At 63.0% G+C, this 110117-nt stretch carries 122 protein-coding genes, 4 tRNA genes and 1 pseudogene (1 of these 127 running past the window's edge); 39 read left to right on the top strand and 88 right to left on the bottom strand.

From position 1 onward, the window contains the following. The 36 genes and pseudogenes from FJ957_RS06425 to rpsL all read right to left on the bottom strand — a co-directional run. Window positions 1–833 carry the 5' portion of an RluA family pseudouridine synthase gene (locus tag FJ957_RS06425; protein WP_140829757.1) on the bottom strand. 148 nt of this gene lie to the left of the window's left edge, so only the first 833 of its 981 coding nucleotides appear in the window; it begins with the start codon at window positions 831–833; its stop codon lies beyond the left edge, outside the window. 124 nt (window positions 834–957) lie between these two features. After that, window positions 958–1139: pseudogene (locus tag FJ957_RS06420) on the bottom strand (DUF779 domain-containing protein); the annotation flags it as partial. Between the two features lie 76 nt (window positions 1140–1215). Continuing rightward, the gene (locus tag FJ957_RS06415; protein ID WP_140829756.1) at window positions 1216–2040 is read right to left on the bottom strand and encodes an aspartyl/asparaginyl beta-hydroxylase domain-containing protein; all 825 of its coding nucleotides are present in this window, start codon (window positions 2038–2040) and stop codon (window positions 1216–1218) included. Between the two features lie 299 nt (window positions 2041–2339). Beyond that, window positions 2340–3650, bottom strand: a complete 1311-nt coding sequence (locus tag FJ957_RS06410; protein WP_140829754.1) for a replication-associated recombination protein A — start codon at window positions 3648–3650, stop codon at window positions 2340–2342. A 46-nt stretch (window positions 3651–3696) separates the two neighbouring features. Then, window positions 3697–5184: a DegQ family serine endoprotease gene (locus FJ957_RS06405; protein ID WP_140829752.1), complete on the bottom strand. Its 1488-nt coding sequence runs from the start codon at window positions 5182–5184 to the stop codon at window positions 3697–3699. 192 nt (window positions 5185–5376) lie between these two features. Continuing rightward, window positions 5377–5808, bottom strand: coding sequence for a 50S ribosomal protein L17 (gene rplQ, locus FJ957_RS06400; protein WP_140829750.1), 432 nt, complete (start codon window positions 5806–5808; stop codon window positions 5377–5379). Between the two features lie 104 nt (window positions 5809–5912). Next, window positions 5913–6923: a DNA-directed RNA polymerase subunit alpha gene (locus tag FJ957_RS06395; RefSeq protein ID WP_040983001.1), complete on the bottom strand. Its 1011-nt coding sequence runs from the start codon at window positions 6921–6923 to the stop codon at window positions 5913–5915. 98 nt (window positions 6924–7021) lie between these two features. Beyond that, a complete protein-coding gene (gene rpsK, locus FJ957_RS06390; RefSeq protein ID WP_006205444.1) occupies window positions 7022–7411 on the bottom strand; it encodes a 30S ribosomal protein S11 in 390 nt (129 codons plus the stop codon). 119 nt (window positions 7412–7530) lie between these two features. Then, complete coding sequence (rpsM, locus tag FJ957_RS06385) at window positions 7531–7899, bottom strand: 30S ribosomal protein S13 (RefSeq protein WP_140646276.1); 369 nt, start codon at window positions 7897–7899, stop codon at window positions 7531–7533. A gap of 210 nt (window positions 7900–8109) precedes the next feature. Continuing rightward, window positions 8110–8700, bottom strand: a complete 591-nt coding sequence (locus FJ957_RS06380) for an adenylate kinase (protein ID WP_140829748.1) — start codon at window positions 8698–8700, stop codon at window positions 8110–8112. Next, window positions 8697–10037: a preprotein translocase subunit SecY gene (gene secY, locus FJ957_RS06375; protein WP_140829746.1), complete on the bottom strand. Its 1341-nt coding sequence runs from the start codon at window positions 10035–10037 to the stop codon at window positions 8697–8699. The genes FJ957_RS06380 and secY overlap by 4 nt, the downstream gene beginning before the upstream one ends. A 258-nt stretch (window positions 10038–10295) precedes the next feature. After that, complete coding sequence (gene rplO, locus FJ957_RS06370) at window positions 10296–10769, bottom strand: 50S ribosomal protein L15 (RefSeq protein WP_140646279.1); 474 nt, start codon at window positions 10767–10769, stop codon at window positions 10296–10298. Between the two features lie 22 nt (window positions 10770–10791). Further along, the gene (gene rpmD, locus FJ957_RS06365; RefSeq protein WP_027170355.1) at window positions 10792–10989 is read right to left on the bottom strand and encodes a 50S ribosomal protein L30; all 198 of its coding nucleotides are present in this window, start codon (window positions 10987–10989) and stop codon (window positions 10792–10794) included. Between the two features lie 25 nt (window positions 10990–11014). Continuing rightward, a complete protein-coding gene (rpsE, locus tag FJ957_RS06360) occupies window positions 11015–11578 on the bottom strand; it encodes a 30S ribosomal protein S5 (protein ID WP_032933400.1) in 564 nt (187 codons plus the stop codon). Window positions 11579–11726: 148 nt separating this feature from the next. Beyond that, window positions 11727–12089 (bottom strand): 50S ribosomal protein L18, encoded by a 363-nt coding sequence (rplR, locus tag FJ957_RS06355; RefSeq protein WP_140829744.1) that lies wholly within the window; start codon window positions 12087–12089, stop codon window positions 11727–11729. A 137-nt stretch (window positions 12090–12226) separates the two neighbouring features. After that, window positions 12227–12760, bottom strand: coding sequence for a 50S ribosomal protein L6 (rplF, locus tag FJ957_RS06350; protein ID WP_140829742.1), 534 nt, complete (start codon window positions 12758–12760; stop codon window positions 12227–12229). Window positions 12761–12849: 89 nt separating this feature from the next. Next, a complete protein-coding gene (gene rpsH, locus FJ957_RS06345) occupies window positions 12850–13248 on the bottom strand; it encodes a 30S ribosomal protein S8 (RefSeq protein ID WP_042642201.1) in 399 nt (132 codons plus the stop codon). A 12-nt stretch (window positions 13249–13260) separates the two neighbouring features. Then, window positions 13261–13566 carry a 30S ribosomal protein S14 gene (rpsN, locus tag FJ957_RS06340; RefSeq protein ID WP_042642199.1) on the bottom strand — a complete coding sequence of 102 codons (306 nt, stop codon included), beginning with the start codon at window positions 13564–13566 and terminating at the stop codon, window positions 13261–13263. A 26-nt stretch (window positions 13567–13592) separates the two neighbouring features. Then, window positions 13593–14171, bottom strand: coding sequence for a 50S ribosomal protein L5 (gene rplE / locus FJ957_RS06335; RefSeq protein WP_140829740.1), 579 nt, complete (start codon window positions 14169–14171; stop codon window positions 13593–13595). Then, entirely contained in the window at window positions 14164–14478 is a 315-nt protein-coding gene (gene rplX, locus FJ957_RS06330) for a 50S ribosomal protein L24 (RefSeq protein WP_140829737.1), read from the bottom strand. The genes rplE and rplX overlap by 8 nt, the downstream gene beginning before the upstream one ends. Window positions 14479–14490: 12 nt before the next feature. Continuing rightward, window positions 14491–14859 (bottom strand): 50S ribosomal protein L14, encoded by a 369-nt coding sequence (rplN, locus tag FJ957_RS06325; RefSeq protein ID WP_006205457.1) that lies wholly within the window; start codon window positions 14857–14859, stop codon window positions 14491–14493. A gap of 83 nt (window positions 14860–14942) precedes the next feature. Beyond that, window positions 14943–15182 carry a 30S ribosomal protein S17 gene (gene rpsQ / locus FJ957_RS06320; RefSeq protein WP_023675136.1) on the bottom strand — a complete coding sequence of 80 codons (240 nt, stop codon included), beginning with the start codon at window positions 15180–15182 and terminating at the stop codon, window positions 14943–14945. An 11-nt stretch (window positions 15183–15193) separates the two neighbouring features. Continuing rightward, a complete protein-coding gene (gene rpmC, locus FJ957_RS06315) occupies window positions 15194–15394 on the bottom strand; it encodes a 50S ribosomal protein L29 (protein WP_137934271.1) in 201 nt (66 codons plus the stop codon). A gap of 12 nt (window positions 15395–15406) precedes the next feature. Next, window positions 15407–15820 carry a 50S ribosomal protein L16 gene (gene rplP, locus FJ957_RS06310; protein ID WP_027170364.1) on the bottom strand — a complete coding sequence of 138 codons (414 nt, stop codon included), beginning with the start codon at window positions 15818–15820 and terminating at the stop codon, window positions 15407–15409. A 27-nt stretch (window positions 15821–15847) separates the two neighbouring features. Continuing rightward, window positions 15848–16582 (bottom strand): 30S ribosomal protein S3, encoded by a 735-nt coding sequence (rpsC, locus tag FJ957_RS06305; RefSeq protein ID WP_095765512.1) that lies wholly within the window; start codon window positions 16580–16582, stop codon window positions 15848–15850. Continuing rightward, window positions 16582–16971 (bottom strand): 50S ribosomal protein L22, encoded by a 390-nt coding sequence (rplV, locus tag FJ957_RS06300; RefSeq protein ID WP_006205462.1) that lies wholly within the window; start codon window positions 16969–16971, stop codon window positions 16582–16584. The genes rpsC and rplV overlap by 1 nt, the downstream gene beginning before the upstream one ends. A 2-nt stretch (window positions 16972–16973) precedes the next feature. Continuing rightward, a complete protein-coding gene (rpsS, locus tag FJ957_RS06295) occupies window positions 16974–17252 on the bottom strand; it encodes a 30S ribosomal protein S19 (RefSeq protein ID WP_015317982.1) in 279 nt (92 codons plus the stop codon). Window positions 17253–17268: 16 nt separating this feature from the next. Next, a complete protein-coding gene (gene rplB / locus FJ957_RS06290; RefSeq protein ID WP_095818138.1) occupies window positions 17269–18102 on the bottom strand; it encodes a 50S ribosomal protein L2 in 834 nt (277 codons plus the stop codon). Window positions 18103–18124: 22 nt separating this feature from the next. Then, the gene (locus FJ957_RS06285) at window positions 18125–18418 is read right to left on the bottom strand and encodes a 50S ribosomal protein L23 (RefSeq protein WP_040983033.1); all 294 of its coding nucleotides are present in this window, start codon (window positions 18416–18418) and stop codon (window positions 18125–18127) included. Then, window positions 18415–19035 carry a 50S ribosomal protein L4 gene (rplD, locus tag FJ957_RS06280; protein WP_140829735.1) on the bottom strand — a complete coding sequence of 207 codons (621 nt, stop codon included), beginning with the start codon at window positions 19033–19035 and terminating at the stop codon, window positions 18415–18417. Before rplD ends, FJ957_RS06285 begins: the two co-directional genes overlap by 4 nt. After that, a complete protein-coding gene (gene rplC / locus FJ957_RS06275; protein ID WP_095765515.1) occupies window positions 19035–19751 on the bottom strand; it encodes a 50S ribosomal protein L3 in 717 nt (238 codons plus the stop codon). The genes rplD and rplC overlap by 1 nt, the downstream gene beginning before the upstream one ends. A gap of 108 nt (window positions 19752–19859) precedes the next feature. Next, window positions 19860–20168, bottom strand: coding sequence for a 30S ribosomal protein S10 (gene rpsJ, locus FJ957_RS06270; protein WP_006205468.1), 309 nt, complete (start codon window positions 20166–20168; stop codon window positions 19860–19862). A 69-nt stretch (window positions 20169–20237) separates the two neighbouring features. Beyond that, entirely contained in the window at window positions 20238–21413 is a 1176-nt protein-coding gene (gene tuf, locus FJ957_RS06265; protein WP_140646975.1) for an elongation factor Tu, read from the bottom strand. Between the two features lie 65 nt (window positions 21414–21478). Further along, window positions 21479–23569 (bottom strand): elongation factor G, encoded by a 2091-nt coding sequence (gene fusA / locus FJ957_RS06260; protein ID WP_140646984.1) that lies wholly within the window; start codon window positions 23567–23569, stop codon window positions 21479–21481. Between the two features lie 27 nt (window positions 23570–23596). Then, complete coding sequence (rpsG, locus tag FJ957_RS06255) at window positions 23597–24067, bottom strand: 30S ribosomal protein S7 (RefSeq protein WP_027170372.1); 471 nt, start codon at window positions 24065–24067, stop codon at window positions 23597–23599. A 9-nt stretch (window positions 24068–24076) separates the two neighbouring features. Then, a complete protein-coding gene (rpsL, locus tag FJ957_RS06250) occupies window positions 24077–24448 on the bottom strand; it encodes a 30S ribosomal protein S12 (RefSeq protein ID WP_006202128.1) in 372 nt (123 codons plus the stop codon). Window positions 24449–24910: 462 nt separating this feature from the next. Here rpsL and FJ957_RS06245 point away from each other — a divergent pair, with 462 nt between their 5' ends. Continuing rightward, window positions 24911–25192 carry a transcriptional regulator gene (locus FJ957_RS06245; protein WP_140646983.1) on the top strand — a complete coding sequence of 94 codons (282 nt, stop codon included), beginning with the start codon at window positions 24911–24913 and terminating at the stop codon, window positions 25190–25192. A gap of 84 nt (window positions 25193–25276) precedes the next feature. Continuing rightward, window positions 25277–26206 (top strand): Gfo/Idh/MocA family oxidoreductase, encoded by a 930-nt coding sequence (locus FJ957_RS06240; protein ID WP_140829733.1) that lies wholly within the window; start codon window positions 25277–25279, stop codon window positions 26204–26206. A gap of 33 nt (window positions 26207–26239) precedes the next feature. Here the strand turns inward: FJ957_RS06240 and FJ957_RS06235 are convergent, their stop codons facing one another. The 13 genes from FJ957_RS06235 to tuf (FJ957_RS06175) all read right to left on the bottom strand — a co-directional run bounded on the left by FJ957_RS06235 (window position 26240) and on the right by tuf (FJ957_RS06175) (window position 43369). Further along, window positions 26240–26905 (bottom strand): O-methyltransferase, encoded by a 666-nt coding sequence (locus FJ957_RS06235; protein WP_140829730.1) that lies wholly within the window; start codon window positions 26903–26905, stop codon window positions 26240–26242. Between the two features lie 181 nt (window positions 26906–27086). Next, complete coding sequence (gene rpoC, locus FJ957_RS06230; RefSeq protein WP_140829726.1) at window positions 27087–31283, bottom strand: DNA-directed RNA polymerase subunit beta'; 4197 nt, start codon at window positions 31281–31283, stop codon at window positions 27087–27089. A gap of 130 nt (window positions 31284–31413) precedes the next feature. Next, on the bottom strand, window positions 31414–35550 hold the full coding sequence (rpoB, locus tag FJ957_RS06225; RefSeq protein ID WP_140786226.1) for a DNA-directed RNA polymerase subunit beta: 4137 nt from the start codon (window positions 35548–35550) through the stop codon (window positions 31414–31416). 268 nt (window positions 35551–35818) lie between these two features. Next, a complete protein-coding gene (gene rplL, locus FJ957_RS06220) occupies window positions 35819–36199 on the bottom strand; it encodes a 50S ribosomal protein L7/L12 (protein WP_059189560.1) in 381 nt (126 codons plus the stop codon). 54 nt (window positions 36200–36253) lie between these two features. Then, window positions 36254–36772 (bottom strand): 50S ribosomal protein L10, encoded by a 519-nt coding sequence (gene rplJ / locus FJ957_RS06215; protein ID WP_140545996.1) that lies wholly within the window; start codon window positions 36770–36772, stop codon window positions 36254–36256. Window positions 36773–37138: 366 nt separating this feature from the next. After that, the gene (gene rplA, locus FJ957_RS06210; protein ID WP_140637120.1) at window positions 37139–37837 is read right to left on the bottom strand and encodes a 50S ribosomal protein L1; all 699 of its coding nucleotides are present in this window, start codon (window positions 37835–37837) and stop codon (window positions 37139–37141) included. Window positions 37838–37841: 4 nt separating this feature from the next. Beyond that, complete coding sequence (gene rplK, locus FJ957_RS06205) at window positions 37842–38270, bottom strand: 50S ribosomal protein L11 (protein ID WP_095765524.1); 429 nt, start codon at window positions 38268–38270, stop codon at window positions 37842–37844. 207 nt (window positions 38271–38477) lie between these two features. Then, a complete protein-coding gene (gene nusG, locus FJ957_RS06200) occupies window positions 38478–39005 on the bottom strand; it encodes a transcription termination/antitermination protein NusG (RefSeq protein ID WP_140545994.1) in 528 nt (175 codons plus the stop codon). Window positions 39006–39032: 27 nt separating this feature from the next. Next, window positions 39033–39236: a preprotein translocase subunit SecE gene (secE, locus tag FJ957_RS06195; protein WP_027170383.1), complete on the bottom strand. Its 204-nt coding sequence runs from the start codon at window positions 39234–39236 to the stop codon at window positions 39033–39035. A gap of 350 nt (window positions 39237–39586) precedes the next feature. Continuing rightward, window positions 39587–39662, bottom strand: a tRNA-Trp gene (locus FJ957_RS06190). 138 nt (window positions 39663–39800) lie between these two features. Beyond that, window positions 39801–40286 (bottom strand): group II truncated hemoglobin, encoded by a 486-nt coding sequence (locus FJ957_RS06185; protein WP_140829724.1) that lies wholly within the window; start codon window positions 40284–40286, stop codon window positions 39801–39803. 89 nt (window positions 40287–40375) lie between these two features. Beyond that, entirely contained in the window at window positions 40376–41974 is a 1599-nt protein-coding gene (locus FJ957_RS06180) for a hypothetical protein (RefSeq protein WP_246685777.1), read from the bottom strand. Window positions 41975–42193: 219 nt separating this feature from the next. Then, on the bottom strand, window positions 42194–43369 hold the full coding sequence (gene tuf, locus FJ957_RS06175; RefSeq protein ID WP_140646975.1) for an elongation factor Tu: 1176 nt from the start codon (window positions 43367–43369) through the stop codon (window positions 42194–42196). A 228-nt stretch (window positions 43370–43597) separates the two neighbouring features. On the opposite strand from tuf (FJ957_RS06175), the gene FJ957_RS06170 reads away from it, so the two are divergent. Then, the gene (locus FJ957_RS06170; RefSeq protein ID WP_140829722.1) at window positions 43598–44485 is read left to right on the top strand and encodes a DMT family transporter; all 888 of its coding nucleotides are present in this window, start codon (window positions 43598–43600) and stop codon (window positions 44483–44485) included. 288 nt (window positions 44486–44773) lie between these two features. Here the strand turns inward: FJ957_RS06170 and FJ957_RS06165 are convergent, their stop codons facing one another. Next, window positions 44774–45031 (bottom strand): GlsB/YeaQ/YmgE family stress response membrane protein, encoded by a 258-nt coding sequence (locus FJ957_RS06165; RefSeq protein ID WP_027170387.1) that lies wholly within the window; start codon window positions 45029–45031, stop codon window positions 44774–44776. 129 nt (window positions 45032–45160) lie between these two features. Between FJ957_RS06165 and FJ957_RS06160 the strand changes: the two genes are divergently transcribed. Continuing rightward, window positions 45161–45616: a YidB family protein gene (locus FJ957_RS06160; protein WP_140829719.1), complete on the top strand. Its 456-nt coding sequence runs from the start codon at window positions 45161–45163 to the stop codon at window positions 45614–45616. A 73-nt stretch (window positions 45617–45689) separates the two neighbouring features. Here FJ957_RS06160 and FJ957_RS06155 read toward each other — a convergent pair. Together FJ957_RS06155 and FJ957_RS06150 are read right to left on the bottom strand one after the other, a co-directional pair. Next, window positions 45690–45763 (bottom strand) — tRNA-Gly (locus tag FJ957_RS06155). 87 nt (window positions 45764–45850) lie between these two features. Then, window positions 45851–45935: transfer RNA gene (locus FJ957_RS06150), tRNA-Tyr, on the bottom strand. A gap of 200 nt (window positions 45936–46135) precedes the next feature. Here FJ957_RS06150 and FJ957_RS06145 point away from each other — a divergent pair. Then, window positions 46136–46993: an RNA methyltransferase gene (locus FJ957_RS06145; protein ID WP_140829716.1), complete on the top strand. Its 858-nt coding sequence runs from the start codon at window positions 46136–46138 to the stop codon at window positions 46991–46993. 117 nt (window positions 46994–47110) lie between these two features. On the opposite strand, the gene FJ957_RS06140 is transcribed toward FJ957_RS06145, so the two are convergent. Genes FJ957_RS06140 through gcl form a run of 3 tightly spaced genes read right to left on the bottom strand, consistent with a single transcriptional unit; the run spans window position 47111 to window position 50742 of the window. Continuing rightward, window positions 47111–48103, bottom strand: a complete 993-nt coding sequence (locus FJ957_RS06140) for a 2-hydroxy-3-oxopropionate reductase (RefSeq protein WP_348642545.1) — start codon at window positions 48101–48103, stop codon at window positions 47111–47113. Between the two features lie 32 nt (window positions 48104–48135). Further along, complete coding sequence (gene otnI / locus FJ957_RS06135) at window positions 48136–48933, bottom strand: 2-oxo-tetronate isomerase (RefSeq protein ID WP_140829713.1); 798 nt, start codon at window positions 48931–48933, stop codon at window positions 48136–48138. Between the two features lie 27 nt (window positions 48934–48960). Next, window positions 48961–50742 carry a glyoxylate carboligase gene (gene gcl / locus FJ957_RS06130; RefSeq protein WP_140829711.1) on the bottom strand — a complete coding sequence of 594 codons (1782 nt, stop codon included), beginning with the start codon at window positions 50740–50742 and terminating at the stop codon, window positions 48961–48963. Between the two features lie 202 nt (window positions 50743–50944). On the opposite strand from gcl, the gene bhcR reads away from it, so the two are divergent. After that, on the top strand, window positions 50945–51766 hold the full coding sequence (bhcR, locus tag FJ957_RS06125) for an HTH-type transcriptional regulator BhcR (protein WP_140829709.1): 822 nt from the start codon (window positions 50945–50947) through the stop codon (window positions 51764–51766). Here bhcR and FJ957_RS06120 read toward each other — a convergent pair whose 3' ends face one another. Next, a complete protein-coding gene (locus tag FJ957_RS06120; protein ID WP_140829707.1) occupies window positions 51767–52126 on the bottom strand; it encodes a hypothetical protein in 360 nt (119 codons plus the stop codon). 196 nt (window positions 52127–52322) lie between these two features. On the opposite strand from FJ957_RS06120, the gene FJ957_RS06115 reads away from it, so the two are divergent. After that, window positions 52323–52694: a hypothetical protein gene (locus tag FJ957_RS06115; protein ID WP_246685776.1), complete on the top strand. Its 372-nt coding sequence runs from the start codon at window positions 52323–52325 to the stop codon at window positions 52692–52694. 119 nt (window positions 52695–52813) lie between these two features. On the opposite strand, the gene FJ957_RS06110 is transcribed toward FJ957_RS06115, so the two are convergent. The 3 genes from FJ957_RS06110 to FJ957_RS06100 all read right to left on the bottom strand — a co-directional run bounded on the left by FJ957_RS06110 (window position 52814) and on the right by FJ957_RS06100 (window position 53882). Further along, window positions 52814–53122 carry a BA14K family protein gene (locus FJ957_RS06110; protein ID WP_140829703.1) on the bottom strand — a complete coding sequence of 103 codons (309 nt, stop codon included), beginning with the start codon at window positions 53120–53122 and terminating at the stop codon, window positions 52814–52816. A gap of 204 nt (window positions 53123–53326) precedes the next feature. Beyond that, a complete protein-coding gene (locus FJ957_RS06105) occupies window positions 53327–53539 on the bottom strand; it encodes a hypothetical protein (protein ID WP_140829701.1) in 213 nt (70 codons plus the stop codon). A 175-nt stretch (window positions 53540–53714) separates the two neighbouring features. Then, window positions 53715–53882, bottom strand: a complete 168-nt coding sequence (locus FJ957_RS06100; protein ID WP_095767587.1) for a hypothetical protein — start codon at window positions 53880–53882, stop codon at window positions 53715–53717. Window positions 53883–54031: 149 nt separating this feature from the next. On the opposite strand from FJ957_RS06100, the gene FJ957_RS06095 reads away from it, so the two are divergent. The 4 genes from FJ957_RS06095 (at window position 54032) to FJ957_RS06075 (ending at window position 55934) form a co-directional block, all read left to right on the top strand. Next, a tRNA-Thr gene (locus FJ957_RS06095) sits at window positions 54032–54107 on the top strand. A gap of 331 nt (window positions 54108–54438) precedes the next feature. Beyond that, window positions 54439–55140, top strand: a complete 702-nt coding sequence (locus FJ957_RS06090) for a Crp/Fnr family transcriptional regulator (protein WP_140829699.1) — start codon at window positions 54439–54441, stop codon at window positions 55138–55140. Window positions 55141–55478: 338 nt separating this feature from the next. After that, entirely contained in the window at window positions 55479–55706 is a 228-nt protein-coding gene (locus FJ957_RS06080) for a hypothetical protein (protein ID WP_140829697.1), read from the top strand. Between the two features lie 9 nt (window positions 55707–55715). Then, complete coding sequence (locus FJ957_RS06075) at window positions 55716–55934, top strand: hypothetical protein (protein ID WP_140829695.1); 219 nt, start codon at window positions 55716–55718, stop codon at window positions 55932–55934. A 49-nt stretch (window positions 55935–55983) separates the two neighbouring features. Here FJ957_RS06075 and FJ957_RS06070 read toward each other — a convergent pair whose 3' ends face one another. Next, window positions 55984–56598 carry a TetR/AcrR family transcriptional regulator gene (locus FJ957_RS06070; RefSeq protein WP_140829693.1) on the bottom strand — a complete coding sequence of 205 codons (615 nt, stop codon included), beginning with the start codon at window positions 56596–56598 and terminating at the stop codon, window positions 55984–55986. A gap of 93 nt (window positions 56599–56691) precedes the next feature. Between FJ957_RS06070 and FJ957_RS06065 the strand changes: the two genes are divergently transcribed. From FJ957_RS06065 to FJ957_RS06030, 7 genes are all read left to right on the top strand, one after another. Next, complete coding sequence (locus FJ957_RS06065) at window positions 56692–57777, top strand: spermidine/putrescine ABC transporter substrate-binding protein (protein WP_140829691.1); 1086 nt, start codon at window positions 56692–56694, stop codon at window positions 57775–57777. An 8-nt stretch (window positions 57778–57785) separates the two neighbouring features. Continuing rightward, entirely contained in the window at window positions 57786–58631 is an 846-nt protein-coding gene (locus FJ957_RS06060; RefSeq protein ID WP_140829689.1) for an ABC transporter permease, read from the top strand. 2 nt (window positions 58632–58633) lie between these two features. Next, a complete protein-coding gene (locus FJ957_RS06055; protein ID WP_140829687.1) occupies window positions 58634–59416 on the top strand; it encodes an ABC transporter permease in 783 nt (260 codons plus the stop codon). Then, a complete protein-coding gene (locus FJ957_RS06050) occupies window positions 59413–60477 on the top strand; it encodes an ABC transporter ATP-binding protein (protein WP_140829685.1) in 1065 nt (354 codons plus the stop codon). Before FJ957_RS06055 ends, FJ957_RS06050 begins: the two co-directional genes overlap by 4 nt. Before the next feature lie 3 nt (window positions 60478–60480). Then, window positions 60481–61239, top strand: a complete 759-nt coding sequence (locus FJ957_RS06045) for an MBL fold metallo-hydrolase (RefSeq protein WP_140829682.1) — start codon at window positions 60481–60483, stop codon at window positions 61237–61239. A 487-nt stretch (window positions 61240–61726) separates the two neighbouring features. Continuing rightward, window positions 61727–62500, top strand: a complete 774-nt coding sequence (locus FJ957_RS06035) for an NAD kinase (RefSeq protein WP_140829680.1) — start codon at window positions 61727–61729, stop codon at window positions 62498–62500. Between the two features lie 190 nt (window positions 62501–62690). Then, on the top strand, window positions 62691–64244 hold the full coding sequence (locus FJ957_RS06030; RefSeq protein WP_181180514.1) for a DEAD/DEAH box helicase: 1554 nt from the start codon (window positions 62691–62693) through the stop codon (window positions 64242–64244). Between the two features lie 95 nt (window positions 64245–64339). On the opposite strand, the gene FJ957_RS06025 is transcribed toward FJ957_RS06030, so the two are convergent. The 8 genes from FJ957_RS06025 to FJ957_RS05990 all read right to left on the bottom strand — a co-directional run bounded on the left by FJ957_RS06025 (window position 64340) and on the right by FJ957_RS05990 (window position 72822). Continuing rightward, window positions 64340–64948 (bottom strand): hypothetical protein, encoded by a 609-nt coding sequence (locus FJ957_RS06025; protein ID WP_140829678.1) that lies wholly within the window; start codon window positions 64946–64948, stop codon window positions 64340–64342. Between the two features lie 255 nt (window positions 64949–65203). After that, window positions 65204–65854, bottom strand: a complete 651-nt coding sequence (locus tag FJ957_RS06020) for an OmpA family protein (protein WP_112099652.1) — start codon at window positions 65852–65854, stop codon at window positions 65204–65206. Between the two features lie 137 nt (window positions 65855–65991). After that, window positions 65992–66360 carry a GFA family protein gene (locus tag FJ957_RS06015; RefSeq protein ID WP_140829676.1) on the bottom strand — a complete coding sequence of 123 codons (369 nt, stop codon included), beginning with the start codon at window positions 66358–66360 and terminating at the stop codon, window positions 65992–65994. 152 nt (window positions 66361–66512) lie between these two features. After that, window positions 66513–66890 carry a hypothetical protein gene (locus tag FJ957_RS06010; protein WP_140829674.1) on the bottom strand — a complete coding sequence of 126 codons (378 nt, stop codon included), beginning with the start codon at window positions 66888–66890 and terminating at the stop codon, window positions 66513–66515. Window positions 66891–67184: 294 nt separating this feature from the next. Then, on the bottom strand, window positions 67185–67589 hold the full coding sequence (locus FJ957_RS06005) for a GFA family protein (RefSeq protein ID WP_140829672.1): 405 nt from the start codon (window positions 67587–67589) through the stop codon (window positions 67185–67187). Window positions 67590–67619: 30 nt separating this feature from the next. Continuing rightward, a protein-coding gene (prfB, locus tag FJ957_RS06000; RefSeq protein ID WP_140830838.1) for a peptide chain release factor 2 occupies window positions 67620–68751 on the bottom strand; the annotation gives its coding sequence in 2 pieces (ribosomal slippage) (window positions 67620–68684 and window positions 68686–68751; 1131 coding nt in all). A gap of 183 nt (window positions 68752–68934) precedes the next feature. Beyond that, window positions 68935–71391 carry a penicillin-binding protein 1A gene (locus FJ957_RS05995; RefSeq protein WP_140829670.1) on the bottom strand — a complete coding sequence of 819 codons (2457 nt, stop codon included), beginning with the start codon at window positions 71389–71391 and terminating at the stop codon, window positions 68935–68937. 231 nt (window positions 71392–71622) lie between these two features. Then, window positions 71623–72822 carry an N-acetylmuramoyl-L-alanine amidase gene (locus FJ957_RS05990; protein WP_246685775.1) on the bottom strand — a complete coding sequence of 400 codons (1200 nt, stop codon included), beginning with the start codon at window positions 72820–72822 and terminating at the stop codon, window positions 71623–71625. 702 nt (window positions 72823–73524) lie between these two features. Here FJ957_RS05990 and FJ957_RS05985 point away from each other — a divergent pair. Further along, the gene (locus FJ957_RS05985; RefSeq protein WP_140829666.1) at window positions 73525–76464 is read left to right on the top strand and encodes an Rne/Rng family ribonuclease; all 2940 of its coding nucleotides are present in this window, start codon (window positions 73525–73527) and stop codon (window positions 76462–76464) included. Window positions 76465–76591: 127 nt separating this feature from the next. Here FJ957_RS05985 and FJ957_RS05980 read toward each other — a convergent pair whose 3' ends face one another. After that, entirely contained in the window at window positions 76592–77521 is a 930-nt protein-coding gene (locus FJ957_RS05980; RefSeq protein ID WP_181180513.1) for a glutaminase, read from the bottom strand. A 5-nt stretch (window positions 77522–77526) separates the two neighbouring features. Further along, window positions 77527–78675: an aminotransferase class I/II-fold pyridoxal phosphate-dependent enzyme gene (locus tag FJ957_RS05975; protein ID WP_140829662.1), complete on the bottom strand. Its 1149-nt coding sequence runs from the start codon at window positions 78673–78675 to the stop codon at window positions 77527–77529. Between the two features lie 188 nt (window positions 78676–78863). Here FJ957_RS05975 and FJ957_RS05970 point away from each other — a divergent pair, with 188 nt between their 5' ends. The 6 genes from FJ957_RS05970 to aat all read left to right on the top strand — a co-directional run bounded on the left by FJ957_RS05970 (window position 78864) and on the right by aat (window position 84210). Continuing rightward, window positions 78864–80276: a M48 family metalloprotease gene (locus tag FJ957_RS05970; RefSeq protein ID WP_140829660.1), complete on the top strand. Its 1413-nt coding sequence runs from the start codon at window positions 78864–78866 to the stop codon at window positions 80274–80276. A gap of 59 nt (window positions 80277–80335) precedes the next feature. Further along, complete coding sequence (locus FJ957_RS05965) at window positions 80336–81163, top strand: DsbA family protein (RefSeq protein WP_140829658.1); 828 nt, start codon at window positions 80336–80338, stop codon at window positions 81161–81163. A 131-nt stretch (window positions 81164–81294) separates the two neighbouring features. Next, the gene (gene aroQ, locus FJ957_RS05960; protein WP_095767887.1) at window positions 81295–81729 is read left to right on the top strand and encodes a type II 3-dehydroquinate dehydratase; all 435 of its coding nucleotides are present in this window, start codon (window positions 81295–81297) and stop codon (window positions 81727–81729) included. A 26-nt stretch (window positions 81730–81755) separates the two neighbouring features. Further along, on the top strand, window positions 81756–82217 hold the full coding sequence (gene accB, locus FJ957_RS05955) for an acetyl-CoA carboxylase biotin carboxyl carrier protein (protein WP_140829655.1): 462 nt from the start codon (window positions 81756–81758) through the stop codon (window positions 82215–82217). Between the two features lie 19 nt (window positions 82218–82236). Further along, window positions 82237–83580, top strand: coding sequence for an acetyl-CoA carboxylase biotin carboxylase subunit (gene accC / locus FJ957_RS05950; RefSeq protein WP_140829651.1), 1344 nt, complete (start codon window positions 82237–82239; stop codon window positions 83578–83580). 12 nt (window positions 83581–83592) lie between these two features. Continuing rightward, window positions 83593–84210 (top strand): leucyl/phenylalanyl-tRNA--protein transferase, encoded by a 618-nt coding sequence (aat, locus tag FJ957_RS05945; RefSeq protein ID WP_140829649.1) that lies wholly within the window; start codon window positions 83593–83595, stop codon window positions 84208–84210. On the opposite strand, the gene FJ957_RS05940 is transcribed toward aat, so the two are convergent. From FJ957_RS05940 to FJ957_RS05930, 3 genes are all read right to left on the bottom strand, one after another. Beyond that, window positions 84201–84593, bottom strand: coding sequence for a hypothetical protein (locus FJ957_RS05940; RefSeq protein ID WP_140829647.1), 393 nt, complete (start codon window positions 84591–84593; stop codon window positions 84201–84203). The genes aat and FJ957_RS05940 overlap by 10 nt on opposite strands. A gap of 58 nt (window positions 84594–84651) precedes the next feature. Next, window positions 84652–85182 (bottom strand): DUF2155 domain-containing protein, encoded by a 531-nt coding sequence (locus FJ957_RS05935; protein ID WP_140830836.1) that lies wholly within the window; start codon window positions 85180–85182, stop codon window positions 84652–84654. Between the two features lie 178 nt (window positions 85183–85360). Next, complete coding sequence (locus FJ957_RS05930) at window positions 85361–85759, bottom strand: NADH:ubiquinone oxidoreductase subunit NDUFA12 (RefSeq protein ID WP_140678429.1); 399 nt, start codon at window positions 85757–85759, stop codon at window positions 85361–85363. A 269-nt stretch (window positions 85760–86028) separates the two neighbouring features. Between FJ957_RS05930 and panB the strand changes: the two genes are divergently transcribed. Both panB and panC read left to right on the top strand, forming a co-directional pair. Next, window positions 86029–86868 carry a 3-methyl-2-oxobutanoate hydroxymethyltransferase gene (panB, locus tag FJ957_RS05925; RefSeq protein WP_140829645.1) on the top strand — a complete coding sequence of 280 codons (840 nt, stop codon included), beginning with the start codon at window positions 86029–86031 and terminating at the stop codon, window positions 86866–86868. After that, window positions 86865–87716 (top strand): pantoate--beta-alanine ligase, encoded by an 852-nt coding sequence (panC, locus tag FJ957_RS05920; protein ID WP_140829643.1) that lies wholly within the window; start codon window positions 86865–86867, stop codon window positions 87714–87716. Before panB ends, panC begins: the two co-directional genes overlap by 4 nt. 28 nt (window positions 87717–87744) lie before the next feature. On the opposite strand, the gene FJ957_RS05915 is transcribed toward panC, so the two are convergent. The 5 genes from FJ957_RS05915 to FJ957_RS05895 form a co-directional block, all read right to left on the bottom strand. After that, the gene (locus FJ957_RS05915) at window positions 87745–88443 is read right to left on the bottom strand and encodes an AIM24 family protein (protein WP_140829641.1); all 699 of its coding nucleotides are present in this window, start codon (window positions 88441–88443) and stop codon (window positions 87745–87747) included. 157 nt (window positions 88444–88600) lie between these two features. After that, the gene (locus tag FJ957_RS05910; protein ID WP_140829639.1) at window positions 88601–89095 is read right to left on the bottom strand and encodes a GNAT family N-acetyltransferase; all 495 of its coding nucleotides are present in this window, start codon (window positions 89093–89095) and stop codon (window positions 88601–88603) included. Between the two features lie 2 nt (window positions 89096–89097). Further along, window positions 89098–90597 (bottom strand): Asp-tRNA(Asn)/Glu-tRNA(Gln) amidotransferase subunit GatB, encoded by a 1500-nt coding sequence (gene gatB, locus FJ957_RS05905; RefSeq protein WP_140829637.1) that lies wholly within the window; start codon window positions 90595–90597, stop codon window positions 89098–89100. A 427-nt stretch (window positions 90598–91024) separates the two neighbouring features. Next, window positions 91025–91456 (bottom strand): CBS domain-containing protein, encoded by a 432-nt coding sequence (locus FJ957_RS05900; RefSeq protein WP_140541349.1) that lies wholly within the window; start codon window positions 91454–91456, stop codon window positions 91025–91027. Window positions 91457–91688: 232 nt separating this feature from the next. After that, a complete protein-coding gene (locus tag FJ957_RS05895) occupies window positions 91689–92426 on the bottom strand; it encodes a rhomboid family intramembrane serine protease (RefSeq protein WP_140829635.1) in 738 nt (245 codons plus the stop codon). 426 nt (window positions 92427–92852) lie between these two features. Between FJ957_RS05895 and FJ957_RS05890 the strand changes: the two genes are divergently transcribed. The 5 genes from FJ957_RS05890 to FJ957_RS05870 all read left to right on the top strand — a co-directional run bounded on the left by FJ957_RS05890 (window position 92853) and on the right by FJ957_RS05870 (window position 96746). Next, window positions 92853–93491 (top strand): PAS domain-containing protein, encoded by a 639-nt coding sequence (locus tag FJ957_RS05890; protein WP_140829633.1) that lies wholly within the window; start codon window positions 92853–92855, stop codon window positions 93489–93491. A 173-nt stretch (window positions 93492–93664) separates the two neighbouring features. Then, window positions 93665–94282, top strand: a complete 618-nt coding sequence (locus tag FJ957_RS05885; protein ID WP_140829630.1) for a PilZ domain-containing protein — start codon at window positions 93665–93667, stop codon at window positions 94280–94282. Window positions 94283–94577: 295 nt separating this feature from the next. After that, the gene (locus FJ957_RS05880; protein ID WP_140829626.1) at window positions 94578–95183 is read left to right on the top strand and encodes a transglutaminase-like cysteine peptidase; all 606 of its coding nucleotides are present in this window, start codon (window positions 94578–94580) and stop codon (window positions 95181–95183) included. A 254-nt stretch (window positions 95184–95437) separates the two neighbouring features. Beyond that, window positions 95438–96187 carry an NYN domain-containing protein gene (locus FJ957_RS05875; protein ID WP_140829624.1) on the top strand — a complete coding sequence of 250 codons (750 nt, stop codon included), beginning with the start codon at window positions 95438–95440 and terminating at the stop codon, window positions 96185–96187. A 7-nt stretch (window positions 96188–96194) separates the two neighbouring features. Further along, on the top strand, window positions 96195–96746 hold the full coding sequence (locus tag FJ957_RS05870) for an ankyrin repeat domain-containing protein (protein ID WP_140829622.1): 552 nt from the start codon (window positions 96195–96197) through the stop codon (window positions 96744–96746). A 27-nt stretch (window positions 96747–96773) separates the two neighbouring features. On the opposite strand, the gene FJ957_RS05865 is transcribed toward FJ957_RS05870, so the two are convergent. Both FJ957_RS05865 and FJ957_RS05860 read right to left on the bottom strand, forming a co-directional pair. Next, entirely contained in the window at window positions 96774–97301 is a 528-nt protein-coding gene (locus FJ957_RS05865) for a gamma carbonic anhydrase family protein (protein ID WP_140829620.1), read from the bottom strand. A 19-nt stretch (window positions 97302–97320) separates the two neighbouring features. Further along, window positions 97321–97665: a hypothetical protein gene (locus FJ957_RS05860; RefSeq protein WP_140829618.1), complete on the bottom strand. Its 345-nt coding sequence runs from the start codon at window positions 97663–97665 to the stop codon at window positions 97321–97323. A 110-nt stretch (window positions 97666–97775) separates the two neighbouring features. Here FJ957_RS05860 and FJ957_RS05855 point away from each other — a divergent pair, with 110 nt between their 5' ends. Further along, window positions 97776–98504, top strand: coding sequence for a hypothetical protein (locus FJ957_RS05855; RefSeq protein WP_140829616.1), 729 nt, complete (start codon window positions 97776–97778; stop codon window positions 98502–98504). 165 nt (window positions 98505–98669) lie between these two features. After that, window positions 98670–99908, top strand: a complete 1239-nt coding sequence (locus tag FJ957_RS05850) for a cytochrome P450 (RefSeq protein WP_140829614.1) — start codon at window positions 98670–98672, stop codon at window positions 99906–99908. A gap of 43 nt (window positions 99909–99951) precedes the next feature. Here FJ957_RS05850 and FJ957_RS05845 read toward each other — a convergent pair whose 3' ends face one another. Then, window positions 99952–100581 (bottom strand): TetR/AcrR family transcriptional regulator, encoded by a 630-nt coding sequence (locus FJ957_RS05845; RefSeq protein WP_140829612.1) that lies wholly within the window; start codon window positions 100579–100581, stop codon window positions 99952–99954. Window positions 100582–100667: 86 nt separating this feature from the next. Between FJ957_RS05845 and FJ957_RS05840 the strand changes: the two genes are divergently transcribed. Beyond that, window positions 100668–101441 (top strand): SDR family oxidoreductase, encoded by a 774-nt coding sequence (locus FJ957_RS05840; RefSeq protein ID WP_140829610.1) that lies wholly within the window; start codon window positions 100668–100670, stop codon window positions 101439–101441. Window positions 101442–101575: 134 nt separating this feature from the next. On the opposite strand, the gene FJ957_RS05835 is transcribed toward FJ957_RS05840, so the two are convergent. The 6 genes from FJ957_RS05835 to FJ957_RS05810 all read right to left on the bottom strand — a co-directional run bounded on the left by FJ957_RS05835 (window position 101576) and on the right by FJ957_RS05810 (window position 106294). Next, complete coding sequence (locus FJ957_RS05835; protein ID WP_140829608.1) at window positions 101576–101920, bottom strand: cupin domain-containing protein; 345 nt, start codon at window positions 101918–101920, stop codon at window positions 101576–101578. A gap of 1 nt (window position 101921) precedes the next feature. Further along, window positions 101922–103202 (bottom strand): O-acetylhomoserine aminocarboxypropyltransferase, encoded by a 1281-nt coding sequence (locus FJ957_RS05830; protein WP_095767629.1) that lies wholly within the window; start codon window positions 103200–103202, stop codon window positions 101922–101924. A gap of 159 nt (window positions 103203–103361) precedes the next feature. After that, window positions 103362–103883, bottom strand: coding sequence for a CoA-binding protein (locus tag FJ957_RS05825; RefSeq protein ID WP_140829605.1), 522 nt, complete (start codon window positions 103881–103883; stop codon window positions 103362–103364). Then, window positions 103880–104635: a GNAT family N-acetyltransferase gene (locus FJ957_RS05820; RefSeq protein WP_140829603.1), complete on the bottom strand. Its 756-nt coding sequence runs from the start codon at window positions 104633–104635 to the stop codon at window positions 103880–103882. The genes FJ957_RS05825 and FJ957_RS05820 overlap by 4 nt, the downstream gene beginning before the upstream one ends. 4 nt (window positions 104636–104639) lie before the next feature. Beyond that, a complete protein-coding gene (locus FJ957_RS05815; RefSeq protein WP_140829601.1) occupies window positions 104640–105428 on the bottom strand; it encodes an AAA family ATPase in 789 nt (262 codons plus the stop codon). A 44-nt stretch (window positions 105429–105472) separates the two neighbouring features. Further along, window positions 105473–106294 carry an enoyl-CoA hydratase gene (locus tag FJ957_RS05810; RefSeq protein ID WP_140829599.1) on the bottom strand — a complete coding sequence of 274 codons (822 nt, stop codon included), beginning with the start codon at window positions 106292–106294 and terminating at the stop codon, window positions 105473–105475. Between the two features lie 137 nt (window positions 106295–106431). Between FJ957_RS05810 and FJ957_RS05805 the strand changes: the two genes are divergently transcribed. The 3 genes from FJ957_RS05805 (at window position 106432) to rpsI (ending at window position 108058) form a co-directional block, all read left to right on the top strand. Continuing rightward, the gene (locus FJ957_RS05805; RefSeq protein WP_140829597.1) at window positions 106432–106896 is read left to right on the top strand and encodes a PaaI family thioesterase; all 465 of its coding nucleotides are present in this window, start codon (window positions 106432–106434) and stop codon (window positions 106894–106896) included. Window positions 106897–107123: 227 nt separating this feature from the next. Next, on the top strand, window positions 107124–107588 hold the full coding sequence (gene rplM / locus FJ957_RS05800) for a 50S ribosomal protein L13 (protein WP_140829595.1): 465 nt from the start codon (window positions 107124–107126) through the stop codon (window positions 107586–107588). Further along, entirely contained in the window at window positions 107588–108058 is a 471-nt protein-coding gene (gene rpsI / locus FJ957_RS05795; RefSeq protein ID WP_040983171.1) for a 30S ribosomal protein S9, read from the top strand. The genes rplM and rpsI overlap by 1 nt, the downstream gene beginning before the upstream one ends. A 52-nt stretch (window positions 108059–108110) precedes the next feature. On the opposite strand, the gene FJ957_RS05790 is transcribed toward rpsI, so the two are convergent. Further along, entirely contained in the window at window positions 108111–109022 is a 912-nt protein-coding gene (locus tag FJ957_RS05790) for a LysR family transcriptional regulator (RefSeq protein ID WP_140829593.1), read from the bottom strand. A 94-nt stretch (window positions 109023–109116) separates the two neighbouring features. Between FJ957_RS05790 and FJ957_RS05785 the strand changes: the two genes are divergently transcribed. Then, on the top strand, window positions 109117–109989 hold the full coding sequence (locus FJ957_RS05785) for an aldo/keto reductase family oxidoreductase (RefSeq protein WP_140829591.1): 873 nt from the start codon (window positions 109117–109119) through the stop codon (window positions 109987–109989). Window positions 109990–110117: the final 128 nt, after the last annotated feature.

Genomic DNA, 110117 nt, shown 5'->3' with positions numbered 1-110117 from the left:
CCGCCCGGGAAATCCCAGTTGGTATCGGCCTCGAAATATTTTGGGTCGCCGATGATCGGGCAACCTATATAGGCGGCGTGAACGCGAAGCTGGTGGGTGCGGCCGGTATAGGGCTCCATCTCCAGCCAGGTCATCGTCTGCGCCGCCTGCTCGATGATGCGGTAGTAGGAGACGGCGTGGTCGGCACCCTTCTCTCCATGCGCGGCCACGCGCACGCGGTCGCCATCCTCCGTCGGCTCCTTGATCAGCCAGGTCGAGATCTTGTCCTCGCGTTTGGGCGGCACGCCCTTGACCAGCGCCCAGTAGGTTTTCTTAGTCTCTCGCGCCCGGAACGCTTCCGACAGCTTCATCGCCGCAAGACGGGTGCGGGCAACCACCAGCACGCCGGATGTGTCACGGTCGAGACGGTGGACGAGGCGCGGCTTCTCGCCCTTCTGATTGCGCCAGGCCTCGAGCATGTCGTCGACATTGCGGGTGACGCCGGAGCCGCCCTGCACCGCCAGGCCGGCCGGCTTGTTGAAGACGAAAACCTTCGGATCCTCATGCAAGAGCATCTTGGCGAGCACGTCGGCATCGCCCTGGTTGCGGATCGAGTGACCGGTGAGCGGCGCATCGCCCTTCTTATCGACATCGAGCGGAGGAACGCGGACAGACTGGCCGGGCTCGACACGCGTGTCGGCCTTCACCCGGCCACCATCGACACGGATCTGGCCGGACCGAAGCAGTTTCTGCAGATGGCCGAAGCCGAGGCCCGGGTAATGGACCTTGAACCAGCGGTCGAGCCGCATGCCCGCCTCGCCGGCCTCCACCGTGATCTGTTCAACACCTGCCATGACTTCGCTTTTCCGTTTGAAAGCGGCGCCATAGCACTATGGCAGGCATTGTGCGAGCCAAAGACCCAATAAAGCCGGACGATTACCCCAATCGTCGCACTGGATGCAGGTCAGCCTGATTCGCTCAGCCGCCGGGAGATAGCGGCTGGACGGCGCAGATGGTCGAGCGCGTCAGGAACCGTTTCTCGCGGCCGTTGTCGAGCGAGAACATGCCGCCCTGCCCTTCACCACATCGATGATCAGGTCGGTGTGTTTCCAGGCCTCATATTGAGAGGCGCTGATATAGACCGGCGTGTCGCCGATCTCGCGAGCTTCACGTAAGAGCAGACATCCGAGGCTCGGCCGCACGCCGACCGAACCGGAGGTTCAAAAGGCGCCAGGATCAGTTGGCCGCCTTCGGCTTGGACGAGCCGATCATTTTCCAGTTCTTGTAGAAGACGGAATTGATGCGCTCCACGCTGACCGAGACGATGGAGAGAAGGCCCGCGATCAGCTTCGGGAACGGAGACGGCCGAATGATGTCGACGAAGACGCAATAGCGGCGGCCGTCATATTCGTTGACCGACCGATGGAACAGCGTGTCGTCGAAGATGAACAGCGGGTTGTCGTACCAGTAGTTCTTCTTGCTGCCACACTGGACGAAGATCTCGGCCTTCACCGGGATCAGGTTGTAGAGGATGCGCAGGCTGAGCCGCAGCGGTCCGAAATGCCAGGACGTGGATTCGCGCTTGCTGAAAACGGATACCGCGATCGTCTTGATGTATTTGTAATCCTTGTTGAATTCGGGAACGTTGTCGATCTTGTGCTTGCCGTACCACTGGTAGACATACATACCGCGCCGGCCGGCGCCGAAATTGGCGTCGATATCGGCGATGATCTCGTCCTTGCGGGCGTTGAAGACGCCCAAGACCTCGTTGATCTCGCGCTGATAGTCCTCGGGGAACTGATCGGGCTTCCAGACGCCGGGGTTGCGGTAGCAGAGAAGGTCGACGATCAGGTTGAACGGCGACAACAGCCAAGTGAACAGGCCATTGCCAAGGAAGTAGCGTTCGAACAGGTTCTGGTTCTTCTGGTCGTTGCGCATGACATCGATCAGGCCGCAGACGACCCAGATGGCGGCCAGGATTGGGATGAAGTAGAAAGCGAGCGCGAGAACCACGACCGCGATGGCAGCCTTGCGGAGCGTCTTGACGGTTTGCTTTGTCATTGTCATTCGCGCGGGAGCGCGATCCTGTTCCGTTTGCCAAATCACGGCGACCCCCGCCCGCCGTGCGTCTTGATAAGATTTTTTGTTTCCCGGCACAATGCCGACGCACGGTCCCGGTGGTCGGCCCGAATGAATATTTGGAGTATGTTACTCCACTTCAACTCAATGCACGGCCGGCAAACCAAGCTCGTCCCATCTTTCCCCAGGGATCGGATCGCGGACCAGGAATTCGAAACCGACGACGCTTTCCCCATGGCGTGGCTTCGCGACGAAGCGTGCCGACCGCCGGGCCGCGCAACTCAGCTGCTCCGTTCGCCGCGCAGCTTTGCCCAATATTCCAGCCGCTTGCGGATATCGCGCTCGAAACCGCGCTCCGGCGGATCGTAGAAAGTGCGCCGGCCCATCTTCTCCGGAAAATAGTCCTGGCCTGAAAACGCGTCCGGCTCGTCATGGTCGTAGCGATAGCCGGCGCCGTAATCCTCCTGCTTCATCAGTTTGGTCGGGGCATTGAGGATGTGCTTCGGCGGCAGCAGAGAACCGAACTCCTTGGCGGCCGCTGTCGCAGCCTTGAAGGCGGTGTAGACGGCGTTCGATTTCGGCGCCGTGGCGAGATAGACAGTGGCCTGGGCGAAGGCGAGCTCGCCCTCGGGCGAGCCGAGATAGTCATAGGCATCCTTTGCCGCATTGGCGACGACAAGCGCCTGAGGATCGGCGAGCCCGATATCCTCCACCGCCATGCGCACGAGCCGGCGACCGAGATAAAGCGGATCCTCGCCGGCATCGAACATGCGGGCAAGGTAATAGAGCGCGGCATCCGGGTCGGAGCCGCGCACCGATTTGTGCAGCGCCGAGATCAGATTGTAGTGGCCGTCCTGGCCCTTGTCGTAGATCGGGGCGCGGCGCTGGATGACGCGCTGCAGGCCCTCCGGGCCGAACACCTCGCCTTTCTTGGCGGCGCGCCAGATTTCCTCGGCCAGCGTCAGCGAGGCGCGGCCGTCCCCATCCGCCATGCGGATGAGCATGGCACGCGCTTCTTCATCGAGCGGCAGCGCCCTGCCCTCGGTTTCTTCCGCGCGCGCCAGCAGCTTGGCGATGCTTTCCTCGCCCAGCGAACGGAACACCAGCACGCGCGCGCGGGACAGAAGCGCGGCATTCAATTCGAAGGACGGGTTCTCCGTGGTGGCGCCGACCAGCACCACCGTGCCGTCTTCCATCACGGGGAGAAAGCCGTCCTGCTGGGCGCGGTTGAAGCGATGGATCTCGTCGACGAAGAGCAGCGTCTGGCGGCCGTTGGAGCGCCTGAGCTTCGCCGCCTCGAAAACTTTCTTGAGGTCCGCGACGCCGGAAAACACGGCCGAGATCTGCTCGAAGGCGAGATTGGTTTCGCCTGCGAGCAGCCGCGCCACCGTCGTCTTGCCGGTGCCGGGCGGACCCCAGAAGATCATCGAGCCGAGCGAGCCGGAATCGATCAGCCTGGTCAGCGCGCCGTCGGGGCCGGTCAGATGCTCCTGGCCCACGACCTCGCCAAGGTCTTTGGGGCGCAGCCGGTCGGCAAGCGGTCGCCCGGGCGCCACTTTCTCCGGTTCATCGGAACTGAACAGATCGGCCATGCAAGTCTTTTGGTTGAAAGCGATCTTCAAAGATGGGAAGACCGGCTCAGTAGCGCAACACCTGGCGCAGTATCTGCCCGCCGCGCTCGACGGTAAAGCGCCACCAGCGTGTGTCCTGCTGGGCAACCTGCGCCAGCGTTGCCGCGGTGTCGATGGTGGTGCCGTTGACCTCGCGCACGATATCGCCGGGCTGGAAGCCGAAATCGGCGGCCGGCGAATCGCGGCTGATATCGATGACGGTGACGCCCTTGATATCCGTGCGAAGGCCAAGGCGCTGGGCAAGCCGGGGCGACAGCTCCGAGACCTTGGCGCCGGAAAAGGGACTGCGGCCGCGCAAGGTGACTTCGCTGGGCTTGACGCCTTCCGGCGCGCGCTCCAGCGGAATCTCCAACGTCGCCTGCTGCCCTTTGCTCAGCACGGCAAACGTCGCCTTGGTGCCGATCGACAGCGTCGCCATGCGGTAGTCGAGCGCCTCGATGCTTTCAACCGGTGTGTTGTTGAGCGACAGGACGACATCGCCAGCCTTGAGCCCCGCCTTGCCCGCCGGCCCGGTGGCGTCCACGGACGACACCAGGGCGCCGGTCGGCCTCTCCATGCCAAGCGATTCTGCGATCTGCGGCGTCACCATTTCGAATTCCGCGCCGATATAGGGACGCTCGAAGAAGTCGAGCCCGGCCTTGGCGGCGTCGGCGAAGGCGCGCACCATGTTCGAGGGAATGGCGAAGCCGATGCCGATCGAACCGCCGCTGCGGCTGTAGATCGCCGTGTTGATGCCGACCAGCTGGCCGCCCATGTTGATCAGCGCGCCGCCCGAGTTGCCGGGATTGATGGCGGCATCGGTCTGGATGAAATAGCCCGAATCCGAAACGCCGATATGGCTGCGGGCAAGCGCCGAGACGATGCCGCTGGTGGTGGTCTGGCCGACGCCGAACGGGTTGCCGATGGCGAGCACCAGATCGCCAACCTCGAGCGCGTCGGAATCGCCGATGGCAATCACCGGGAACGGCTTGTCGGCCGAGATCTTGAGCACGGCGAGATCGAGCGTCTCGTCCTTGAGCATGACCTTGGAGGTGAACTCGCGCCCGTCCGCGGTCGCGACCTTCACCTCGTCGGCGTCCTTGATGACGTGGAAGTTGGTGACGATGACGCCGCTCGGATCGACCAGCACGCCCGAACCAAGCGAGGACTGCGCGCGCGGCTGGGCGCGGCCGAAGAATTCCTCGAAGAAGGGATCGCCCTCGAAAGGCGACGTCACCTTTGCGGTCTGCGACGCATAGACATTCACCACGGCCGGGGCCGTCTGCTTGACCAGCGGCGCGAAGGAGAGCTGCACCTCCTCGCGGCCGAACGGTACGCGCTTGTCGGGGCCGGACGTGCCGTTCTCGCCCTCGACGCCATGCAGAAGATCGGTCAGCACATCGGAGAGGCCCGGATCGGCCGGCTTGGCGGCGTCCTCGGCAAGAGCCTGTCTTGCGGCCGGTACCACGGCGAAGACCGCCAGCGCGGCAACAAGAAACAGTCGTTTGAGGTGCATTCTCGAATCCCTCCAGATCGGGCGCCATTGTCCTGACGATTGTGCAGAATGAAAGGCTAATGCACACAAATGCGACACTTGTCGCGCAAAAGCGTTCGCGCAAGGGCGAAAAATCCGCACGCCTGCCCGCCCTCCGGCAAATGCAAAAAGGGGCCCGCAGGCCCCTTGAAGTCATGACGAAAATGCTTGGCCTCAGGCGACCGCGGCTTCCTCGTTGGCGCCCTCGGCCTCGAGGCGGGCGCGGTCGGCGGCGCCCTTGGCCGAGGTGTCGCGGTCGACGAATTCGATGACCGCCATCGCGGCGTTGTCGCCCTTGCGGAAGCCCGCCTTCATGATGCGAAGATAGCCACCGTTGCGCTGCGCGTAACGCGGCGCAATCGTGTCGAACAGGCGCTTCACGACCGGCTCGTTGCCGATCTGGGCGATGACCTGACGACGGGCGTGCAGGTCGCCGCGCTTGCCGAGCGTGACGAGCTTCTCGACGATCGGACGCAGGTCCTTCGCCTTCGGCAGGGTGGTGACGATCTGCTCGTGCTCGATCAGAGACACGGCGAGGTTGGCGAACATTGACTTGCGGTGGCTTACGCTGCGGGCGAAGCGACGGCCTTTGAAACCGTGGCGCATGGCTCTTTTCCTTCTTCAGTTGTTCAAGAGGCCACGGCCTCTGATGGTTTTCCGCATGACCGTCGGATCGAGCGGCTCTCGCCGCCGATCCTTGGAATTCATGCTCAATATTGGTCTTCGTAACGCTTGGCGAGGTCTTCGATGTTTTCCGGCGGCCAGTCCGGCACTTCCATGCCGAGATGGAGGCCCATGGCCGCCAGCACTTCCTTGATCTCGTTCAGCGACTTGCGGCCGAAGTTCGGGGTGCGCAGCATCTCGGCTTCGGTCTTCTGGATCAGGTCGCCGATATAGACGATGTTGTCGTTCTTCAGGCAGTTGGCCGAACGCACCGAAAGCTCGAGCTCGTCGACCTTCTTGAGCAGCGCCGGGTTGAAGGCGAGCTCGGTGACGGCTTCGGCGGCGACTTCCTTCTGCGGCTCGTCGAAGTTGACGAACAGCGCGAGCTGGTCCTGCAGGATGCGGGCGGCGAAAGCCACCGCGTCCTCACCCGAGATCGAGCCGTTGGTCTCGATGGTCATGGTCAGCTTGTCGTAGTCGAGCACCTGGCCCTCGCGGGTGTTCTCGACCTTGTAGGAGACCTTCTTGACCGGCGAGTAGAGGCTGTCGACCGGGATCAGGCCGATCGGCGCGTCCTCGGCGCGGTTGCGCTCTGCCGGCACATAGCCCTTGCCGGTGTCGACGGTGAACTCCATGCGGATCTCGGCGCCCTCGTCCAGCGTGCAGATGACGTGGTCGGGGTTGAGGATCTCGACGTCGCCGACTGTCTGGATGTCGCCGGCGAGCACGGCGCCCGGGCCCTGCTTGCGAACGACCATGCGCTTGGGTCCATCGCCTTCCATGCGGATGGCGATTTCCTTGATGTTGAGCACGATGTCGGTCACGTCCTCGCGCACGCCGGCGATGGACGAGAATTCATGCAGCACGCCGTCGATCTGCACGGCGGTGACGGCCGCGCCGCGCAGCGAAGACAGAAGCACGCGCCGCAGCGCATTGCCCAGCGTCAAGCCAAAGCCGCGCTCAAGCGGCTCGGCCACCAGCGTGGTCAGCGTCTTCTTCTTCGACGAGAACTCGATCTTGTTCGGCTTGATCAGTTCCTGCCAGTTTTTCTGGATCATAGATGTCTTCCTTCCTTTGCCCCGCCACCATCCAATCGTGGCGGGCGACACGGAAAACCGCGGAGGAACGCCGTGGCGTTCGCGCGGCGCTTAAAAAATCAGACGCGGCGCTTCTTGCGCGGACGGCAGCCATTGTGCGGGATCGGCGTCACGTCACGGATCGAGGTGATGGTGAAGCCCGCCGCCTGTAGCGCGCGAAGGGCCGATTCACGGCCGGAGCCGGGTCCGCAGACCTCGACCTCGAGCATGCGCATGCCGTGTTCCTGCGCCTTCTTGGCGACGTCCTCGGCAGCCATCTGGGCGGCGAACGGGGTCGACTTGCGCGAACCCTTGAAGCCTTGCGCGCCGGCCGACGACCAGGCAATCGAATTGCCCTGTGCGTCGGTGATGGTGATCATGGTGTTGTTGAAGGTCGAATTGACGTGGGCAACGCCCGACGAAATGTTCTTGCGTTCGCGACGGCGAACACGAGCGGCTTCCTTGGCCATGGTAGTCCTTTCAGTTGATCTCTACACCGCCGTAATGCCAGCGGCTCCACCTTTGGGATCGAGTAGGGAATAGCGAGTAGGGATTCCTGCCCGCTAACGGCTACTCGCTATTCGCTTACTTACTTCTTCTTGCCGGCGATCGCCTTGGCCGGACCCTTGCGGGTGCGCGCATTGGTATGCGTGCGCTGGCCGCGGACCGGCAGCGAGCGGCGGTGACGCAGGCCGCGGTAGCAGCCGAGGTCCATGAGCCGCTTGATGTTCATCGAGACTTCACGGCGCAGGTCGCCTTCGACCTGGTAATCGCGGTCGATCGCCTCGCGGATCTGCAACACTTCCGCGTCGGTCAGCTGGTTGACGCGGCGGTCCGCCGGGATGCCGACCTTGTCGACGATCTCCTGGGCAAACTTCTTGCCGATGCCGTGAATGTACTGAAGCGCAATGACGACGCGCTTGTTGGTCGGAATGTTGACGCCGGCTATACGAGCCATCTTCTTCTCTTTCTCCATGTGGGCCGGGCATGCCCGGCGCTGTCGAAGTTGCCCCGCGTCCGGTGGAGGCCGGCCCCTGCGGGAGTTTCCTGGTTCAAAGCGACCGCCTTGCCCGCAAGGGCAAGCAAAGTCCATGCCTGATAGGAAGACGGGCCGCCATACCCCAGCGGCCCACTTCAGTCAAGCGCAATCTTTAATTGTCGGCCCGGCCTACTTCGCCGCAACCGCGAGGACCTTGCCGATCTCTGCGGTCACCGCATCGATACTGGCCATGCCGTCGACGGTCTTGAGCTTGCCTTTGGCGTAGTAGTAGCCGATCAGCGGCGCCGTCTTCTTGTAGTATTCGCGCAAGCGTTCCTCGAACACCGCCGGGTTGTCGTCCTTGCGCACCGGCTGGCCGGCGGCCTTGGCATCTTCGGCGCGTTTGACGATTCGGCCAACCAGCGCCTTGTCGTCGACGACGAGCTCGATGACGGTGTCGAGCGCTATGCCGCGCTCGGCGAGCATAGCCTCGACCGCGTCGGCCTGGACCAGCGTGCGCGGATAACCATCGAGGATGAAACCCTTGGCGCAATCCGGCTGATCGATGCGTTCGGCGACGATGGCGTTGACGATCGCATCCGAGACCAGTTCACCGGCATCCATCACCGCCTTGGCACGCTTGCCGACCTCGGTTCCGGCCTGGACGGCGGCACGCAGCATGTCACCCGTCGAGAGCTGGGGGATGCCGTGCTTTTCTACCAGTCTTTGTGCTTGCGTCCCCTTGCCCGCTCCTGGCGGCCCAAGCAATATCAGCCTCATCTGCTCCTCTTCCCCCCGCGCAACTTCGACTTCTTGATCAGGCCCTCATACTGGTGCGCGATCAGGTGACCCTGAATCTGCGCCACCGTGTCGAGCGTGACACTGACCACGATCAGAAGCGATGTGCCACCGAGGTAGAAAGGTACGCCAGTCGCCGAAATCAGGAACTCCGGCAGCAGACAGACCAGCACCAGGTAAATGGCGCCGATAACGGTTATGCGCGTCAGAACATAGTCGATATATTCGGCGGTGCGCTCGCCCGGACGATAGCCTGGGATGAAGCCGGAGTGCTTCTTGAGCTGGTCGGCCGTGTCCTTCGGGTTGAAGACGATCGCCGTGTAGAAGAAGGCGAAGAAGACGATCATGCCCGCATAGAAGATCATGTAGAGCGGCTGGCCATGGCCGAGCGAGGCGAGGATCGTGCTGGCCCAGGCCGGCAGGTTGGTCGCCTGCGAGAAGCCCGCGACGGTCGCCGGCAGAAGCAGCAGCGAAGACGCGAAGATCGGCGGGATGACGCCAGAGGTGTTGAGCTTCAGCGGCAGATGCGAGGTATCGCCCTGGAACATGCGGTTGCCGACCTGGCGCTTCGGATACTGGATGAGCAGGCGGCGCTGCGCGCGTTCGAAGAAGACGATGAGCGCGATGACGATGATGGCCAGCACGATGATCGCTAGGATGAGGCCCGTCGACAGCGCGCCGGTGCGGCCGAGTTCCAGGGTACCGGAGATCGCGCGGGGCAGGCCGGCGACGATGCCGGAGAAAATGATCAGCGAAATGCCGTTGCCGATGCCGCGCGCGGTGATCTGCTCGCCGAGCCACATCAGGAACATGGTGCCGCCGACCAGCGTGACGACGGTCGAGATGCGGAAGAACATGCCTGGATCGTTGACGATGCCGTTGCCGCCCTCGAGGCCGACCGAAATGCCGTAGGCCTGGACCAGCGCCAGGAGCACCGTGCCGTAGCGCGTGTACTGGTTGATGATCTTGCGGCCCTGCTCGCCCTCCTTCTTCAGCGTCTCCAGCGAAGGGATGACCGAGGTCATCAGCTGCATGATGATGGAGGCGGAGATGTAGGGCATGATGCCCAGCGCGAAGATCGCCATGCGCTGCACGGCGCCGCCGGCGAACATGTTGAACATGCCGAGCACGCCCTTGCTCTGCGAGGAGAAGGCCTGGGCGAAAGCGTCGGGATTGATGCCGGGAAGCGGGATATAGGTGCCGAGGCGGTAGACGAGCAGCGCGCCGATGGTGAACCAGATGCGCTTCTTGAGGTCCTCGGCCTTGGCGAAGGCCGCGAAATTCAGATTGGAGGCTAGTTGTTCAGCAGCCGAGGCCATGCCTGATTCTCCGCTAGACCATGATGCCGAAAAGTGTGGAGCGGTTTTCGGACGATATCATGCTCTACTTCGTTTGATTTCCATGTCACGCTCGATGCCCGCAGCTCAGGCGGCGCGTGTCACCGAAGCCCACGAGATAAGCTCCGGACCGTAAACATGCAAGCGGCCGCGTTGACGCGGCCGCCCAATTCATCTGGTCAAAGCGCGGTTCGACGGAAAATGCGAAATCATCCCGGCCGGCCGCGCTTCAACTCGCCGTTACTCGGCGGCGGCCGCTTCCGGCAGCTTCACCGAACCGCCGGCCTTCTCGATCTTCTCGATCGCGGCCTTGGAGGCGCCGGCGACGTCGAAGGAGAGCTTGGCCTTGAGTTCGCCGTCGGACAGCACACGCACGCCGTCCTTGGCGCGGCGGATGACGCCGGCGGCAACCAGGGCCTCGGCCGTAACGGTCGCCTTGGCGTCGAGCTTCTTGGCATCGATCGCGGCCTGGATACGAGCCAGCGACACGACGGTGAAGCTCTTGGCGAAGATGTTGTTGAAGCCACGCTTCGGCAGGCGCCGGTAGAGCGGCATCTGGCCGCCCTCGAAGCCGTTGATGGCGACGCCCGAGCGGGCCTTCTGGCCCTTGACGCCGCGACCGGCCGTCTTGCCCGAGCCGGAGCCGATGCCGCGACCGAGGCGCTTCCTGGAGTGCGTGGCGCCGTCCTTGTCACGCAGATCGTTGAGTTTCATGTTTCTTCTCCTGCGCTTCCGTTCAGGCCTCGTCCACGACGCGGACGAGGTGCTGGACGGCGGCGATCATGCCGCGCACCGAAGGGGTATCTTCCAGCGTGCGCCGCTTGTGCATCTTGTTCAGGCCGAGGCCGACCAGCGTCGCGCGCTGCTCCTTCGGCCGGCGGATCGGCGAGCCGATCTGCTCGACGGTGATGGTCTTGGTAGCTTTCTTGGCCATGGTCGAAATCCCTGGTCAGCGTCGACTATTCTTCAGCCGCAACGGCGGTGCCGCGGCGGGCCTGAAGGGTCGAGTACTTGATGCCGCGCGCGGCAGCCACATCCTTCGGATGCATCTGGCTCTTCAGCGCGTCGAAGGTGGCGCGAACCATGTTGTAGGGGTTCGACGACCCCATCGACTTGGCGACCACGTCATGCATGCCGAGCGTCTCGAAGACGGCGCGCATCGGGCCGCCGGCGATGATGCCGGTACCCTGCTTGGCGGCGCGCAGCAGAACGCGTCCAGCGCCCCAACGGCCCTCGACGTCGTGATGCAGCGTGCGGCCCGAACGCAGCGGCACGAAGATCATGTCGCGCTTGGCCGACTCGGTCGCCTTGCGGATCGCTTCCGGCACTTCGCGCGCCTTGCCGTGGCCGAAGCCGACGCGGCCCTTCTGGTCGCCGACCACGACGAGAGCGGCAAAGCCGAAACGACGGCCGCCCTTCACCACCTTGGCGACGCGGTTGATGTGGACGAGCTTGTCCACCATGCCGTCGTCACGCTCTTCGCGCTCGCGGCCGCGGCCGCCTTCTCTACGTTCCTGTGCCATATCCTAGTCCTTGTTCTTTTCCGGAAGCACGGGTTGCTGTTTGCCGACACCGCTTCGGGTCGTCAGCGGCGAATTTTTCCTTTGCATGATCTTATCCGAAAAGTCTGCAACTTTTCGCTGCGCGGACCTCCCGGTTCGGGATCATGCATCAGAAGCTGAGACCGCCTTCGCGGGCAGCCTCGGCCAGCGCCTTGACGCGGCCATGATAGATGTACGGGCCGCGGTCGAAGACGACTTCCTTGACGCCTGCCTTCGTGGCACGCTCGGCGATCAGTTTGCCGACCGCGGCGGCGGCGGAGGTGTCGGCGCCGGTCTTGAGCGAACCCTTGAGATCCTTCTCCAACGTCGAGGCGGCGGCCAGCGTGTGGCCGTTAGCATCGTCGATGACCTGGACGTAAATGTTCTTCGAGGTGCGGTGCACCGAAAGCCGCGGACGCGCGCCGGCGACCTTCTTCAGCTGGCGGCGCACGCGTTGCGCGCGGCGTTGGATGGTCTCTTTGGGGCTTGCCATAATGTCAGTCCTTGCCTTCAGAAAACGGGGGCAACCCTGTGCGGTAGGCTAGGCCTCCCGCGGCCGCTCCCCGCGGCGTTACACTTCTGCGGCTTGGCCCTTTGCGAAAAGTCTGCAACTTTTCGGGGCCAGGCCTATTACTTCTTCTTGCCTTCCTTGCGCACAATGCGCTCGTCGGCATAGCGCACGCCCTTGCCCTTGTAGGGCTCGGGGCCGCGATATTCGCGGATCTCGGCGGCGACCTGGCCAACCTGCTGCTTATCGATTCCCGAGACGGTGATCTCGGTCGGCTTCGGCACCGTAATGGTGATGCCCTGCGGCGTCTGATAAACCACGTCGTGGCTGAAGCCGAGCGCCAGCTGCAGGTTCTTGCCCTGCAACGCCGCGCGATAGCCGACGCCGGTGATCTCGAGCTTCTTCTCGAAGCCGTCCTTCACGCCCTGCAGGATGTTGACGATCTGCGTGCGCGACATGCCCCACTTGGAGCGGGCGTTCTTGGTCTGGTCGCGCGGCTCAACGGAGATCTCGTTGTTGTCCATCTTCACCAGCACTTCGTCGTTCACCACGAACTTCAGCTCGCCCTTGGGGCCCTTCGCCGTCACGGTCTGGCCGTTGACGGACGCGGTCACGCCCTGCGGCAGCGAAACGGGTTTCTTTCCGATACGAGACATTTTGTTGTCCTCGTCACTTCTTTCGTTTCAGTTCCAGTTCCCGGGCGCGATCCCGAGAACCGAAGCCCATTCATCAATTTCGCGCCGGATCAGAAGATCTGGCAGAGGATTTCGCCGCCGACATTCTGCTCGCGCGCTTCATGGTCGGCCATGACGCCCTTCGGCGTCGAAAGGATGGCGATGCCGAGGCCGTTGGCGACCTGCGGGATCGACTTGGCCGAGACATAGACGCGGCGGCCGGGCTTCGAGACGCGCTCGATTTCGCGCACGACCGGAGCGCCGTCGAAATACTTCAGCTCGATCTCGATTTCGGACTTGCCGTTTTCGAAATCGGTCTGGCTGTAGTCGCGGATATAGCCTTCCGACTTCAGCACTTCGAGGACGCGGGCACGCAGACGCGAGGCCGGGGTCGAAACGCTCGACTTCTTGCGGCCATAGGCGTTGCGGATGCGGGTCAGCATATCGCCGAGAGGATCGCTCAATGACATCTCAGTGTCTCCTTACCAGCTCGACTTGACCAGGCCCGGGATCTGGCCAGTATTGCCCAGATCGCGAAGCGCAATACGCGAAAGCTTCAGCTTGCGGTAGTAGGCGCGCGGACGGCCCGTCACTTCGCAGCGGTTGCGGATGCGGATCTTGGCCGAGTTGCGCGGCAGCGCCGAAAGCTTCAACTGGGCGCGAAAACGCTCTTCCATCGGCTTGGACTGATCCATGATGATGGCCTTGAGCGCCGTGCGCTTGGCGGCATACTGGTCGGCGAGCTTGCGGCGCCGGTTGTTCTTCTCGACTGAGCTGGTCTTTGCCATTTCAGATGTTTCCTTTTTCGCTGCCGTTACTGGCGGAAGGGGAAGTTGAAGGCCTTGAGCAGCGCTCTTGCCTCGTCGTCCGTCTTCGCCGTCGTACAAACGATGACGTCCATGCCCCAGACCTGATCAACCTTGTCGTAGTTGATCTCCGGGAACACGATGTGCTCCTTGATGCCCATGGCATAGTTGCCACGGCCGTCAAAGCTCTTCGGGTTCAGTCCGCGGAAGTCGCGAACGCGCGGCAGCGCGATGTTCACGAGGCGGTCCAGGAACTCGTACATACGTTCCTTGCGCAGCGTGACCTTGGCGCCGATCGGCATGTTCTCGCGCACCTTGAAGCCGGCAATCGAGTTGCGGGCGCGGGTGACGACGGCCTTCTGGCCGGCGATCAGCGCGAGATCCTCGGCCGCGACCGAGGGCTTCTTGGAGTCTGCGGTTGCTTCGCCGACACCCATGTTCAGCACGATCTTGTCGATGCGCGGAACCTGCATGTCGTTGTCGTAGCCGAACTGCTCCTGCATCGCCTTGCGGATGGTCTCGTTGTAGACCTTCTTGAGGCGCGGCTCGTTCTTGGCAATTGCCTGCTTGGTTTCAGCCTTAGCCATTGATGACTTCTCCCGAACGCTTGGCGACGCGCACCTTCTTGCCATCCTTCTGGATGGTGAAGCCGACGCGGGTCGGCTTGCCGTCCTTGGGGTCGGCCAGCGCGATATTCGACAGGTGGATCGGCGCTTCCTTGGTGATGACCCCGCCCTCTTGGGACTGGGTCTGTTTCTGATGACGGCGAATGAGGTTCACGCCGCGGACGACCGCGGTGTCTTCCTTCGGCTGCACCGACAGGACTTCGCCCGAACGGCCCTTGTCCTTGCCGGCAAGCACGACAACCTTGTCGCCTTTTTTGATCTTTTGCATTGGTCCGGCTCCTTACAGCACTTCAGGCGCGAGCGAGATGATCTTCATGTGGTTCTTGGCGCGCAATTCGCGCGGAACCGGTCCGAAGATACGGGTGCCGATCGGCTCTTTCTTATTGTCGACGAGAACGGCCGCGTTCTTGTCGAAACGGATCACGCTGCCGTCCGGGCGGCGGATGTCCTTGGCCGTGCGAACCACGACCGCCTTCATCACATCGCCCTTCTTAACGCGGCCGCGCGGAATGGCTTCCTTGATCGACACCACGATGATGTCGCCGACGGAGGCATATTTCCGCTTCGAGCCGCCCAGCACCTTGATGCACATGACACGACGGGCGCCGGAATTGTCCGCGACGTCGAGGTTTGTTTGCATCTGAATCATGACTGGCCGCCTTCTTCTTTTCTAACGGGACGGGTTCTTTCACCCCTCCCCGGTCTGTCCAAAATTCGGTTCGTTCGCCCGGATCAAGCCTGATCCGACGAGACGACAACCCAGCGCTTGTCCTTGGAAATCGGCTTCGATTCCTGGATGAACACCTGGTCGCCGACCTTGTGGGCGTTGTTCTCGTCGTGCGCCTTGTACTTCTTGGTCATGCGCACGGTCTTCTTCATCACCGGATGGGTGAAGCGACGCTCGACCTTGACCACGACCGTCTTCTCGTTCTTGTCGCTGACGACGGTGCCCTGCAGGATGCGCTTTGGCATGGTTCTCGTCCTTAAGCCTTCTTGGCCGCGGATTTTTCCGCGGCGATGGTCTTGATGCGCGCGATGTCCTTGCGGACCTGCTTCACGCGCGCGGTCTTTTCGAGCTGGCCGGTGGCCTTCTGGAAGCGCAGGTTGAACTGCTCCTTCTTGAGGGCCGCCAGGTCGTCGGTCAGCTGATCCTGGGTCTTGGTCCGGATGTCTTCGGCTTTCATGATCGCCTGTCCTTATTCTGCGATGCGCTGCACGAAGCGCGTCTTGACCGAGAGCTTGGCGGCGCCGAGACGCAGCGCTTCACGAGCCGTCTCCTCGCTGACGCCGTCGATCTCGAACATGATACGGCCAGGCTTGACGCGCGCCGCCCAGTAGTCGACGGCGCCCTTGCCCTTACCCATGCGGACTTCGGTCGGCTTCGAGGTGACCGGCAGGTCCGGGAACACCCGGATCCAGACGCGGCCGGCGCGCTTCATCTCGCGGGTGATCGCGCGGCGGGCCGCCTCGATCTCGCGCGCGGTGACGCGGTTCGGCTCAAGCGCCTTCAGCCCGAAACCGCCGAAATCCAGATTGGTGCCGCCCTTGGCGGTACCGTGGATACGGCCCTTGAACTGCTTGCGGAACTTTGTGCGCTTTGGCTGCAGCATCGTTCTAACTCCAAATTCTCAAATGTCTCAGGCGTTCTCGCGACGGCGGCCGCGTTCACGCTCACCGCCAGCACCACCGCCGCCATGAGCGGCATCGCCTTCGGTTGCACGGCGCTCGGAGGCCATCGGGTCATGCTCGAGGATCTCGCCCTTGAACACCCACACCTTGACGCCGCAGATACCGTAGGCCGTGTTCGCCTCGGCCGTGCCGTAGTCGACATCGGCGCGCAGCGTATGCAGCGGCACGCGGCCTTCGCGGTACCACTCCATGCGCGCGATTTCGGCGCCGCCGAGACGGCCGGAGCAGTTGATGCGGATGCCTTCGGCGCCGAGACGCATGGCCGACTGAACGGCACGCTTCATGGCGCGGCGGAACGCGATGCGGCGCTCGAGCTGCTGGGCGATCGACTGGGCGACCAGCGTGGCGTCGATTTCCGGCTTGCGTACTTCGACGATGTTGAGGTGCGTTTCGGACTTCGTCATCTCGGTCAGCTTCTTGCGAAGCTTCTCGATGTCGGCGCCCTTCTTGCCGATGATGAGGCCCGGACGCGCCGCGTGGATAGTGACGCGGCACTTCTTGTGCGGACGCTCGATCACGACCTTGGAGATCGCGGCCTGCTTGAGTTCCTTCTCGAGATATTTGCGGATCTTGAGGTCCTCGTGCAGCAGCTGGCCGTACTCGCCCGTGTTCGCGAACCAGCGCGAATCCCAGGTACGGTTGATGCCGAGACGCAGCCCGATCGGATTGACTTTCTGGCCCATTATGCGGCCTCCCCTTTTTCCTCGACTTCACGAACGACGATCGTGAGATGCGAGAACGGCTTTTCGATACGGCTGGCGCGGCCGCGGCCACGAGCGTGGAAACGCTTCATGACGATCGACTTGCCGACATAGGCTTCCGCCACGATCAGAGCGTCGACGTCGAGGTCGTGATTGTTTTCCGCGTTGGCGATCGCCGATTCCAGCGTCTTCTTGACCGTGCCGGAAATCCGCTTGGCCGAGAATTCGAGATCGGAAAGCGCTGTCGCGACCTTCTTGCCGCGGATCAGCGCGGCAACCAGGTTGAGCTTCTGCGGGCTGATGCGGATCGTGCGCAGAACGGCACGCGCCTCGTTATCAGCAAGCCTGCGCGGAGCTTTGGCCTTGCCCATGATTATTTCCTCTTCGCCTTCTTATCCGCGCCGTGACCGTAATAGGTCCGGGTCGGAGCGAATTCACCGAACTTGTGGCCGACCATGTCCTCGTTCACCGAGACGGGAACGTGCTTCTGGCCGTTGTAGACACCGAAGGTGAGGCCGACGAACTGCGGCAGGATGGTGGAGCGACGGCTCCACATCTTGATCACCTCATTGCGACCACCTTCACGAACCTTGTCCACCTTCTTGAGAAGGTAGCCGTCGATGAAGGGGCCTTTCCAAATCGAACGAGTCACTTGGCGTTACCTCTTCTTAGCTCTTGCGCTGATGACGCGAGCGCAGGATGAACTTGTCGGTCGCCTTGTTGGACCGCGTCTTCTTGCCCTTGGTCGGCTTGCCCCAGGGCGAAACCGGATGGCGGCCACCCGACGTGCGGCCTTCGCCGCCGCCATGCGGATGGTCGACCGGGTTCATGGTCACGCCGCGATTGTGCGGGCGCTTGCCGCGCCACACGGTGCGACCGGCCTTGCCGTCGTTGATGTTGCCGTGGTCGGGGTTCGACACCGCACCCACGGTGGCCATGCAGGAGCCGTGCACGACACGCTGCTCGCCCGAGTTGAGGCGCAGGATCGCCATGCCCTGGTCGCGGCCGACGAGCTGGGCGTAACCGCCAGCCGAACGGGCGACCTGGCCGCCCTTGCCCGGCTTCAGCTCGATGTTGTGGACGATCGTGCCGACCGGCATCGACGCCAGCGGCATCGCGTTGCCCGGCTTCACGTCGACCGCTTCGCCGGCCACGATCTTGTCGCCGGCAGCGAGACGCTGCGGGGCCAGGATGTAGGACAGCTCGCCGTCGTCATACTTGATCAGCGCGATGAAGGCGGTGCGGTTCGGATCGTATTCGATACGCTCGACCGTGCCGACGACGTCGTACTTCTTACGCTTGAAGTCGATGATGCGGTACGAGCGCTTGTGACCGCCGCCGATGAAGCGGGCCGTGATGCGGCCGTAATTGTTGCGGCCGCCCGACTTGGTCAGGCCTTCGGTCAGGCCCTTGACGGGCTTGCCCTTGTAAAGGCCCGAGCGGTCGACGATGACCAGCTGGCGGGTGCTCGGCGTTACCGGGTTGAATTTCTTAAGTGCCATTGTCCTGTCCTCGCGGCCTTGCTCAGAGACCCGTCGCGACGTCGATCGACTGGCCGTCGGCCAGCGTCACAACCGCCTTCTTGACGTCGCCCTGGCGGCCAACGGTGCCGCGGAAGCGCTTGATCTTGCCCTTGCGGACGAGCGTGTTCACAGCCGTCACCTTGACGCCGAAGAGAGCTTCCACGGCAGCCTTGATTTCCGGCTTCGACGCCTTCTTGGCGACGTTGAAGACGACCTGGTTCTGCTCGGAAGCCATGGTCGACTTTTCGGTGATCGCCGGCGAGACGATCACGTCGTAGTGACGGAGGTCGGTCATTTAAAGCGCTCCTCGAGAGCCTCGACGGCGGCCTTCGAAAGGACCAGCGTGCCGCGGCGCAGAATGTCGTAGACGTTGATGCCCTGGATGGGCAGCACGTCGATGTTGGGAATGTTGGTCGCGGCCAGCTTGAAGTTCTGGTCAAGCTCGGCGCCGCCGATAACCAGGGCGTTGGTCAGCCCCAGCGTCTCGAGGTTCGCCACCAGCGCCTTGGTCTTGGCTTCGGTGAGCTTCAGCTCGTCGACGACGATCAGCGAAGCGCTCTTGGCCTTGGCCGAGAGAGCGTGCTTGAGGCCAAGCGCACGGACCTTCTTCGGCAGCTCGTGCTCATGGCTGCGAACGACCGGGCCGTGCGCCTTGCCGCCGCCGCGGAACTGCGGAGCGCGAGCCGAGTGGTGACGGGCGCGGCCCGTACCCTTCTGCTTGTACATCTTGGCGCCGGTGCGCGCGATTTCGGCGCGGCCCTTGGCCTTGTGCGTGCCCTGCTGCTTCTTGGCGAGTTGCCAGCGCACGACGCGCTGCAGGATGTCCTCGCGCGGATCAAGGCCGAAAATCTCCTCGGAGAGTTTCACCTTGCCGGCGTCCTTGCCGCCCAGCGTTGTGATCTTGAGATCCATTATTCGGCTCCCTCAGTGGCCGGGGCTTCGTTCTTGGCGGCAGCGGCACGGATCGCGGCCGGCTTCGGCGCATTGGCCGGCAGCGCAACCTTGGCGGCGTCGCGAACCAGGATCCAGGCGCCCTTGACGCCGGGAACAGCGCCGCGGATCAGGATCAGGCCGCGATCGGCGTCGGTCGAGACGACCTCGACATTCTGCGTGGTGACGCGGGTGTCGCCCATGTGGCCGGCCATCTTCTTGCCCTTGAACACCTTGCCGGGGTCCTGGCGCTGGCCGGTCGAACCGTGCGTGCGGTGCGAGACCGAGTTACCGTGCGTGGCGCGGCCGCCGCCCATGTGGTGCCGCTTGATCACGCCCTGGAAACCCTTGCCGGTCGAGGTGCCCGTGACGTCGACCTTCTGGCCGGCGACGAAATGCTCGACCGTCAGCTCGGCGCCGACGTCGATCATATTGTCGGCGGAGACGCGGAACTCGGCGACCTTGGCCTTCGGCTCGACGGAAGCGGCGGCGAAATGGCCGCGCATCGCCTTCGACGTGTTCTTCACCTTGGCAAGGCCAACGCCGAGCTGGACGGCGGTGTAGCCGTTCTTCTCCTGCGTGCGCTGGGCCACGACCTGGCAGTTCTCCATCTGGAGAACGGTGACGGGAACGTGTTCCCCGGCATCGTTGTAGATGCGGGTCATTCCCACCTTCTTTGCAATCACACCTGAACGCATCGGTTCAATTCCTTTAGAGTTCCCTGTCGGGGCTATCGCCCCTCCACGCCTCTTGTTCCTTTAGAGTTCCGGGCCAGGGGCACCGCCCCTTACCGCGCTCTCGTTCCCTTAGAGCTTGATCTCGACGTCGACACCGGCCGCCAGATCGAGCTTCATCAAAGCATCGACCGTCTGCGGGGTCGGATCGACGATGTCGAGCAGCCGCTTGTGCGTGCGCATCTCGAACTGCTCACGGCTCTTCTTGTCGACGTGGGGCGACCGGTTGACCGTGAATTTCTCGATCCGCGTCGGCAGCGGAATGGGGCCGCGGACGTTGGCGCCGGTGCGCTTGGCGGTCGACACGATTTCGCGCGTCGAGGCGTCGAGCACCCGGTGGTCAAACGCCTTAAGGCGGATGCGGATATTCTGTCCGTTCATGCGTCAATTCCTTGTTCTGGCGCGGCGCGGGCAGCTCCCGCGCCCGCGACAGATCGGTTTCAGTCCAAATTACTCTTTGATGGTGACGACGATGCCGGCACCGACGGTGCGGCCGCCTTCACGGATGGCGAAGCGCAGCTTCTCTTCCATGGCGATCGGCACGATCAGCTCGACGTCGACGGTGATGTTGTCGCCGGGCATCACCATCTCGGTGCCCGCCGGCAGCGTCACGATGCCCGTCACGTCCGTCGTGCGGAAGTAAAACTGCGGACGGTAGTTGGTGAAGAACGGCGTGTGACGGCCGCCCTCGTCCTTGGTCAGGATGTAGGCTTCGGCCACGAACTTCTTGTGCGGCTTGACCGTGCCGGGCTTGGCCAGAACCTGGCCGCGCTCCACGCCTTCACGGTCGACGCCGCGCAAGAGCGCGCCGATGTTGTCGCCGGCCTGGCCCTGGTCGAGCAGCTTGCGGAACATCTCCACGCCCGTGCAGGTCGTCTTGGTGGTCGGACGGATGCCGACGATCTCCAGTTCCTCGCCGACCTTGACGATGCCGCGCTCGACGCGGCCGGTCACCACCGTGCCGCGGCCCGAGATCGAGAACACGTCCTCGATCGGCATCAGGAACGGCTTGTCCAGCGGACGAACCGGCGTCGGGATGTAAGCGTCGACCTGCGCCATCAGCTCGCGGATGGCGTCCTCGCCGATGGTCTTGTTGGAATCTTCCAACGCAGCCAGCGCCGAACCCTTGACGATCGGAATGTCGTCGCCGGGGAACTCGTTCTTCGACAGAAGTTCGCGAACCTCGAGCTCGACCAGTTCCAGCAGCTCGGCGTCGTCGACCTGGTCGACCTTGTTCAGGAACACCACGATCGAGGGAACGCCGACCTGGCGGGCAAGCAGGATGTGCTCGCGGGTCTGCGGCATCGGGCCGTCGGCGGCCGAAACGACCAGGATCGCGCCGTCCATCTGCGCAGCACCCGTGATCATGTTCTTCACATAGTCGGCGTGGCCGGGGCAGTCGACGTGGGCATAGTGACGGTTGGCCGTCTCATACTCGACATGCGCCGTCGAAATCGTGATGCCGCGCGCCTTCTCTTCGGGGGCCGCGTCGATCTGGTCATAGCGCTTGTATTCGCCAAAATACTTCGTGATCGCCGCCGTCAGCGACGTCTTGCCATGATCGACGTGACCGATCGTGCCAATGTTCACATGCGGCTTGGTGCGCTCGAATTTACCTTTTGCCATGTGATCTCTCCATTCCTGCCTGCCCGTGCGGGCCTTGAATTAAGGTCTCGTGCAACCCGCTCGAGTTACGCGTATTTCTTCTGAACTTCCTGGGCGACCGCGGTCGGAACCGGCTCGTAGTGGTCGAACTGCATCGTGTACTGGGCGCGGCCCTGCGACATCGAACGCAGATTGTCGACGTACTTGAACATGTTCGCGAGCGGCACCATCGCGTTGATGACGACGGCAACGCCGCGCGCTTCCTGACCCTGGATCTGGCCACGACGGCCGTTGAGGTCGCCGATGACGCCACCGACGTAATCTTCCGGCGTCACGACCTCGACCTTCATGATCGGCTCCAGAAGCTGCACGCCGAGGCGCGGAGCCGCTTCCTTGAAGCAGGCGCGGGAGGCGATTTCGAACGCCAGCACCGAGGAGTCGACGTCGTGGAAGGCGCCGTCGATGAGCGTCGCCTTGACCCCGATCATCGGGAAGCCGGCGAACGGGCCGGAACCCATGACGCTGTTGATGCCCTTCTCGACGCCCGGGATGTATTCCTTCGGAACCGCACCGCCGACGATCTTGGACTCGAACACGAACTCTTCGCTCTCGGTGTTCGGCTCGAAGATGATCTTGACGCGGGCGAACTGGCCGGTACCGCCGGTCTGCTTCTTGTGCGTGTAGTCCTGCTCGTGCGTGCGGGTGATCGTCTCGCGATAAGCCACCTGCGGCGCGCCGACATTGGCTTCCACCTTGAACTCGCGGCGCATGCGGTCGACGATGATGTCGAGATGCAGCTCGCCCATGCCGGCGATGATGGTCTGGCCGCTTTCCTCGTCGGTCTTGACGCGGAATGACGGATCCTCGGCCGCCAGGCGATGCAGTGCGAGGCCCATCTTTTCCTGGTCGTTCTTGGTCTTCGGCTCGATGGCGATCTGGATGACCGGATCGGGGAATTCCATGCGCTCGAGGATGACCGGATGCAGCGGATCGCAGAGCGTATCGCCGGTGGTCGTGTCCTTGAGGCCAGCCAGGGCGACGATGTCGCCCGCGTAAGCTTCTTCGACGTCGGCGCGCGAATTCGCATGCATCTGCAGCATGCGGCCGATGCGCTCCTTCTTGCCCTTCACTGTGTTGTCGACCGAAGTGCCCTTGGCGAGCTTGCCCGAATAGATGCGGGCAAAGGTCAGCGAACCGACAAACGGGTCGTTCATGATCTTGAACGCCAGCATCGACAGCGGCTCGTTGTCATCGGCATGACGCTCGATCTCGGCGTCGGTCTTGGCGTCGACACCCTTGATGGCCGGCACGTCGATCGGCGACGGCAGGTATTCGACAACGGCGTCGAGCAGCGGCTGCACACCCTTGTTCTTGAAGGCCGAGCCACAGAACATCGGGTAGAACTTGACCGCGATGGTGCCCTTGCGGATCAGCGCCCGGATCTCGTCATTCGACGGCATCTTGCCTTCGAGGTAGTTCTCGAGCGCGGTCTCGTCCATCTCGACGGCGGCTTCGATCATCTTCTCGCGGTACTGCTCGGCCTTCTCCTTGAGATCGGCCGGGATCTCGACGACGTCCCAGGCAGCGCCAAGGGTCTCGTCGCGCCAGACGAGCGCGTTCATCTCGACGAGGTCGACAACGCCCTTGAACTCGGTCTCGGCACCGATCGGCAGCTGCATGACGACAGCCTGCGCGCCGAGGCGCGAGGCGATCATTTCCTCGGAGCGGTAGAAGTCGGCGCCGATCTTGTCCATCTTGTTGCAGAAGATCATGCGCGGCACATGGTACTTGTCAGCCTGGCGCCACACGGTCTCGGTCTGCGGCTCCACGCCGGCGTTGGCGTCGAGCAGCGCGATGGCGCCGTCGAGCACGCGCAGCGAACGCTCGACCTCGATGGTGAAGTCGACGTGTCCGGGGGTGTCGATGATGTTGAAGCGGCGCATCTTGCCGTCGCGACCCTTCCAGAAGGTCGTGGTCGCGGCCGACGTGATGGTGATGCCGCGTTCCTGCTCCTGCTCCATCCAATCCATGGTGGCAGCGCCGTCATGGACTTCGCCGATCTTGTGCGACTTGCCCGTGTAGTAGAGGACGCGCTCGGTCGTCGTCGTCTTGCCGGCGTCGATATGCGCCATGATACCGAAATTGCGGTAGTCTTCGATTTTGTATTCGCGGGCCATGGGAGGTGCCTCTCAGTCTCTTTCGCGTTACCAGCGGTAATGCGCGAAGGCGCGGTTGGCTTCCGCCATCTTGTGGGTGTCTTCACGCTTCTTGACGGCCGTGCCGCGGTTGTTGGCCGCGTCCATCAGCTCGCCCGAAAGGCGGTCGACCATGGTGGTCTCGTTGCGGTTGCGGGCCGCGGCGATCAGCCAGCGGATGGCCAGCGCCTGACGGCGCTCGGGGCGCACGTCGACCGGAACCTGGTAGGTGGCGCCGCCGACGCGACGCGAGCGCACTTCCACATGCGGCGCGACATTGTCGAGCGCCTGATGGAAGACGGTGACCGGCTCCTGCTTGGTCTTGGCCTGGACTTGGTCCAGCGCGCCATAGACGATGGTCTCGGCAACCGACTTCTTGCCGTCATACATGACGGCGTTCATGAACTTGGTGACGATCAGATCGCCGAACTTGGGGTCCGGATTGATCTCACGCTTTTCTGCACTGTGACGACGGGACATGGGAAACCCTTACTTCGGACGCTTGGCGCCGTATTTCGAACGACGCTGCTTGCGGTTCTTCACACCCTGCGTGTCGAGCACGCCGCGGATGATGTGGTAGCGGACGCCCGGCAGATCCTTGACGCGACCGCCGCGGATCATGACCACCGAGTGCTCCTGAAGGTTGTGGCCTTCGCCGGGGATGTAGCCGATCACTTCAAAACCGTTGGTCAGGCGAATCTTGGCCACCTTGCGCAGCGCCGAGTTCGGCTTCTTCGGCGTCGTGGTGTAGACGCGCGTGCAGACGCCCCGCTTCTGCGGGTTCTGCTGCATGGCCGGGACCTTGTTGCGCTTCACCGGCGCCAGGCGCGGCTTGCGGATCAGCTGGTTGACGGTAGGCATTAAACCCTCTTGTCTCTCAATTCCGTGTCTGCCCTGTCAGGGCCGCTCAAAGCGTCGTTTCCATACGCAAATTCGGGCAACACACCGCGCCTCGCGGTCCTGCCCGAACAAATTGCAGAGGAAGCGGGAGCCGCTTCATGCGCGCCGGAAATGTCTTTTTCGCTCGTAAAACGAACCCTGTTTGAGGCAAACTCCAAAGCGTGTCGCTTCGGACAGGAGAGCCTCACATCGGTTCTGACGTCGCGGCTTCTACCCGCAACCCCAGGGTCCGTCAACCCCGGCGCGACAAATATTGCGCCCAACCCGAGGCTGGGCAGCCATGCGAGAAACGCATGTAATTTTCTTGCGTCTTTTTCCAAGAGCGAGGAAGAAAGTGACCGGCTTTGCGCTGTCCTGTGCCCTTGCTTCGTGCCAAAAGGCGGCTTGCACCGGACAATCTCCGGGAAAACGAGGAATCAGCCCGTGAACGACAATGAAGAACGGCCGGTCACGATCATCACCGGGCGGGTCTGGAAGAAGAAAGGCGGCAAGCCGGAGGGCGTGCATGTGATGCTGGTGGCGCCCGACGATGATTCTGCCGTGCGCCGCGCGCTCGAATCGCTCGCCGCGGAAGGTTACGCCGAGGCCGAACTCGACCAGATCGGCGACATGGAAGGCGAGCCCGACGAGGAGCCGCATCTGTCGGCCTATCAGGGCGCGCTCGAAGGCGAAGTTTCGATCGTCACCTTTGAAGAGCCGATCTGAAAAGCGCGTCCAGCCTTCATATTTCCCAGAACCCGCCGGATAAACCCGCCCCGCCTAGACACCCTTTCATTCCTTGGAGTTTCCATGACCAGCAGTCCCATCAAGCTCGGCATCGTCGGCGTGGGCAAGATCGTGCGCGACCAGCATTTGCCGGCGGTCGCCAAGGATGGGGACTTTCAGCTCGCCGCCGCGGCCAGCCGCCACGGCAAAGTCGACGGGATCCCGAACTATCCAACGATCGAAGCCATGCTTGCGGCCGAACCCGGCCTCGATGCGGTCTCGCTCTGCATGCCGCCGCAGTTCCGTTACGACGCCGCGCGCACCGCACTGGAGGCGAAAAAGCATGTGTTCCTCGAGAAGCCGCCGGGCGCCACGGTCAGCGAAGTCGAACACCTCAAGACGCTTGCCGAGAGGAACGGTGTCTCGCTCTTCGCCAGTTGGCATTCGCGCTATGCGCTGGCGGTGGAGGCCGCGCGCGCATTCCTTGCCTCGGCCGGACTGACTTCGGCCGCCATCGATTGGAAGGAAGACGTGCGCCGCTGGCACCCGAACCAGGAATGGATCTGGGAACCCGGCGGCTTCGGCGTGTTCGATCCGGGCATCAACGCGCTGTCGATCGCCACGCACATCCTGCCTGCTATGTTCATCACCTCGGCCGTGCTCGATTTTCCGGAGAACCGCGCGGCACCGGTCGCGGCCCATGTCGCCTTCCGCACGTCCAACGGCCTGCCGGTGACGATGGAGCTCGACTGGCTTCAGACCGGCCCGCAGAGCTGGGACATCGTCGCCGAGACCGACAAGGGCAAGATGGTGCTGTCGGGCGGCGGCGCTAAGCTCGCCGTCGACGGCAAGGTCGTCCACGACGAGCCCGAGGCCGAATATCCGATGCTTTACAAGCGCTTCGCCGAGATCGTTCGCGCCGGCACTTCGGATGTCGACCTCGCGCCGCTGCAGCACGTCGCCGACGCCTTCATGCTCGGCAAGCGCAACGTGGTCGAGGCGTTCTTCGACTGAGGCGGCGGCAAAGCGCCGAGGCCAACGGCATCCTCACTCGACGATCGCAATGGCGAAGCCGTCATAGCCCTTGGCGCCTACGGTCTGGATGGCGGTGCCGTCCAGCCGCTTCTCGCCGCCGATGAACGAAAACGCGGCGCGAGCGCCTTCGACATTGGCGTCGCCGCTGTTCTTTTTCACGACCGCGCCGTCGCGGATGACGTTGTCGCAGACGATGACGGTGCCTGGGCGCGACAGCTTCATGGCCCGGGTCAGATAGTTCGGGTTGTTCGGTTTGTCGGCATCGATGAAGATGAGATCGAACGGTCCGGCACCTTCGTCCGCCAGCTTGCCAAGCGACTGCAGCGCAGGCCCCACGCGCAGGTCGACCCTGTCGGAAACCCCTGCCCGCTCGAAATTCGAGCACGCGACCTTGGCGTGGTGCGGATCGAGTTCCAGCGTCACGACCTTGCCGTCCGCCGGCAATCCTCTCGCCATCCAGATGGTCGAGTAGCCGCCAAGCGTGCCGACCTCCAGCACCTTCTTCGCGCCGCGGATGCGCACCAGCAGCGACAGCAGCTTGCCCTGCGCGGCCGACACGTCGATCGCGGGCAGGCCCTGATCGCGGTTGGCCTTAAGCACCGCATCCAGGACGGGATCCGCTTCGAAAAGAGAGGAAACGATGTAGTCGTCGACAGCCGTCCAAGTCTTGCTGCTCATGGTTCTTCCTCGTTCGTGAAGCCAGATCAGGATGACGGCTAATAGAACCGTCATACTGATCTGGTCTCTTTATTCGATCATGATCTCTTCCGAAAACCGGTGTCCGCTTTTCGGGATCAGATCTTGAAATGCAAGAAGGGGCCACGTGGGCCCCTTCTCATCGTTTCTCATGTCAAGCCGCTCACTGCGCGGCGTTGACCATGTCGGTCAGCATCGGGTCGGCGACCTCGACACCGGAGGCCTTGCGGCGCTCGTCGATGATGAGTTCGTCGCGCGAGGTGGCGATGCGCCGGATTTGGCTCATCGTACCGCCCGTGCCGGCCGGGATCAGACGGCCGACGATGACGTTTTCCTTCAGGCCCTGCAACATGTCGGTCTTGCCGGCAACCGCGGCCTCGGTGAGCACCCTGGTCGTCTCCTGGAAGGAAGCGGCCGAGATGAAGGACGGCGTCTGCAGCGAGGCCTTGGTGATGCCGAGCAGCACCGGCTGACCTTCGGCCGGCTTCTTGCCGTCCTCGATCAGGCGCTCGTTGACCTCTTCCAGTTCGATCACGTCGACGTGGTCGCCCGGGATGTAGGTCGAGTCGCCCTGCGTGGTGATCTCGACCTTCTGCAGCATCTGGCGAACGATCACCTCGATGTGCTTGTCGTTGATCGACACGCCCTGCAGACGGTAGACCTCCTGGATCTCGTTGACGAGGTAGGAGGCAAGCGCCTCCACGCCCTTGATCGCCAGGATGTCGTGCGGCGCCGGGTTGCCGTCGAGGATGTAGTCGCCCTTCTCGATGACGTCGCCGTCCTGGAGATGGAACGGCTTGCCCTTCGGGATCAGGTACTCCACCGGCTCGAGCGTCGAGTCATGCGGCTCGATGATGATGCGGCGCTTGTTCTTGTAGTCGCGGCCGAAGCGGATCGTGCCATCGATCTCGGCGATGATGGCGTGATCCTTCGGACGGCGAGCCTCGAACAATTCCGCAACACGCGGCAGGCCGCCGGTGATGTCCTTGGTCTTGGCGCTTTCCATCGGGATACGCGCAAGCACGTCGCCCGGACGGACATGCGCGCCCGGCTCGACCGAGAGGATGGCCTCGACCGAGAGCAGGAAGCGTGCATCGCCGCCCTTCGACAGCTTGCCGACCTTGCCCTTGGCGTCCTGGATGACGATCGCGGGCTTCAGGTCGCTGCCGCGCGGCGTCGAACGCCAGTCGATGACCTCACGCTTGGTGATGCCGGTCGACTCGTCGGCCGTTTCCTGCACGGAGATGCCGTCGACCAGATCCTCGAACGCCACCCTGCCCTCGATTTCGGTGAGGATCGGGCGGGTATAGGGATCCCACTCGGCGATACGCTGGCCGCGCTTCACCTTGTCGCCATCGTCCACGAAGATACGCGAACCATAGGCGACGCGGTGCGTGGCGCGCTCCTTGCCGGTCTCATCGAGGATGAGCACCGCCATGTTGCGGCCCATGACCATCTGCTGGCCTTCCGAGTTGCGCACCACGTTGCGGTTGCGGATCTGCACCTTGCCCTCATAGGAGGCTTCAAGGAACGAGCTATCCACCACCTGCGCCGTACCGCCCATGTGGAAGGTACGCATGGTGAGCTGGGTGCCCGGCTCGCCGATCGACTGCGCCGCGATGACGCCGACGGCCTCGCCCTGGTTGACAGGGGTACCGCGGGCCAGGTCGCGACCGTAGCAGACAGCGCACACGCCGGTCCTGACCTCGCAGGTCAGCGCCGAACGGATGCGGATCGACTGCACGCCGGCCTTTTCGATCTGCTCGACATCGCGCTCATCCATCAGCGTTCCGGCCTTGACCAGCAATTCGCCGGAGACCGGATGGTTGATGTCGTCGAGCGCGGTGCGGCCCAGCACGCGCTGGCCGACCGAAGCGACGACCTGACCGGCATCGACGATCGGCTGCATGGTGAGGCCCTTGTCGGTGCCGCAATCCACGGAGTTGACGATGCAGTCCTGCGCCACGTCGACGAGACGGCGGGTGAGGTAACCCGAATTCGCCGTCTTCAAGGCGGTGTCGGCCAGACCCTTGCGAGCGCCGTGGGTCGAGTTGAAATACTCGAGCACGGTAAGGCCCTCCTTGAAGTTCGAGATGATCGGCGTCTCGATGATTTCACCCGAGGGCTTGGCCATCAGGCCACGCATGCCGGCGAGCTGACGCATCTGGGTGGGCGAACCGCGCGCACCCGAATGCGACATCATGTAGATCGAGTTCATCGGCTTCTGACGGCCGTTGTCCTCGAACTCCACCGCCTTGATGCGGGCCATCATCTCGTCGGCGACCTTTTCCGAGCACTTGGCCCAGGCGTCGACGACCTTGTTGTACTTCTCGCCCTGAGTGATCAGGCCGTCATTGTACTGCTGCTCATATTCCTTGGCCAAAGCCTCGGTCTCGGAGACCAGCTTGATCTTGGAATCCGGGATCAGCATGTCGTCCTTGCCGAACGAGATGCCGGCGCGGCAGGCATGCGCGAAGCCGAGCGCCATGATGCGATCGCAGAAAATGACCGTCTCCTTCTGACCGCAGTGGCGGTAGACGGTGTCGATCATCTTGGAGATGTTCTTCTTGGTCATCTCCTGGTTGGCGGTCTCATACGGCACGTTGACGTTCTTCGGCAGCAGTTCGCCGATGATCATGCGGCCAGGCGTGGTGTCGTAGATCTTCGACACCATCTTGCCTTCGGCGTCGACGGTGCGGAAGCGGCCCTTGATCTTGGCGTGCAGCGTCACGGCCTTGGTCTCCAGCGCATGCTGGAGCTCGCCCATGTCGGCAAACACCATGCCTTCGCCCGGCTCGTTCTGGTTGACGATCGAGAGATAGTAGAGACCGAGAACCATGTCCTGCGACGGCACGATGATCGGCGCGCCGGAGGCCGGGTGCAGGATGTTGTTGGTCGACATCATCAGCACGCGGGCTTCCAACTGCGCTTCCAAGGACAGCGGCACGTGGACCGCCATCTGGTCGCCGTCGAAGTCGGCGTTGAAGGCGGTGCAGACCAGCGGATGCAGCTGGATCGCCTTGCCTTCGATCAGGATCGGCTCGAACGCCTGGATGCCGAGGCGGTGCAGCGTCGGCGCGCGGTTCAGGAGCACCGGATGCTCGCGGATGACCTCGTCGAGGATATCCCAGACCTCCGGACGCTCCTTCTCGACCAGCTTCTTCGCCTGCTTGACGGTCGAGGAGAAACCCTTGGCGTCGAGGCGGGCGTAGATGAAGGGCTTGAAGAGCTCGAGCGCCATCTTCTTCGGCAGGCCGCACTGATGCAGCTTCAGCTCCGGACCGGTCACGATGACCGAGCGGCCGGAATAGTCGACGCGCTTGCCGAGCAGGTTCTGGCGGAACCGGCCCTGCTTGCCCTTGAGCATATCGGACAGCGACTTCAGCGGACGCTTGTTGGCGCCGGTGATGACCCGGCCGCGACGGCCGTTGTCGAACAACGCGTCGACGGCTTCCTGCAGCATGCGCTTTTCATTGCGCACGATGATGCCGGGCGCGCGCAACTCGATCAGCCGCTTCAGGCGATTGTTGCGGTTGATGACGCGGCGATAGAGATCGTTGAGGTCGGACGTGGCGAAGCGACCGCCGTCCAGCGGGACGAGCGGACGCAGGTCCGGCGGGATCACCGGAACCACCTTCATGATCATCCATTCCGGTCGGTTGCCGGATTCCATGAAGTTTTCCACGACCTTGAGCCGCTTCAGGTACTTCTTCTGCTTGAGCTCGGAGGTGGTCGACGCCAGCTCCGAGCGCAGGTCGCCGGCGATCTTCTCCAGGTCCATGCCGGCCAGAAGGTCATGGATGGCCTCGGCGCCGATCATGGCGGTGAAAGAGTCCTCGCCATACTCGTCGACGGCAAGCATGTACTCTTCCTCGCTGAGGAGCTGGTTCTCCTTCAGCGCGGTGAGGCCGGGCTCGGTGACGATGTAGTTCTCGAAGTAGAGCACGCGCTCGATATCCTTGAGCGTCATGTCGAGCAGCGTGCCGATGCGCGAGGGCAGCGACTTCAGGAACCAGATATGGGCGACGGGCGCGGCGAGCTCGATATGGCCCATGCGCTCGCGGCGAACGCGCGACAGCGTGACTTCGACGCCGCACTTTTCGCAGATGACACCCTTGTACTTCATGCGCTTGTACTTGCCGCACAGGCACTCATAGTCCTTGATCGGGCCAAAAATGCGCGCGCAGAACAGGCCGTCACGCTCCGGCTTGAAGGTGCGGTAGTTGATGGTCTCCGGCTTCTTGATCTCGCCGAACGACCAGGACAGAATCTTCTCTGGGCTGGCAAGCGAGATCCGGATGGAATCGAACACCTGCGCAGGCGCCTGCGGGTTGAAGAGATTCATGACCTCTTGGTTCATGCCGTTCTCCTTTTCGGGGTCCTCGATAACCCCTTGCATCGATCGCGGACCAAATGTCCGCAGACTGGCCGGTTGCCCGACCGGAAAATTTGAACGGCGCGCCGCATCCTAGAGCGGCGCGCCGTAGGCTTTACTCGGCTGCGTCGGGCAGACGCGTCGGGGTCTCTTCGACCTGGGTGTTCTCCAGCTCCACATTGAGGCCCAGCGAGCGCATTTCCTTGACGAGAACGTTGAAGCTCTCCGGAATGCCCGCCTCGAACGTATCGTCGCCGCGCACGATCGCCTCGTAGACCTTGGTGCGGCCGGCGACGTCGTCCGACTTCACCGTCAGCATTTCCTGCAGCGTGTAGGCGGCGCCGTAGGCTTCGAGCGCCCAGACCTCCATTTCGCCGAATCGCTGGCCGCCGAACTGCGCCTTGCCGCCCAGCGGCTGCTGGGTGACGAGCGAGTACGGACCGATCGAACGCGCGTGGATCTTGTCGTCCACCAGGTGATGCAGCTTGAGCATATAGATATAGCCCATCGTCACCTTGCGATCGAACGGCTCGCCGGTGCGGCCGTCATAGAGCTGCGACTGACCGCTGGTGTGCAGGCCCGCCTGCTCCAGCATGGTGTTGATGTCGGCCTCATGCGCACCGTCGAACACCGGGGTCGCGATGGAGACGCCGCGGCGCATCTGCTCGCTCAGGCGAACGATGCTCTCGTCGTCATACTCGCGGATCGGCTCGTTGCGGTCGTTGGCCGGCATGAAGCTTTCCAGCGTCTTGCGCAGCGGCTTGATGTCGCCGCCACCCTTATACGCGTCGATCAGCTCGCCGATCTTCCTGCCCATGCCTGCGCAAGCCCAGCCCAGATGCGTTTCCAGGATCTGGCCGACATTCATCCGGCTCGGCACACCCAGTGGGTTGAGCACGATATCGGCATGCGTGCCGTCCTCGAGGAAAGGCATGTCCTCGACCGGAACGATGCGCGACACGACACCCTTGTTGCCGTGACGGCCGGCCATCTTGTCGCCCGGCTGCATCTTGCGCTTCACCGCCACGAAGACCTTGACCATCTTCATGACGCCCGGAGGCATTTCGTCGCCGCGCTGCACCTTCTCGACCTTGTCCATGAAGCGCTGCTCGAGCGCCTTCTTGGACTCGTCATACTGGCCGCGCAGAGCCTCGAGCTCGCCCTGGAGCTTCTCGTTCTCCACGGCGAACTGCCACCACTGCGAACGCGGATACTCGTCGAGCGTGTCCTTCGACAGCTTCGAGCCCTTCTTGAAGCCCTTCGGTCCGGCGATCGCTTCCTTCCCGACGAGCACGTCGGAAAGGCGCGCATAGACGTTGCGATCGAGGATCGCCTGTTCGTCGTCGCGGTCCTTGGCCAGACGCTCGATCTCCTCGCGCTCGATCGCCATCGCGCGCTCGTCCTTCTCCACGCCGTGGCGGTTGAAGACGCGCACTTCGACGACCGTGCCGAAGGTGCCCGGAGGCATGCGCATGGAGGTGTCGCGAACGTCCGAGGCCTTTTCGCCGAAGATGGCGCGGAGCAACTTTTCTTCCGGCGTCATCGGGCTTTCGCCCTTCGGCGTGATCTTGCCGACCAGGATGTCGCCCGGCTGCACCTCGGCACCGATATAGACGATGCCGGCCTCGTCGAGGTTCTTCAGCGCCTCTTCCGAAACGTTCGGAATGTCGCGCGTGATTTCCTCCGGCCCGAGCTTGGTGTCGCGCGCCATGACCTCGAACTCCTCGATGTGGATCGAGGTGAAGACGTCATCGGCCACGATGCGCTCGGAGAGCAGGATCGAGTCCTCGTAGTTGTAGCCGTTCCACGGCATGAACGCGACCAGCACGTTGCGGCCGAGCGCCAGATCGCCGAGCTCGGTCGAGGGACCGTCGGCAATGATGTCGCCCTTGTTGACGCGGTCGCCCATGCGCACCAGCGGACGCTGGTTGATGCAGGTATTCTGGTTCGAACGCTGGAACTTCATCAGCCGGTAGATGTCGACGCCGGACTTGCCGGGATCGAGGTCTTCCGTGGCGCGGATGACGATACGGGTGGCGTCCACCTGGTCGACCACGCCGCCGCGGCGAGCGCCGATGGCAGCACCCGAGTCACGGGCGACGACCGGCTCCATGCCGGTGCCGACGAACGGAGCCTCGGCGCGCACCAGCGGCACGGCCTGACGCTGCATGTTCGAGCCCATCAGCGCGCGGTTGGCGTCGTCGTTCTCGAGGAACGGGATGAGCGCTGCCGCGACCGACACCATCTGCTTCGGCGAGACGTCCATCAGGTCGACGTTCTCGCGCGGCGCCATCATCACTTCGCCGGCGTTACGGCAAATGACGAACTCGTCGACGAAGCTGCCGTTCTTGTCGAGCTCGGCGTTAGCCTGCGCGACATAGTGCTTGGCCTCTTCCATCGCCGACAGGTAGACAACCTCGTTGGTAAGCTTGCCGCTCACGATCTTGCGGTACGGGCTTTCGATGAAGCCGTACTTGTTGACGCGCGCGAAGGTGGCCAGCGAGTTGATCAGACCGATATTCGGGCCTTCCGGCGTTTCGATCGGGCAGATGCGGCCGTAATGCGTCGGGTGCACGTCGCGCACCTCGAAGCCGGCGCGCTCGCGGGTCAGACCGCCCGGTCCAAGCGCCGACAGGCGGCGCTTGTGGGTGATCTCCGACAGCGGGTTGGTCTGGTCCATGAACTGCGACAGCTGCGAGGAACCGAAGAACTCGCGCACGGCGGCGGCCGCCGGCTTGGCGTTGATCAAGTCCTGCGGCATCACCGTGTCGATCTCGATCGAGGACATGCGCTCCTTGATCGCGCGCTCCATGCGCAGCAGGCCGACGCGGTACTGGTTCTCCATCAACTCGCCGACCGAACGCACGCGGCGGTTGCCGAGATTGTCGATGTCGTCGATCTCGCCCTTGCCGTCGCGGAGTTCGACCAGCGTCTTGACCACGGCCAGGATATCGTCCTTGCGCAGCACGCGCACGGTGTCCTCGGCCTTGAGCTCGAGCCGCATGTTCATCTTGACGCGGCCGACTGCCGACAGGTCGTAGCGCTCGCTGTCGAAGAACAGCGAGTTGAACATGGCTTCGGCGGTCTCGAGCGTCGGCGGCTCGCCCGGGCGCATGACGCGATAGATGTCGAACAGCGCGTCCTGGCGGCTCTCGTTCTTGTCGACGTTGAGCGTGTTGCGGATGTAGGCGCCGACATTGACGTGGTCGATGTCCAGGATCTGGATCTCGTCCTCGCCGGTGCCGAGCAGCACCTTCAGCGTCTTGTCGTCGATCTCGTCACCGGCTTCGAGGAAGATCTCGCCGGTGGCGTAGTTGACGATGTCCTCGGCAAGGTAGTTGCCGAGCAGGTCCTCGTCGGTCGCCTTGATGGCCTTGAGACCCTTCTCGCCGAGCTGGCGAGCCTGGCGGGCGGTGATCTTCTTGCCTTGTTCGACCACGATCTCGCCGGTGTCGGCGTCGACCAGGTCGCCGACGGCCTTGAGGCCGCGGAAACGCTCGACGTTGAACGGAATGCGCCAGTGGTCGCCGGCGCGCTTGTAGGTGATCTTGTTGTAGAAGGTCGACAGGATCTCCTCGCCGTCCATGCCGAGCGCCATCAAGAGCGACGTCACCGGAATCTTGCGGCGGCGGTCGATGCGGGCGTGCACGACGTCCTTGCTATCGAACTCGATGTCGAGCCACGAACCGCGATAGGGAATGACGCGCGCGGCAAACAGAAGCTTGCCCGACGAGTGCGACTTGCCCTTGTCGTGGTCGAAGAAGACGCCCGGCGAACGGTGCATCTGCGAGACGATGACGCGTTCGGTGCCGTTGACGATGAAGGTGCCGTTCGACGTCATGAGCGGCATGTCGCCCATGTAGACGTCCTGCTCCTTGATGTCCTTGATCGACTTGGCGCCGGTATCCTCGTCGATATCGAACACGATGAGGCGCAGCGTCACCTTCAGCGGGGCAGCGTAGGTCAGATCGCGCTGACGGCACTCGTCAACGTCGAATTTCGGTGCCTCGAACTCGTACTTCACGAACTCCAGCATCGAGGAGCCGGAAAAGTCGGAGATCGGGAAGACCGACTTGAAAACGGCCTGCAGCCCTTCGTCCGGACGGCCGCCCTTGGGCTCATCCACCATCAGGAACTGGTCATAGGATGCCTTCTGAACCTCGATGAGGTTCGGCATCTCCGCAACTTCCGGGATCTTTCCGAAGAACTTGCGTACGCGTCTGCGGCCATTGAAAGTCTGGGTCTGGGCCATCGTCGCTCCTTAGCTATAAACTCGGGACGAACCTCGCCTCGGCTCGCCTTGCACCAACGGGCGGCCTCGGCGGCTGCCCCTATCTGTTTTTCCGGCCGCCCTGCCAATGGTTTGGCGGCTACCGGCTAAAACGGGAGAAAACCCGTTTCCGGAAGGCCGCTTTTCGGCCCTCAGGAAAGAGGTTTTCAAACGCCTCGCGCAACAGAACCCTCCCTTCGTCAAGGGAGGGGGCGGACGGCGCGAGACCGTCCGCCCTCGCCTAACAGGCTTACTTCAGCTCGACCTTGGCGCCAGCTGCTTCCAGCTGAGCCTTGAACTTGTCGGCGTCGGCCTTGGAAACACCTTCCTTGACCGGCTTCGGAGCCGCTTCGACCAGGTCCTTGGCTTCCTTGAGGCCAAGGCCCGTGATGGCGCGGACTTCCTTGATGACGTTGATCTTCTGGGCGCCGGCATCGGCGAGAACGACGTCGAATTCCGTCTTCTCTTCAGCCGGAGCAGCGGCGGCGGCACCAGCGCCGCCAGCAGCGGCAACCGCCACCGGAGCGGCGGCCGAAACGCCCCACTTCTCTTCCAGGAGCTTCGACAGCTCAGCCGCCTCGAGGACGGTCAGCTTCGAAAGGTCGTCTACGATCTTTGCGAGATCAGCCATTTTTGTATTCCTTCACTAGGTTCGAACGTGTGTTGTTGACAGCGAGGAACGGCCTCATGCCGCCTCGTCCTTCCGGGCGTAAGCGCCGATGACACGCGCGACCGAAGCCGCGGGCGCATTGACGATCTGGGCGATCCGGGTAGCCGGCGTGGCGATCATGCCAACCAGCCTGGCGCGCAGCTCGTCGAGCGACGGTAGTGTGGCAAGTGCCTTCACACCGTCGGCGTCGAGCGAGGTCGTACCCATCGCGCCACCGAGAATGATCAACTTGTCATTCCCCTTGGCGAAATCGGACGCGACCTTCGGCGCCGCAATCGGATCCTCCGAATAAGCGACCAGCGTCTGTCCCTTGAACAGATCGATGATCGATGCGGAGTCCGTGCCCTGAAGAGCGATCTTGGCGAGACGGTTCTTCGCGACTTTGACGGTGCCACCGGCGGCGCGCATCTTCGACCGAAGGTCGTTCATTTGCGCGACGGTGATACCGGCGTAGTGGGCCACGACGACTGAACCAGCGCTTGAAAACGCATCATTCAGGCCCGTGACGAGTTCGCGTTTTTCCGCTCTGTCCACTGCCTATCTCCAGTTGACCCCTGCCCCATTAACGAGGTCAGGCGTCGGGTTGCCTTTTGCCGGCCGGGCCATCCAGTACGGATCTCCCGAACGACGCTCGAGGATCCTGCCCCCTTTCGCCACACCAGCCGGCACGCCGGATAGTGCGCAGACAAAAGGCAAACACGGTTCGAACCTTTCATTGGAGCTTGGCTCCTTTGTCGGGTCTTCACCCGTCTCATGCAGGCCCAAGTGAATTAAGGCTTTTGGGCCGCCTGCAATCTCGGACAGGATATCCGGAAACCTTTCGGCTTCCGGGGTACCGGGCCGCCGACGGATCGGCGGTCCGGGATTCTTTCGCGATCGGCCTAGCCGATCAGATGACACTTACGACGCGGCGAGCGTCGCGATGTCGAGCTTGAGGCCGGGGCCCATCGTCGAGGTGACCGACACCTTCTTGACGTAGTTGCCCTTGGCGCCCGCGGGCTTGGCCTTGGTCACCGCATCGGCGAAGGCGCGGACATTTTCTTCCAGCGCCTTGACGTCGAACGAGACCTTGCCGACGCCGGCCTGGACGATGCCGGCCTTCTCGACGCGGAACTCGACGGCGCCGCCCTTCGAAGCCTTGACGGCCGCGGCCACATCTGTGGTCACCGTGCCGACCTTCGGGTTCGGCATCATGCCGCGCGGGCCGAGAACTTTGCCCAGACGACCGACCAGCGGCATCATATCCGGCGTGGCGATGCAGCGATCGAAATCGATCGTGCCCTTCTGGACGATGTCGACAAGGTCCTCGGCGCCAACGATATCGGCGCCGGCGGCCTTGGCTTCCTCGGCCTTGTCGCCACGGGCAAACACGGCGACGCGCACCGAGCGGCCGGTGCCGTTCGGCAGGTTGACCACGCCGCGGACCATCTGGTCGGCATGGCGCGGATCGACGCCGAGGTTCATCGATATCTCGACGGTCTCGTCGAACTTCACCTTGGACCGGTCCTTGAGCAGCTGCAGCGCCTCGGAGAGGGCGTAAGCCTTGTTCGGATCGATGCCTTCACGGCTCTTGGCAATACGCTTTGCAATCTTTGCCATGATCTTAGCCCACCACTTCCAGGCCCATCGAGCGGGCGGAACCCTCGACCATGCGCATGGCCGCCTCGACGTCGTTTGCGTTCAGGTCCTTCATCTTCTGCTCGGCGATCGCGCGCACCTTGTCGCGGCTGATCGTGCCGGCCTTGACCTTGCCCGGCTCCTTGGAGCCCGACTTCAGGTTGGCTGCCTTCTTCAGGAAGTAGCTCACCGGCGGCGTCTTCATGACGAAGGTGAACGACTTGTCCTGGTAGTAGGTGATGACGACCGGGATCGGCGATCCCTTCTCGAGCTCCTGGGTCTGCGCGTTGAACGCCTTGCAGAATTCCATGATGTTGATGCCGCGCTGACCAAGCGCCGGGCCGATCGGGGGCGACGGCGTGGCCGAGCCCGCGGCAACCTGGAGCTTGAGCTGGCCTGCAACTTTCTTAGCCATCTCTATTCCTGCCTTTTCTCATGCCGGCCCCATTCTCGGGCAACGCCGGCGGTTGCAGTCTGGTGGTGCGGTTCCGGCGGCCGGCTATGCCGCCTTCGCCTCCCACCCGTTCATGCGGCGTCTGCCGCCGCTCCCGACGCCTCGCGGCGCGGATCCCGACGCCTCGCGGCGCGGGTGTACCAACGCCTTCCGGCGCGGGTCTACGGATCAGCCCTTTTCGACCTGTCCGAATTCCAGATCGACGGGCACGGCGCGCCCGAAGATCGAAACTTCCACCTTGAGGCGGGCACGCTCCTCGTCCACTTCCTGGACGACGCCGTTGAACGACGCGAAAGGACCGTCCGAAACGCGGATCGCCTCGCCGATCTCGAAGGTGACCGAAGGCTTCGGCCGCTCGACGCCTTCCTGGACCTGGTTCAGGATGCGCTGCGCCTCGGTCTCGGTGATCGGCACGGGCTTGGAGTCGCCCAGGAAGCCGGTGACCTTCGGCGTGTTCTTGACCAGCGAGAACACGGCATCGGTCAGATTGGCCTTCAACAGCACATAGCCCGGGAAGAACTTGCGCTCGGCATCGACCTTGCGGCCACGGCGGATCTCGACGACCTTCTCGGTCGGCACGACGATCTGCTCGATGTCACCGGACAGGCCCTTCTGCTTGGCCTTGTTCTCGATATCCTCGGCGACCTTCTTCTCGAAGTTCGAATAGGCGTGGACGATATACCACCGCGCAGTCATTTCACGACCTCTCCGTAAACCGCCGAATTAATGTCCGAGACCCAGGATCCACTCGATCGCGTAGCCCATCAGAATATCGGCAGCGAAGAAGAACAGCATCGCGATCACCGCGAACACCAGGACCATCACGGTCGAGATCATGGTTTCGCGCCGCGAGGGCCATGTCACCTTGGCCGTCTCCGCGCGAACCTGCTGGAGAAAGGTGAAGGGATTAGTGGTTTTCGAAGCCATCTGCCGCCTGTTTTCAAGACCCGTTGGCCGGGCCTCCTGGATGATCCCGCTGACCGGGACGTGCCGCCTGGGCTCTATGCGGCGCGAATCAGCGCCGCCATTTCACCCACGCAAATCAGACGCGTAAAGCCGGCTTCCCAGCTCCACGCGTCGCGTGTCTGTCTTGTCTACATAAAACCGATTCTTAATCCACGCAAGTGGCAAGGGTCCGCTTTATGTCCTAACGCCGCCTCGGAACCATCCAGTCGTCCCGTCCCGGCTATGCGGGGCTTATGCCCCAATTTCCACCATATGGCAAGTCACCCGCCGATTTTCAACCGGAAGAGCTTTGTTTTGCCGTTTGGAGGAAATGGCACGGGCAGCAGGGCTCGAACCTACGACCTGCGGTTTTGGAGACCGCCGCTCTACCAACTGAGCTATGCCCGTGCATGCGCTTGTTCGGCGCAGGCGCTTCCTAAAAGCTTCCGGGCACTCTGTAAAGAGTACTCGGCAGCGGTTTTGAAAGCTTTGCCGGAAATCTGAATTGCGTGGCTGCCGGCAATCGATCGCGGGCGCGCCCGCTCTTTAAGATTTCCCGGCCGGCGGCTTATAAGGTCCGCCCGGCACGCCCCAGCCCCAGGTCGGCATCGGCTCGGTCTCGGGATCGCAGGTCTCGCCCAGATTCGAGTTCATCTTCGCCAGCCGCGACCCCCATTCGACATAGCCCATGAAGGCGGAGCGGAACTCGGGGTCGTCCGGCAGGCCGACCTCGTCCGCCGCGTCGGCAAGGAGATTGATCCAGCGGCGGCGCTGTTCCTCGGTCAGGTGCTTGCCAAGGTGATGCATCACCATTTCGCGATGGCCGCCATGCTTCTCGCTGTAGGTCTTCGGCCCGCCAAAGACTTCGCCGATGAAGGCGGCGACATGCGCCGGGTGATCCGGCGACATGTGCCTGAATACCGGCCCGACGACCGGATCCGCAGCCACCTTGTCATAAAAGGTCCGGGTCAGCCGGTTCAGCGCCTCGCCGCCGCCGGCCCACGCATATAAAGTCGGGACGTCCTCGCTCATCACCGATCCTCCACTTTGCCAACGCTGGGACGGAAGATAGCGGCAGCGCCCCGGCCTGCTCAACCTCGCTCGATGGCCAGTATAAGGCGTTAGAGCTTCGCCGGCGCCTTCGCCTCGGCATCGGCGGCCGGAAGAACCCGGCAATTGTCCGGCCTGGGTGCGGATCTGCAAATGGTTGCGCCCGTCAGCGCGTCCACCGATTGCGGCCCGGTTGTCAGCCCGAATGTCTTCAGTTCGTCCCGGCTGAGTTCCCTGTGCTTTGCATATTCGGCCGACTGCATGGCGGCGAAAAAGCCCGAGCCGACCGCCATTTCGTCAAGATACGCCCTGACCTTGTCTTCCATGCCCATGGAATGCACCAGAAAATGCGCACCGGCGCCAACCAGGCGCCGGACGCCGCCGGCGATCATCACCGCGCAGGCGGCGTCGCATTCGGCGCCTGTATCGATGGTGAGGCCCGCATGGAGACCGTCGGGTGCGACGCACCCCACTGTGCCTGGGTCGCAGTCGAGAAAATCCGTTCGGGCGACCGCAACATCCAAGCCGCGCTCGCGGATCAGCCTGCCCGCGGCAAGCGCGGCCTGCACATCTCCACCCGGCGAGTTGATTACGACGGGTAACCGGCGCTCACGGATCGTATCGAGCAGTTGGCGAAGCTTGTCGGCCGTACCTGCGGCGATCGTGCCTTCCGCCGAAATCCATTCCGGACAATCGGGATTGCAAAGCGGATTGCCGCCGCGAACGAGAACGAAGCGCATCTCCTGTTCGCGGGCCTGCGGCGCCGGCGCGGGAACCGGCGCAATGTGTGAAGGCCCGGCTTCGACGGCCGCGACCGCGGCCGGCGCGCCGTTCGCGGGAACCTCGCGACAATTCGCCGGCGCCGGATTGCGCTGGCAAATGGTTCTCTCGGTCAGCAGGTCGAGCGAATCGAGACTGGTGACGAGTTTCATCTCCAGCATGTCTTCGGGCTCGATCTGCCTGATGTCGCTGGCAGGCGTCGCCTTCATCACGCCCAGCATGCCCTGCTCGACACCCATTTCCTTCAGATAGGCCGACAGCCGCTTCTCGATCGCCTTGCTCATCTCGTAGGTCTTGTAGCTACCGGCATTCTTGCGGCTGACGATCCTGGTGCTGACGATCTTCTTCTTGCCGTTCACGATCCGATAGGTGGTGCGGTAGAGCAGCTTCTCGCGCTGGTAGGTGGTGGTGATCTGATGCACACCGAGATAGGCCCATTCGCCGACCACGCGGCGGATGCCGCCGGCAAACATCAGCGGACAGGCCGAATTACACATCGCGCCGCTGTCATAAGCGAGGCCGGAATAGGGCTGGTCCTTGCCGTCATTGTCCAAGCAGTTCTTCATCCCCGGCGAGCAGCCGGAAAACTCCGTGATGCCGACCGCGATATCGAGCTTGTTCTTGCGGACCATGCGGCCAAGCTGCAGCGCGGCATCGACGTTGCCGCCGGGAGAATTGACGACGATCGGCAGTGGCCTTCCGCCGAGCGTCTTCAGCAGGCGTCTCAGCTGCGCCGGCGTGCCGGCCTCGATCGTGCCTTCGGCGGAAATCCATTCCGGGCAGTTCGGCTCGCAGCCCGGCGCGCTGCTGCGCACGACGACGAAGCGCATCGCCGGACCGTAGTCCGGCGGCTCCTCCTTTGCGGCGGTGCCGAAGGCGGCCAGCCCCATGGCGGCGGCCAATCCCAGCCGAAGCAGCCCGCGCCAACACCGCATGGTCTTTGAACGGAATGTGGAAACCACGTCTGGCAAGCCCCTGGGTACAACCCATACTAGTTGCGGGGACGGGGCTTGCAACAGCTTTGAAAAGGGCCGCGCGATACCGTTCCAAAACAAAAGGGCGGCCCGAAGGCCGCCCTTTCCTTGTCGAACCGGCAAGTCCCGGATCGATTATTCCTTGATGGTGACGACGATGCCGGCACCGACGGTGCGGCCGCCTTCACGGATGGCGAAGCGCAGCTTCTCTTCCATCGCGATCGGCACGATCAGCTCGACGTCGACGGTGATGTTGTCGCCGGGCATCACCATCTCGGTGCCCGCCGGCAGCGTCACGATGCCCGTCACGTCCGTCGTGCGGAAGTAGAACTGCGGACGGTAGTTGGTGAAGAACGGCGTGTGACGGCCGCCCTCGTCCTTGGTCAGGATGTAGGCTTCGGCCACGAACTTCTTGTGCGGCTTCACCGTGCCGGGCTTGGCCAGAACCTGGCCGCGCTCCACGCCTTCACGGTCGACGCCGCGCAAGAGCGCGCCGATGTTGTCGCCGGCCTGGCCCTGGTCGAGCAGCTTGCGGAACATCTCCACGCCCGTGCAGGTCGTCTTGGTGGTCGGACGGATGCCGACGATCTCCAGTTCCTCGCCGACCTTGACGATGCCGCGCTCGACGCGGCCGGTCACCACCGTGCCGCGGCCCGAGATCGAGAACACGTCCTCGATCGGCATCAGGAACGGCTTGTCCAGCGGACGCACCGGCGTCGGGATATAGGCGTCGACCTGCGCCATCAGCTCGCGGATGGCGTCCTCGCCGATGGTTTTGTTGGAGTCTTCCAACGCAGCCAGAGCCGAACCCTTGACGATCGGAATGTCGTCGCCGGGGAACTCGTTCTTCGACAGAAGCTCGCGAACCTCGAGCTCGACCAGTTCCAGCAGCTCGGCGTCGTCGACCTGGTCGACCTTGTTCAGGAACACCACGATCGAGGGAACGCCGACCTGGCGGGCAAGCAGGATGTGCTCGCGGGTCTGCGGCATCGGGCCGTCGGCGGCCGAAACGACCAGGATCGCGCCGTCCATCTGCGCGGCACCCGTGATCATGTTCTTCACATAGTCGGCGTGGCCGGGGCAGTCGACGTGGGCATAGTGACGGTTGGCCGTCTCATACTCGACATGCGCCGTCGAGATCGTGATGCCGCGCGCCTTCTCTTCGGGGGCCGCGTCGATCTGGTCATAGCGCTTGTATTCGCCAAAATACTTCGTGATCGCCGCCGTCAGCGACGTCTTGCCATGATCGACGTGGCCGATCGTGCCAATGTTCACATGCGGCTTGGTGCGCTCGAATTTACCTTTTGCCATAGTCTCTTTCCTTGGACGGCCTTGACCTTCAGTTCAGTCGAATGCGGGGCGATTAGCGACAACGGCCGAAAAACACAAGTGCCTTGTGGCTGAGCGGATTCCCGCTCGACCCGAACCAACGGTCGATTTCAGTGGGATATGGCGCGGATATAAGGGCGCTGCGCGTAGAATCAAAGGCTCCGGGCTGGCCCATTGCCGCCGCCGCGCCGCTCTGATCTTGTTCGCCGGATGCAGTTCATTCCGGCAAATATCCGCGGTCCGCTGTTCATGATCGTCTCGACGGGGTCCTACCTCGTCAACGACACGATGATGAAGCTCGCGACCGCCGGACTGCCGCCCTATGAAGTGCTCCTTCTGCGCGGCGCGGCCGCCACGCTGTGGGGCGTGCCGCTGCTTCTGATGCTGGGCTACGCAAGGCAGATCCCGCTGCTCTTCGAGCGCAAGGTGCTGCGCCGCAACCTGTTCGAGCTTCTGGCGATCCTCTGCTATGTCGTCGCCTTGGCCAACATGCAGATCGCGGATTCCACCGCGCTCGGGCAGGTCACGCCGCTCATCGTGCTGGTCGGCTCCTCGATGCTGTTCGGCGAAAAGATTGGCGCCACGCGCATGGCGCTGATCGGTCTTGGCTTTGTCGGGGCGATCATGGTGGCGCAGCCGACCATGCAAGGCATTTCGGTCTATGCGCTGCTCGCGCTCGGCAACGCCGCCTTCGCGGCGGTGCGCGACCTTGCCGGACGCAAGGTGGGCGCCGAGGTGCCGGGCATGATCGTCGCCATCTCGGCTGTCGTGGTGGTGCTGGTCGGCTCAGGCGCGGCGCATCTCGTCTCCGAGCGATGGGTGATGCCGGAAGGACATCACCTGCTGCTGATCGCCGGCGCCGGCCTGTTCCTGATCTTCGGCCATTTCTTCATCTTCATGGCCTACCGGGTCGGGCCGACAAGCGCGGTCGCGCCCTTCTATTACTGCTTTACCGTCTGGGCGGTCATTTCCGGGCTGCTGGTATTCGGCCAGTTTCCCAACGCGCTCGCCGTCTGCGGCATCCTGGTTGTGATGGCCAGTGGCCTGGCGATCGTCTCGCTCGACGAACGAAGGCGCCGACTGGCCATGGTCGCCTAACCGTTACCTCATCACCCCAACACGCCTTACCCTTCTCTTCAGCGGGCGCTGCGAGAAAATCGATGAAGTTGCGCAGCGTTCGCGGATAAACGAGGCGGCCCTGGCGCTGCTGGTGCCGCTTTTCGGGATCGGATAGTAGGTAACGGCAAGCCCTTCGATCTGCACCGCCATTGCCGAACTGCCCCGCCCCAACGATCCAAAGCGAACCAGCCGGCCGCGGCGCGCCTCGCGCGCCGGCCCTCGACAATTCCGTGCGCGGTAGCCTTTCAGCTGCCGCGCATTGATTCCCTAAAGCGTGCGCTTGCCGGAAATCTGGTGATAGGCCCACAGCACGACGACCGAGCCGATGACGGCCACGATCAGGCTCCAGATGTTGAGGCCGGTGACGCCCGACGCGCCGAAGGCGCTGAAGATAACGCCGCCGACAATGGCGCCGACGATGCCGAGCACGATATCCATGATCATGCCCTGACCGGTCTTGTTGACGATCTTGCTGCCGATGAAGCCGGCAACGATGCCCAGAATGATCCAGCTGATAATGCCCATAATTCCCTCCAAATTTCCCCGCGGCGCCATCATGGTCATATGATTGTCAAAAGCTCAAGACAGCTTGAAATTCCGTCCGTTTGCGCCATTGTGGGGCCGGGCGGACTTGGCTGGATAAGGAGATCCATTATGGGCCTTTTCGACAATGCCGTTCCGGGCGGCAATATCACCAAACCCCTGATGATCGCGCTCGGCGCGCTTTTGGTCGGCAAGATGCTGAGCGGCAGAAGCGAAGAGGCGGCCACGCCGCAAGCGCCGGTGCCGACGCCCACGGGAACCGACGCGTCCGCCGATGGCGGCCTGCTCGGCGGTCTCGGCGGACTGCTCGACAAGCTGAAGAATGCCGGCCATGGCAACGTCGCCGATTCATGGGTCGGCACCGGCCAAAACCAGTCGATCAACCCGGGCGATCTCGGCTCGGCGCTCGGCCCCGCGGTGATCCGCGAGATCGCGCAGCGCACCGGTATGAACGAGCAGGAATTGCTGCAGCAGCTCTCCACGGCGCTGCCCGGCATCGTCGACAAGCTGACGCCGAATGGCCAGGTGCCGCAGCCACACCAGGTGGCGTCGGCCTTCAACAGCTAAACGTCTGGATAAGATGGAAACGCTGCGTGCCACGGCGCGCGGCGTTTTCTTTGGGGGATGCGAGGAGAAAATCTGGAGCGGGTAGCGGGAATCGAACCCGCATATTCAGCTTGGAAGGCTGCTGCTCTACCACTGAGCTATACCCGCGCCTTGCACTGAGGTACCGGATTCACCCGAAAAGCGCCATGCACTTTCGGTCCGGGACTTTTCGTTTCAGGGCTTCCGGGCCGGCAGTGGTGGAGAGGGTTGGATTCGAACCAACGTAGGCTAAGCCAACGGATTTACAGTCCGTCCCCTTTAACCACTCGGGCACCTCTCCAGTCTGCCGCCGGAGCCATGCAACGAGGCATTTTTCGCCGATCCGAAGCCCGAGTAAGATCTTCTCCGAAATCAGCGAAGCGCCTTATGGCGGCAAGGCCGGTGGGTGTCAACCGGCGCGGCGAGGGTTTTTCGAGGATGTCAGGCATTCATGTCTTCAGCCCATATCCTTAGCCGGACGGGACGGCTATAGAAGCCGCCATGAGCGACGATAAAAACAACAAGCCCGGCACGCGCAAGGACACCCACTACGCCAAGCTGAGGCGTGCGCACCGCGACCAGAAAGCGGGCGGGCCGCCGGCATTCCGGCCGCGCCAGCCGATGCAGCCGGGCGACGCGCCCGCCGACGGGCTGGTGCGGCTTTACGGCCTGCACACGGTGCGGGCCGCGCTCGACAATCCGCGCCGCAGGATCAGGAAGATGCTGGTGACCCGCAACGCAGCCGAGCGGCTTTCGATCGGCGACCTTGCCGCCCTGCCCTTCAAGGCCGAACTGGTCGAACCGAAAGACATCGACAGGATCACAGGGTCCGACGCCGTGCACCAGGGCGTGCTGATCGAGGCGGAGCCGCTCAAGGCCAAGCGTCTCGACGCCCTCGGCGACACAAAGCTGGTGCTGGTGCTGGACCAGGTGACGGACCCGCACAATGTCGGCGCGATCCTGCGCTCCGCCGTCGCCTTCGGCGCCGGCGCGCTGATCACAACCGCCCGCCACAGCCCGCAGGAATCCGGCGTGCTGGCCAAATCCGCCTCCGGCGCGCTGGAGCATATCGACCAGATCGAGGTGAAGAACCTCGCCGATGCGCTGGGTCAGTTGCACGAGGCCGGTTTCCAGACCATCGGACTCGATTCCGAAGGGCCGGCCGAGCTGGAAAAATCCTTCGACGGCGAAAAGATCGCCCTGGTGCTGGGCGCCGAAGGCAAGGGCCTGCGCCAGAAGACCCGCGAGACGGTGGCCGCGCTCGCTCGCCTCGACATGCCGGGCGCCATCCACTCGCTCAACGTGTCGAACGCGGCGGCGGTGAGCCTCTACGCGGCGAACGCATTCCTGAGGCGCTGAACCCGGATCGGTCCCTGGGCATCGAAGCGAAAACGGGTCCCAGCGACGACGCGGGAACCCGTTCTCTGACAGGAAAAGAGCAAGCGGCGTGGGAACGTTGAGCCGCCGTCCCCTGACCTAAGCCGCCTTGCCCTTGGCTTGCGCCGCTTCCGCGCCAACCTCATGCGCCGCCATCCGCTCCAGCGCCCTGACCAGCGCCGAGTGATCTTCGCTGGACCCGCCATTGGCGGCGCAGGAATTGAACAGCTGCTGTGTCGTTGAAGTGTTGGGCAGCGACACGCCCAGCGCCTTGGCGCCTTCCAACGCCAGATTGAGGTCCTTCTGGTGCAGTTCGATGCGGAAGCCGGGCGCAAAAGTGCGCTTGATCATGCGCTCGCCATGCACTTCGAGAATGCGCGAGGCGGCGAGCCCGCCCATCAGCGCCTGCCTGACCTTGGCCGGATCGGCACCGGCCTTCGAGGCAAAGACGAGAGCTTCGCCGACCGCTTCGATGGTCAATGCGACCACGATTTGGTTGGCGACCTTGGTGGTCTGGCCGACCCCATTCGGGCCGACCAGCGTGATGTTCTTGCCCATCTTCTCGAAGACCGGCTTTGCCCGTTCGAAGGCCTTCTCCTCGCCGCCGACCATGATGGTCAGCGATGCAGCCTTGGCGCCGACCTCGCCGCCCGACACCGGCGCGTCGAGATAATCGCAGCCGAGCTCGTTGATCTTCTTCGCGAATTCCTTGGTCGCGATCGGCGAGATCGAGCTCATGTCGATGACGAGCTTGCCCTTCGACAGCCCAGCGGCGACGCCGTTCTCGCCGAACAGCACGTCGGCGACCTGCGGGGTGTCAGGCACCATGGTGATGATGATGTCGGCGGCCTTGGCCACCGCGTCGTGGCCGGAAACGGTCTTCAGGCCCTTGGCCAAGAGATCGGCCGGCGGCTTGGAGCGGTGATCGCTGGCGATGACCCTGTAGCCGGCGTCACGAAGATGTCCCGCCATTGGCGCGCCCATGATGCCGAGGCCAATGAAACCGATGGTTTCCATTGATGTTCTCCCGTCGTAATTGTCGAGGTCGCGTTCCTTCGCGCCTCTCTCTGTCCTGCCGGACCTCTCCCCCATGTGGGGGAGATTGGCAGCTTCGGCGCCGGCTCTTAAGCCGCCGCGCTTCCCTGCCCGGCGAATTCGCGGAACCAGCCGAGCCCGGCTTCCGTGCCGGCCTTCGGCTTGTACTCGGCGCCGATCCAGCCGGAATAGCCGAGGCGGTCGATGTGGTCGTAGAGGAAAGGATAGTTGATCTCGCCCGTCCCCGGCTCGTGACGGCCGGGATTGTCCGCAAGCTGGATATGCGCGATGCGACCGAGGTTCGCCTCGATGGTACGGGCGAGATCCCCCTCCATGATCTGCATGTGATAGATGTCGTATTGCAGATAGATATTCTTCGAGCCGATGCGGTCGATCAGCGCCAGCGCCTGGTCGCTGAAGTTGAGGAAGAAGCCCGGTATGTCGCGAGTGTTGATCGGCTCGATCAAGAGCCTGATACCGGCCTGCTCCAGCTTCTCGGCCGCGAAGGCGAGATTGTCGGCAAAGACGTTCTCCAGCACCGTGCGGTCAGCCCCTTGCGGCGCGATGCCGGCCAGGCAGTTGATCTGCTCGCAGCCCAGCGCATGGGCGTAGCTGATCGCCTTGGCGACGCCCTGGCGAAATTCCGGCACGCGGTCCGGCAGCACGGCAATGCCGCGCTCGCCCTTCGCCCAGTCGCCGGCCGGCAGGTTGAAGAGAACCTGGCTGAGGCCGTTCTTCTTCAGGCGAGCCGCGACGACGTCCGGCGCATGATCATAGGGGCCGATATATTCGACACCCTTGAAGCCGGCGCGGGCCGCGGCGTCGAAGCGATCGAGGAACTCATGCTCGCCGAAGAGCATCGAAAGATTGGCTGAAAAACGCGGCATGCTTTTTCTCCTTCGCCCGCCTGAAACTCAATCCAACATCATGATGGCCGTCGGCGCATCCTCGTTGCGTTCGGCAAGTTCCTCGAACTCGGTGATCTTGTCGATTTCCGTGCCCATGGAAATGTTGGTGACGCGCTCGAGGATGAATTCGAGGACGACCGGAACCTGGTGCTCCTTCATCAGCCGCTGCGCTTCCTTGAAGGCGCCGGCGAATTCCTCGGGCTTCTTCACGCGGACCGCCTTGCAGCCCATCGCCTCGGCGACCGCGACATGGTCGACGCCGTAGCCCGCTTCCGGATCGCCTGCACGGTTGACGTTCTCGAAGGCAAGGCTCACCTCGTAGTCCATCGAAAAGCCGCGCTGCGCCTGGCGGATCAGGCCGAGATAGGCGTTGTTCACGACGACGTGGATGTAAGGCAGCTTGTGCTGCGCGCCGACGGCCAGTTCCTCGATCATGAACTGGAAGTCGTAGTCGCCGGAGAGCGCGACGATGTCGCGGTCCGGATCGGCGGCGCGCACGCCGAGCGCCGCCGGCAGCGTCCAGCCGAGCGGGCCGGCCTGGCCGCAATTGATCCAGTTGCGCGGCTTGTAGACGTGAAGGAACTGCGCGCCGGCGATCTGCGACAGGCCGATCGTGGTGACATAGGTGGTGTCGCGGGCGAACGCCTTGTTCATTTCCTCATAGACGCGCTGCGGCTTCAGCGGCACCTGCTCGAAATGCGTCTTGCGCTTCATCGTCTTCTTGCGCTGCTGGCATTCCTTGGCCCAGCCCGACCAGTCGCGCAGCTTGCCGGCGGTGCGCCATTCGGTGGCGACGTCGAGCAGGATCTTCAGCGCGGCACCCGCATCCGAGACGAGACCGAGATCCGGCGCGAAGACGCGGCCGATCTGGGTGGGTTCGATGTCGACATGGATGAATTTCTTGCCCTTGGTGTAGACGTCGACCGAGCCGGTGTGGCGGTTGGCCCAGCGGTTGCCGATGCCGAAGACGAAGTCGGACGCCAGCATCGTGGCATTGCCATAGCGGTGCGAGGTCTGCAGGCCGCACATGCCGGCCATCAGCCGATGGTCGTCGGGGATCGCGCCCCAGCCCATCAGCGTCGGGATGACCGGCACGCCGGTGATTTCGGCGAACTCGATCAAGAGATCGGAAGCGTCGGCGTTGATGATGCCGCCGCCGGCGACGATCAGCGGCTTTTCCGCTTCGTTTAGCATCGAAAGCGCCTTTTCGGCCTGGGCGCGCGTCATCGCCGGCTTGAACGGAGCAAGCGGCTCATAGGCATCGATGTCGAACTCGATCTCGGCCAATTGCACGTCGACCGGCAGATCGACCAGAACCGGACCCGGCCGCGAAGAGCGCATCAGGTGGAACGCCTTCTGCAGCGCCATCGGCACCAGATAGGGCTCCATGACGGTGACCGCCCATTTGGCGACGGGTGCGGCGATCGAAGCAATGTCGACGGCCTGGAAATCCTCCTTGTTGAGACGGGCGCGCGGCGCCTGGCCGGTGATGCAGAGGATCGGGATCGAATCCGCCGCGGCCGAATAGAGACCGGTGATCATGTCGGTGCCGGCAGGACCGGAGGTGCCGATGCACAGCCCGATATTGCCGGCCTTGGCCCGCGTATAGCCTTCGGCCATATGCGAAGCGCCCTCGACATGGCGGGCGAGCACGTGGCGTATGGTGCCGCGCGCCTTCAGTGCCGAATAGAGCGGGTTGATAGCCGCGCCGGGCACGCCGAAGGCATTGGTGATGCCTTCCTTTTCGAGAACTAGGACCGCTGCGTCGACAGCACGCATCCTGGCCATGACAGTCTCCATTTCGTTGGTTGGCTTGACAATGACAGCGCCCTTTCGATTTTTCAATTTTTTCAGAATATTTTTTCATTTCTAGAAAACTCCCCTTGTTGACTGATTTTATTTTGTTTTTCGTTTTCCATAAAATCCACCGCGATGATCACTGAAAAACTTTTTCATTGCACCCGCCGTCAAATCGGCGAGAATGACGGGCATGGAAACGACCGAAAAACGCCAGCGCGGGCGGCCGCGCGCCTTCAACGGCCCGTCCGAAGCAGCGTCGGTACAGTCGCTCGACCGGGCGCTGCGGATCCTCGCGATCGTCGCCGAGGCCAGCGGGCTGTCGCTCAGCGAAATCGCGGCGCAAAGCGGCATTGCCGCCTCCACCGCCTATCGCATGCTGACGACGCTGGAAAACCACGGCATGGTCGAGTTCGATACGACCGACCAGCTCTGGTCGGTCGGCGTTGAGACCTACCGCATGGGCGCGGCCTTCCTGCGCCGGCGCAAGCTCGTCGACCGCGCCCGTATCGTCATGCAGGAACTCATGGAAAAGACCGGCGAGACAGCCAATCTCGGCGTCGCCGAGGACGATTGCGTCGTCTTCGTCAGCCAGGTCGAGACGCACCAGGCGATCCGCGCCTTCTTCCGGCCGGGCACACGCAGCCCCTTCCATGCTTCCGGAATCGGCAAGGCGGTGCTGGCGCATCTCAAGCCGGAACGGGTCGCTGCCATCCTGCGCAAGGCGGGCCTGCAGCGCTACACCGACAAGACGCTGTCCGACATTTCGGCGCTCGCCCACGATCTGGCAACCATCAAGCGTCGCGGCTGGTCGGTCGACGACGAGGAACGCCATCCCGGCATGCGCTGCGTGGCCGCCGCCATCTTCAACGAATATGGCGAGCCGATCGGCGGCGTTTCGGTGTCCGGGCCAACGGTGCGCGTCACGCCCGAGCGGCTGGCCGAGATCGGCCCGCTGGTGCGCGACGCCGCGGTCGAAGTGACGAAGATGATCGGCGGCGGCAAAGCGTTCTGACTAGGAAGCGCCGGGCAAAGCGCTCTTTGCCGATATGTCGAAGAAATCGAGCAAGATGGCCAGCCCGACGCCACAGGCCGCCAAGATGAGGCCGGCGATGAATATGCGACTGGCGCGGTCATGAATGCTTCGTTGGAGGGATTTGATGTCGAGCAGAATGGCAAGCGCCCGGATCTGTAGCGCAATGCCGACCAGGATCGGCAGGACGGCAATCAGATGGTAGGTCTGCCATGGGATCGGGTTGGCCGCCCAATGGGTGATGAAGCCTAGCGAGAACGCCAGCAGGATGCCGACGATGGTGATGGTGCCGTTGCGGAAAACCGGTTCGACCCGTTCTTCCCTGGGATCCTGATTGTTCAAGCCACCCTCCCCTCGATTGCCGTCAAAGCCAGACTAAACGCTTGCAAAATCGCTGTACATCGGTGGTTGCTCCGCAAGAGCCGGCCACGGCCGGGCCGGACGCAGGGCTGTCTTGCCGCGGCGTTGGAATGCATGCGAAAGGGCATGGATGCGGAAAACAGCTTATCTCCTATCCGCCGCTTCACTTTGCGGATGCGTGGCGACGACACCGCCGCCGGCAGCACCCGTCGGCAGCCCCAGCAGCAACCCACAGGTCGATCCCATTCCGATTTCGCTGGCCCTGGAGGAGATCATCACCGCCGGCGTCCGCCAGCACCTGAAAAACCCTCTCGCCGCAAAGTTCGGAGCGATGCTTGCCGGAGAGCGCACGCTGAACGGCCGCGACGAGACCGTGGTGTGCGGCTATGTCGACGACAAGGGCTCTCCCGGCGGCAGCGAAGCGTTCATCGGCAAGATCTATTCCGATGCCGGAAACAGTTTCGAACTCGTCGCGATAAACGACGTTTCAGTCAGCGGCGCCTGCCGCATGGCGGGATTGGCGTTGCCGGAGCTGAAGCCCAATTCCTAACTTGCGGAAACAGGACAATTGTCCGCTTCAAATTAAGCCCATGTGGCGTGTCCTCTAACAGTCAAACGCAAGAAAAGGGGCCGCGCGCAGCCCCTCTCCTGTCGTTGGTTAGCTCTCTCTCAGAGCCGGCAATAGCGCGGACCGTCATAGCTCATATAGGTGTCGGAGCGCTCGTCGTAGCTAGCGTAGCGGGCGTAGCAACGGCGAACGTGGATCGAGTCGTAGCCGCCGTCTTCGACATAGACGGTGCGGGGCTGCTGGGCGAGCAGGCTGCCGAGCACGAAACCGCCGACGCCGGCGGCGATGCCGATGCCGAGCTCGCGGCGGTGATGATGGTCGTGGGCGGCCGAAGGCTGGACGGTGCCGACGAGCGAGCCGGCGGCGACGGAGGTGGCGATGAGGCCGGAAACGATGGTGCGCTTGAACATGACGATCTCCTGGGTTTCGGTGGAGAGGCGAACCATCCGCCTCTTGATCATGGGTCGCAGCAAGCCGAGAAAAGGTTCGAAGATTTTTCGAGATTTTTTCGCCGACGATTTTCGCGGCCTTTCTCCCGCCTCCGACTGCCGATCGCCCCGAAATGCAAAAAAGGGCGGCCCGAGGCCGCCCTTCGAAGACAAATGGTCTTCTCGTCAAAGGAAGATGATCACCTTGCCGTGGTGGTGATGATGATTGTGGTGCCACCACCAGGGCTTGCCGTGATGATTGTGGTGATGATGATTGTGGTGATGATGGTTATGATGATGATGATTGCCATGGGCCGAGGACGCTTCCACCGTGGCGGCGAGCGCGCCGGTCGCAACGAAAACGGCGACGAGGCCGGACGTAAGGGTACGCTTCAACATGATGATCTCCTGGATCCTTGATCGAGGCGACCATTCGCCTCTCGGGAGATCAGTCGTGGCGAAGCGGCAAAAGGTTCGAAGGATCGAGTGAATAGTCAGTAGTCAGTAGTGAGTAGAAGCCTGCAGGGCTGGCGACAAATACTCACTACTCACTATCGACTACTGACTACTCACTCTATCCCATCCCCGTGACGTGCCTCAGCCAGAACGCCAGCACGATGAAGCCGACGAAGGTGGCGACGCCGGTCCAGTCGATATTGGCCTTCTTCAGATCGCTGACGACCTTAACCAGCAGAAGCCACGTCACGACGATGAGCGGCAGGATGATGACGAATCTGATCATGCGGCACCCCTTCGATGCGATTGCACCTGAAGAGGATGTAGGAAGCGGCGCGCTGCTTTTCAGCATGCCGGCTTAGCGCCGGGTCCGTTGGCAAGCCGAAACGGAGTTTTGTCTTTACTGGCGCACGAAATATGCTACCGGAGCGCCATGCCCTTGTAGCTCAGCTGGTAGAGCAGCGGTTTTGTAAACCGAAGGTCGCGGGTTCGATCCCTGCCGGGGGCACCAGAAAGTCGGTCTTCCAGTCTTCCCCCGCAAATCTAAACGCGGCACTTGAGGCGGCGGGCGCCCAACACTTTGCAAAGCCGCTATCTTTTTCAACGCCGGGGATTAAGGGGTATACGCAGGGGTAACGTGCCGCCCCAGCCAAGGCTTGTGACACCGCGCAAATCATCACGCGAAACGATGCGAATTCCGGCAGGCAAAGTTTGGCATGCAAACGAGCCGTCGTTGCTAATCGGCCGTCCGAAGCCTATGCTTTCGATATCGGCCGCCAGACACGTACGGATGCAGCCGACCGTGAGAGGAAAGTGCTCTTGCCCGCAACGGGAGAAGAGCCATGCCTCAATCCACTTTTCGCAACCACGTACTGAAATCCCTCGCCCGTGACGATTTCGCCCTCTTGCAGCCGTCGATGCATCACGTCGAACTGGGCATCAGAGAACAGCTAGAGGTCCCCTATCAGCCGATAGAGCAGGTGTATTTTCCCGAGACGGGGATCGCTTCGGTAGTCGCTACCATGACTGGGGGGCGCCAAAGCGAAGTCGGCATCATCGGCCACGATGGTATGACGGGTGTTACGGTCATTCTCGGCCAGGAGAGCTCTCCCAACGAGACCTATATTCAGATCGCTGGCCAGGGCTGGTGCCTGCCGGTTGAAAACCTTCGCACGGCCCTCGCAAAAAGCCCGACCCTTGGCCGATCGTTGCTTCGCTATGCCAACGCCTTCCTCATCCAGGCCTCCCGGACGGCGCTGGTCAACGGCCACTCGAAGATCGAGGAGCGACTGGCTCGGTGGCTGCTCATGGTCCACGATCGCTCTTCAGGAAGCAGGATTTACCTGACGCACGAATTTCTAGCGACCATGCTTGGCGCCCGGCGCCCTGGGGTCACAACGGCCCTGCAAATGCTTGAATATCGGGGGCTGGTCCAAGCCAGACGCGGCGAGATCGCGATCGTCGATCGCAGCGGACTGATAAAGCTCACACACGGTGCCTATGGCGAGGAAGAGCAACGCCATTTCGGCATTGTCTCCGGCTGATTGTCCGGAAGCGTACATATGCTTGATGGCCGCTGAAAATAGGGCGTAAATCACGTTGGTTTGGGTGCAGGGAGGAACTTGCAATGACCAACGCTTTTCATAGCGTCACGGTTGAAAAGGCGACCGAGGCCTATGTCCTTTCCAGGGGTCGAGCCCGGTTCCTTTCCATCTCACAGGCAATCCGCGCCATCCGGACACTTATGCCTGCCTGCAGAACCAGCGACCACGAGTTGGAGGGTATGTTGGCGGCAGCCTGCATCGTTCACGGCATTCCCGTGGCCTTCGACGCAACGATGGCCGAAGGCGAGGAAATGCGGCTCCATTCGTAAGGGTCGGAGATGCTCACGGTCGCCCAGACAGCCATTTCGTCGGACGTTCGGCAGGCGATTGTCCGCTACCTGATCGATAAGGTCGACGACCCCAGCATTTCGGTCGCCGACTCTGTCCATGCCGTGAGAGAGATGTTCCCACTCTGCGAGTTGACGGATTGGCAACTTGGCGATCACATCGCACGAGCCGCGATCGACGCAGGATTTGCGGTTGAATTCGACGCCGAGGTTCCCTGAATGAAGCCAATGGCAGGCGCATATCTGGATCACCTTTTGGAGTGCCCCTTTTGCGGGACGATCCGCCTCCAGATCCCGTCCGACGCCCAGCCTTCAACGCCAATCGGGTGCGCTGATTGCGGGCAATATCTCGGCACATGGGACGATTTGCAGACCGATTTTGAGTCCCAAGGCGGCAATGACGGAATATTCCGCCTCGACAAGGGGCGCATCCTGAAGCTCGACTAGCCCCCGCTCATCAAGCGAAATCTTGCATGCCGGGACCTTTCCTGAGGGCTCACACCCCAATCGCCGACACCAAAATCCGGTTCTGCCTTCGTACCGCCGCGCGCAGCTCCGGTATCCTCGCTTCGTCGCGCTTGACGAACTCGATGAACATCATGTTCATGTTGTTGAAGATCAGCTCTCCCACCGCCGGCCCGTCGATGTCCGGCCGCACCAGGCCGATCTCCTGCAGCCGCGCCATCAGGGCGCTTATTTGCTCGGTCAGCGCGCGGTCGAGCGCGGTGTAGGCCTGGCCGAAGGGGCTGTCCGGCAATTGGGTCGAGATCGCCATCGCCTGGCGCCACATCTCCTTGCTGAGATAATTCAGCGAATGCTCGATATAGATGCCGATCAGCGTGTCCAGCGCGTCGCCGACATTGGCCGGGGGGCTGGCGACCACCCCTCGCCCGGCATTCAGCACCTCGTTGACTTCCATCGACACGATGGCGCCAAGGATGTCGCCCTTGTTCTGGTAGTAGTTGTAGATGGTGCCGATCGAGACTTCAGCCTGTGCGGCGATCGCCTCGATCTTGGCGCCTTCATAGCCGGCCTCGCGGAAAAGCTCCGTCGCCGCATCGATGATGCGGCGGTGCCGGTCCGCCTTCTGCCGTTCGCGCAATCCGCTCATACCAGCCTCTCTGCCACAAATCATAATTGACTCAATTTTGGAATTGGTTCAACTTTTCTTCCAACAAGCCAGCAAAGGCAGGGAGAACACTCGATGACCGTCAATGCCCGGAATCCGCTTTCCATTCTGAAATCTCATCTTTCAGCCGCCTGCGCGGCCGCGGCGGCGCTGCTCGTCGCAGCAGGTGGCGCCCAAGCCGCCGACCTCAATGCGCTGATCTGGTGCGATCATTCCGATCCGGCGCTGCTGCAGCCCTTCGAGGAGGCCAACAACGTCAAGGTCAATGTCAAGGAGTTCGAGGGCACAGGCGCGGGGCTGGCCATCGTCGAGCAGTCGCAGCCTGGCGACTGGGACGTGATGGTGATCGATTCCATCGACGTGCCGCGCGGTGTCGAAAAGGGCCTGTTCGAGCCGTTGCCTGAGGACAAATTGCCCTTCGCCGACCTCTTCTCGGAAGTGAAGATGGATAAGTCGACTGTCGTCGACGGCAAGCGCTACGGCATCACCGAAAAGTTCGGCTACAACACGATCGGCTTCAACAAGACCAAGGTCGATCCGGCTGACATGCAGTCGCTCGCCTCGCTCACCAGCGACAAATACAAGGGCAAGATCGCGATCTACGACTATTACCTGCCGGTGATCGGCATGGCCGCTCTGGCCATCGGCAAGAAGACCGCCGACCTCACCGAGACCGATCTGCCTGCCCTTAAGGCCGAGCTGCTCAAGATGAAGGCCAATGCCAAGCTGGTCGGCGAAGTCACCGCCAGCCAGACCGCGTTAGCCACCGGCGAAGTCGACATCCTGGTCGGCGGCGGCGAGTGGGTCACGGCCGGCCTTGCCAAGGAAAATCCGGCGCTTGACTTCTCTATCCCGAAAGAGGGTGCCGTGCTGTGGTCGCAGTCGCTCGCCATGTTCAAGGATTCCAAGAACAAGGACATGGCGCTGAAATTCATCCAGTACATCATGAGCCCGGAGGGCCAGGCGCGGCTTGCCACCTCCTCCTGCTACTGGGGCATGCCGTCGAACAAGAAGGCGGCATTAAGCGAAGATCAGAAGAAGATCCTGCGGTTCGACGAGCAGCCCGGCTTCCTCGCCCGCGCCCAGGCCTATCCGGCGCCGAACGCCGATCTCGACAAGAAGATGCAGGACATGTGGACCGAGATGCTGCAGGCGCAGTAAATCGGCTCATGAGCGGTGCAGGAAACAACAAGCGTGCCCTGCCCTGGGCGCTGGTCACGCCGGCGCTGGCATGGACGCTTTTGTTCTTCGTGCTGCCCTTCATCGCCATGGGGTTTTCCAGCCTCACGGCGCATGAAGGCGGCGGCTTCACTTTAGCCAATTACAGCCAGTTCTTCACCGACCCGTCCTACTGGCGGGCGATGGTCAACTCGCTGGAGGTCACGGCCATCGTCACCGTGGTCTCGATCCTGCTCGCCTATCCCTTTGCCTGGATCCTTGCCGAGATGGTGCCGGAACGGTGGCAGCGGCTGGCGCTGATGCTGGCCGTGCTGCCGTTCTGGACCTCCTATGTCGTGCGCTCCTATTCCTGGCTGCTGGTGCTGGCGCAGAACGGCGTCATCAACCGGGCGCTGACCGGCATCGGCCTGATCGGCGAACCGCTCCAGCTCGCCAACACGCGCTTCGCTACAGTCACCGGCTTCGTGCATTTCTTCGTCATGCTTCTGACGCTGACGATCTTCGCCAATCTCAAGCAGCTCAGCCCGAGCTACCGCAGGGCGGCCGCAGACCTCGGCGCCGGGCCGGTGCGCACCTTCCTGCATGTCGTGCTGCCGCTCACCTTGCCCGGTATCATGGTCGGCGCGTTCCTGACCTTCGTGCTCTGCATCGGCGACTACATCACGCCGCAGATCCTCGGCGGCAACAACGAACTCGTCATGCCGCAGCTCGTCATGATGCAGATCGGCCGCCGGGGCGATTTCCCGCTGGCCTCCGCGCTGTCGATCATCCTGATGGCCGTCGTCACCATCGCCTATCTCGCCTGCGCGCGCTGGCTGAAGATCGAGCGGGCCTGATCATGCGCGCAGCCGTCCGCCTCGCCGCCTGGGTCTACGCCATCGCCGTCTACGGCTTCATCTTCTTGCCGGTGGTCGTGCTGGTGCTGTTTTCGCTGCAGGCAACTTCCTTCCCCATCCCGCCCTTCACCGGCCCATCGCTTCGCTGGTACCAGGCGGTGCTGTCGGATGCGCGGCTCACCTCGGCATTGGTCAATTCGCTGCTGGTGGCGGTGCTCTCCTCGCTTGCCTCTGTCACGCTCGGCTTTCTCTCCGCCTGGGGTTTTGCCCGTTTCGTGCTGCCGGGCTCGGCCATCCTGCGCGGGTTGATCACGCTGCCGCTCACCGTCAGCTACCTCATCATCGGCATGGGCCTGCTGGTGCTGTTCAACTGGGCCGGCGTGCCGAAATCGCTGCTTGCGGCCGGCATCGGTCATGTGGTGATCAACCTGCCGCTCTGCTTCGCCATCATCTACAGCCAGATGGGCGATCACCAGATCAACATCGAGCGCGCCGCGCGCGACCTCGGCGCCGCCGAATGGAAGGTGCTGCTCATGATCACCGTGCCAGTCATGGCGCCGGCGATCTTCGCCGGCTTCTTCCTGTCGATGACGTTTTCCTGGGACGAGTTCGTCATCTCCTTCCTGCTCACCCGCTTCGAGACGACGCTGCCCGTGGAGATCTGGAACCTCCTGCGCTCCGGCCTCAATCCCAAGACCAATGCCGTCGGCTCGCTGGTCTTTGCCGTTTCCATCGTCCTGGTGGTGTTTTTCGAACTGACGCTGTTGCGGAGAAAGCCGGCATGAGCGCGCCCTTGGTCGACATCCGCAACGTCTCGCACCGCTTCGGCCAGCTCCCGGTGCTGAAGAACGTCTCGCTGGCGATCGAGCCCGGCACCTATACGATCCTGCTCGGCCCGTCCGGTTCCGGCAAAACGACGCTGCTTTCGATCCTCGGCGGCTTCGTCATGCCCAGCGAAGGCAGGGTCTTCATTCGTGGCGCGGATTGCACCGCCGTGCCGCCGGCCAAGCGCCCGACAACCACCGTGTTCCAGGACTATGCGCTGTTTCCGCATATGAGCGTCGGCGGCAATGTCGGCTTCGGGCTGCGCATGCAGGGCGTAGACGGCGCGACCCGGGCGGCGAAGGCGCGCGAGGCACTTGCGCTTGTCGGGCTGGCGGCCGCCTTCGACAAGAAGCCGCATCAGCTTTCCGGTGGCCAGCGCCAGCGCGTGGCGCTCGCCCGCGCGCTGGTCATCGAGCCTGCGGTGCTTCTGCTCGACGAGCCGCTCGGCGCGCTCGATCTCAAGCTGCGCCGGCAGATGCAGGACGAGTTGAAGGCGATCCAGAAGCGCGTCGGCACCGCCTTCATCCATGTCACCCACGACCAGGAAGAAGCGATGGCGCTGGCCGACCATTGCGTGGTGATGAATGACGGACGCATCGAGGACGAAGGCCCGCCCGAGCGGGTCTATACGCGGCCGGCGACGCGGTTTTCCGCTACCTTCATGGGCGAGAGCACGATCCTTGCCGGCACGGTCACCGAGGCGACGAACGGGATCGTCAGGGCCTCGACGGCGGTGGGGCCGATTTCACTGCCCGGCGCGTCGTCTGCCGGCGCCACAGTCGCGCTCGCGATCCGGCCCGAGCACCTGGTCCTCGGCGAAGTAAAAAGCGATGTCGCGCTAGGCACGGCCAAGGTCGGCGATGTCGTCTTCCAGGGCAGCTTCAAGCGCGTGCTGGCCACCTCGATGCTGGACCCGGCATTGCAGTTCATCGCCAAGGCTCCCGCTTCCGCCACCGTTCAGGCAGGCGACACGATCCGGGTTTCATGCAACGCTCAAGACATCATCCTGCTGGCGGACTGATCCATGGGTATGCTTCCGGTCATCGAGGCTCCGGACTGGTACGAAACCATCCGCATGGGCGACGGCGTCACGCTCATCCATGAGCCGTGGATAAAGCCGTTCTTCCGCTGCAACATCTGGCATGTGCGCGGGCGCGACCGCGACCTGCTGTTCGATACCGGCCTCGGCCATTTCAGCCTACGGCGCCATGTGCCGCTGGTGAGCGAGCGCAAGCTGACCTGCGTCGCCAGCCACACGCATTTCGACCACATCGGCTGCCATCACGAATTCCCCGATCGCTGCGTGCATTCGGCCGAAGCCCAAATCCTTGCCGATCCGCGCAACGAATGGACGGTCGCCGACCGTTACGCCAATGAGGAGATGTTCGACGGCGCGCCGGCAGGTTGGGATACGGCGCGCTACCTGATCCTGCCGGCACCGGCGGGCCGGCTGCTCGAGCACGGCGACGTCGTCGACCTCGGTGACCGCGCCTTCGAGGTCATCCACACGCCTGGACATTCGCCCGGCGGCATCGCGCTTTACGAGAAAAGGACCGGCATCCTGCTGTCGGGCGACATCGTCTATGACGGGCCGCTGATCGACGACGTCTATCATTCCGATATCGAGGACTATGTCGGGACGCTGCTTGCCATGCGCGACCTCGACGTCTCGGTCGTGCATGGCGGCCATTTTCCGAGCTTCGGCAAGGTGCGCTACCGGCAACTCATCGATGAGTATGTCGCGGGCAAACGCAAGGCCGGCTGCCACTTGCAGGGCGGCTGAGTGACCTGGGAAGCGAAGCCTAGTCTTTGTTTCCGCAATTCCGGACGGAAAACCGCTCACTTTTCCTGGAATTGCTCTAAAGCGCCCTTTGCGGACAAGGTGTCCCGGTGGCGTCGCCGCAGCGGGAAGCCGTCGGCTGCGGCCGCTGGCTCATCTCTTCGGAATGACGCACCAGCTCAGCGAACATGAGCGCGAAACTTCCCATCATCAGGAAGACTATGATCAGACGCGTTACCGGCAATAGACAGGTCTCTCGACTGGCCAGCCCCCGCCAACCCATCCACTGTCGGCTAACATGATCGATCCGGCTTTACGAGTGTTTAAGCTTCGCCTTAACCATAGCAGCCATCACATTCATGTCGCGGCTGTCACGAAGCGCGATTGTCGGGTGTGACCCGCCCGTCAGCGCAGCGCCCTTCACAGATATGGGTGACGCATGCTACGCCGTCGCCGGCGCGGCCCCGCAGACGGTCGCCCTCCGGGAGCCATGAGCAAAGCCTCCAACCGTTTCGCCTTCGTCTCTTCCGATACCGACGACGCCCGGGCGGCGCTGGAAAGCCTGTCCGCGCGCTATGGGAAGGTGCCTGTCGCGGAGGCCGAGATCATCATTGCGCTGGGCGGCGACGGCTTTCTTCTGCAGACGCTGCGCGACACGATGAGCACGGGCAAGAAGGTCTACGGCATGAACCGTGGCACCATCGGCTTCCTGATGAACGAATATCGCGCCGGCGGCCTCGAGGAACGCATCGCCGCCGCGGTCGCCGAGACGATCCGGCCGCTCGAAATGGTCGCGGTGACGCATGACGGCGAAACCGTTTCGGCGCCGGCCATCAACGAGGTGGCGCTGTGGCGCCAGTCCTACCAGACGGCGAAGATCCGCATCACCGTCGATGGCCAGGTGCGGCTGGAGGAACTCAACTGCGATGGCGTGATGATCGCGACGCCCGCCGGCTCCACCGCCTACAATCTGTCGGCGCATGGGCCGATCCTGCCGCTCGATGCGCCGCTTCTGGCGCTGACGCCGGTGAGTCCTTTCCGACCGCGCCGCTGGCGCGGGGCGCTGCTGTCCAACAAGGCGACCATACGCTTCGACATCCTGGAAGCCGAAAAGCGCCCGGTGAATGCCGCGGCCGATCATACCGAGGTCAAGGCAGTGGCTTCCGTCACCGTGCGGGAATCGCCGACGGCGACGGCAACCTTGCTGTTCGATCCGAACCATTCATGGAACGAACGCATCCTTGCCGAACAGTTCCGCTACTGAGCCGGCGCAACGATACTGTTTCGATTAAGCGTTGCGATTAAGGTTACGTCTTCACAATCGCTGTATTTCGGTCCGTTTCTGTTGACAAATCGAGGGCTTGCGCCTAATTGCAACACCGATCTTGCAGGCGCGCGGCGCCTGCCGCGGCTGCTGTGTCGCGATTTTCCCAACCAACAAAGACAACAAACACTTGTCCTCAGACACCACGATCGCTCAAGAAGCGTTGACATTCTCGGACCTTGGCCTTTCGCCCAAGGTTCTCTCCGCAGTCACCGATGCCGGCTACACCGAGCCGACTCCGATCCAAGCCGGCGCCATCCCTCACGCGCTGCTCGGCAAGGACGTGCTGGGCATTGCCCAGACCGGCACCGGCAAGACGGCTTCCTTCGTGCTGCCGATGCTGACGCGCCTGGAAAAGGGCCGGGCGCGAGCCCGCATGCCGCGCACGCTGATCCTCGAACCGACCCGTGAGCTGGCCGCGCAGGTCGAGGAAAACTTCATCAAATACGGCAAGAACCACAAGCTCAACATCGCGCTTCTGATCGGCGGCGTCTCATTCGACGAGCAGGACAAGAAGCTCGAGCGCGGCGCCGACGTGCTGATAGCCACGCCCGGCCGCCTGCTCGACCACCGTGAGCGCGGCAAGCTCCTTCTCAACGGCGTCGAGATTCTCGTCATCGACGAGGCCGACCGGATGCTCGACATGGGCTTCATTCCCGACATCGAGCGCATCTGCGAGATGATCCCGTTCACGCGCCAGACGCTGTTCTTCTCGGCGACGATGCCGCCGGAGATCACCAAGCTCACCGAAAAATTCCTGCACGCGCCGGTGCGCGTCGAGGTTTCCAAGGCCGCATCCGCTGCAACCAACATCATCCAGCGGCTGGTCAAGTCGGGCTCAAAACCCTGGGACAAGCGCGAGACGCTGCGCAATCTCATGAAGGCCGAAGACGCGGAACTGAAGAACGCCATCATCTTCTGCAATCGCAAGATCGAGGTGTCGGAGCTGTTCCGCTCGCTGCTGAAGCATGATTTCGATGCGGGCGCGCTGCATGGCGACATGGATCAGCGGGCGCGCATGCAGATGCTCGCCAACTTCCGCGACGGCAAGTTGCGTTATCTCGTTGCGTCCGACGTCGCCGCGCGCGGCCTCGACATTCCCGATGTCAGCCACGTCTTCAACTACGATGTGCCGATCCACGCCGAGGATTATGTCCACCGCATCGGCCGCACCGGCCGCGCCGGCCGCTCGGGAAAATCCTTCACCATCGCGACGCGCTCGGACACGAAATATGTCGACGCCATCGAAAAGCTGATCGGCAGCAAAATCGAATGGCATGACGGCGACCTGTCGACCGTGACCGAGAGCGAGGGCGAGGAGCAGCCGCGCCGTGGCCGCGGCGCCCCGCGTCGCGCCGGCCGCAAGGACGAGGACCGCAAGGACGATCGCAAAGAACGCGGCGAGCGCAAGAAGGACCGTCACGCCAAGCGCGACGAGACGCCCGATACCGCGCTTGAGGAACAGCCCGTCGCCGAAGTGGCCGATATCGCCGAACGCCGCGCCCGCAAGGACGCGATCCGTTCCGAGAACGAGCGCAAGGGCCCAGGCAACCGTAACGAACAGCGCGGCGACGCCCGCCCGCAGCGCGACCGCCCCGGCCGCCACCGTCAGGAAGAAGACGACGCAACCGTCGGTTTCGGCGACGACGTGCCGGCCTTCATGCGGATCGTCGCGAAGGTCTGAAGTCGATACCAGCGTAGTCTGGAATGAAAGCGGCCCCTTAAACGGGGCCGTTTCCTTTTCTGCTTCGCCCGAAGCAATCCAGCCAAAGGCGATGCCTACATCGGTCCCGGCATCATCTTGGTCGGCTTCTCAAGCATCGGGAACTCGGCCTTGCTGCATTTCACGTTCGGGTTCGTTGGACTGAACATGCCGTTCGGATTGTCCCTGAACAACCATGCATGCAGGTCGTAGTGGACGAACTCCCTCGGAATGAGCGGATAGTGGCCTTCCATCGGCCCCATGAATTTTTGGCCGAACAATGTCGGGGCCGCCTTGGTGTCCGGTGTCAGCGGCACCAACCATTCCACGCCGACCAGCTTCAAGCCCTTCTTCGTCGGCTCGTAGATCAGGACGTTGGGCTTCATCGGGTCGAGCGGCTTGCCGACGCTCGGGACGTTGACGAAATGGATGCCCATCGCGCCCTTCGGGTAGTACATCGCGCCGTCCATCTTCTCGCCGCTGTAGTGGACGCAGCCGACGGTCGACAAATAGAGGTCGCGGACAGCGGCCGTGTAATCTTCATACTTGGCCAGCGATTTCTTCAAGGCTTCGATGTCGGCCTTGTTGGCGTCCTCGGCCCGGGCCGTAGCGACGCCGGACGATGTGCCGATAAGACACGCCAAAGCGAGGACGCCGCAGCGCCCCAAGCGAGCTGTTCTTGTCATGCATTCCTCCCAGATTCCGTTGATCTGGCCGTGCAAGACCGGGGCGGTAGATGTTGAGTGCGCGGCCAATTGACCACCCCATCCCCTCTGGAACAGCAGGATGGTAGTCCTTTCACGGGTTTCGGAAAAGTATCAATTAGAAAAAGCTAATGTCCTAAGACCTTCGACCCCATCTTTGGACCATTTCAAAAAAAAAACGGCCCCGTACGGGGCCGTTTGCCTTGATGGAGTTGCGCCTCTGCGCGCCGTTTTCTCTCAGGTGAGCGGCGACAGCTGGATTTCGACGCGGCGGTTCTGCTCGCGGCCGGCGGCGGTCGCATTGGATGCGATCGGGCGGGTCTTGCCGAAGCCGGTGACGGCGAAGCGGCGTTGATCGACGCCCTGGCCGGACAGGTAATTTGCGACGGCAAGCGCGCGACGCTGCGACAGATCGAAATTGTGCTGGTCGCCGCCGGTCGAATCGGTGTGGCCGAAAACGTCCACGGTGGTCTGGCGGAATTTCTTCAGCACCAGCGCGACCGAATTCAGCACCGGATAGAAGCCCGGCTTCACCGCGTCCTGGTCGACATTGAAGGTGATGTCGGACGGCATGTTGAGGATGATCTGGTCGCCGCTGCGGGTGACGCTGACGCCGGTGCCCTGCAGCTGACGGCGAAGCTCCGCCTCGTTCTGGTCCATCGTCGCGCCGATCGCGCCGCCGGCGAGCGCGCCGATGCCGGCACCGATCAGGGCGTTGCGGCGGTCATTGCCGCCGGCCAGCAGACCGAGGCTGGCGCCTGCCAACGCGCCGAGGCCGGCCCCCGCTGCCGTATTGGAGATCTTCTGGTCGCCGGTATACGGATCGGTAGTGGTGCAGGCGCTCACCAATAGAGCCGTCGCCACGGCGACGAGCACAGTCTTCTTCATGAGATTGGTCCCTCTCCAATTCGCGGCCTTTGCGGCCGCGCCAAATCAGCCCTTCCGCAGCCTTGTAGCATGAAATGCGGCGAAAAACGGAACGGGAATGCGGCCGGCAAAGTCCGGCTGCCGTTCCCGCTTCGCGTCTACCACAAATTCTTGCCGTCGATGACCACCACCTCGACCTTATCCAGGTCGAAATCGTCGAACAGGCGCGAATTGACGCTGATCTTCGGGTTGTCGAAGTCCGGCTTTCCGGTCGACCAATCAGGCGTTTCGGTGAAGGTGCCGCAGCCGCAGGTGGCGCAGAAACCATGCTTTACGGTCTTCGAGCCCCAGCGGTAGAAGGAGACGTTCTCCGGCGGGCTCGTGAGCTTGAATTGCGACGGCACATAATACGCCCATAGCGACCCGCGCTTCGAGCAGAACGAGCATGTGCATTGCGTCACCGTCCGCGGCGCCTCGGCCACCTCGAAGGTTGTCGCCTTGCAATGGCAGCTGCCTTTGATGGTCATGGACTCACCTTTCCGTTGTCCGCCGCCACCCCGGATTCCCTAGCGGAAGGGCAACATAAAGAAGCAGTCCTGACAACTGTCTGTCAGCAGCTTTCGGCAGATATGCCGGCGCGTTCGAAACTCTCTAGCGGCTCGCGTTTGGCTCGCGAAGTCTAGTATGAGGGCGGCGGCACGAACAGGCAGATGGTCTTGCCGGCGTCGAGCCCGGCCTGATGCGCGCACCAGTGATATTCGCCGTCGGGCGAATTCTTGACCCGCTTGTCGCTATAGGCCACCACCTCGCCCGTGCCTTTTATGACATAGCCTTCGGGCCGCTCGCTGATCGATGACTGCGGCACCTCCTTGCAATCGAAGTTGGCACAACAGGCAAAGGGGTATTTCCAGCCTTGCGGCATGGCCGCCGTAGGCTGGGCGTCGTGCGCGATGGCCAGCGGCGCCAGCACCGAGCTGGCTCCAACAGCGAGCAGGGAGAACAAAAGTCGGCCAGCCGGTCGAGCGGCTTGGGCCGATCTTGATATGGCAGCAGACATCGAAACGTTCCTTTCGAGCATCAAGCGTTTTCGCTTGCCCGTTCCCGGAACGTATCTTCCCAGTGGCCGGATCGTCGGTCGCAGATATGCCGCACCCGGCCATAAATGCTTTTATCCCAGCGCAAAAGGCTGGGCTGATTCCTCGGTTGGCGCAAGCATCCGCTTGCATCGGCAAAGCCGCGCTTCACGCCAACCTCTGCCATCCAGAATCGTGTGCCGGCTTGGTTAACGACCGGTTAGCCGCACGGAACTGGTGCCCGACAACGGGATTCGGCTCAAGCTGGTTCCAGGCGTTCAGTAGGGAACATGCCCGTCATACTGCGGCAGGTCGTCGGCGATTGTGAACCACTTCGCCTTGGACCCGACAAAGATGTGCGCGGTCGGCCGTATGGTCGGATCATCGACCAGCGTCCCCATCGCGATATGCACATAGGCGCCGTCGCGGACCAACGAATAGATGAGCGAGCCGCATCGCCCGCAATGCGCGTCGTGGCCAGTTTCGTCACCGTAGATCAGCAGCCGGTCATCGCCGGCGGTCAGGCGAAACTTTTCGCGCTCGATGCCGGCGAAGGGTTTGAACGCCGCCCCCGTCGTGCGCCGGCAGTTCGAGCAATGGCAGTTGGCGGCATAAACGAATTCATCCGCAACCTCGTAGTGGACTGCGCCGCAGAAACATTTTCCGGTAAGTTTGCACGTCACCGACTCCTCCCTCGTGCGACGCGGGGCCCCCTAGTCGAGGTCCGCCACCGCTTCGCCGGCGCCACCCTCGATGCGATGCGAGAGCGAGGCTTCCATGAACTCGTCGAGATCGCCATCGAGCACGCTCGACGGCGAAGTGCTTTCAACGCCGGTGCGCAGATCCTTCACGAGCTGATAGGGCTGCAGCACGTAGGAGCGGATCTGGTGGCCCCAGCCGATGTCGCTCTTCGACGCCTCGGTGGCGTTGGCGACCGCTTCGCGCTTCTTCAGCTCTTCCTCGTAAAGTCGCGAGCGCAGCATTTCCCAAGCCTTGGCGCGGTTCTTGTGCTGCGAGCGCTCGGCCTGGCAGGCGACCGCTATGCCGGTCGCGAGATGGGTGATGCGCACCGCCGAGTCGGTGGTGTTGACGTGCTGGCCGCCCGAACCCGAGGAACGATAGGTGTCGATGCGCACATCGGATTCGGAAACATTGATCTCGATCGAGTCATCGATGACCGGATAGACCCAGACGCTGGCGAAGGAGGTGTGGCGCCGCGCGTTGCTGTCGTAAGGCGAAATGCGCACCAGGCGATGGACGCCGGACTCTGTCTTCAGCCAGCCATAGGCGTTGTGGCCCTTGATCAGCACGGTGGCGGACTTGATGCCCGCCTCTTCGCCGTCATGGATTTCCAGAACCTCGACCTTGAAGCGGCGGCGCTCGGCCCAGCGCGTGTACATGCGCAGGAGCATCGAGGCCCAGTCCTGGCTCTCGGTGCCGCCGGCGCCGGCATGGATTTCGAGATAGCTGTCGTTGGCGTCGGCCTCGCCCGAGAGCAGCGTCTCGACCTGGCGGGCCTTCGCCTCGCCCTGCATCGAACGCAGCGCCGCCTCCGCTTCCGCGATAATGCCGTCGTCGCCCTCTTCCTCGCCGAGTTCGATCAGGCCGATATTGTCTTCCAGCGCCTGCGTCATCCCCTTGACGGCGGCGATGCCGTCCTCGAGCTCCTGGCGCTCCCGCATCAGCTTCTGCGCTTCGACCGGATCATTCCAGAGGCTGGAATCCTCGGCGCGCGAATTCAGGTATTCAAGCCGCTTTACAGCCTGATCCCAGTCAAAGATGCCTCCTCAGCAGGGTTATCGCCTGCCTGATCTCGTCGACAATGTTGAGCGTTTCCGCGCGCATGGCTCTTCGTTCGGTCCTGTTCTTTTCGGTCTTTTCGGAATAGGCGCGATACATAGGCACGGCATCGCCGCCTGTAAAGCGAAATGGGCCGGCTCAACCGTGACCCCGAAAAGTGGAAACCGGTTTTCGCAAAAGGTCACGGTCTAGGAATAAGTCGCCGGCCCATTTCGGGAATTCAGGAGGTCAGTAGAGGCCGCCGCCGCCGTCCTGGATGGCCTGGTTGGCCTGCGGCGACAGCCCCGCGCCGGAGCCGTTCGAGCCATCGGCGCCCATGCCGATCACCCAGTAGCTGTCGGCCGGCCCGGTGCCGGGCTTGAACGCCTCGATGATGGTGTTCGGATCGCCCTCGGCGGCACGCATGCCGGTCTTGCGGTTGATTGCGATCAGCTTCATGCCATCGGGAACCTGGAAGTCGGTGTTCGGCTTGCCGTCGAGCGCAACGCGCATGAAGTCCTTGAAAATCGGCGCCGCCAAGCCGCCGCCAGTGGCGCCATGGCCAAGGCCGCGCGGCGTGTCGTAGCCCATATAGAGGCCGACGACGAGGTTCGGGGTGAAGCCGATGAACCAGGCATCCTTCTCGTCATTGGTCGTGCCGGTCTTGCCGGCGATGTGGCGGCCGAGCTCGCCGATGGTGGCGCCAGTGCCGCGCTGCACGACGCCCTCCATCATCGAGGTGATCTGGTAGGCGGTCATCGGGTCGAGCACCTGCTCGGAATTGTCGACCAGCTCCGGCTCCGGCTGGTTCTTCCAGTCGGTGGCGTTGCAGCCCTCGCAGCCGCGCTCGTCCTGCTTGAACACCGTCTTGCCGTAGCGGTCCTGGATGCGGTCGATCAGCGACGGTTTGATCGATTTGCCGCCATTGGCCATGATCGAATAGGCCGAGACCATGCGCATGACGGTCGTCTCGCCGGAGCCCAGCGCCATCGGCAGATAGGGCGCCAAATGATCGTAGACGCCGAAGCGCTCGGCATATTCCACGACCAGTTTCATGCCCATGTCGTTGGCGAGCCGCACGGTCATCAGATTGCGCGACTTCTCGATGCCGGAGCGCAAGGTGGCCGGGCCGGCGACCGTGCCGTCATAGTTCTTCGGCGTCCAGGTGGTGTTGCCGCTCTGGATGGTGATCGGGCCGTCCATGATCACCGAGGCCGGCGTATAGCCATTGTCGAGCGCCGCCGAATAGACGATCGGCTTGAACGAGGAACCGGGCTGGCGCATCGCCTGGGTGGCGCGGTTGAATTCCGACTGCGCGTAGGAGAAGCCGCCGACCATGGCGAGCACGCGGCCGGTGTGCGGATCCATGGCGACGAGGCCGCCCTCGACCTCCGGCACCTGGCGCAGCATGTAGGTGTTGTCGGAGCCGTCATTCTTCTGCACGAAGACCACATCGCCGGGCTCCAGCACTTCCGCCGGGGACTTCGCCCTGACTGACTTGCCCTTGACGAAGTGGCGCATGGCGAAGCCCATGTCTTCCTTGCTGACGGTACCCTGGACACGTTCCTTGACGAGGTCACCGGAAACCTGTCGCGCCGGCTGAAGGCCGATGGTCAGGCCGGTCGCCGAGCTGTCGAGCACGACGGCCAGCGTCCATTCCGGCACGTCCTCGAGGCCCTTCACATTGCCGAGCGGCACGCCCCAGTCGCCGGAAACGTCGATATGCGTCACCGGACCGCGATAGCCGCGCAGCATGTCGTATTTGAGCAGGCCGTTCTGCATCGCCTTGCGGGCGATAAGCTGGACCTTAGGATCGAGCGTGGTGCGCACCGACAGGCCGCCCTCGTAAAGCGCATTCTCGCCGTAGCGCGCGATGATCTGGCGGCGGACTTCCTCGGTGAAGTACTCGCCGGCAAACAGATAGGAGCCGTTGCGGCGCGGGGTCACGCCGAGCGGTTCAGCCTTGGCCTTGTCGCCCTCCTCGCGGGTGACGTAGCCGTTCTCGACCATCTGGTCGATGACCCAGTTGCGGCGCTCCAGGGCACGGTCGGCGTGCTTGAAGGGGTGATAGTTGTTCGGGCCCTTCGGCAACGAGGCGAGATAAGCCGCCTCGGCGACCGTCAGCTCGTTGACCGATTTGTCGAAATAGGTGAGCGCGGCGCCCGCGACGCCATAGGCGCCGAAGCCGAAGAAGATTTCGTTGAGATAGAGCTCGAGGATCCGGTCCTTCGAATAGGCCTGCTCGATGCGGAAGGCCAGGATCATCTCCTTGATCTTGCGCTCATAGGTCTGATCGGAAGAGAGCAGGAAGTTCTTGGCCACCTGCTGGGTGATCGTCGAGGCGCCGACCTGCCGCCGGCCGGAACCGAAATTCTGCAGATTGACGATGATGGCGCGGCCAAGACCGGTGATATCGATACCCGGATGGTTGTAGAAGTTCTTGTCCTCGGCCGACATGAAGGCGGCCTTGACGCGGTCCGGGATGGCCTGGATCGGCAGGTAGAGACGCCGCTCGCGCGCATATTCAGCCATCAGCGCGCCGTCGGAGGCATGGATGCGCGTCGTCACCGGCGGTTCGTATTTGGCCAGAACCTCGTAGTCGGGCAGGTCCTTCGTCAGATGGCTGATGTAGATGGCAAGACCGGCCGCCACCAGCAGCGCCAGCGTCGTGCCGATGCCAAAGAAATAGCCGATGAGACGAATCATGCCCGCTCCAGTCCGAGGTTCGGGAATTTCCTAAACGAAGCCGACAGTCGCGCAAGCTTCCAGGGGCGGTCCCAATCCGCAATCGAAAAACCCATGTCGCGGCCATGTGGACAAAATACGGCAGCGCGAAAATTGAGGACTCGGTTGCCGAATAATAACGCCGGGTGTTGTCGTCATGCAACGCTGCTTGTGGTTGTAGACGTCCGGCGGTCGTGGGCGGGTGCGGCGGGGTCAGCCACCCGTCGCGGTTCCGGTCTTGGCGGCGGCAAACAGGGCAACCGCGTTGGTTATGCTTTGCGCCGCCTTGCCGCGCCAGTCGGCGTTCAGCAGTTGCGCCTCGTCCTTGATGTTGGAGAGGTAGCCGAGCTCGACCAGGACCGACGGCACGTCCGGAGCCTTGAGCACCCTGAAGCCGGCCGAACGCTGCGGATTGTTGATCAGGCCGACGCTGGTCGACAGCTGACCGACCAGCGTGTGGGCGAAGCTCATCGAGAAACCATGTGTCTCACGGCGGATCAGGTCGATCAGGATGTCGGTGACTTCCTTGTTGTCGTCCTCGATCTTCAGTCCGGCGAACTGGTCGGACAGGTTCTCGCGATCGGCGAGCGCCTGGGCCTCCGGATCGGAAGCCTTGTCCGAGAGCGTGTAGACCGTGGCGCCGCGAAGACCTTTGACGGCGATCGTATCGGCATGGATGGAGATCAAAAGATCGGCCTCGTGCTGGCGCGCGATGCGCACGCGTTCGTCGAGCGCCAGGTACACGTCGTTGTCGCGTGTCATGTAGACATCGTATTTGCCGACCGCGGCCAGCTTGTCGCGCAGTTCCTTGGCAAAAGCGAGCGTGACGTCCTTCTCGACCGTGCCGGCGGAGCTTTCGGCGCCGCCATCGACGCCGCCATGACCGGGATCGATAACCACCGTGAAGCGATGGCCCGGCGCCGAGACCGGTCCGGTGCCGACCCGCTCGCCCTTTTCGGTCGAAACCGTCGAACCGGTCGTCAGCGACTGGTTGGCGAGAGCTTCGTCGAACTCCCTCTCGGAGGCAGCCGACATATCGATGGCGATGCGATAGCCGTTGCCGTCGTCGTTCTTGAGCACGTCGAGCTTGTCGACGGCGAAAGGGCCCTTGCCGGTAAGGATCAGGCGCGAGCCATGTCCCTGATCGCCGTAGCGAACGGCCCGCACAAGGCCGCGCGGCTTCACATCCTTGGCGTCGAGCGCGAATCGCGTGCGCGGCAGATCGACGACCAGGCGATTGGGGCCGCGCAGCAGGAACCATTTGATGTCCGGCTCGCGGTCGAAATTCACGACGATGCGCATCTTGGTGGCGTCGCCGGCCATCTTGCAGCCCGTCGCGCCAAGCAGGGTGTCGGCACGCGCGGCGGCTGTAAGGCAGAACAACAGTGCCAGCAGCGAGGCAGTCCAGGCCACGCGCAGGAAATGCCCCGCGGCCCCACCCCTCTTGTCTGCGGCGCCCGCCGGTCCCATCTCTTATCCGTCGCTCCCGGTTTGACGCATTGCGCCCGGTTTTCTCGCAGAGTGCCTGTAAGGCCGCCAACTCGATTAACGATTGGTATTCAGAGAAGGTTAACCAAGCCTTTCATGGAGCGGGAAGAAGGCATCTTCCCCGGGGGAAGCGCTTTTTGCCGGCATCCGAAATCGGGGTTGCCTTCCATCCCGCCAAATCATAAAAGCGACGTTGGATCACTGCAATCCTGGAACTGCTCGCCTCAGCAGTTTCCTGCCAAAGGTTGGATGCAAAGGCGGCTCCTTTACCCTTCCAGGCTCAGGTGGTCGCGACGATTTTCGCAGGCGTGCCCTCGTGGCGGGGAATCGCTTGCGTGAGGAAAACGGCCGGGTTGGTCCCGCGCCGGCTCTTTATGAGCAAACAAGCTGGTCCGGCTCAGCCCGGGCTTTGGTTCAAAAGGTTCTGCTGGGTGCCGATGGCTTCAAGCGCAATCATGGAAAGGTCCGCATCGAACCGCGCCATAATGGCTGCGGGCGGCACCGCCATTGCGCTCAAGCGGCGGCCGGCGGACGTTCAATTATCCGGCATGCACACAGATACAGGCGCACAGCGGCGGGCATTGCCACGCCAGCTGCGGCTGTCGGCTGCCGACAGGAAACAAAATAATGCCCAACAAGATGCTGATAGACGCCTCCCACCCGGAGGAAACACGCGTTGTTGTCGTTCGCGGTAACCGCATCGAAGAATTCGACTTTGAATCCCAGGACAAAAAGCAGCTCAAAGGAAACATCTACCTCGCCCGCGTAACCCGCGTCGAACCTTCCCTCCAGGCAGCCTTTGTCGAATATGGCGGCAACCGTCACGGTTTTCTCGCCTTCAGTGAAATTCATCCCGATTATTACCAAATCCCGGTCGCCGACCGTCAGGCCCTGCTGCGCGCCGAGGCGCAGGAGGCCGCGGACGAAGACGACGAGGAGGCCGAGAACGGCGAAGAACAGCAGGCGCGCGATCGCGGCGGCCGGCGCAACCGCCGGCGCGGCGGCAAGAACCGCGACCGCGGCGAGCACAAGCACGCTTCCTCGGAGAACGAGGAAAGCACGGTCGAGGCTATAGCTGACGAAACCGCCGCCGAGGTTGCCGGGGGCGAGGAAGCCGGCGGCGAGACCGCCGATACCCCGGCAGAAAGTGCCGGAGCAGTCTCCGAGGCCGTCGAGGCCGTATCGGAAGCGGCTGAAGGACCCTCCGGCGAAGCTGGCGGAGATGACGCCACGGACGATGAGGATGGCAAGCCATCCGAAGGTGGTCCGACCTCGATTGCCGCCAGCATCGAAGCAGATGTGATTTCCGAGGCGGTCCCGCAGGCGGATCAGCCCGAGCAGAGCGGCGAAGCCGCCGCCAGCGACAATGATCGCGGCATGCTGGAGGACGTCTCGGCCGCGCACTCGGAGGAGCACGAGGTCGAATCGGTCGGCGCCGAGGACGCGCTCGAGGAAATCCGCAACCGCCGCAAGCCGGTGCGTCGCCAATACAAGATCCAGGAAGTCATCAAGCGCCGCCAGATCCTTTTGGTGCAGGTGGTCAAGGAAGAGCGCGGCAACAAGGGCGCGGCGCTCACCACCTATCTGTCGCTTGCCGGCCGTTATTCGGTGCTGATGCCGAACACGGCGCGCGGCGGCGGCATCTCGCGCAAGATCACCAACGCCCAGGACCGCAAGCGGCTGAAGGAGGTCGTGACCGATCTCGACGTGCCGCAGGGCATGGGCGTCATCCTGCGCACCGCCGGCGAAAGCCGCACCAAGGCGGAGATCAAGCGCGACTACGAGTATCTGATGCGGCTTTGGGAAAACGTCCGCAACCTGACGCTGCAGTCCTCGGCCCCTGCCCTGGTCTATGAGGAAGGCAGCCTGATCAAGCGTTCGGTGCGCGACCTCTACAACAAGGACATCGACGAGATCCTTGTCTCCGGCGAAGACGGCTACCGCGAGGCCAAGGATTTCATGCGCATGCTGATGCCGAGCCACGCCAAGGTGGTTCAGCCATTCCGCGACACCACGCCGATCTTCGTGCGCAACGGCATCGAGGCGCAGCTCGACCGCATGCTGCAGCCGCAGGTGACGCTGAAGAGCGGCGGCTACATCATCATCAACCAGACCGAGGCGCTGGTTGCGATCGACGTCAACTCCGGCCGCTCCACCAAGGAGCATTCGATCGAGGAGACCGCGCTCCACACCAATCTGGAAGCGGCAGAGGAAGTGGCGCGGCAGTTGCGATTGCGCGACCTTGCCGGCCTGATCGTCATCGACTTCATCGACATGGAGGAGAACCGCAACAATCGCTCCGTCGAGAAGCGGCTGAAGGATCACCTCAAGAACGACCGCGCCCGTATTCAGGTCGGCCGCATCTCACACTTCGGCCTGATGGAAATGTCGCGCCAGCGCATCCGCGCCAGCGTGCTGGAATCGACCATGAAGCCTTGCCCGCATTGCGGCGGCACGGGCCATGTGCGCTCCGATTCCTCCGTGGCGCTGATGGTCGTGCGGGCGATCGAGGAATTCCTGCTCAAGGATTCGCGCAGCCACATCATCGTGCGCACACCGGCGGCGACCGCGCTCTATGTGCTTAACCACAAGCGCGCCAACCTGGTGGAGCTCGAAGCCCGCTTCGGCCTGACGATCACGATCGAGGCTGACGAGACGCTCGGCACTCAGCACTACGCGATCTTCCGCGGCGCCGTTGCCGAGAAGCCGGAAGGCTTTGTCGAGGTGCGCAGCCTGCCGGCCTATGTCGAGCCGGAAGAGCCCGAGGACGAGATCGTCGTCGAGGAAGAGGAAGAGGAAGTCTCGGTCCAGGCCGAACAGCCGCGCCACGCGCAGCAGGGCCAGCATCAGCAGCGATCCGAGGATGGCGACGGCCGTGATCGCAAGCGTCGCAAGCGTCGGCGGCGGCGCGGCGGCAGGGATCGCGACCGCGAGCACAACGGGGACGCCGCGGCGGCGCCGATGGAAGTCGGCGAAGCCGGTGACGATGATGCAACGGAAGAGACCACCGAGGAGGTGATCGCCGGCGACGAGGCCGCGGCGGCCGCTGCCGACGACGGTTCCGGAAAGAAGCGCCGTCGCGGGAAGCGCGGTGGCAAGCGCAGCCGCCGTGAGGACGAAGCTTCAGACGCCGTTGCCGGCGAAACTGTCGGCGATATCGAGGGTGAGTCGGTTGAGGGCCAGGACGCCGTAAGCGAACCGGCAATAGCCGTTCCCGCGGAAGAACCTGCCGCTCCTGCGGCGGCTAATGACGATGCCGAGGCGATCGAAAAGCCGAAGAAGCCCCGCCGTTCGAGGGCCAAGAAGGTGGCCGAGGAAGCCGCGGCCGAGACGGTGTCCGAACCTGTGGCCGAGGCCCAGGTCGCGTCCGTGGCTGCCGAGCCGGAGCCCGTGGCAGCTGCGGCGTCCGAGGCGGAGCCTGCCGCCGGCGCCCACCCGACGCGGCGCAAGCCACAGTCAGTCGACGCGCCGGTTGTTCCCGTCGTGTCGTCGAATGTAAGCGACGAAGCCAAGGCCGAGGACAAGCCGAAGCGCGGCGGCTGGTGGCAGCGCAAAGGCTTTTTCTAAGCTTTTAAGGTCGTTAGGCTGATCTTTCGAAAGAATCCCGCGCCGCATCCGGCGCGGGATTTTTCATTTCGCCGACAGCCCTTTTCAGCATTGGGTCCAGGTGGAAAACCGCCAGCACTTTGCTGCTTTACGGCGCGAAGATCGACCAGTTCATCATCCGGGCGAGCTTCTCCATGGCGATGGAGCCGAGCCTGGAGTTGCCGTTCTCGTTGAGTCCGGGCGACCACACCGCCAGCGAAGCAACCCCTGGCACGATGCCGAGAATGCCGCCACCGACACCGCTTTTGCCGGGAATGCCGACGCGGAAGGCAAAGTCGCCGGAACCGTCATAGTGGCCGCAGGTCAGCATCAGCGCGCCGATGCGGCGTGCCCGTTCGGCCGAGACGACCGAATGCCCGGTCGCCGGGTTCCTGCCGCCATTGGCCAGAAACCGGCCGGCCATGGCAAGCTGACGGCAGCTCACGGCAATCGCGCAATGGTGGAAATAGACACCCAGCGCCAGCTCCGGTTCGTGATGGAGATTGCCGAAGGATTTCATGTAGTTGGCCAGGGCGAAGTTGCGGTAGCCGGTGGCGCGCTCGGATGCCGCCACCTCGCGGTCGATGATGATCGTATCGTCATCGGCGAGGAACTGGATGAAGCGCAGGATTTCGCCTATCGCCTCGCGCGGCTGATGGCCGGCGAGCAGGACGTCGGAGACGACGATGGCGCCGGCATTGATGAACGGATTGCGCGGGATGCCGTTCTCGTGTTCGAGCTGGACGATCGAGTTGAACGGGTTGCCGGACGGCTCGCGGCCGACGCGATGCCATAGCGCATCGCCGACCTTGCCAAGCGCCAGCGTGAGCGTGAAGACTTTCGAGACGCTCTGGATCGAAAAGGGTTGATCGGCATCACCGGCAAGGATGACGCGGCCTTCATTGGTCACGGCGGCGATGCCGAATTTCTTCGGGTCGACCTTGCCGAGCTGCGGGATGTAGGTCGCCACCTCGCCGCGATCGGTACGCTGCGCCATTTCGGCGGCCACCTCGGCCAGGGCCTGCTCGAGTTCCGGCATGGCTTTTATTTCAGCCAGCGTTCGATGCGTGCCAGCGCCTCGACCATCTCGTCATGGCTGCCGGCATAGGAAAAGCGCATGGTGCGATGGCCCTGCAGCGGGTCGAAATCACGGCCAGGCGTCGCCGCGACATGGGCTTCGGCCAGCATCTTGCGCGCAAAAGCCATGCTGTCGTTGGTGTGGCGGGTGACATCGCAGAAGGCATAGAAGGCGCCGTCCATCGGCGCGGCGAGTGCGAAGCCGAGTTCCGGCAGCCGTTTCATCAGAAGGTCGCGGTTCCAGGCATAGCGCGCCTTGACCTTTTCCAGCTCTTCGGTCGCCTTGAAGGCTTCGATCGCCGCGACCTGCGACAATTCCGGCGGCGAGATATAGAGGCTCTGGGCGATACGCTCGATCGGCCGCACCAGGTCTTCCGGCAAGACCATCCAGCCGACGCGCCAGCCGGTCATGCAATAATATTTCGAGAAGGAATTGATCACGGTGACACCGGCGCCGCGCGCCAGCGCGGTGACATCTGGCGCCGCGTAGGCCAGCCGGTGATAGATTTCGTCCGAGATCACCGCGATGCCGAGTTCCTCGGCCGTCTTCACCAGCGCCGCAAGTTCATCCGCCGGAATGACCGCGCCGGTCGGATTGGCAGGGCTGGCAAACAGCACGCCCTTCAGCGGCTTGTCGCGATGCGCGGCCTTGAGGTGCTCGGCATGCAGATAGGCATCCGCGCCGAGCTCGATCTCGACGATCTCGATGCCGAGCGCGGCCATGATGTTGCGGTAGGCCGGATAGCCGGGCGCGGCGATGGCGACGCGATCGCCCGGATCGAACATGGCCAGGAAAGCGAGGTTGAAGGCGGCGGACGAGCCGGTCGTGACGGCAATGCGCGACGGCGCGACGTCGATCCCATAGTGCTCGCCATAATGCGCCGCGATCGCCTTGCGCAGATCGGCGAGACCCAAGGCGTCGGTGTAGCCGATGCGGCCATGCCGCAGGGCCGCGGCCGCCGCCTCGCGGACGCCGACCGGCGCGGGATCCGATGGCTGGCCGACGGCCATCGACACCACGGGCACTCCGGTGGCCTTCAGCCGGTTGGCTTCGGCCAGGATGTCCATGGCGTGGAAGGGCTCGACTTCACCCCGGCGCGAAAGCGAAACTACCATTTGATCTCTTCCAACTGCCATTATCCGGCGAAATTCCTGGGCGGAAGCCGTCCTGGACCGCTCTTGAACCGCCCCGGTTCGAGGGCAGCGCCGCACAAATGCCCGATTGATGTGGGGATCACAAGCGCGCAGGAAGTTACCGGCGCCGACTTTTCATCTTTCGCCCGCTCGTCTACCAAGTGGACCTTATGTTGAGCCGACCCCGACCATCGATTGGCGAATCGACCTCCCTCAGCCGAACCGCGCGCGGCCTCGCGACGCTTCTGCTAGCCGCCGCGGTCGCCGTCTCGAGCTCTGTCAGCGCCTTTGCGCAAGGCGTGCCTGTGGTGCGTGACGCCGAGATCGAGGCGCTGGTGCGCGACTATGCCCGGCCGATCTTCAAGGCGGCGGGGCTTGCCAGTGACGGCATCGACATCGTCCTGGTCAACGACCAGAGCTTCAATGCCTTCGTTACCGGACGGCGGCTGTTCATCAACACCGGCGCGCTGGTGACCGCCGAAACGCCGAACGAGATCATCGGCGTCATCGCGCATGAGGCCGGCCACATCGCCGGCGGCCACCAGCAGAAATTGCGCGACCAGCTCGATCGCGCCAAGACCATGGCCATCATCGCCACGCTGCTCGGCGCCGGCGCCATGGTGGCCGGCGCCACTACCAACAGCCGCGGCCTTGCCGGCGCCGGCATGGGCGTCGCCGCCGGCGGCGGCGAGATGGCGCAGCGCTCGATCCTCGCCTATCAGCGCACCGAAGAAATCACCGCCGACCGTTCGGCGATCACCTATCTCAACGCCACCGGCCAATCCGGCCTGGGCATGCTGAAGACCTTCGGCCGCTTCCAGAACGCGCTGTCGCTCGCCGGCACCCATGTCGACCCCTACCGGATCAGCCATCCGATGCCGCAGCAGCGCATCGCCAACCTCGAAGTGCTCGTCAAGCAGAGCCCGTTCGTCAACGTTGTCGACCCGGCGTCGCTGCAGCAGCGGCATGACATGATGCGCATCAAGATCGCCGCCTATATGCAGGGCCAGGCAGCCGTCGCGCGGCTGATGCGCAAGAACCCGACCAGCCTCGCCGCGCGCTACGGCGACGCGCAGCAGACCTATCTCTACGGCAATCCGGGTGCCGCGCTCACCAAGACGGCGGCGCTGATCAAGGAACAACCGAAGAACCCCTATTTCCATGAATTGCGCGGCGATATCCTGATGAAGGCCAACAAGTCGAAGGATGCGGCGGACGCCTATGCCAAGGCGGTCAGCCTCGATCCAGCGCGCTCCGGCCTGCTGCTGGTCTCGCTCGGCCAGGCGCTGATGGCGGTGGGAACGCCCGATTCGACCCAGAAGGCAGTGGTCCAGCTCAACAATGGCGTCGGGCGGGACAAGGAAAATGCCGACGCTTATCGCTTTCTGGCGCAGGCATATGGCGAACTCGGCGAGATTCCGGCTGCCGATCTCGCCACCGCCGAGGGCCACTATTATGCGGGCGACTATAAAAACGCTAAGATCTTCGCCATGCGTGCTCAACAGAAATTGAAGCCCGGCGAACCCCGATGGGTCCGCGCGCAGGATATTATAAACTACACGCCATCGAACAAACTCAAATGAACCTCCCGGACGTTGGCGGCGACCAAGGCGGACCGGAAAAGGCAAAAGGATCGACAATCATGAACAAGGCAATCCTGCTTGGCAGCGCTGGCGGTCTGGCTGTGGCGCTCGGGATGTTGGCCTTCGGCTTCGTGGCGGGAAACCCGCAGGCCGCGAGGGCCGACACCGTGCAACTGGCTCAGGTCACGTCCTCGACCGACACCAAGGCTTCCACCGACACCAAGATCGATCGCAAAGAGGTCGAAGGCATCATCCGCGATTACCTCCTGAAGAACCCGGAAGTTCTGCTCGAGGTGCAGGACGCGCTCGAGGCCAAGCAGAAGGAAGAGCAGCGGCTCGCGGCACTTGGCGTGATCAAGGACTCCAAGGACGAGATATTCAACTCCACCTTCGACGGCGTCGTCGGCAATCCGAAGGGCAAGGTCACGATCGTCGAGTTCTACGATTACAATTGCGGCTTCTGCAAACGCGCCATCGAGGACATGCAGGCGCTGACCAAGTCCGACCCGGACCTGCGCTTCGTGCTCAAGGAGTTCCCGATCCTCAGCCCGGATTCGCAGAAGGCCAGCGTCGTCTCCATGGCGTTCCACCTGATGCATCCGGAGAAATATAGCGAGTTCCACACCGCGCTGCTCGGCGGCCAGGGCCGCGCCACCGAAGCGACCGCGATCAAGGTGGCGCTTTCGCTCGGCGCCGACGAGGCGGCGTTGCGCGAGAAGATGAAGGATTCACGCATCGCCGAAACGCTCTCGCGCACCTATGACCTTGCGACGAAACTGTCGATCACCGGCACGCCGTCCTATGTGGTCGGCAACGAGGTGATCTTCGGAGCGCTCGGCCAGCAGGTTCTGGCGGAAAAGATCGAAGAGGCAAAGAGCGCGCTCTAGGCGCCCGCGGTGCAAAAGCCGGCCGCTGTGGACAGCGAAAGAACGCACTTGCGCTCTTTTCGCGGGCGGTTATGCCCATTATAGAGGCCCAGTGCGCCGGCTTGGGGTCGGCGCAGAACAAGGTCGGCATATTGAAAACGATTTTCGTCCTCAACGGTCCCAATCTCAATGCGCTCGGCAAGCGCGAACCGGGGATCTATGGCGGCAAGACGCTTGCGGCCATCGCCGAGGACTGCAAGGCGGCCGGCGCCGCGCTCGGGCTCGAGATCGATTTTCGCCAATCCAACCATGAGGGCGATCTGGTCGACTGGATCCAGGAAGCCAGCGAGAAGGCGGCAGGCATCGTCATCAATCCCGGCGCCTACAGCCACACATCGATCGCCATCCACGACGCCATCCGCGCCGCAGCGCCGCTGCCCGTCGCGGAAGTCCATCTTTCCAACATCCACGCGCGGGAGCCCTTCCGCCACGTCTCCATGGTCGCGCCGGTCGCTGTCGGCATGATCTGCGGGTTCGGGCCGCTCGGCTACACGCTCGCGCTGCAGGCACTGGCGGCTCGCCTGTGACCGGCTCCCAAACAGAAGGCTCGAAAATGTCGATAAAAAAGACCGGTGTTGACCAGCAGCTGATCCGCGATCTGGCGGGCATTCTGAACGACACCAATCTGACCGAGATCGAGGTCGAACTCGGCGACCTCAAGGTGCGCGTGTCGCGCCAAACGCAGGCCGCCCACGCCGTCGCCGCGCCGCTTGCCGCGGTTGCTCCTGTTGCCGCGGCAGCGGCTCAGCCCGCAACGGCAACCGCGACCGCCGATGTGTCCAAGAACGCAGTGCCCTCGCCGATGGTCGGCACCGCCTATCTGGCACCCTCGCCCGACGCCAAGGCGTTCATCGAGATCGGCCAGAAGGTCAAGGAAGGCCAGACGCTGCTCATCATCGAAGCGATGAAGACGATGAACCAGATCCCCTCGCCGCGGGCCGGCACGGTGACGGCGATCCTCATCGAGGATGCCCAGCCGGTCGAATACGGCATGCCGCTGGTGGTCCTTGAGTAGCGCCGGGAACAACCAAGAGATGTTCCAGAAGATCCTCATCGCCAATCGCGGCGAAATCGCGCTCCGGGTGCTGCGCGCCTGCAAGGAGCTCGGCATCCAGACGGTGGTGGTCCACTCGACCGCGGATTCCGACGCCATGCATGTTCGGCTTGCCGACGAGAGCGTCTGCATCGGCCCGCCGCCGTCGCGCGAAAGCTATCTCAACATCCACCAGATCGTCGCCGCCTGCGAGATCACCGGCGCCGACGCCGTGCATCCGGGCTACGGCTTCCTGTCGGAGAATGCCAAGTTCGCCGACATCCTGGCGGCCCACAACATCACCTTCATCGGCCCGTCGGGCGACCATATCCGCATCATGGGCGACAAGATCGAGGCCAAGCGCACGGCAAGGCGCCTCGGGATACCAGTGGTGCCCGGCTCCGACGGCGCGATCAGCGACGAGAAGGAAGCCAAGCGCGTCGCCGCCGAGATCGGCTATCCGGTGATCATCAAGGCCTCCGCCGGCGGCGGCGGTCGCGGCATGAAGGTGGCCCACACCGAGGCGGACCTCGAAGTCGCCTTGCAGACGGCCAAGTCGGAAGCGGGCGCGGCCTTCGGCGACGACGCCGTCTATATCGAGAAATACCTGGAGAAGCCGCGCCATATCGAGGTGCAGGTGTTCGGCGACGGCGCCGGCGGCGGCGTACATTTCGGCGAGCGCGACTGCTCGTTGCAGCGGCGCCACCAGAAGGTCTGGGAGGAAGCCAATTCACCCGCGCTCAATGCCGAGGAGCGTTCGCGCATCGGTGGTATCTGCGCCAAGGCCATCGCCGATCTCGGCTATTCGGGCGCCGGCACGATCGAATTCCTCTACGAGAATGGCGAATTCTACTTCATCGAGATGAACACGCGACTGCAGGTCGAGCATCCGGTCACCGAAGCGATCACCGGCATCGACCTTGTGCACGAGCAGATCCGAGTCGCCTCGGGTGGCGGGCTGTCGGTCAGGCAGGAAGACATCAAGTTCAACGGCCATGCCATCGAGTGCCGCATCAACGCCGAGGACCCGCGCACCTTCACGCCTTCGCCCGGCACGATCACGCATTTCCACACGCCCGGCGGCCTCGGCATCCGCGTCGATTCCGGCGTCTATTCCGGCTACAAGATCCCGCCCTATTACGACAGCCTGATCGGCAAGCTGATCGTGCATGGGCGCAACCGCGTCGAATGCATGATGCGGCTGCGGCGCGCGCTCGACGAATTCGTCGTCGACGGCATCAAGACGACGCTGCCGCTGTTCCGCGACCTTGTCGGCAATCCCGACATCGCCAATGGCGACTACGACATCCACTGGCTGGAAAAATACCTGGCCAAGGGTGAATAGCACGGGGATGCGATGACCCGCCCCTACGCGCCAGGCTATCGCATTCCGACCGACCTGCTGCTCAGGGCCTATGCCTCGGGAGTCTTCCCGATGGCCGAGAGCGCCAACGACCCCGAGGTGTTCTGGGTGCGGCCGGAAACGCGCGGCATCATTCCGCTGGACGGGTTCCACACGCCGCGCAGCCTGAAAAAGACGATCCGCAAGCATCCGTTCGAGATCCGCTACGACTTCGATTTCGAGGCGACGATCGACGGCTGCGCCGAAAAGCGCGAGGAGCGCCGCTCGACCTGGATCAATGCGCCGATCCGCGAGGCCTATGTCGATCTCTATCGCCTGGGCCACTGCCATTCGGTCGAGGCATGGCGCGAGGAACGCCTGGTCGGCGGCCTCTACGGTGTCTCGCTCGGGCGCGTGTTCTTCGGCGAAAGCATGTTCGCCAGGGAGACCGACGCTTCGAAGACCTGCCTCTACCATCTCGTCGAGCGGCTGAAGGCGCGCGGCTTCGCGCTGCTCGACACGCAGTTCACCACTGAGCATTTGAAGCGCTTCGGCGCCGTCGACGTGCCGCGCGGCCAGTATGAGAAGCTGCTCGCCGAAGCGCTGAAGGGCGAGGCCGTCTTTTATCCTTGAGTTCGCTCTGCCGCCTCGATCGGCGTCTGCGCATGGAACATCATCTTCCAGCCGTCGGCGCGATGGACATAGCCGCTGCTGACCAGAGCGGCATAGGATTCGCCGTTCTCGCGCGTCGCGCGCGCCTCGTAAGTCAGCATGACGATGTCGCTGCCGGGCTCGACCATACCCTTCAACTTGATGTCCATGTCGCGCCATCTGTTGGGCTTGGCGGCGGTCTTTGCGAGATCGGCATTGGTCATCGCCTGCGCCATCTGCGGGAACGCCACCAGGCACTCCACATCGGCATTGGCTTCATAGTAGGCAGAATCACCTGACCAAAAACCCTTCTCGATATCGAGAAGTTCCTGCTTGTTGGCGGTGATTGTTTTCGTGACAGTCATCGCGGAATCCTCCTCGCCTTGCCGATTTGAACGGCCAAAGGGCGGGCAGGTTCCGAGATCAGTTCGTGTCGGTGGTATCGTCCGGGGCCGGCGCCGCGTCAGCCGGCTCGGATGCGGCGTCGGCCGGTTGCGCCGGAGCCTTGGGCTTGGCGGCTTCGGTCTTCGGCTTGGCCGTGTCGGCCTTGGCCGCGGTCGGCGGCGGCACGTCCGACTTCCGCTTGCAACCCTTGAGCCAGACGTCATAGACGGCGTGCTCGACGGCGTTGAGGCCCGGGCTCTCGGCAAACATCCAGCCGGTGAAGATGCGGCGGATCTTGCGGTCGAGCGTGATCTCGTCGACCTCGACGAAGGAATCGGTCTTCGGCTGCTCTGTATCCGGCCGCGAATAGCAGACGCGCGGCGTCACCTGCAAAGCGCCGAACTGCACGGTTTCGTCGATATAGACGTCGAAGGTGATGATGCGGCCGGTGATCTTGTCGATGCCGGCGAATTCGGCCACCGGATTGGTGACGCGATCGGAGGCCGCGGGTGCCGCGGCCGGCGCCTGCGCGGCGGCGAACGCCGCCGTCGGGGCAAGCAGAACGGACATCGCCGCGATCAGCGCCCTTGAGATGTGGCCGAAAGAGCTCATGCAAAATACCGGTGGTTGCGCCCGGGTGATTCTCTCAACGCCCAAGGCTAGTCATGGCTGCGCAGTCAGCAAGCAGCTAAATGCCAATTGTGGCGATAACGGACCGGAGCGGCGTCTTGGATTGCGATCCGAGGAATTACGACCCCGGCGTCCAGGCGTCGTAGTCGCCGGTCACCTGCGGGCGATGCTGGTTGGTCAGGATGGAACCCTGCGGACGATAGGCGCCGGGCGTTCCGGTCAAGTTCGGCCGATGCTCCTTCTGCCACTCGCGAGCCTTGTAGCTCTCGCTCGATGGAGGTGTATCGACGCGATGGTGGATCCAGCCATGCCAGCCCGGCGGGATCTTCGAGGCTTCCGAATAATCGCGATAGATGACCCAGCGGCGGGTGCGGCCTTCCGAATCGATGCCGCCCTCATAGTAGACGTTGCCGGCTTCGTCCTCGCCGACCCTCTTGCCGAAGCGCCAGGTGTGGAAGCGGGTGCCGAGCGTCTGGCTGTTCCACCAGGTAAAGAACTGCAGCAGGAAAGTTTTCATCCACATCCTCGCGGCGGCAGCGGCTGCGCCTTTTCCCTGCTTATGGCGTCACGCCAGCGCGAAGGCAAGGGTTTTGCCATCTCCCCACGTAAATGCTTCGTGCGTCCTTGTCTTGATGCATATCGGCGTCCCAAATCGCTCCGCACCTTTGGCGACATGCATTAAATCGATGCAGTTGTGCCGCCGGCGGCAACGCGGCTTGCCAAGCGCCGCCTGTCTTTCTAAAGCTCGGCCCGCCCGTTTCGGGCGCGCCTTGAGGGAGGTGACGATTGACCCGGGATCCGTCCGCCGACAGCCGGATCAGCGCCGAAGACATTCGCCGCCGCAAGGGCGGCGTGCCGATCGTCTGCCTTACCGCCTACACCTATCCCGTCGCCCGCCTGCTCGATCCCCATGTCGATCTGCTGCTGGTCGGCGACAGCGTCGCCATGGTCCTACATGGCCACACCACAACGCTCGGCGCCACGCTGGAGATGATGATCGCGCACGGCCAGGCCGTGATGCGCGGCTCGGCCAAGGCCTGCGTCGTGGTCGACATGCCGGCGGGCAGCTATGAGGCCTCGCCGGCGCAGGCCGCGGCGTCGGCAAGGCGGATCGTCGGGGAGACAGCCTGCCAGGCCGTGAAGCTCGAGGGCGGCGTCGACATGGCCTCACGGATCGCCGCGATCGCCGCCGAGGGAATACCGGTCATGGGCCACATCGGCCTGCAACCGCAATCGGTGGAGAAGGACGGCGGCTACAGGATCAAGGGCCGGACGGAGGACAATATCGCCGCGCTGCTCAGCGATGCCGAGGCGGTGGAACAAGCCGGCGCCTTCTCGGTCGTCATCGAAGGCACGATGGAGGCCGTGGCCGCGAAGCTTACCCATCACATTTCAATACCGACCATCGGCATCGGCGCCAGCGCCGACTGCGACGGCCAGATCCTGGTGATCGACGACATGGTCGGCCTGACCGTCGATCGCGTACCGAAATTCGTCAAGGAATACGCCGACTTGCGCAGCGCGATAGCGGATGCGGCGGCGCGCTACGCAGCCGAGGTGCGGAGCCGCGCCTTCCCCGGCCCCGACCACGTCTTCACGACGGCATCCGGCAAGGACAAGACATGAACGCGCCGATCGTCGTCGACAGCGTCACCGCCCTTCGCGCGCAGGTCCGGGACTGGCGGCAGGCCGGCCTCAAGGTGGCCATGGTGCCAACCATGGGCGCGCTGCACGACGGTCATATCTCGCTGGTCAGGATCGCGCTCGAACGGGCCCAGCGCTGCGTTGTCTCGATCTTCGTCAATCCGACGCAGTTCGCGCCGACGGAAGATCTCGACAAATACCCGCGCCAGTTGGCGCGGGATCTCGACCGGTTGCGGGATGCGGGCGCGCATCTCGCCTTCACGCCAAACGTGAGCGAGATGTATCCCTTCGGCTTCGCCACGAAAATCTCGGTCGGAGGCCCCTCCCGCGGCCTGGAGACCGATTTCAGGCCGAGTTTCTTCGACGGCGTCGCGACCGTGGTGGCCAAGCTCTTTCTGCAGGCGGCGCCCGATTGCGCCGTGTTCGGCGAGAAGGACTACCAGCAGCTCTGCGTCGTCAGGCAGCTCTGCCGCGATCTCGACCTGCCCGTCGAGATCGTCGGCGCACCGACCGTGCGCGATGCTCATGGCCTCGCCATGTCGTCGCGCAACGCCTATCTGGGCGAGGCCGAGCTCGACATCGCTCGCAAGCTCAACGTGATCCTGCGCCGCACGGCGGCGGCGCTTTCAACCGGCGCGGATGAAGCCGGCGTCACCGACGCCGCCGCGAAGGCCCTGGTCTCCGCGGGTTTCCAAAAGGTCGAGTATGTCGCCGCCCGCGCGAGTGTCACGCTCGAGCCCTGGCAGCGGGACCGTGACGGCCGCCTGCTGGCGGCGACCTGGCTCGGCACGACGCGGCTGATCGACAATGTGGAAATTCCCTCCGAGTGATCGGACTTTCGTTCGATCAGGCCCGGCGTCACTCTTCCGACGGCATGTGCAGATACATCGACTGGATGCCGACGCGGCCCGGTCCGGTGAAGCGGTTGACGACGAAATTCATGGCGGCGCCGAAGAAGCCGCTGGAAAGGCGGTCGATCCTTGTATCCATCTTCACCGATGCGTCCTTGAACAGCCAGCCGCCTGGCTCGATGTCGATGGTCTCGCCGGGCGCCAGCACCTTCTCGAAGACATTGCCGTAGCCATGCAGCCAGACGATGCCGTCGCCTGTCTCGCCGCGGAAACGGTCGATGAAGAAGCCGCTCTGGCCGAATAGCATCGTTCCAAGGCCGCGGACGCGCTCGAACGTGTAGTCGACGCTGGCGGTCGCGGCCAAGAACTGATGCTCACGCACCTGTATCTCCTCGCCGCGCCGAAGATGGATCGGCACGATATGGCCCGGCCCGTCGCGGCTGAAGGCGATGACGCCCGGCCCGGACGCCTCGGTGACGAAGATCTGCATCCCCGCGATCATGCGCTTCAGCGCGCCCTTCAGCGATTTCAGGCCGATGGTGATCGTGGTGTTCTTCCACAAAAGGATGTGGTGTTCGAAATAGACCGGCATGTTGGTCACATCGACCGACAGCACGGGCACCAGTTCGCCGACGACGTGATAGGTCACGCCGCCAAACGTCTCGTCCGACACCTCGGTCGGCATCAGTTCCGGCAAGCTCGGCATGGCAATCCCCCCTCACCACCGTGCTGCCGGTCGACCGGACTGTCGCAGGCGCGTCGGCTGCCGCAGCATTGCCGCCGGGCTTTCGGCCGTCAAATGAAAGCTGGCATTGGGCGCGCCGCTCGCAGCAACGTGAAGCAATTGCGGCGGCGTCGAGCGATCAGGCGATCAGCGGCCGCTCAAGGCGCAGCGATGCGATGCCGGACTGCGCAGCCCCGCGATTGTCGGCGCGGCCGACCTGGACGAAACCGTTCGCCATATAGAAGGCGACGGCGCGCTTGTTCGCTTCCGCCACCTCGACGCGGACCGCGCGCGCTTCGGGGAAGCTCTCCATCACTTCGTCCAGCAGCATGCCGCCAATCCCCCGACCCTGCAGGTCCGGCGCGACATGAAGCAGCTCCAGATCGATCAAAGCGCCTTGGTCAGCGCTCTCCGCATAGGCGACGCCGCCGATGCGCTTGCCATCGTCGGCGACCAGGAACTCCGCATCCGGCCGCTCGATGCGTGCTTTCAACCTTTCCGGCGAACACCAAAGCGCGATGGTTCGATCGATCCGCTCGGCGCCATGGATGGCGTCGTAGGTCGCATGCCAGGTCTCGGCCAGCAGTGCCCGGATAGCCGCAATGTCGCGGTCGCTGGCGGTGCGGACAAACACCGTTATTCGATGCCGAGCTTGGTCTTGACGAGATCGTTGACCGCCTGCGGGTTGGCCTTGCCGCCGGTCGCCTTCATCACCTGCCCGACGAACCAGCCGGCCATGGTGGGCTTGGCGCGCGCCTGCTCGGCCTTGTCCGGATTGGCGGCGATCACCTCGTCGACCGCCTTCTCGATGGCGCCGGTGTCGGTGACCTGCTTCATGCCGCGGCTCTCGACATGCTGGCGCGGATCGCCGCCCTCGTTCCAGACGATCTCGAACAGATCCTTGGCTATCTTGCCGGAGATCGTGCCTTCCTTGATCAGGTCGAGAACAGCGCCGAGCTGCTCGGGCGAAACCGGAGCATTTTCAATGTCCTTGCCGGCTTTGTTCAGCTGGCCCAGGAGATCGTTGATGACCCAGTTGGCGGCGAGCTTGCCGTCGCGCCCTGCCGCCACCTTCTCGAAATAATCGGCGACCGGCTTTTCCGATACCAGGACCGAGGCGTCATAGGCCGAGAGGCCGAGCGCATCGACCAACCGCGCCTTCTTGTCGTCGGGCAACTCCGGCAGGTTCCTGGCGAGCGCATCGACATAGGCCTGGTCGAATTCCAGCGGCAAAAGGTCAGGATCGGGGAAATAGCGGTAGTCATGCGCTTCTTCCTTGGAACGCATCGAACGTGTCTCGCCCTTGACGGCGTCGAACAGGCGCGTCTCCTGGTCGATCTTGCCGCCGTCCTCCAGAATGGCGATCTGGCGACGCGCCTCATATTCGATGGCCTGGCCGATGAAGCGGATCGAGTTCATGTTCTTGATCTCGCAGCGCGTGCCGAACTCGCCGCCCGGACGGCGCACCGAGACGTTGACGTCGGCGCGCAGCGAGCCTTCGTCCATGTTGCCGTCGCAGGTGCCAAGATAGCGCATGATCGAGCGCAGCTTGGTGACGTAGGCCTTGGCTTCGTCGGCCGAGCGGATGTCAGGCTTGGAGACGATCTCCATCAGCGCCACACCGGAGCGGTTGAGGTCGACATAGGACATGGTCGCATGCTGGTCATGCATCGACTTGCCGGCATCCTGTTCCAGATGCAGGCGCTCGATGCCGACCTCGATATCCTCGAATTCGCCTTGGCGGTCGGGCCCGACGGAGACGATCACCTTTCCCTCGCCGACGATCGGCTGCTTGAACTGCGAGATCTGGTAGCCCTGCGGCAGGTCCGGATAGAAATAGTTCTTCCGGTCGAAAACCGACTTGTGGTTGATCGCAGCTTTCAGGCCGAGCCCGGTGCGGATCGCCTGCTTGACGCATTCCTCGTTGATGACCGGCAGCATGCCGGGCATCGCCGCGTCGACAAGGCTGACATTGGCGTTGGGGGACGCGCCGAACGACGTCGAGGCGCCGGAGAAGAGTTTCGCTTCCGAGATCACTTGTGCATGCACTTCGAGCCCGATGATGATCTCCCAGTCGCCGGTGGCGCCCGGGATCAGCCGTTTTGCGTCGGGGGTGCGGGTATCGATGATGCTCATGGAGGCCTACGGACTTTGAATTCTCGGAGTTGCATTAATGCACTCATTGAGAGGCATTAATGCACACCGAGATGCATTAATGCACATTTTGGGTGCGCAACTTCGCTAGTGCAAACCGCCTTGCGAGACAAGCGCAAAGCCCGCACGCTCGCCTTTTCCGCCGCCTTCGCCTAGTGGACACCCATTCCAATGGAGAATGGATGTCCACCTACGCTCAGTCCCGGTGAAGCCCTGACCTCCTGAGCGAGACAGGGCAGAAAAACCTGAAACCCCGTGCCGCGATGTCTCGCGGCGCTGGTTTTTGTTGTTTTCCTGGGAATTCTCCAATGGACACCCGACGCGGGCTTGAGCTCGTGAGCGCCGAACTCGACAACCGCTAATGCCCAATACCGCCGGCCGAAACGCCGGCGGCACCTTTCGGTTTGCTTCAGGCCGTGGCGATGTAGGCCCTGATCTCTTCGGCTTCGCGCTCGACATCCTCGATGCGGCGCTTGACCACGTCGCCGATGGAGACGATGCCATCAAGCTGGCCGCCCTTTTCCACCGGCAGATGGCGGAAGCGGCCTCGCGTCATGATCTCCATGACCTCGTTGACCGTGTGGTTTTCATTGCAGATCTTGACCTTCGGCGTCATCGCCGAGCGCACGGCGATGTCGAGCGCGGCGGCGCCCTCCTTGGCCACCACCCTGACGATATCGCGTTCCGAGAGAATGCCGACGATCTTGCGATCGCCATTGGTGATGACGAGCGCGCCGATCCTGTGCTCGGCCAGCATGCGAATGGCCTCGCTGAGTTTTTCATTGGGCCCGAGCGTGAACACGTCATGGCCCTTGCTTTCAAGAATTGCCTTAACCGTCATGGCGTCCTCCACTGCCTTTGACGCCGGCTCCCGCCCTGACCGGCATTTGAGCCCCGGCGCCCTTAGGAAGACACTGGGTGCTTGGGCAACATCGTGCGCCGTGATTGGTTGCATTTCAAGTGCGCCTAAGGACTAGATCAGGACGGCGTTTCGTTGAATCGCCATCCTGATCTATCTCTTGTTGGAGCATGATCTTCTCCGAAAGCCGGTTCCCACTTTTCGGGATCATGCTCTAGGCGGCAGCCATCGGACGGTCGAAAAAACGCAACCCGAAAAAGCCGGCGACGAAGCCGCCGATATGGGCTTCCCAGGCGATCTGACCATCGATGCCCGGCGCGAAGCCAAGCAGGCCCGTGGCCAGATTGATCACCATCCAAACGCCAAGAAAGGTCATGACGCCGCGCGAGCGCAGCACGGATGCGATCGGCAGCGGCTCGCCGGCGAAGGCCGCGCTGCCTGACGAGCGGTCGACGCGGAACCCATAGCGCGCAGCCGCGCCCATCATGCCGGAGATGGCACCCGAGGCACCGACGAGCGGTGCCTCGCCATAGGGATGCAGCGCCCAGAACAGAACGACCGAAGCCAGCCCTGTCACGGCGTAGAACATCGCGAAACGCAGCGCGCCGAGACGATTGGCGAGCGGCGAACCGAAGGCTGCAAGCCAGATCATGTTGATGGCGATATGGGCAATGCCCCCATGCATGAACGCATAAGTGAACGGACGCGTGAACAGGAACCAGTCGAAGCCGTACTGGCCGGTGTACAGCACCGGAATGAAGGCACCGTCGTAGAGCAGCGTCATTTGCTGCGCTTCGTTCAGCACGTATTGCTGCAGCAGATAGACGACCGCGCATATGCCGATCACGGCGAGCACGACCGGCGGCAGGTTGAACACGGGTTCGCGGCGGCGCGGCTCGGAAGCCTCGTCCGGCGTCGGTTCGGTTTCGGTGGGGCTTGCAGGCTCGCTCATGCGCCTTTGCGGGTCTGGGGCTTAGGGCTTTCGGCGAGCATGTAGATCACGCCCTTTCGAATCACAAACGGCTAATCGCCACAGCCCAGATCAGAACAAGGAGCGAATCAGAACGGAGCGAATCAAAAAAGAAGGCCGTCCAGGATTTCCCTGAACGGCCGGTCGAGTCCCCTGCTCCCCATAAACTCGTGACTGAAGTGCTGCCGATCGCTGCAGGAACGACCGTTTTGGAGTGGTTTTGATGTGTCACAGGCCTCGGCGGCACGCAATGTAAACCACTTGTTAACCTTAACGACCCCGAAGCGTGAACAAACGTTAACGATACTGGCACGCATCCTGCTCCGCACCGCATGAAGGTCATCGGAGGGCGCCCTGTCTGTTCGCCGATGGGACATCAAAAGACAGATTGTGCGGAGCGGAATGGACATGAAAGAAAAAGGATCAATCGCACTGTTCCAATATTGGAACCAGCTGCGGGATGGTCGCCTCGCCCCGAAGCGATCGGAGGTGGAGCCGGCCGACATCAAGTCGCTTCTGGCCGACACCTTCATCCTGGAGCGCGACACGCGCGGCGAGGCGGTGTTCCGGCTCGCCGGCACGCGGCTCTGCGCCTATTATGGCCGGGAGCTCAAGGGGTTCTCCTTCCCTTCGCTCTGGCGCGAGAAGGATCAGCGGCTTGTGTCGCGACTCATGCAGGGCGTTTTCGACCAGAAATCGGTTCTGCTCATGACCTATGAGGGGTTCAGCCGCAACGGCCGTTCCAACAAATTCGAGCTCCTAGCGCTGCCGCTGGACGGGGGCGCACAGAACCCGCGCTGCCTCGGCATCGTCAGCACCGCCGACAAGCCGTTCTGGCTTGGCGCCGATCCGCTGACCGATGCGCTCCTCGATACGATCCGGGTGATAGATCCCGAGAAGGAGCCGATGTTCCTGAAGAACCGACCGGCGATCGACGTTCCCTCGCTCGTTCCGGCGGAATTCGATCCTCCGGAGACCATTTCTGCGCTCGGCCGCGTGCGCCGGATCCGCCATCTCGTCGTCCTCGACGGCGGGCGTCACGAGTGAGCCCGGCTGTGTGAGGTTTCCCGTCGCTTCCGGTAAATTTTTCCGCGTCGCGCGAGCCCCCAGGCCCAGGCTTTTGCGGCCGATTTTTCCCGTTTGTTAACCTGCTTTGCTGTAGTTTTTCGGGTGAAATTCCTCGCATCGTCGCGCGGAATGCCAACGGGGTGTAGGCAGTCATGAGGTCAGCGGCGGTAGAATATGCGCCGTCACGAGCTGAGCGGCGCAACTTTCAGCGTGTCCGCGTCAAGATTTACGGGCGCTTCATGCTCGAAGACCGCACCGAGCATCCTTGCCAGGTGATCGATATGTCGCCCGGCAATGTTGCGTTGCGTACGGACCGGATCGGCATGCCGGGCGAGAAGGTCATCGCCTATATCGACCATATCGGTCGTGTCGAAGGCATCGTGACGCGCACGTCGCAGGACGGCTTCGCCATGACCGTCATCGCTTCGGAGCGCAAGAAGGACAAGCTTGCCGCGCAGCTCACCTGGCTTGCCAACAAGCATGAGCTCGACCTGCCTGAGGATCGCCGCCACGAGCGCGTGGCGCCGCGCAATCCGATGAGCATCCTGCAACTCACCGACGGGCGCCAGTATCAGTGCCGCATCATCGACCTGTCGCTCTCAGGTGCTGCCGTCGAGATCGACGTCAAGCCGGCGATCGGCGTCCAGGTCACGTTAGGCACGATGCGCGGCCAGGTGGTGCGCCATTTTGAGGACGGCGTCGCCATCGAGTTCGCCGTTATCCAGCGGCCGGAAACGCTTGACCAGGAATTCAACGCGCCGCGCTCCTGAGACGCGCGACGCGCGCTCCTGAGACGAGCTGAAGCCCGCTCCCGAGACGAGCCGACGCAAGCAAAGCAAACCGGCCTTGGCGGCCGGTTTTTGTTGTCCGGTCTTGGGGTCGGACGCGGGCCGCCAGTGACATCAGAACCTTGCGCGGGCCGAATGAAAATCTGAACAATCCGAAATCCCGATAGTTCAAATTTTATGTTTATTCTACTGGCGTTTTACTCAATATCTACTTCGGGTTTTTGCGTCAAATAAATCCCAACGTGGCACAGTCTCCTTAAACGGGGAGACTACAACAATGAAAATGACGAGGGGCAAGCTGTTGCTCTTGGCAATGGCGATGCAGCTTTCCGCGTGGGGCACGGCAAGCGCAGGACCGGCTTTCATGCATACGGGTGGCCGCACCACCCAGCCGGTCGGCCACTACGATTTCTGCCAGCGCATTCCGGTCGAATGCAACCAACGGACGCCGAAGGGGCCGCCGGTCGAGCTGACGCGCAAGCTGTGGGCGATGATCGTCAACGTCAACAATTCGGTCAACGTCCGGGTCAAGCCGCGCACCGACATGGAGATCTACGGCGTCGAGGAATACTGGGCTTACCCCGATAACGGCTATGGCGACTGCGAGGACTACGCGCTGGAGAAGCGCCGCGAGCTGATGGCCGTCGGCGTGCCGGCCGGCAACCTGTTGATGACAGTGGTGCGCCAGCCGAATGGCGACGGCCATGCGGTGCTGACGGTGCGCACCAGCCTCGGCGAATTCATCCTCGACAATCTCGAGCCGAAAGTGCTCGCCTGGAACGACACGGTCTACACCTACCTCAAGCGCCAATCGACCGAGAATTCGGGCGCTTGGGTGACGATCAACGACGGTCGCGAGGACGCGGTCGCCAGCGTGCGCTAAGGCGCCAAAGCGATCAGGTACGCCGCCCATGATGCGGCGGCGTGCCCAAGAGAAAGCCCGGTCGAGTCCCCACCCTCCCCGTCCCCAACGACCGGGTTTTAGGAGCCGGCCCCTGTCCCCGGGGCCGGCTCCGCTGTTTTTGATGATACGGATCCGGTGGCCTGAATTTCTGTTTGGGAGGCGCTCTGCTACAACAGAAGATAGCGCGAAACTCTTCTCCTGTTTGCCTGCGCGCCAACCGTGGAATATTCTGCATGCCGAACGAACCCCGATCACCTCGCCTTGCGGTTCTTATCGACGCCGACAACGCCTCCGCGAAGATTGCCGACGGACTGTTCGAGGAGATCGCGAAGATCGGCGAGGCAAGCGTTCGCCGCATCTATGGTGATTTCTCGAACGCCCGGTCGAAGAACTGGGCAGAGGTTCTGTCGAAGCACGCGATCATTCCGCAGCAACAATTCGCTTACATCACGGGCAAGAACGCTTCGGATATCACACTGGTGATCGACGCGATGGATTTGCTGCATAGCGGCCGGTTCGACGGTTTCTGTCTGGTGTCTTCCGACAGCGATTTCACTCGCCTTGCCGCGCGGATACGCGAGCAAGGCGTCGACGTGTTCGGATTTGGGGAGCAAAAGACCCCGGAGAGCTTCCGGCAGGCATGTCGCCGTTTCGTCTATACCGAAAACCTTCTCCAAGGCGCGGAGAACGCTCAAGATGCCGCTCCTGCGACGAAGCCGCTTCAGGCGCCGACGGCCGCTACGCCCATTCTGAAGAAGGTCATCGGCCAGATGGAGAGTGAGGACGGTTGGGTGCTTCTAGGCACCTTTGGCAAGCAGCTCTCAAATCTCTTTTCCGATTTCGACCCGCGTACCTACGGCTTCAGCAAACTGAGCGATCTGGTAAGGAAAACGGCCGCCTTCGACATCGAAAATCCCAAAGGCGGGTCCATGCGGATACGGGTCAAACCTGCCGAGAAGAAAGGAAAGGGCAGATCCGGGTAACGCGATCATGTTAGAGATCCCTGAAGACCGATGCGAGCGCGCCAAGCTGTTCAGGGCGATCGACGACGCCTTTAAAGCAGGTGATTTCGAGACCCTTGGCAAAACGCTTGGTGGAGCGCCGCGCTGGTTCGACGAGAGGATGCCGTTCGAGCTCGGCCTTGGTCATCCGCTGGAATATGCGATCTACTGGAGCCCGGCCGCGTTCATCACCGCCTTGCTCGATGCCGGGTCGAATCCGAATTACGAGGATCCTGCCGGCTTCCCTTCGATCATTGCGGCGTTGTCGACGGAACGGCCGGACAGGCTGGATGTCGTCCACGTCCTGCTTGGACACGGCGCCGACCCGGATATGCGCGGCGTGAACGACTGGACGCCGCTGCATTATGCGGTGTCCCGGCGTGATGCCGACGCGATCCGTCTGTTGCTCCTTTCAGGCGCGGACCCGTCGCTGCGGACTCGCATCGACGACTATGAAACGGCACTGGCAGGCGCCGAGCAGGCCGGCTTCGAGGCCGGCGCCTTTCTGTTGCGTGAAGCGATGAACAATCGACGCGGATGACCACGCGCGAAGCGGGCCGCCGCGCCGTCACGCCGTCTTGAGTTTGGCCTTGAAGCGTTTGGCATTGGCCACGTAGTGAGCCGCCGAGACCCGCAGCCTTTCGATCGCCGCTTTGTCCAGTGTTCTGATCACCTTGGCGGGCGAGCCGACGATCAGCGAATTGTCAGGAAAAACCTTGTTTTCCGTCACCAGGGCGCCGGCGCCGACCAGCGAGTTGTTGCCGATCCTGGCGCCGTTCAGCACGATGGCGCCCATGCCGATCAGGCTGTTGTCGCCGATCGTGCAGCCATGCAGCAGCGCCCGGTGGCCGATCGTGCAGCCTTCGCCGATGGTCAGCGGAAAGCCGGGGTCGGTATGCATGATCGTATGCTCCTGCACATTGGTGTCGGCGCCGATCGCAATGAGTTCGCCATCGCCGCGGATGACGGTGCCGAACCAGAAGCCGACATTGCGGCCGATCCGGATATTGCCGATCAGCGTCGCGTCGGGCGCGACCCAGTTCGTATCGGCGTCCTCGAACTCAGGCGCCTTCCCATCGATCGCATAGACCGGCATCGTTCGTCTCCGATTCGTCTCAACCAGCGAATTCGAAAGACCCTAGGTTGGCGGTCGCCCAGGATGCAATGGCGATGAGCACGACGCCGAGCGCCAGCGCCCAGGCGATGACCGTGCAGCCGCAGGACAACAGCGCCGTCGTGCCGATGCGGCCCTCGCGCCGGGCGGCCAAAGCCTCGTTGGTGAGCATGAACGGGCCGGCGCAAGCCGTTGCCGCCAGCGAACGCAGGATATGGACGGGCGAAACATAGGGCTCGGCAAAGGCCAGGCGCCGGCCGGACAACAGTTCCATGGCCGATCCGGCCAGCCCGCAGGCCGTTAGACCAACAGCAAAAGCGTAAAGAACAAGCACAACGGGATCCATGTTTACCAACCGTTTACCATGAAAACGCACAGTCGTGCCAATGCGCTGCAAGAGCCATGCCGCGCGGGCTGTGCCGCCGAAGGACACGTGGGCGGATCGGGGAAGAGCAAATGAGCGAGGCAAATGTTGCCGAGAGCGCGGACTTCGAGGTCGTCAACTCGACCTTGATGAAGCGGGTCTTCTATGCCTTCGCGGCGCTGGCGCTGCTTTCGATTGCCATCAGCGTCGGCGGCAAATGGCTCGGCCGGTCGATCGCCATGGCCGGCTATACGGATGACATGACGGTGCGCCGGATCGTCATGGGCAACAATCTCATCAGCGTGCCGGCAAACTTCATCCGCTTCGACCAGGCCAGGCGCGACGGCATCGCCTCGCGGCTCGATCTCTATCTGCGCTATCCCGAGATGGACGGCTACAGCACGGCCTCGCGCGACGACTTCAACCATGCGACGACCAGGAAGATCATCTTCCTGTCGTTCGAGCCGCGCATGATGTCGCGCGACATGAGCGGCCGTTTCGCGCCGATCTACAGCGCCTTGATCGAAAAGCCGGGCACGCCCGGTCCGGGCGGCACGACGGTTTACGCCTTCACGGAAAAATCAGGCTATCTCAATGAGGTGCTGGCCGTCGCGGGACGTTCCGGCAAGGATCCATTTGTCGCCCGTTGCCTCAGCGGTCCGAGCGCGGAGGAATCGCTGGCGCCCTGCGAGCGCGACATTCAGGTCGGCGACGATCTCAGTCTCACCTACCGTTTTCCGCGCGAGTTGCTGGCGAACTGGCCGGCGCTCGACGCGGCGATCGCCGCTAAGGTCGCGAGCATGCTCAAGACGGGCCACTGACCCCATCAATTAGCCGGCCATCAAACTAGATCATTTCGGCGCGCAGCCGACGACGATCACATTCATCGAAACACCCTTCCCGGCTCGCATGGCTCAACGCTTCGACTTCACGGGCGCCTAGATACGGTCTGGCATCAAGCTGACAAGGCGCGCTAATAGTCAACCATGATACCAGCCTACCTCGCCTTCGACCCCGCCGGTCGCCGCCTGCGCCTCGATCCGCACGAACCAGCCTTCGTGCAGAACCCTTATGAGGCCTACGCCTTCCTGCACGGCGTCGCGAACGCCTTCTTCTGGGAGGACTACGGTTTCTGGTGCTTTGGCGGCTTCGATGACGTCAACCGGCTGCTGCGCGATCGCCGTTTCGGTCGCCAGAACCCGGCCGGGATTCCCGACAGCCGCGGCGTCGGCGACGACCGCTCGCATCTCGCGGCCTTCGACGCGATCGAGGCCAATTCCATGCTGGAGCTCGAACCGCCGGTGCATACGCGGCTCAGAACGCTGGTCAACCGGGCCTTCGTCTCACGCCAGGTCGAGCGGCTGCGGCCGCGTATCGAGCTGCTGGCCAACGAGTTGATCGACCGCTTCGAACCGAACGGCGTCGACCTTCTGCCCGCCTATGCCTCGCCCTTGCCGATCACCATCATTGCGGAAATGCTCGGCGTTCCGGCCGAGATGGGGCCGCGACTGCTCGATTGGTCGCACCAGATGGTCGCCATGTACATGCACGGCCGCACGCGCGAGGTCGAGGACACGGCCAACCGCGCCACACGCGACTTTTCTTCGTTCCTGCGCGGCTATGTGGCCGAGCGCCGCAAGAAGCCCGGCGACGACCTGCTGTCGCTGCTTATCGAAGCCCAGGATAACGGCCAGAAACTCTCGGAAGACGAGCTGGTGTCTTCGGCCATCCTGCTTCTCAACGCAGGCCACGAAGCGACCGTGCACCAGACCGGCAATGCGGTGCGCTCGATCCTGGCGCAAGGCGGCGATCCGCGCCGTTTCTTTGCGACACCCGAAGCGAATGTCGCGGTGGTCGAGGAATGCCTGCGCTACGACGCGCCGCTGCATATGTTCCTGCGCTACGCCTATGAGGAGATCGAAGTGTCGCCGGGCATATTGGTCAAGCCCGGCGAGATGGTGGCGCTGCTGCTCGGCATGGCCAATCACGACCCGTTGGCGTTCGCCGGGCCGGACACATTCAATCCGGCCCGCGCGGACCAGAAGAACGTCTCCTTCGGCGCCGGCATCCATTTCTGCATCGGCGCGCCATTGGCCAGACTGGAATTGCAGGTGTCGCTGAAGACGCTGTTCGAGCGGCTGCCGAAGTTGCGCCTCGCCGAGGAGCCACGCTTTCGCGATACGTATCATTTCCACGGACTGGAGAGGCTGGCCGTGCGCTGCTGACGCGAACCGCCCATCCGATCGCCGGTCCAATTCACAAGGGTCTTCACCTGGCCTTGCGATCCGTGTGGTTTCCAGGCCAAGCCCGCAGCGCCAGATCGACCAAGCGCTTCAGTGTCACCGTACATGCTCCATCACAGGCCTGCGCGGACATGCCTTGAACGACAGCCGAATAGAAGCGAGCAAGACTATCCGTGTCGGTTTCCGTCGGAAGTTCGCCTTCGCCGACTGCGCGATCGAAGCGCGCCTTCATAAATCGGATCGAAGCGTCCCGCCGTGCCGCTACTTCTCGGGCGACAGCCTCGTTCTCCCGGGCATGCTGGAGGACAGCAGTCGAGACCATACAGCCGCGCGGCTTGTCGGGATTAGAGACGCCCTCGGCGACGTCGTACAGGTAGAACGCAAGTGCGTCATAGGCTGACATCGGCCCCTGTAGCGCCTCGGCGCGGCGTTTGGTTTCATGCTCGATATTGTAGTCGAGTGCCTGCCGATAGAGCTCTTCCTTTGAGCCAAACGCGGCGTACAGCGAAGGCGGAGTGACCCCCATCGCTTCGGTCAGGTTGGCGATCGAGGTTCCTTCGTAGCCATGCTCCCAGAAAAGCCGCGACGCGACGCCCAGCCCGACGTCGCGATTCAGCGCTCTTGGTCTGCCACGTTTCCGGACCGGTTCATTCATTTTTATATCGACTCCTATAAAAATCATTGACAGGAGGTTTCCTGTAAAATATATCGATCGCTATAAAAATAGCAAGAGAGAGAGTTATGTCAGGGAAATTGTCGGCCAAAACAGCCTTGGTGACGGGCAGTTCGGGTGGCATCGGCCGTGCGGCAGCACTTGCCTTTGCAAAGGAGGGCGCAGCTTTCATTGCCGTTCACTACGCCAGAAACGTGGAGGCAGCCCAGGCCGTCGTTCGCGAGATCGAGGCGCTTGGCGCAAAATCCGTCGCCATCCAAGCGGACCTTGCCAGTGGCAAGAGCGCGGTTGACAGTCTTTGGGAACAGTTCAAGGCAGCTGCAATTGTCGCCACTGGCGAGCCTTCACTGGATATCCTTGTCAACACTGCAGGCGTTTCGCCCGCGGTCCCCCTGATGGAAACCAGCGAGCCTGTCTTCGATGAGATCATGGCTGTCAACGTGAAAGCCCCTTTCTTTCTCATTCAGGCGGCTGCCAATCAGATCCGCGACAACGGCCGTATCATCAACATCTCGACGGGCTTCACGCGCGTCGCGGCCCCGACTCATCCAGCCTACGCCGCATCGAAGGGCGCGGTCGAAACGCTGACCTTGGCGCTCGCACCTGAATTTGGTCGCCGCGGCATCACGGTGAACACGGTTATGCCCGGCGTTACGGAGACCGGTATGAACGCATCGTGGATCACAATCCCAGAAGCGCGGGCCCAGGCGGAAGCTCTGTCGGTGTTCTCGCGCATCGGCCAGCCCAATGACGTTGCCGACGTCATAGCCTTTCTGGCCTCTGCTCAGGCGCGCTGGACGACGGGACAAGTGATCGACGCAACCGGCGGCGCTCGGCTCTAGTTTGGGTCGGCTGTAGTGACGCGTATGAGAGCGAGCGCGTCGCTCGTATGTGCGAACCAAACAAGGCGGCGGTTGCCGAGACGGCTTCACAATCGCAGCCACGCGGTCCTGCTCAAATCGTTCACGCCGCCTGTTTAGAGCCTAATCACATATTCCTTGCGGGTTGTCTCAAGCACTTCCCAGCTGCCTTTGAAGCCGGGGCGCAACACAAAACTGTCGCCTGCACGCACGGTGCGGGCCGCGCCGCCGTCCTCGGTGATCACCGAAACGCCGGAGAGAATGTGGCAGAACTCCCACTCGTCATAGAGAATGCGCCATTTGCCCGGCGTCGCTTCCCATATGCCGGCATAGAGGCCACCGTCCCGCTGCTCGACATTCCAGGTGCGAAATTTCGGATCGCCCGAAATCACCCGATCGGAGGCCGGCGCGCCGGCCTCCGGTTCGACGGTATCGGTGCTGACCGCAAGGAAGGCCGACATATCAGACCTTGCCGAGCGCTTGCTCGAGATCGGCGACGATGTCGTTGACGTCCTCGATGCCGACCGAAAGGCGGACGGTGTCAGGTCCGGCGCCGGCCTTGACCTTCTGCTCGTCGGAAAGCTGGCGATGCGTGGTCGAGGCCGGATGAATGACCAGCGACTTGGTGTCGCCGACATTGGCGAGGTGCGAGAACAGTTCGAGCGCCTCGACGAATTTGATGCCGGCCTCGTAGCCGCCCTTGAGGCCGAAGGTGAACACCGCGCCTGCGCCCTGCGGCGAATATTTCTTCTGCAGCGCGTTGTTCTTGTCGCCCGGAAGGCCGGGATAGTTCACCCAGGCAACCTTGGGATGGTTCGACAGCCAGCCGGCAACGCTCGCGGCATTGTCGCAATGACGCTGCATGCGCAGCGGCAGCGTTTCCAGGCCGGTCAGGATCAGGAAGGCGTTGAAGGGCGAGATCGCCGGGCCAATGTCGCGCAGGCCGAGCACGCGGGCGGCAATCGCGAAGGCGAAGTTGCCGAAGGTCTCGTGCAGGACGAGGCCGCCATATTCAGGGCGCGGCTCCGACAGCATCGGGTATTTGCCGGATTTCGACCAGTCGAATGTACCGCCATCGACGATGACGCCGCCGATCGAATTGCCGTGGCCGCCGATGAACTTGGTCAGCGAGTGCACGACGATGTCGGCGCCGTGCTCGATGGGCCGGACCAGATAGGGCGAGGCCAGCGTGTTGTCGACGATCAACGGCAGGCCGTGCTTGCGGGCGATGTCGCCGATCTTCTCGATATCGACGAAGACGCCGCCGGGATTGGCAAGGCTCTCGATGAAGATCGCCTTGGTCCTGTCGTCGATCTGGCTCTCGAAAGTCGCCGGATCGTTTGCTTCTGCCCAGCGAACTTCCCAGCCGAAGTTCTTGAAGGCATGGCCGAACTGGTTGATCGAGCCGCCATAAAGCTTGTTGGCGGCGATGAAGTTGTCGCCCGGCTGCATCAGATTGTGGAAGACGATGACCTGCGCGGCGTGGCCCGAAGCGACGGCGAGCGCTGCCGTGCCGCCTTCCAGCGCCGCGACGCGTTCCTCGAGAACCGCCTGCGTCGGGTTCATGATGCGGGTGTAGATGTTGCCGAAGGCCTTCAGCCCGAACAGCGAGGCGGCATGATCGGCATCGTCGAAGACAAAGGAGGTGGTCTGGTAGATCGGCGTGGCGCGCGCGCCGGTCGCCGGATCGGGCTTGGCGCCGGCATGAACGGCTAAAGTGCTGAAACCTGGCGTGCGGGTCATCGAAACCTCCCTCTCCTACCTTTGGAAAATCGCCGGGCATTCATGCCGAAGCGCGCTAATGAATGCAAAGAAGAAAATACCTTTCGGCGTGCGATCTGCGACGAACGCCAGGAAAAATCCAATTCTTCCCGGAATAATTTTGCGCGAATTGCCGCGCGCCTATTTCTGCCTCACGCCGAAGCTCTGGAAACCCTGGCGCATCAAGGGTTTCTTCGACGACAGCACGCCGGAATTGACGCCGGTCCAGCCGATCTCGCCGGACAGCTTGCCGTATTCGATTTTCGGACAGCGGTTCATCACCACCTTGATGCCGGCAGCTTCGGCGCGGGCCGCCGCCTCGTCGTCGCGCACGCCAAGCTGCATCCAGACGACCTTGGGCAGCGGGTCGAGCTTCAGCGCCTGGTCGATAATGCCCGGCACTGCCGCCGAAGCCCGAAAAACATCCACCATGTCGACCGGATGCGGCAGATCGTCCAAGCTGGCATAGACCGTCTGTCCGAGAATCTGCTTACCGGCATGACCGGGATTGATCGGCACTACCGAAAAGCCTTTGGCCAAAAGATATTTCAGCACGAAGTAGCTTGGCCGCACATCGTTGGGCGAGGCGCCGACCATGGCGATCGTCTTCACCGAATTCAGGATGCCGGCGATGTAGCTGTTGTCGTAGGTATCGTGGTTCATGCTGCGACGGTCTTCCTGCGGTAATGGTAACGATAGAGTTCCCGGCTGAAGCCGAGAGAAGCGTAGAGTGCGCGTGCGGGCGTATTGTCGACAACCACTTGCAGGCAGCCCGCCTTGGCCCCCGCTCGCCTCGCCCAGCCGATCAGCCCGCCGACCGTCCTGCGTCCGAACCCCTGCTGCCTGAATCTGGCGTCGGTTTCAACCGCCTCGACGACAAGCAGCCCGTTGCAGATGACGCCAAAGGCAAAGGCGACGACTTCATCGTCGCGCGCGCACGATACGAATGCCTTGTCGCCGGCAATCAAACGCGTCATCTCGCGAAAGATCCGGCGTTCCGCGCCGTCATAACCGCCCGTGCGAAAGCGTGCCTCGAACCAAGGCTCGCTTGGCCCCGGGGAAACGGTGACGTCGTCGTAGCCGCCTCCCGCGAGCGCGTCGATATCGGCATGAAAATGGATCGTGCCGCCTTCCCTGCCGTAACCGCGACGGTCAAGCTCGGGCTCCAGTTCGGCCGCGATGTCGGGGATGCGAAACAACGGCGTCTGGCCGTGACCGGCATAGAACGCCTCGGCGGCATCGATTACCTTCCCCGGCGCGCCGCGTGTGCCGCGCAAGGGGTTGGCGGAATTGCTGCGCCGGATACGGCCGCCCGAGCGTCGTAACAGCCAGCCATTGGCAACGATCTCGAGCGCCGAAGGCCATGCCTCGCGGCACGCCTGTTCCATCCGCCAGTTGAGGTCGTCCTGTGCCATTTGCTCACTGCAACTCGTCGTCATCCCGCAGTGCCTCCTCCAAAAAGGTTCCAGGATCACTGCAAAAGTCGCGCATCATGCGAAAATGATCGGTGTCCCGAAAATCGATGCGGTCGAGGCCGAAGCGGCTGATGCGAAAAAGCCGAGCGTTCGGACAAGCCATCAGCAGCGGCGAGTGCGTGGCCATGATCACCTGCGCGGTGCCGGACCGCTCCATGCGTTGAAGCAGTTTCAGCAGTTCGATCTGGCGCGTCGGCGACAGCGCGCTTTCCGGCTCGTCGAGAATGTAGATGCCCTGTCTGCGGCAACGTTCCTCGAAGAAGCGGATAAAGCCTTCGCCATGCGACCAGGACAGAAAATCGGGCGGCGGCGGCCCGAACGGATCTTCGAGGGCCGCCCGGTCGAGATAGCGTGCGACGGAGTAGAAGGATTCGGCCCGAAAGAACCAGCCTGCGGTGACCTTCGGCAGCCAATGGCCGCGCAGCGTGTTGGCGAGCGCCGCGCCGCTTTTGTCGATGGCGATGGAATGATCGACGGGCATGTAGCCCTTTCCGCCGCCCGCCTCGTCATAGCCGGCCAGCGCGCCGATGGCTTCAAGCAGCGTCGATTTGCCGGTGCCGTTCTCGCCGACGATGATGGTGATGGCCGAGGCGAATTCGAACTCGAATTCGCGGCCGTGGAAGATCGGGAGGTTCCACGGATATTGGTCCCAGTCGGAGACGCGCGACGGCTCAAGCAGGATGCGCTTGAGATAGGGCGCTTTCAGCCGCGTCAGTTGCTTGCGGGCAGCCACGTCGAACCTTCAGCGTTGGGATGACGCGGCTCCATTCAAGCGGGCTACTCGTCGACCCATTCCGGCTTGCGCTTGCCGATGAAGGCGCCGATGCCTTCCTCGGCGTCGCGCGCCAGCATGTTTTCGACCATCATCCGGCCGGTATAGGCATAGGCATCGGCGAGCCCCATTTCGGCCTGGGCGTAGAAGGCTTCCTTGCCGGTCCTGACCACCAAGGACGATTTGGAAGCAATGGTTTGCGCGTATTTGTTGACAACCTGATTCAGATATTCGCGCGGCACGATGCGGTTGATCAGGCCGAACTCCTTGGCGGTCGCCGCGTCGATCGTTTCGCCGGTGAGCAGCATCTCCATCGCCTGCTTGCGCGAGACGTTGCGCGACAGCGCCACCATCGGCGTCGAGCAGAACAGGCCGATGTTGACGCCAGGCGTGCAGAAACTCGCCTCGTGCGAAGCGATGGCAAGGTCGCAGCTGGCTACCAACTGCAGGCCGGCGGCTGTGGCAAGGCCGTCGACCTCGGCGATCACCGGTTTTGGGTGGCGCACGATCGTCTGCATCAACTTCGCGCAGGCCGCGAAGGTCTTTTCGAAGAAAGCCTTGCCGCGGTCCGGCTCGGCGCGGTGCGCCGTCATTTCCTTGAGGTCGTGACCGGCGCAGAACACTTTCCCGGATCCCGCCAGGATGATGACGCGCACGGATCTGTCGGCTTTGACGCGATCGAACTCAGCCTGCAGCGCCGCCATCGCCGCCAGCGACAACGCATTGGCCGGCGGGTTGGCGAGTGTGAGGCGCAAGATGCCCTTGTCCTGGCTGACAAGAACGGGGCCGTCGGCGACGGCGGGCTTGATGGCGACGACTTCGGCCACTTTCAAAACCTCGTGCTCATGAAGCAACAGAACTAGCACGCTGCCGGTTGAAGAACAGCCGCGAGACGTGTTTTCTCCGTCGCACCGTTTGGTCCAGGCACACCGCCCGGAGCTGCTCATTCATATAGGACACCCCGATGCCAGCCCAAAGCAATCTGAAGCCAGTGCTCAACGCGGCGGAAGTCAATGCGCTGATGGCAAGCGTCTATCCGCAGCTCAACGACAATTTCACCTTCTATGAGGCGATCGATGTGTTTCCGGGCGGCTGCACGGTGCGGCTGAACGCCGACGAGCGGCATCTGCGTCCCGGTGGCACGGTATCCGGTCCGTCGCTGTTCACGCTGGCCGACATCGGCGGTTACGTCTGCGTGCTCAGCCACGCCGGGCCGGACGCGCTTTCGGTGACGGTCAACCTCGACATCAACTTCATGCGCAAGGCCGAAGCCGGTCCGATCGACGGCCATTGCCGCATCCTGAAGCTCGGCAAGAGCCTGATGGTGTTCGACATCGACATCGTCGCAGGCCCGGACTGTCACACCGTCGCCCATGCCACCGGCACCTATTCGATCCCGAGGAAGCTGGAAAATGATGTGGTAAAATAATACCACTTTATCAAACCATTGTTTTTGCTTTACTTTATCCGCTCAACTCGTTTTCAATTGCCTTGACGCATCAGCCGCCCTCGCCTATAAGCCACCCGAAGCAGCGGCCCGCAACGGCCGCCGTTTTTTATTGACGGGGCGGCTCCGGCTCTCTCGTCAATCCAAGCAACAAAAAACGCCTTCTCTTGTCCCTCGTGGACGGGAAAGATCAACCTGAGAGCAAAACCATGGCTACCTTTTCGCAGAAGCCTGCGGATGTGGTGAAGAAGTGGGTGCTGATCGACGCCGAAGGTCTCGTCGTCGGTCGTCTGGCCACTGTCATCGCCAACCATCTGCGCGGCAAGCACAAGCCCACCTTCACCCCGCATGTCGATGATGGCGACAACGTCATCGTCATCAATGCCGACAAGGTGGTGTTCACCGGCAAGAAGTACACCGACAAGGTCTACTACTGGCACACCGGCCATCCCGGCGGCATCAAGGAGCGCACCGCGCGCCAGCTGCTCGAGGGCCGTTTCCCCGAGCGCGTCGTCGAAAAGGCCGTCGAGCGCATGATCCCGCGCGGCCCGCTTGGCCGTCGCCAGATGAAGAATCTCCGCGTCTATGCAGGCGCCGAGCATCCGCACATCGCCCAGCAGCCCGTCGCGCTCGACGTGGCCAAGCTGAACTCCAAGAACAAGAGGGCTTCGTAATGGCTGAGCTTTCCTCGCTCGCAGAACTCGGCACCGTCGCCGCGCAGCCGGCCGCGCCCGTGCATGTCCAGAAGCTCGACAAGTCGGGCCGCGCCTATGCCACCGGCAAGCGCAAGAACGCCATCGCGCGCGTCTGGGTGAAGCCGGGCTCCGGCAAGATCACCGTCAACGACAAGGAATTCGCGAGCTATTTCGCGCGTCCGGTGCTGCAGATGATCCTCAACCAGCCGATCGTCGCAGCCAACCGCGCCGGCCAGTACGACATCGTCGCCACCGTCATCGGCGGCGGCCTCTCAGGCCAGGCGGGTGCTGTGCGTCACGGCATCTCCAAGGCGCTGACCTACTACGAGCCGGGCCTGCGCTCGGTGCTCAAGAAGGGTGGCTTCCTGACCCGCGACAGCCGCGTGGTCGAGCGCAAGAAGTACGGCAAGGCGAAGGCCCGCCGCAGCTTCCAGTTCTCAAAGCGCTGATCGTACGCTTACGTGTTTGTCGAAAGGCCGCCTCCGGGCGGCCTTTTGTTTTCTACTGCCAGTGTCCGGCGGGTGTTTTTATATAGTCGATGAAGGCGCGCAGCGGCGCCGGCACCAGCCGGCGTCCGGGGTAGTACAGAAACGGCCCGGAGAATTCCTGCCACCACGGCTCCAGCACAGGTTCCAGCGCGCCGCTCTCGAAATGCGGGCGCACCCAGTCCTCGAAGAGCCAGAGAATGCCGACGCCGGCGATCGCCGCATCGATGGCTAGATCGACGCCGCCACCGATGCTGACGAGCAATGGCCCCGTGGTATCCACCCGCACCACCTCGCCGTCGCGCTCGAATTCCCAAGGCGTCATGACCCCGCTCGGAAAGCGACCGCGCACGCACGCATGCCCAAGCAAGTCGCGCGGGTGTTGCGGCCGGCCGTGCCGGGCAAGATAGGCCGGAGAGGCGGAGGTGGTGAAGCGCTGGACGCGTGGCCCGATCGGCACGGCGATCATGTCCTGCTCCAGCCGCTCGTCATAGCGGATGCCGGCATCGCAGCTGGCCGCCAGCAGATCGACGAAGTTCTCCTCCGCAATCACCTCCAGCCGGATGGCCGGATAGGCTGCGAGAAATCCCGGAACGATTCTTGGCAGGACCAGCCGAGACGCGCTGATCGGGACATTGAGGCGCAACGTGCCGGCGGGCCGGTCGCGAAAACCGTTCACGACATCAAGCGCCGCTTCGACCTCACCCAGCGCCGGCGCAAGCCGGGCCAGCAGGCTGGCGCCGGCCTCGGTCAGGGCGACACTGCGCGTTGTACGATTGAAGAGCCGCACACCAAGTTGGGTTTCCAGACGACGGACGGCTTCGCTAAGCACGGACGCGCTGCCTGCCGTCACGCGGGCCGCTTCGCGAAAACCGCCGGCGCGTGCCACGGCCATAAATGCCTGGAGATCGTTGAGATCAGCCGCCATTGTTCTTAGTTCCGCACAGGTCGTGCTGGTTATATCCGGTTATCGGGACAGCGGCCATGCCCTATCTCCTCGCCGACAGCGAAGGAGAACCACGATGTCCAGCGTAAACAAATCCGGCATCTATAAACTCGGCGACCGCTCGGTCCGGCGCCTCGGCTACGGCGCCATGCAGCTTGCGGGCAAGGGCGTGTTCGGTCCGCCGAAAGACCATGACGCGGCCATCGCCGTGCTGCGCGAAGCGGTAGCGCAAGGCGTGAACCATATCGACACCAGCGATTATTACGGTCCGTACGTCACCAACAAGCTGATCCGCGAGGCGCTGTCGCCCTACCCCGACGACCTCACCATCGTCACCAAGATCGGCGCCCGTCGTGGCGAAGACGCCTCTTGGCTGCCGGCCTTCACAGCCGATGAGCTCGAACAGGCCGTGCACGACAACCTTCGCAATCTTGGCCTCGAGGTGATGGACGTCGTCAATCTGCGCATCATGTTCGGGGTGCATGGCCCAGCGGAGGGCTCCATCGAGGCGCAGGTCACCAAGCTTGCCGAGCTTCAGCGTCGGGGCTTGGTGCGCCACATCGGCCTGAGCAACGTCACCCGCACGCAGATAGCGGAAGGCCGCAAGATCTGCGACATCGTCTGCGTGCAGAACCAGTACAATCTGGCGCACCGGGACGACGACGCGCTGATCGACGAACTGGCGCGCGACGGCATCGCCTATGTGCCCTTCTTCCCGCTCGGCGGATTCAGCCCGCTGCAATCCTCGACCCTGTCGGGTGTCGCCGAACGGCTCGGCGCGACGCCGATGCAGGTGGCGCTGGCGTGGCTGTTGCGGCGCTCGCCGAACATCCTGCTGATCCCGGGCACATCCTCGGTCCGGCATCTGCGGGAGAATCTTGCGGCGGCGGATCTGGAGCTGTCGGCGGATGTGCTCCAGGCGTTGGATGGCGTGGCGAAAGCGGCGTGAGGTCGGCGCTATCACCCCGCCCGCGCCTGCGCGCCCTACCTCCCCATCGGGGCAGGGGAATCGCATATGGCGCTTTTGGGGTTGAGTTTAGGCTGAGAAAGGATTCTTTGGAGAGGCAGTTGAGCGAA

The sequence above is a fragment of the Mesorhizobium sp. B2-4-6 genome (assembly GCF_006442775.1).
In the GTDB taxonomy this organism is placed as follows: domain Bacteria; phylum Pseudomonadota; class Alphaproteobacteria; order Rhizobiales; family Rhizobiaceae; genus Mesorhizobium.
This window is presented reverse-complemented; position numbering and strand designations above follow the sequence as displayed.

Coding starts and splice junctions, on each gene's coding strand:
- FJ957_RS06415 (WP_140829756.1), bottom strand. CDS start 2,040: ATGACAAAGCAAACCGTCAAGACGCTCCGCAAGGCTGCCATCGCGGTC.
- FJ957_RS06410 (WP_140829754.1), bottom strand. CDS start 3,650: ATGGCCGATCTGTTCAGTTCCGATGAACCGGAGAAAGTGGCGCCCGGG.
- FJ957_RS06405 (WP_140829752.1), bottom strand. CDS start 5,184: ATGCACCTCAAACGACTGTTTCTTGTTGCCGCGCTGGCGGTCTTCGCC.
- rplQ (WP_140829750.1), bottom strand. CDS start 5,808: ATGCGCCACGGTTTCAAAGGCCGTCGCTTCGCCCGCAGCGTAAGCCAC.
- FJ957_RS06395 (WP_040983001.1), bottom strand. CDS start 6,923: ATGATCCAGAAAAACTGGCAGGAACTGATCAAGCCGAACAAGATCGAG.
- rpsK (WP_006205444.1), bottom strand. CDS start 7,411: ATGGCCAAGGAAGCCGCTCGTGTTCGCCGTCGCGAACGCAAGAACATT.
- rpsM (WP_140646276.1), bottom strand. CDS start 7,899: ATGGCTCGTATAGCCGGCGTCAACATTCCGACCAACAAGCGCGTCGTC.
- FJ957_RS06380 (WP_140829748.1), bottom strand. CDS start 8,700: ATGAGGCTGATATTGCTTGGGCCGCCAGGAGCGGGCAAGGGGACGCAA.
- secY (WP_140829746.1), bottom strand. CDS start 10,037: ATGGCCTCGGCTGCTGAACAACTAGCCTCCAATCTGAATTTCGCGGCC.
- rplO (WP_140646279.1), bottom strand. CDS start 10,769: ATGAAACTCAACGATCTGCGTGACAAGGACGGCGCCACGCACTCCAGG.
- rpmD (WP_027170355.1), bottom strand. CDS start 10,989: ATGGCCAAGAAAGCTACCAAGACCATCACCGTCGAGCAGATCGGCTCG.
- rpsE (WP_032933400.1), bottom strand. CDS start 11,578: ATGGCACAGGAACGTAGAGAAGGCGGCCGCGGCCGCGAGCGCGAAGAG.
- rplR (WP_140829744.1), bottom strand. CDS start 12,089: ATGGCAAGCCCCAAAGAGACCATCCAACGCCGCGCGCAACGCGTGCGC.
- rplF (WP_140829742.1), bottom strand. CDS start 12,760: ATGTCTCGTATCGGAAAGAAACCCGTTTCGCTGCCGCAGGGCGTGACC.
- rpsH (WP_042642201.1), bottom strand. CDS start 13,248: ATGTCATTGAGCGATCCTCTCGGCGATATGCTGACCCGCATCCGCAAC.
- rpsN (WP_042642199.1), bottom strand. CDS start 13,566: ATGGCAAAGACCAGCTCAGTCGAGAAGAACAACCGGCGCCGCAAGCTC.
- rplE (WP_140829740.1), bottom strand. CDS start 14,171: ATGGCTAAGGCTGAAACCAAGCAGGCAATTGCCAAGAACGAGCCGCGC.
- rplX (WP_140829737.1), bottom strand. CDS start 14,478: ATGCAAAAGATCAAAAAAGGCGACAAGGTTGTCGTGCTTGCCGGCAAG.
- rplN (WP_006205457.1), bottom strand. CDS start 14,859: ATGATTCAGATGCAAACAAACCTCGACGTCGCGGACAATTCCGGCGCC.
- rpsQ (WP_023675136.1), bottom strand. CDS start 15,182: ATGCCAAAGCGCATCCTGCAGGGCACCGTCGTCAGCGACAAGAACGAG.
- rpmC (WP_137934271.1), bottom strand. CDS start 15,394: ATGAAAGCCGAAGACATCCGGACCAAGACCCAGGATCAGCTGACCGAC.
- rplP (WP_027170364.1), bottom strand. CDS start 15,820: ATGCTGCAGCCAAAGCGCACAAAGTTCCGCAAGCAGTTCAAGGGCCGT.
- rpsC (WP_095765512.1), bottom strand. CDS start 16,582: ATGGGCCAGAAAGTCAATCCGATCGGGCTGCGTCTCGGCATCAACCGT.
- rplV (WP_006205462.1), bottom strand. CDS start 16,971: ATGGGCAAGGCCAAAGCTCCGCGCAGGCTTGCTGATAACGAGGCGCGT.
- rplB (WP_095818138.1), bottom strand. CDS start 18,102: ATGGCACTTAAGAAATTCAACCCGGTAACGCCGAGCACCCGCCAGCTG.
- FJ957_RS06285 (WP_040983033.1), bottom strand. CDS start 18,418: ATGACCGACCTCCGTCACTACGACGTGATCGTCTCGCCGGCGATCACC.
- rplD (WP_140829735.1), bottom strand. CDS start 19,035: ATGGATCTCAAGATCACAACGCTGGGCGGCAAGGACGCCGGCAAGGTG.
- rplC (WP_095765515.1), bottom strand. CDS start 19,751: ATGCGTTCAGGTGTGATTGCAAAGAAGGTGGGAATGACCCGCATCTAC.
- rpsJ (WP_006205468.1), bottom strand. CDS start 20,168: ATGAACGGACAGAATATCCGCATCCGCCTTAAGGCGTTTGACCACCGG.
- tuf (WP_140646975.1), bottom strand. CDS start 21,413: ATGGCAAAAGGTAAATTCGAGCGCACCAAGCCGCATGTGAACATTGGC.
- fusA (WP_140646984.1), bottom strand. CDS start 23,569: ATGGCCCGCGAATACAAAATCGAAGACTACCGCAATTTCGGTATCATG.
- rpsG (WP_027170372.1), bottom strand. CDS start 24,067: ATGTCCCGTCGTCACAGTGCAGAAAAGCGTGAGATCAATCCGGACCCC.
- rpsL (WP_006202128.1), bottom strand. CDS start 24,448: ATGCCTACCGTCAACCAGCTGATCCGCAAGCCGCGCCTGGCGCCGGTG.
- FJ957_RS06240 (WP_140829733.1), top strand. CDS start 25,277: ATGACCAGCAGTCCCATCAAGCTCGGCATCGTCGGCGTGGGCAAGATC.
- FJ957_RS06235 (WP_140829730.1), bottom strand. CDS start 26,905: ATGAGCAGCAAGACTTGGACGGCTGTCGACGACTACATCGTTTCCTCT.
- rpoC (WP_140829726.1), bottom strand. CDS start 31,283: ATGAACCAAGAGGTCATGAATCTCTTCAACCCGCAGGCGCCTGCGCAG.
- rpoB (WP_140786226.1), bottom strand. CDS start 35,550: ATGGCCCAGACCCAGACTTTCAATGGCCGCAGACGCGTACGCAAGTTC.
- rplL (WP_059189560.1), bottom strand. CDS start 36,199: ATGGCTGATCTCGCAAAGATCGTAGACGACCTTTCGAAGCTGACCGTC.
- rplA (WP_140637120.1), bottom strand. CDS start 37,837: ATGGCAAAGATTGCAAAGCGTATTGCCAAGAGCCGTGAAGGCATCGAT.
- rplK (WP_095765524.1), bottom strand. CDS start 38,270: ATGGCTAAGAAAGTTGCAGGCCAGCTCAAGCTCCAGGTTGCCGCGGGC.
- nusG (WP_140545994.1), bottom strand. CDS start 39,005: ATGACTGCGCGGTGGTATATCGTCCACGCCTATTCGAACTTCGAGAAG.
- secE (WP_027170383.1), bottom strand. CDS start 39,236: ATGGCTTCGAAAACCACTAATCCCTTCACCTTTCTCCAGCAGGTTCGC.
- FJ957_RS06185 (WP_140829724.1), bottom strand. CDS start 40,286: ATGAGCGAGGACGTCCCGACTTTATATGCGTGGGCCGGCGGCGGCGAG.
- FJ957_RS06180 (WP_246685777.1), bottom strand. CDS start 41,974: ATGGGGCTGGCCGCCTTCGGCACCGCCGCAAAGGAGGAGCCGCCGGAC.
- tuf (WP_140646975.1), bottom strand. CDS start 43,369: ATGGCAAAAGGTAAATTCGAGCGCACCAAGCCGCATGTGAACATTGGC.
- FJ957_RS06170 (WP_140829722.1), top strand. CDS start 43,598: ATGCAGTTCATTCCGGCAAATATCCGCGGTCCGCTGTTCATGATCGTC.
- FJ957_RS06165 (WP_027170387.1), bottom strand. CDS start 45,031: ATGGGCATTATCAGCTGGATCATTCTGGGCATCGTTGCCGGCTTCATC.
- FJ957_RS06160 (WP_140829719.1), top strand. CDS start 45,161: ATGGGCCTTTTCGACAATGCCGTTCCGGGCGGCAATATCACCAAACCC.
- FJ957_RS06145 (WP_140829716.1), top strand. CDS start 46,136: ATGAGCGACGATAAAAACAACAAGCCCGGCACGCGCAAGGACACCCAC.
- FJ957_RS06140 (WP_348642545.1), bottom strand. CDS start 48,103: ATGGGGGAGAGGTCCGGCAGGACAGAGAGAGGCGCGAAGGAACGCGAC.
- otnI (WP_140829713.1), bottom strand. CDS start 48,933: ATGCCGCGTTTTTCAGCCAATCTTTCGATGCTCTTCGGCGAGCATGAG.
- gcl (WP_140829711.1), bottom strand. CDS start 50,742: ATGGCCAGGATGCGTGCTGTCGACGCAGCGGTCCTAGTTCTCGAAAAG.
- bhcR (WP_140829709.1), top strand. CDS start 50,945: ATGGAAACGACCGAAAAACGCCAGCGCGGGCGGCCGCGCGCCTTCAAC.
- FJ957_RS06110 (WP_140829703.1), bottom strand. CDS start 53,122: ATGTTCAAGCGCACCATCGTTTCCGGCCTCATCGCCACCTCCGTCGCC.
- FJ957_RS06105 (WP_140829701.1), bottom strand. CDS start 53,539: ATGTTGAAGCGTACCCTTACGTCCGGCCTCGTCGCCGTTTTCGTTGCG.
- FJ957_RS06100 (WP_095767587.1), bottom strand. CDS start 53,882: ATGATCAGATTCGTCATCATCCTGCCGCTCATCGTCGTGACGTGGCTT.
- FJ957_RS06090 (WP_140829699.1), top strand. CDS start 54,439: ATGCCTCAATCCACTTTTCGCAACCACGTACTGAAATCCCTCGCCCGT.
- FJ957_RS06080 (WP_140829697.1), top strand. CDS start 55,479: ATGCTCACGGTCGCCCAGACAGCCATTTCGTCGGACGTTCGGCAGGCG.
- FJ957_RS06075 (WP_140829695.1), top strand. CDS start 55,716: ATGGCAGGCGCATATCTGGATCACCTTTTGGAGTGCCCCTTTTGCGGG.
- FJ957_RS06070 (WP_140829693.1), bottom strand. CDS start 56,598: ATGAGCGGATTGCGCGAACGGCAGAAGGCGGACCGGCACCGCCGCATC.
- FJ957_RS06065 (WP_140829691.1), top strand. CDS start 56,692: ATGACCGTCAATGCCCGGAATCCGCTTTCCATTCTGAAATCTCATCTT.
- FJ957_RS06060 (WP_140829689.1), top strand. CDS start 57,786: ATGAGCGGTGCAGGAAACAACAAGCGTGCCCTGCCCTGGGCGCTGGTC.
- FJ957_RS06055 (WP_140829687.1), top strand. CDS start 58,634: ATGCGCGCAGCCGTCCGCCTCGCCGCCTGGGTCTACGCCATCGCCGTC.
- FJ957_RS06050 (WP_140829685.1), top strand. CDS start 59,413: ATGAGCGCGCCCTTGGTCGACATCCGCAACGTCTCGCACCGCTTCGGC.
- FJ957_RS06045 (WP_140829682.1), top strand. CDS start 60,481: ATGGGTATGCTTCCGGTCATCGAGGCTCCGGACTGGTACGAAACCATC.
- FJ957_RS06035 (WP_140829680.1), top strand. CDS start 61,727: ATGAGCAAAGCCTCCAACCGTTTCGCCTTCGTCTCTTCCGATACCGAC.
- FJ957_RS06025 (WP_140829678.1), bottom strand. CDS start 64,948: ATGACAAGAACAGCTCGCTTGGGGCGCTGCGGCGTCCTCGCTTTGGCG.
- FJ957_RS06020 (WP_112099652.1), bottom strand. CDS start 65,854: ATGAAGAAGACTGTGCTCGTCGCCGTGGCGACGGCTCTATTGGTGAGC.
- FJ957_RS06015 (WP_140829676.1), bottom strand. CDS start 66,360: ATGACCATCAAAGGCAGCTGCCATTGCAAGGCGACAACCTTCGAGGTG.
- FJ957_RS06010 (WP_140829674.1), bottom strand. CDS start 66,890: ATGTCTGCTGCCATATCAAGATCGGCCCAAGCCGCTCGACCGGCTGGC.
- FJ957_RS05995 (WP_140829670.1), bottom strand. CDS start 71,391: ATGATTCGTCTCATCGGCTATTTCTTTGGCATCGGCACGACGCTGGCG.
- FJ957_RS05985 (WP_140829666.1), top strand. CDS start 73,525: ATGCCCAACAAGATGCTGATAGACGCCTCCCACCCGGAGGAAACACGC.
- FJ957_RS05980 (WP_181180513.1), bottom strand. CDS start 77,521: ATGCCGGAACTCGAGCAGGCCCTGGCCGAGGTGGCCGCCGAAATGGCG.
- FJ957_RS05975 (WP_140829662.1), bottom strand. CDS start 78,675: ATGGTAGTTTCGCTTTCGCGCCGGGGTGAAGTCGAGCCCTTCCACGCC.
- FJ957_RS05970 (WP_140829660.1), top strand. CDS start 78,864: ATGTTGAGCCGACCCCGACCATCGATTGGCGAATCGACCTCCCTCAGC.
- FJ957_RS05965 (WP_140829658.1), top strand. CDS start 80,336: ATGAACAAGGCAATCCTGCTTGGCAGCGCTGGCGGTCTGGCTGTGGCG.
- accB (WP_140829655.1), top strand. CDS start 81,756: ATGTCGATAAAAAAGACCGGTGTTGACCAGCAGCTGATCCGCGATCTG.
- accC (WP_140829651.1), top strand. CDS start 82,237: ATGTTCCAGAAGATCCTCATCGCCAATCGCGGCGAAATCGCGCTCCGG.
- aat (WP_140829649.1), top strand. CDS start 83,593: ATGACCCGCCCCTACGCGCCAGGCTATCGCATTCCGACCGACCTGCTG.
- FJ957_RS05940 (WP_140829647.1), bottom strand. CDS start 84,593: ATGACTGTCACGAAAACAATCACCGCCAACAAGCAGGAACTTCTCGAT.
- FJ957_RS05935 (WP_140830836.1), bottom strand. CDS start 85,182: ATGTCCGTTCTGCTTGCCCCGACGGCGGCGTTCGCCGCCGCGCAGGCG.
- FJ957_RS05930 (WP_140678429.1), bottom strand. CDS start 85,759: ATGAAAACTTTCCTGCTGCAGTTCTTTACCTGGTGGAACAGCCAGACG.
- panC (WP_140829643.1), top strand. CDS start 86,865: ATGAACGCGCCGATCGTCGTCGACAGCGTCACCGCCCTTCGCGCGCAG.
- FJ957_RS05915 (WP_140829641.1), bottom strand. CDS start 88,443: ATGCCGAGCTTGCCGGAACTGATGCCGACCGAGGTGTCGGACGAGACG.
- gatB (WP_140829637.1), bottom strand. CDS start 90,597: ATGAGCATCATCGATACCCGCACCCCCGACGCAAAACGGCTGATCCCG.
- FJ957_RS05900 (WP_140541349.1), bottom strand. CDS start 91,456: ATGACGGTTAAGGCAATTCTTGAAAGCAAGGGCCATGACGTGTTCACG.
- FJ957_RS05895 (WP_140829635.1), bottom strand. CDS start 92,426: ATGAGCGAGCCTGCAAGCCCCACCGAAACCGAACCGACGCCGGACGAG.
- FJ957_RS05890 (WP_140829633.1), top strand. CDS start 92,853: ATGAAAGAAAAAGGATCAATCGCACTGTTCCAATATTGGAACCAGCTG.
- FJ957_RS05885 (WP_140829630.1), top strand. CDS start 93,665: ATGAGGTCAGCGGCGGTAGAATATGCGCCGTCACGAGCTGAGCGGCGC.
- FJ957_RS05880 (WP_140829626.1), top strand. CDS start 94,578: ATGAAAATGACGAGGGGCAAGCTGTTGCTCTTGGCAATGGCGATGCAG.
- FJ957_RS05875 (WP_140829624.1), top strand. CDS start 95,438: ATGCCGAACGAACCCCGATCACCTCGCCTTGCGGTTCTTATCGACGCC.
- FJ957_RS05870 (WP_140829622.1), top strand. CDS start 96,195: ATGTTAGAGATCCCTGAAGACCGATGCGAGCGCGCCAAGCTGTTCAGG.
- FJ957_RS05865 (WP_140829620.1), bottom strand. CDS start 97,301: ATGCCGGTCTATGCGATCGATGGGAAGGCGCCTGAGTTCGAGGACGCC.
- FJ957_RS05860 (WP_140829618.1), bottom strand. CDS start 97,665: ATGGATCCCGTTGTGCTTGTTCTTTACGCTTTTGCTGTTGGTCTAACG.
- FJ957_RS05855 (WP_140829616.1), top strand. CDS start 97,776: ATGAGCGAGGCAAATGTTGCCGAGAGCGCGGACTTCGAGGTCGTCAAC.
- FJ957_RS05850 (WP_140829614.1), top strand. CDS start 98,670: ATGATACCAGCCTACCTCGCCTTCGACCCCGCCGGTCGCCGCCTGCGC.
- FJ957_RS05845 (WP_140829612.1), bottom strand. CDS start 100,581: ATGAATGAACCGGTCCGGAAACGTGGCAGACCAAGAGCGCTGAATCGC.
- FJ957_RS05840 (WP_140829610.1), top strand. CDS start 100,668: ATGTCAGGGAAATTGTCGGCCAAAACAGCCTTGGTGACGGGCAGTTCG.
- FJ957_RS05835 (WP_140829608.1), bottom strand. CDS start 101,920: ATGTCGGCCTTCCTTGCGGTCAGCACCGATACCGTCGAACCGGAGGCC.
- FJ957_RS05830 (WP_095767629.1), bottom strand. CDS start 103,202: ATGACCCGCACGCCAGGTTTCAGCACTTTAGCCGTTCATGCCGGCGCC.
- FJ957_RS05825 (WP_140829605.1), bottom strand. CDS start 103,883: ATGAACCACGATACCTACGACAACAGCTACATCGCCGGCATCCTGAAT.
- FJ957_RS05820 (WP_140829603.1), bottom strand. CDS start 104,635: ATGGCACAGGACGACCTCAACTGGCGGATGGAACAGGCGTGCCGCGAG.
- FJ957_RS05805 (WP_140829597.1), top strand. CDS start 106,432: ATGCCAGCCCAAAGCAATCTGAAGCCAGTGCTCAACGCGGCGGAAGTC.
- rplM (WP_140829595.1), top strand. CDS start 107,124: ATGGCTACCTTTTCGCAGAAGCCTGCGGATGTGGTGAAGAAGTGGGTG.
- rpsI (WP_040983171.1), top strand. CDS start 107,588: ATGGCTGAGCTTTCCTCGCTCGCAGAACTCGGCACCGTCGCCGCGCAG.
- FJ957_RS05790 (WP_140829593.1), bottom strand. CDS start 109,022: ATGGCGGCTGATCTCAACGATCTCCAGGCATTTATGGCCGTGGCACGC.
- FJ957_RS05785 (WP_140829591.1), top strand. CDS start 109,117: ATGTCCAGCGTAAACAAATCCGGCATCTATAAACTCGGCGACCGCTCG.